The sequence below is a fragment of the Pseudarthrobacter ribosi genome, assembly GCF_055412865.1.
Map to the genome: position 1 here is coordinate 111,765 of NZ_JBVAYZ010000006.1, position 112,281 is coordinate 224,045.

The following is a 112,281-nucleotide window of genomic DNA, read 5'->3' on the forward strand; positions in this document are numbered from 1 at the left end:
CCCAGGGGCGCGCTTTGAATGATGGCGCGCTGGAACAGGGCGGGGGCCTCCGGCGTCGCCATGAGGTGGGCGACGGCGTCGCCGCCGGCGGACTGCCCGAACGCGGTGACCCGTCCCGGGTCGCCGCCGAAGGCGCTGATGTTGCGCTGGACCCAACGGAACGCCTCGAGCTGGTCCAGCAGCCCGAGGTTCGCGGGCCGGCCGGTGCCCGTCGCGAGGTAGCCGAACAGGCCCAGACGGTAAGTAACAGACACCACGATGACCCGGTTTTCGGCGACGAGGGCCCTGGGGTCGAAGATGGCCAGGTCGCCGGAGCCGGAGGTGTAGGACCCGCCGTGGAGCCACACCATCACGGGGACCCGGTCGTCCGCGGCGAGGCCGGGCGGCATGGTGATGGAGAGCCGCTGGCAGTCCTCACTGCCGGGGAGCTCCCCGTAGCGGGTGCCGAGGATGTCGTCCAGGAACGGCACCGGGGCCTGCGGGCACGCCGGGGACAGGGACGTGGCCGCGAGGACTCCGGTCCGGTCCGGTGCGCTCACCGGGGGCTGGAAACGTCCCGCGGCGGCATAGGGGATTCCGGTGGCCCGCACGACGTCGCCGTCACGCCAGCCGGTGACCGGACCGCAGGGAGGACTAAAGGCAGGCTCGGCGTTCATAAGCCCACAATTTCATACATTTCTGACTCGTCACTGACAGCGGACCATGGGCCCAGACCGCGCCTTAAACAGCAACGCGGGGTCAGTTACGGCCCATATCCGGCGGCCGGATGGACGGTACGTGACCCCGCGCTGGCGTAGGCAGACGTTAGTGCGTGTGGGGAACGTAACGCTTGATGGATGCCTCAAGCTCGGCCTCGGCGGCGGCGCGGTCGCCCCAGCCCTCGGCCTTGACCCACTTGCCCGGCTCCAGGTCCTTGTAACGGGTGAAGAAGTGCTCGATTTCCTTGATCAGGAATTCGCTGACGTCACTGATCTCGTTGATGTGATCGAAGCGTGCGTCGACCGGCACGCAGAGTACCTTGGCGTCTCCGCCGCCGTCGTCGGTCATGTTGAACACGCCGATGGGGCGGGACTCAACGATGACGCCGGGGTGCAGGTCGAAGTCCTGCAGCAGCACCAGGGCGTCCAGCGGATCGCCGTCTTCGCCCAGGGTGTTCTCGAAGAAACCGTAGTGCGTGGGGTACTGCATCGAGGTGAACAGGACGCGGTCCAGGCGGACGCGGCCCGTTTCGTGGTCGATTTCGTACTTGACGCGTGATCCCTTGGGGATCTCGATGGTCACGTCATGCTTCATGGACTGCTCCTTGAGAAATTTAGGGGATGCGCGGTTTTCGGGGGTGCGCGGCACGCACAAGAGGCTGCCGGTGCCGCCGACTACTATTGAGGATATAGCGAGAGGCCCAGGTTTCAGGAACTTGCGGGGACATTTCAGGACTAAAGGACCAGTACCGGCATGAAACGCAGAACGAGCCCCCCGGGCGCTGACCCGGTGACCGGGCCGCTGCGGCGGAGCCTCCCGCTGCTGCTCCAGACCCTGCTTGTCGCGGCACTCGCCCTCCCCGCCGGCCTTGCCGTCGCCCCCGCCTTCCTCGGGCCCGGCCCCCCGGAAGCCGCGCAGACCACACCGCCCTGGCACCAGGCCCCCGGCACGCTGGCCGCCCGTGGCGGCGCGGGGTCCGGCGCCGCCACGGACGGCATTGAACCGCTCTCAGCAGCCGCCGCCGTCCCGCTACCCGGTCCGCTCGCGGCCCGGCTCAACGAAACGCTCAAGGCCGACGGCGCCGGGAACTTCAGCGGCGTCGTGCAGGACGCCCTCACCGGCGAGGTCCTCTTCGACCGTTCCGGCGACGAGGTCCGGGTCCCGGCCTCCAACATGAAGCTCCTCACGGCCGCCGCGGCCCTGCGCACCCTCGGCCCGGAACGCCGCTTCAGCACCCGGGCCGTGGCCGGGGCGGCCCCCGGGTCAATCGTGCTCACCGGCGGCGGGGACGTGCTCCTCGGTGCCGGCGAATCGGTGCCCGGCGCCGTGCTGGGCCATGCCGGGCTCGCCAGCCTGGCGCAGTCGACCGTCCGGGCCCTGCAGGACGACGGCGTCTCCGCCCCCTTGACGGTCCAGCTGGACGACTCCTTGTTTACCGGCCCCGCGCTGAACCCGGCCTGGAACCTGGAGGATGTGGCGGCCGGCGAGATGGCCCCGCTGTTCCCGCTCGCGTTGAACTCGGCCCGCTTCGACCCGGCCACGACCACCGGCCCCCGCCCGCAGGATGCCGCGATGGGCGCCGCCGAGGCGTTTCACGGCCAGCTCGCGGCGGCGGCCGACGCGGCCGGACTGACGGTGGCGCCCGGCGTCGCGCGGGTCCCGGCCGGAACGGACGACGCCGGCACCAGGGTTTTGGCCGAAGTCCAGTCCGCCACCGTGGGCCAGCAGGTCGACCTGATGCTGCGCACCTCGGACAACTACCTCACCGAGGCGATCGGCCGCATGGCGGCGCTCGCGGCCGGCCAGCCCGGCAGCAACGACGGCGCCGTCGCAGCCGTGCTGCAGCAGCTGAAAGACCTGAAAATCCCTGCCGCCACGCTGCGCGCCGCAGACGTCTCCGGGCTGGCCCTGACAAACCAGGTCTCCGCCCGGCAGCTCTCCGAAGTGGTCCGGACCATGACCTCGGGCGCGGACACCCGGCTGCGCGCCGGCCTGGCCGGTTTCCCGGTCGCCGGGCTCACCGGAACGCTGGGGGACCGGTACGTGGACGACGCGGAGACGGCCGGCGGTGCAGGCCTGGTCCGTGCCAAGACCGGCACGCTCAACACCGTCATCGCCCTGAGCGGCTACGTCGTGGACGCCGACGGCCGGCTCCTGGTGTTTTCCTTTATCGGCAACGGACTCACCCCGGGGGCGGGGAACAAGACCGCGCTGGACCGCACCGCCTCGGTCCTTGCCGGCTGCGGCTGCCGCTGACCGCCTCGGCTCACCGCCGCGGGCGGCCGTTCGCCGCCCGACGAATTAAGGCGCAATGTCGGCCCGCTGTGATCTGATGGAGCCTATGGAGTCCTCTTCCCGCGAGACATCAGCCCAAGCCCAAGCCCTGATCAACTGGGAGCTTGCCGCCTCCACCGCCGCCCGGCTGACGCCCGCCGGCCCCGTTCTGGGATCGGCGGAGATCGGCGCCGCCGTCGACAACCTGCGGCTGATGGCCGACCTTTCCGTGCCCCACGTCCATGACATCACCGGTCTGGAGGCCGCCCGCGACCTGCGGGATTCCTCGGTCCTGGTGGTGGACCGCGCCTCCTGGTCCAAGGCCAACACGCAGAGCTTCGCCGTCATGCTCCAGCCCGCGATGGAAAAGGTGCTTGAGAGCCGCCGCGGCACCCTGAACCCCGGCACGGCCAGCGTCAGCGGCGCCATCACCGGCAGCCAGCTCGGCGCCATCCTCGCCTTCCTCTCCAGCAAGGTCCTGGGCCAGTACGACCCCTTCTCCGCCCTCGCCGAGAACTCCACCGCCCCCGCCGGCGGCCGCCTGCTCCTCGTGGCGCCGAACATCATCTCCGTCGAGCGTGAAATCAACGTCGAACCCGAAGACTTCCGGCTCTGGGTCTGTCTCCACGAACAGACCCACCGGGTGCAGTTCGCCGCGGCACCCTGGCTGCGGCACCACATGCTGGATGAGATCGACAGCCTCAGCGGGCAGCTGCTTGGCAACGTCGACTCCCTGATGGAGCGGGCCTCGGCTGCCGCGAAGTCGCTCAGGGACCGCACCGCGTCCGGCTCCGCCCCCAGCCGGGGCGCCATCCTCGACCTGCTGCAGAACCCCGAGGAAAAGGCCGCGATCTCGCGCCTGACCGCCCTCATGAGCCTGCTCGAAGGGCACGCCAACGTGGTCATGGACGCGGTCGACTCCAGCATTGTGCCCTCCGTGAAGACCATCCGGCAGCGCTTCAACTCCCGGGCCAAGGACCGCGGCGTGATCGAAAAGTTCATCCGCAACCTGCTCGGGCTGGACGCCAAGATGCGCCAGTACAGCGACGGATCCAAATTTGTCCGCGAAGTCGTGGACGTGGCCGGAATGGAGGGCTTCAACCGGGTCTGGGAGTCCGCGGACCACCTGCCGACCGAGGCCGAAATTCACAATTCCCGGCTCTGGCTTGAGCGGATGGGGCACTAGGTCCCGTGACTTCCGGTCCCGTTTCCAGCGGACGGCTTTCCAGCGGACGACGCCGGCCCGGCCGGCTGGCGCCCGTCGTCGGCACGGCGCGGAAGATGCTGCAGGACGCGCTGGCCGGAGCGGGTTACCCGGAACGGATCCTGGTCGCCTGCAGCGGCGGGCCCGACTCACTGGCCCTCGCCGCCGTCGCCGCCTACTTCGCCCGCCGCGGACACGTCGACGGCCACCCCGTCTCCGTGGGCGCCGTCGTCGTGGATCATCAGCTGCAGCCCGGATCCGCCGACGTCGCCGCCGCCACCGCCGTGACGCTGCAGGAACTGGGACTTTCGCCCGTGCAGGTCAGGACGGTCGAGGTTGCCTCCGCCGGGATGGGTCCGGAGGCGGCCGCCCGGGACGCCCGGCACGCCGCCCTGGAAGCCGCCGCCGACAGCACCGGCGCCCAGGCCATCCTGCTCGGCCACACCCTTGATGACCAGGCCGAACAGGTGCTGTTGGGGCTGGCCCGCGGCTCTGGAACCCGTTCCCTGGCGGGCATGCGGCCCGCCCGCGACCGCCTGCTGCGCCCCTTCCTGGGACTGCGCCGCGCGGACACGCTTGAGATCTGCGAGGTCGAAGGCCTTGACCCCTGGCACGATCCCAGCAATGCGGATCCGGCCTTTGCGCGGTCCCGGACCCGGGTGGAGGTGCTGCCGCTGCTGGAGGAGAAGCTGGGCCCGGGGGTGGCCGAATCGCTCGCGCGGACTGCCGCGATCCTGCAGCTGGACGCAGATTTCCTCGAGGACGTGGCCAACGACACCTTTGTCCGGCTGCGGGAACAGTCCGGCGGCGCCATCAGCCTCCCGGAGGAAGCCCTGCGCGAGCTGGCACCGGCCGTACGGTTCCGGGTCATCGCGAAGGCCGCGGCCGCCGTCGGCGGCCAGCAGCCCAGTTACCAGCGACTGCTCGCCGCGGAGGCACTGCTCCGCCGGCAGGGATCGGCGGGCCCTGTGGAGCTCCCCGGCGGGGTCAGTGTCTACCGGCTCTCGCTCGCCGAGCTCCTGGCCGAAGGGCAGTCCGGCCCCGGCGGTGTTCCCCGCGAAGCGGCCCGCTGTGGGAAGCTTGTATTCCGGCCTCAAAAACCGCCCGAAATATAGTTGCCCCCGCATCTACACAGGAGTTATTGGTGGATTCAAACGACGTCCAGGCAGATCTCAAGCACGTTCTGTACTCCAAGGAGCAGATCCAGACACGGATCACCGAACTCGCTGCCCAGATCGACAAGGACTACGAGGGCCGCGATCTGCTGATCGTCGGCGTGCTCAAGGGCGCCGTGATGGTCATGGCCGACCTCGCCCGTGCCCTTCACAGCCACGTTTCCATGGACTGGATGGCCGTCTCGTCCTACGGGTCCGGCACGCAGTCCTCCGGCGTGGTCCGCATCCTCAAGGACCTGGACACGGATCTCATGGGCAAGGATGTCCTGATCGTCGAGGACATCATTGACTCCGGCCTGACCCTGTCCTGGCTCAAGACCAACCTGGAATCCCGCGGCACGGCCTCGGTCGAAATCTGCACCGCGTTCCGCAAGCCCACGGCTGCGAAGGTCCAGATCGACGTCAAGTACGTCGGCTATGACATCCCCAACGAGTTTGTGGTCGGCTACGGCCTGGACTACGCCGAGAAGTACCGCAACCTGGACTTCGTCGGCACGCTGGCACCGCACGTCTACGAGTAGCCCACCGCCGCTACGTCCGGCAGGACAGGCCCGGCGCGGGCCCGGCAGGGGTGCCGGCCCCGCCCGGCCCCGCTACGCCCTCAGGGAACTTTTGGACTTCACCGTGCGTGAGCTAAGGCGACGGTGTATAGCTAGACACTGACGCAGCACCACACGCGCGCAGAACAGTCGCCGTGCAGCACTACCAGGAGGGACGGGGCCTGCCCCGAACAGATGAAAGCTAAGAGTTTCTTCAAGGGCCCGGGCATCTGGATTGTCGTTGTTATCGGCATGCTCCTGCTGGCCTTTGCCACCCTGTCCCCGGGCGGCGCCGCCCGAATCGATACGGACAAGGGTCTCGCGCTGCTGACCGACGCCGGCGGCAAAGTCGAACAGGCAAAGATCTTCGACGCGGAAAACCGCGTGGACCTGGTCCTGAAGGAAAACCTGCAGGTTGACGGCCAGGACAAAGGCAAGAACATCCAGTTCTACTACGTCAATGCCCGCGCGGACGATGTCGTCAAAGCTGTCTCGGATTCCCGGCCCCCGAGCGGCTATACCGACCAGCCGGTCGAGAACAACTGGTTCGCCGGACTGTTCTCCCTCCTGATCCCGGTCCTGCTCCTTGGTGTCCTCTTCTGGTTCCTGCTCTCCCGTATGCAGGGCGGCGGCTCCAAGGTCATGCAGTTCGGCAAGTCCAAAGCCAAGCTGGTCAACAAGGACATGCCCCAGGTAACGTTCAGCGACGTCGCCGGAGCCGACGAAGCCGTCGAGGAACTCGAAGAAATCAAGGAATTCCTGCAGGAACCGGCGAAGTTCCAGGCTGTCGGGGCCAAGATTCCCAAGGGCGTGCTGCTCTACGGCCCTCCCGGCACCGGCAAGACCCTCCTCGCCCGCGCCGTCGCCGGCGAGGCCGGCGTGCCCTTCTTCTCAATCTCCGGTTCGGACTTCGTCGAAATGTTCGTCGGCGTCGGCGCCTCCCGTGTCCGCGACCTGTTCGAGCAGGCCAAGCAGAACGCCCCCGCCATCATCTTCGTTGACGAGATCGACGCTGTCGGCCGCCACCGCGGCGCCGGCATCGGCGGCGGCAATGACGAACGCGAGCAGACCCTCAACCAGTTGCTGGTTGAAATGGACGGCTTCGACGTCAAAACGAACGTCATCCTGATCGCCGCCACCAACCGCCCTGACGTCCTCGACCCGGCGCTGCTGCGGCCCGGCCGCTTCGACCGCCAGATCTCCGTCGAGGCCCCCGACCTGATCGGCCGCGACCAGATCCTGAAGGTCCACGCCAAGGGCAAGCCGATGGCTCCTAACGTCGACATGAAGGCCGTAGCCAAGAAAACCCCCGGCTACACCGGAGCGGACCTGGCCAACGTCCTCAACGAGGCCGCCCTGCTGACCGCCCGCTCCAACGCCAACCTGATCGATGACCGCGCCCTCGACGAAGCCATTGACCGTGTGATGGCCGGCCCGCAGAAGCGCAGCCGCGTCATGAAGGAACACGAGCGCAAGATCACGGCCTATCACGAGGGTGGGCACGCCCTGGTGGCTGCTGCCCTGCGGAATTCGGCTCCGGTCACCAAGATCACCATCCTGCCCCGCGGCCGCGCCCTGGGCTACACGATGGTGGTTCCGGAGAACGACAAGTACTCCGTCACCCGCAACGAACTCCTCGACCAGATGGCGTACGCCATGGGCGGCCGCGTGGCCGAGGAACTCGTCTTCCACGACCCTTCCACGGGTGCGTCCAATGACATCGAGAAGGCCACCAGCATTGCCCGCAAGATGGTCACGGAGTTTGGCATGAGTGAGCGCGTAGGCGCCGTGCGCCTCGGCCAGGGCGGCGGCGAGCCCTTCCTGGGCCGCGACGCCGGCCACGAGCGCAACTACTCGGACCAGATCGCCTACATCGTCGATGAGGAAGTGCGCCGGTTGATCGACGGCGCGCACGATGAGGCCTACGCCATCCTCATCGAGAACCGCGACGTCCTGGACGAGCTGGCTCTTGAGCTGTTGGAACGCGAAACCCTGAACCAGGGCGAGATCGCGCAAATCTTCACCAACATCCGCAAGCGCGACTTCCGCGACGTCTGGCTGTCCAAGGAGACCCGGCCGATCCTGTCGGCCGGCCCGGTCGAATCCCGTCGGGAGAAGGCCGAACGCGAAGCGCAGGAAGAAGCCACAGAGGCCCGGCTGGAGGAACCGCTCGACGCCATGCCGCCGCACGCCCAGGGCGTCGCCGGACAGGAGTCGTTCCAAGGCGGTGTAACGGACCTCGGGCCCGATGGCCATCCCGGCTAGGCTTCTTCCGTGACTTCTTTCTTCAATGATGACGACGACGCTCCCGACGCAGATTCCTTGGCGGCGGGAGGGTCCGTCCCCGGCCCCTATGCCGTGGACCAGCCCCGCATCCAGGCGGCCGTCCGTGAAATTCTCCTGGCCATTGGCGAGGATCCGGACCGCAGCGGCCTCCTGGACACCCCCAAGCGGGTCGCGAAGGCGTACACCGAGATGTTCGCCGGACTCCACCACGATCCGGCCGAAATCCTGGCCACCCAATTCGACCTGGACCACGAGGAACTCGTCCTGGTCAAGGACATCCCGTTCTACTCCACCTGCGAGCACCACCTCGTTCCGTTCCACGGGGTCGCCCATGTGGGCTACATTCCCTCACACGACGGGAAGGTCACCGGGCTGAGCAAATTGGCGCGGCTCGTGGACATGTTCGCCCGCCGCCCGCAGGTCCAGGAACGCCTGACCACCCAGATCGTCGAAGCCCTCGTCACCCATCTCAAGCCCCGCGGCGCCATCGTCGTCGTCGAATGCGAACACCTCTGCATGTCCATGCGCGGCATCCGCAAGCCCGGCGCCAAGACCGTCACCAGCGCGGTACGCGGGCAACTCCATGACCCGGCCACCCGTGCCGAAGCCATGAGCCTCATCATCGGAAGGTAATTACACAGACTATGGACTCCCTAGCCGCAGCCCCCGGAACCGGACCCGCGACTTCGCCCCTGCCCGTCTTGCGCAAGCCCCGCCCGGCCGCCAAATTCGGGAACCTCCCCACGGACCGGACCCTTGTGATGGGGATCCTGAACGTCACCCCGGACTCCTTCAGCGACGGCGGCAAGCACGCCGCCGCGGACACCGCCATCGCCGCCGGCCTGCGGATGTTCTACGGCGGAGCCGACATCATCGACGTCGGCGGCGAATCCACCCGCCCGGGAGCGGTCGAGGTCGGCGGCGAGGAGGAGCAGCGCCGGGTGCTACCCGTAATCCAGGCCCTGGTGAAGGCCGGTGCCCTGGTCAGCATCGACACCACGCACGCCGCCACCGCCGCAGCGGCGCTGGACGCCGGCGCCGCCATCATCAATGACGTCTCGGGGCTGACCCTGGAGCCCGAGATGGCCGAACTGGTGGCCCGCAGCAAAGCCCCGTACATCCTCACGCACCGCCGCGGCAACGCCACCACGATGGACTCCCTGACCGAGTACGGGAACGTCGCGGAAGACGTGGCCGCGGAACTCGCCGGCGTCCGCGACAAGCTGTATGCGGCCGGCGTCGCCCCGGAACAGATCATCCTGGACCCCGGCCTGGGCTTCGCCAAGAACGAGGAGCAGAACTGGGAACTGCTCCGCCGCCTGGACGTCCTGCAGGCCCTGGGCCACAGGGTGCTCGTCGCAGCCTCCCGCAAGCGCTTCCTCGGCAGCCTCCTGACCGTGGCCGGCAAGGCCGCCCCGCCGGCCGAACGCGACGCGGCCACCGCCGCTGTCACCGCCATCAGTGCCCACCGGGGTGCCTGGGCGGTCCGCGTGCACGACGTCGGCCCCAGCCTCGACGCCGTCAAGGTCGCCGCCCGCATGACCCCGGCGCCGGCAGCAGCCGCCCCGGCCGCCGCCGGCGACAACTGAACCGACAGGCCACCATGGACCAGATCACGCTGAGCGGCGTCACCGCCGTCGGCCACCACGGGGTGTTGGATTTCGAGCGGCGCAACGGCCAGCCGTTCGTCGTCGATGCCGTACTCCACCTGGACTTCAGCAGCGCCGCCGCCTCTGATGACGTGCTCGACACTGCGCACTACGGTGAAGTGGCCGAATGCATCCGGGGTTGGATCACGGGGGAGCCGCTGAACCTGATCGAGGCCCTGGCCGTGCGGATCGCCGAGGACGTGCTGTCAAAGTTCCCTGTCGCCGCCGTGGACATCACCGTGCACAAGCCCAAGGCCCCGATCGAAGTCGAATTCGGCGACGTCTCCGTCAGCGTCCGGCGGACCCGGCGGGAACAGCCATGAACTACACCCGGGCCGTGCTGGCGCTCGGCAGCAACCTGGGGGCGCGCAGCGACACACTTTCGGCGGCCGTCGCGGACATCGTCGACCCGCCGGAGGTCCGCCTCCTGGCCATCTCGCCGATCGTGCAGACCAAGGCCGTCGGCGGGCCGGAAGGCCAGCCGGACTTCCTCAACATGGTGATCGCCGTGGAGACCACGCTGGCGCCCCTTGAGCTGCTGCGGCATTGCCACGCGGTGGAGCAGAAACACCTCCGCGTCCGCGACGTGCACTGGGGCCCGCGCACCCTCGATGTCGACATCATCACGTACGGGGAACTGGCCAGCTCCGACCCGGAGCTGACCCTGCCCCACCCGCGCGCAGCGGAGCGGGCATTCGTGCTCTACCCGTGGTCGCTGATCGACCCTGCCGCCGAGCTCAACGGCGAACGCGTCGGCGAGCTCGCCGCCAAGGCCGCCGACTTCGCCGACCTCGTGCCCTTCGATGGTTTCGAAAACCTCCACGGCGTGGCCGGAGCGGTCGAGTGATGAAGCTGACCAGCCCGCTGCTGCTGCTCCTGATCAGCGTGGCCGTCGGGATCCTGGGCTGGCTCGCCGCCCTGCTGACCACCCGCTACGGACTGAACACCCCCGTGCTGCCGCTCAACGGACTCATCACGATGGGCGTGATCATGGTGCTCACCCTCGTGCTGGGCATCCGGGTGCTGCGCTGGCGGAACGGCAAAAAGAAGAAAATGCTCAACCCGATCCTGGCCGCCTGGACCCTCGTCCTCGCCCAGGCCTGCGCCTACACCGGCAGTGTGCTGCTGGGCTGGCACGCCGGGATCTTCGTTGACCAGCTGCGCCTCTGGAACCTGCGCAGCGACCAGACCCTCGCCTGGCAGGCCCTGGCCATGGCCGGCGGCGGCCTGGCTATGGTCGGGGTCGGCCTGATGGTGGAACGGTTCTGCCGGGTACCGCCCGAGGACGGAGAGGGCGAATCGGCCCCGGGCCTCCAGGACAAGCGCAAACCCAAATCGGAAGGCGAATATGCGTACCGAGGCGATTGACCCCCCGGGCATCACGTGGCTGCGCGTCTCGCCGAAATACGTCAGGGTGCGGCTCGCCAGCTGGGCGCTGGCCAACCTCGTCGTCGTGGCGCTGCTGTGCGTTCCCCTGATCCTTATCGCCAACGGCCGGTGGGAGAACTTCCCGCGCTGGCTGGCCGTCGCCCTCCCGGCCGTGATGCTGGTCCTGGCCCTGTGGCGGCTCCTGCTCATTCCCCGCCAGGTGCGCGCCATCGGCTACGCCGAGCGTGAGGATGACCTGCTCGTCCGCCGCGGCATCTTCTTCCAGCGCACGCTCGTGGTCCCCTACGGCCGGATGCAGTACGTGGACATCGGCGCCGGACCGGTGGAACGCGGCCTGGGCCTGTGCACGCTGAAACTGCACACCGCCTCCGCCGGCACCAACGCGGAAATCCCGGGCCTGCCCGCCGCGGAGGGCGCGCGGCTCCGCGAGCAGCTCTCCGCCCGTGGTGAAGCCCGGCTGGCCGGACTGTGACGGGCCCGCTGTGAGGTCCTCCGTTAGGGGAACTCAGTGAAGCCGGACGCGGCCCCGGAGGCGTCCGCCGGCGCCGACGCGGGAACGCCCGACGGCGCGTGGCTGCGCGTGCACCCGGCCTCACCGTTCGTGCGCGGCTGGGTGGCGCTGGCCGCCATTGTCTTCTTCTTCTTCCGGGACACCTTCGAGCGAATGCTCCAGGGCGGCCCCCTCGTCGATGAGCAGTTCGCAGGCCGGGCTCCGTGGCTGCTGTTCGGCGGCGGCGTGCTGCTGCTGCTCACCGGGGTGGGCTTCGCCCTGAGCTGGTACTTCACCCGCTACCAGGTGGCGGAGGGCTATGTCCGGATCAACACCGGGTTCCTCTTCAAACAGCAGCGGCAGGCCCGGCTGGACCGGGTCCAGGCGATCGACATCGTGCAGCCGCTGCTCGCGCGGATCTTCGGGCTGGCCGAGCTCAAGTTCGAGGTCGCCGACGCCGGGGAGTCCGCGGTGCGGCTCGCGTACCTTCGCATGGACGAGGCGCGGCAGCTCCGGGCCGCGATCCTGGCCAGCGCCGCCGGCGTCGTGCCGGACCCCGCGCAGCCAGGGGCCGTCGCGGCGGAGGCCCCGGAGCACGCCGTGCTCACCGTCCCGCCCGGGCGCCTCATCGGGTCCCTGCTGCTGAGCGAGCAGAGCGTGGTGGTCGTCGTCGGCGGGCTGGCCTCCGTGGTGCTCTCCGCCGCCACCGAGAACCGCAGCTTCTATTTGTTCCTGATCCCGGCCGCGCTGGGCATGGTGGCCGCCTACTGGAACGCCATCAACAGGGGCTACAACTTCACCGCGGCCATTTCCCCGGACGGCATCCGGCTGCGCTACGGGCTGCTGGACACCCAGGCGCAGACCCTGCCGCCGGGGCGGATCCAGGCCCTGAGGGTCAGCCAGCCGCCGCTGTGGCGGATCTTGGGCTGGTACCGGATCCAGGTCAACGTGGCCGGCTACGGCGCCGCGGAAAGCAACGGCGAGGCCTCCTCCCGGGCCACGCTCCTGCCGGTGGGGACCTTCCCCGATGTGCTCACCATGCTCTCCCTGGTCCTGCCCGATCCGGGCACCACGGACCCGGTGCGGCTCTTCACCGCCGGCGTCAACGGACTCGCCCCTGCCGCGTCCGCGGAGGGACCGGCGGGCGTTCCTGCCGAGGCGTCGGGCTCCGGGACGTACGACGGCGGCTTCGTCACCACCCCGCGGCGGGCCCGGCTGCTGGCCCCGCTGGGCTGGCGCCGCAACGGCTTCACCGCCACCGACACGGCTCTGCTGATCCGCTCGGGCCGCTGGTGGCGGCACCTCGTCGTCGTCCCGCACCAGCGGACCCAGTCCATGGCCCTGGAGCAGGGCCCCCTGGCCCGGCGCTTCCGGGTGGCGGACCTGGTGCTGCACACCACCCCGGGGCCGGTGTCCCCGCGGCTGATCCAGGCGGGCCTCGACGAGGGCCGGGCACTGCTGGATGCACAGGCGGCCCGGGCCCGGGCCGCGCGCAAACGCCAGACCAGCGAGCACTGGCTGGACCAGGTCCGCCCGCTCGTGGCTGGAACCTCCCACACCGAAGAACCCAACAGTCAGGAAGACTCTCAGCATGGCTAAACCAGGACGACTCGGCATCGGAATTATCGGCGCCGGCAAGGTCGGCGCCGTCCTGGGGGCGGCGCTGCGCGGCGCGGAGCACGCCATCATCGGGGTTTCCGCGGTCTCGGACGCCAGCCGCGAACGCGCGGAGACCCTGCTTCCGGGTGTCCCGGTGCTGGACGTGCAGGACATCGTCGAGCGCGCCGAACTCGTGCTCCTGGCCGTCCCCGACGACGCGCTCGGCCCGCTCATCGAGGGCCTGGCGAAGCTCGGCGCCTGGCAGGCCGGCCAGCTCGTCGCACACACCTCCGGCCGCTTCGGCGTCGGGATCCTGCATCCTGTCCGCGCCGCCGGCGCCATCCCACTGGCGCTGCACCCCGCGATGACCTTCACCGGGATGAGCCTGGACCTGACCCGGCTGCTGGACTGCACGTTCGGCGTCACAGCGGACGCCGCGATGCTGCCCATTGCCCAGGCCCTCGTCGTGGAGATGGGCGCGGAGCCCGTCGCGATCGCCGAGGCCGACCGCACGCTCTACCACGCGGCCCTGGCGCACGGCTCAAACCACCTCGTCACCCTGGTGGCGCAGGCCTCGCAGCTGCTCCGGGAAGTCGGCGTCGAGGCCCCCGAACGCATGCTGGGACCGCTGCTGCGGGCGACCCTGGAGAACGCGCTCGCCTCGGGCGAATCGGCCCTCACCGGGCCGGTGGCCCGCGGCGACGTGGGCACCGTTGCCGCGCACGCCGAGTCCCTGCGGGAGCACGACGCCGGCGCGGACGGCGATATTCTGGAGGCGTACCTGGCCATGGCCCGGGCGACCGCCCGCCGGGCAGGACGCCGGGGACTGCTGAAGCCGGAGCAACTCGGCGACATCACGCAGGCACTCGAGGGCCCGGACCTCGACGGCCCGCAAACCTAAGGAAGGTCCCTAACTTGGCGATCCAACTCGTGACCACGGCTGCCCGGCTCCGGACCGAAAGCGCCCGCCTGCTCCAGGAGAAGGGCGGCACTTCGCAGGGCCTGGTGCCCACCATGGGCGCCCTGCATGAGGGGCACGCCGAGCTGGCGCGCACCGCCGTCGAACAGAACGACGTGGTGGTGGTGAGCATTTTCGTGAATCCGCTGCAGTTTGGCGAGGCCGTGGACCTGGAGCGCTACCCGCGGACCCTGGAGGCGGACCTGGCGCTGCTGGACGCCGTGGGCGTGGACCTGGTGTTCGCCCCGGACGTGGACGAGGTCTACCCCGGCGGGGCACCCCGCGTCCGGATCAGCGCGGGCCCGGTGGCCGAGAAGTGGGAGGGCGCGTCCCGCCCCGGGCACTTCGACGGCGCCCTGACCGTGGTGGCCAAGCTGCTGCACTTCGGGACGCCCGGCGCGGCGGCGGGACCAGAGCTGCCGGCCTACCGGGCCTACTTCGGCCAGAAGGATGCCCAGCAGTTGGCCCTGGTCCAGCGCATGGTGGCGGATCTGAACTTCCCGGTGGAGATCGTCCCCGTGCCGATCGTGCGCTCCGCGGACGGCCTGGCGCTGTCCAGCCGCAACCGCTTCCTCTCCGCCGAGGAACGCGAGGCGGCGCTGGTGCTCTCGCGGGCGCTGCGGCTGGTCGAGGAACGGGCCAACGCCCACCAGCCCCTGGATCTTGAGTCCGCGCGGGCCCTCGTGGAGTCCCAGCCGCTCGTGGACCTGGACTACTTCGAGGTGGTGGATCCCCGCACCCTGGACCCGCTGGCCGAGAACTGCCGGGACACCCCGTTCCGCGGCGAGGGGCTGGCGATCATCGCGGCGACGGTCGGCCCGGTCCGGCTGATCGACAACGTCCCGCTGGATTCCTAGCCAGTTCCGCTCTCGGCCATGAGCTTGAGGTTCTCCAGGGTCTGTTCCCCGGCCCGTTCCTGCAGCCGTTCCACGAGCAAGCGGTCGGCGAATTTCCCGATCGCGGCGCCGGGAACGTTGTATTCGATCTCCACGGAGACCCGGGTGCCGTTAAGTTGGGGCTCGTAGTCCCAGGTCTGCCAGCCTTTCAGCGGCCCTTCGAATTCGATACGCACGTGCTTCCCCCCTGACCCGGTCGGCAGGTACTCGACGACGCGGGTGGTGACCGGGAACGGCACGCCGGCCATCAGGTAGTTGTGCTTGACGACGGTTCCGGCGGTGCCGTCGCCGTCCACATTTTTGGCCTCGCTGAGATTCACCCACCAGGAGGCCCAATGGTGGGGATTGGTGGCGATCCCCGTGACCCGGTTCACGGGGGCGTCGATCTGGATGCTGTGCTGGATGTGGCCCATCGAAAACTCCTCTGAACATGCGCTGAGGGCAGCGCTGGGCCTGAACGGCGGAGCGCCCTGCTCTCAGGGAACGCCGCCGGGCGCTCCCGGAGTAGGGCAAAAGGTCCTGCCGGGCACCTCGTGGGCACCATGCGCTGCGGCCCGGCGGGCCGCCGGAAAATATCTCCGCCGCCGGGAATTACCGGGGCGCATCGCAGGTTGGCACCTGATGTAGCGACGATGCTCGCCGACCCCACTTCGAAACACCCTGAGGGAAATCCCTATGTCTACTGACGTCTCTTCAAAGCCCGCCGGCGATCCCGCGCAGGCCCCGGCCGCCGCGGAGGCTGCCGCACCGCCGGCAAAGATGTCCCGGGAATCGGTCACCGTCATCGCCACCTTGCTGGTGGCCACCTTCGTGGTGATCCTGAACGAAACCATCATGAACGTCGCACTGCAGCGCCTGATGGTGGATCTCGGCGTCACCGCGCCCACCGTGCAGTGGCTGTCGACCGGATTTATGCTCACGATGGCCATCGTGATCCCCACGACGGGCTTCATCCTGCAGCGGCTGTCCACCCGCGCCGTTTTTATGCTGGCCATGGGCCTGTTCTCCGGCGGCACGCTGCTCGCGGCGCTGGCGCCCGGATTTGAGATTCTCCTGCTCGCACGGATCGTCCAGGCCGCGGGCACGGCCATCATGCTCCCCCTGCTGATGACCACCATCCTCACCCTGGTCCCCGTGGCACGCCGCGGCTTCGTGATGGGCAACGTGAGCATCGCCATCTCGGTGGCGCCGGCCATGGGCCCCACGGTGTCCGGGCTGATCCTTGAGCACTTCTCCTGGCGCTTTATGTTCGTCTTCGTCCTGCCGGTCGCCCTCGCCGCGTTCGCCATCGGGGCCCGGTTCCTGACCAACATCGGTGAAACGGAAAAGACCCGGCTCGACGTCGCGTCCGTACTGCTGACCGTTCCCGCGTTCGGCGGGATCGTCTACGGCCTGAGCCAGATCGGCGGCGGCGAGTCCGGCCCCGGCTCGCCCGCCGTCATTGCCCTGGCCGTCGGCGCCATTGCCATGGTGGCGTTTGTTCTCCGCCAGCTGCGGCTGCAGCAGTCCGCGGCACCCCTGCTGGACCTGCGGGCATTCACCTTCCGGATGTTCACGGTGTCCGTGCTGCTGCTCGTCGTGGCCATGATCGCCCTGTTCGGCGCCGTAATCCTCCTGCCGTTGTACCTGCAGGAGGTCCGCGGTCTGACGTCGCTGGAAACCGGGCTGACCCTGCTGCCCGGAGGACTCGCGATGGGCCTCCTGGGCCCGTTCATCGGGCGGCTCTTCGACAAGGTCGGCCCGCTGCCGCTCACTGTCACCGGCTCGTCCCTGCTCGTGGTGGCGCTGTTCCAGTTCTCCCTGCTCGACGCGGGCACGCCGGTCGGGTGGATCATCGCCCTGCACGTGGGCCTCAGCCTGGGACTGGCCCTGATCTTCACCCCGGCGTTCACCACCGGGCTGAACCCGCTGCCGCCGCACCTGTACTCCCACGGCTCGGCCATCATGAGCACCCTGCAGCAGGTCGCCGGTGCCGCCGGAACGGCGCTGCTCGTCTCGATCTACGCGGTGGTGTCCGCCAGCGCGGGAATCGTCGCGGGCATGCACGCGGCGTTCCTCACGGCGTCGGTCATCGCCGTCGCCGCCGTCGTCCTGTCCGCACTGATGCGCAAGACCGCCGCAGCGGACCACCCCGCTCCCGCCCCCCACTAACCCGATCCCGACCTGCTTAAACCAACGCGGGGTCACTAAGCGCCCATCCGGCGGGCCGGAAGGGACGCTCAATGACCCCGCGTTGCTGTGCTGCGGTGGGGTGGTTAGCTGGCGAAGAACTCGCTGAGTGCGGAGATGAGCTTGTCCGGTGCCTTGTTGACGCCGTCGTGGCCCATGCCCGGCAGGATCGTGTAGCTGGAGCCGGAGAGCACCTCGTGGATCTGGGCGCAGGCCACACCGAAGTACGCCGGGCTCTTCTCGCCGACAATTATCAGCGTCTCCAGCGGCAGCTCCAGGAACGGCTCCGCCGGCATGTCGGCGGCGATGATGGCCTTGATCTCCCGGACCCCGGTCTTCATCAGCTCGCGCATCTGCTTGCCGAGCGGGGTGCCGGCGGCCAGTTTGTTCGCCAGCGTCAGCATCGACAGCGGCATCCGGGACAGGGCGCTACCGGTCTCGAGGCCCCGGAGCAGGACGGCGAGGGCGCGGTCGTCGTCGCCGGCCGCCGTCGCCTTTTCGTATTCGGTGGTCCAGTCCGCGGTGACGCTGTGATTCACGGAGACGGCCGGGTCGTACACGGCGAGGCGCTCCACCGGCAGGGTGCGGGCGGCGTGCAGCGCCACCGCGCCGCCGAAGCTGTGCCCGAAAACGTCCGTGCTGGCGGTGTGCTTCATCACCGCGGCGAGGTCCTTGATGTCCACGTCGAGGGTGTAATCCTCCGGCTGCGGGGAGGAGGAGCCGCGGCCGCGCCGGTTGAAGGTGTGCACCGGGCGCCCGAGGGACGCGCTGAGCTTCTGGGCGAAGCGGGTGTAGTCGGCGGCGGTCACCATGGAGGCCGCAACAACGACGACGCCGGAGCCCGCCGAGGTCAGCTCGGCACCCGTGCTGAAAAGCTCGATCGTTCCGCCGTCGGGGGTTCTAATGTTCTCGCGGGTCATGGTCAGAGCCTAGCCGAGGCTGCAGCTACGGCGCAGTAGGGCGCCGGGCCCAGCGGCCTAGCCGCCCAGCCGCCCGCCGGAAACGTCGAGGTAACAGGAGCCGCACAGCGACTCGTACCAGACGTCCTGGCCGTCGATCGCGACCTGGTCGCCGTCGAACACCACCCGGTCTCCGGCCCGGCGGGTGTTGAAGATGGCCTTGCGGCCGCAGCGGCAGATGGTCTTGAGTTCCTCGAGCGTGTGCGCGATTTCCAGCAGCCGCAGCGAACCCGGGAACGCCCGGGTGCGGAAGTCGGTGCGGATGCCGTAGGCCAGCACGGGAACGTTGTCCAGGACGGCGATCCGGAAGAGGTCGTCCACCTGGGCCGGTTCGAGGAACTGCGCCTCGTCCACCAGCAGGCAGGCCACCGGCTGGGTGTCCACGTGCTCCAGCAGGGCGTCGGGGTCGTCCCCGTGGGCGTGGGCGGTGAACAGCTCCCGGGCGGACGCCCCGGCCGGGATCAGGAAGTCCACCGACCGGGTCATGCCCAGGCGGGACACGACGTCGGCGTCGCCCTTGGTGTCGACATCCGGTTTGGCCAGCAGGACCCGCTGGCCGCGTTCCTCATAGTTGAAGGCGGCCTGCAGCAGCCCCGTTGACTTGCCTGAGTTCATCGCGCCGTAGCGGAAGTAGAGCTTGGCCAAGGGGGTCCTTTCGAAAGGGTCGCCCACCGATTGTAAAGGCGCGCCGCTCAGCGGCCCAGCTTGAGCCGCCGCCTGCGCGCCGGGAGGCGGTGCAGGCTCCCTTCGTCGGCAAGGAGGAACCGCGCAGCGGCCCGGGGCAGCCGGATTCCGGGCCGGAGCGGGCTTTCGTGGAGCTGACCCGGCAACACGGCGAACTCGATGGAAGGGATGGCGGCGGCGAGTTGCCGGCTCGTTTCGGTGAAGTACTCCGGGCTCCAGCTCCCGCTCAGCATCAGGGTGGGGATCGTGACGGCCGCGAAGTCGGCCAGCTCGGCGTCGGCGTCCAGCACTGCCCGCATCTCCGCGACGGCGGTGGGCAGCAGCCTGCGCATCTCGGCGCCCTTGGGGGTCCGTGCGGAGAGGATGCTGAGCAATCGCAGCGCGCCGAGCGGGAGCTTGGACACGGGCCCGCCGACCTCAATGCCTTGGACCAGGTGGGCCCAGGCGTCGTCGAGTTGCCCGGCAGCAATCGAACGCTCCAGCTCGGGCCGCCAGCGGTGGGTGAGGTTCCCGGAGAGGGATACAGCCGCGTCATAGGTCACCATCCTGCGGATCGGCAGCGTCCGTGCCGCCTGGAGGGCCAAGAAGCCGCCATAGCTGTGTGCCACCACGTCGCTCGATCCCGTTTCCCGCATCACGGCAGCCAGATCACCGACCTCCATGGCCACCGAGTAGCTGGCCGGTTGCGGGGAGGACCCTGCGCGCCCGCGCCGGTTGTAGCAATGCACAGGTCGGCCCAACAGGCGGCTGATGTTCCGCGCGAACGGGCGGTACAGCGCGTCGGTCAACGCCGTGCCGTGCACGATGACGATGCCCGGGCCGGGCGGCAGGCCGGGAGCCGGACGGAAGGAGTGCAGTTCGAGGCGCCCCTCGCCGTCGTCGGTGCTGATAATCCGCGTCTCCACAGCCCTGAGTCTATTCCGCAGCAGGCCATAGCCGTGAGGGACCGCCCCGGGCACAATCCCCGGTAAACTTGGGGATTGTGACTTCCCAAAACACCTCCGCCCCGAATACCGCCGCCGATTCCCATGAAGCCAGCGAGCAGACGCGCATCCGCATGGAGAAGCGCGCCAAGCTGATCGAGCGCGGCGTCGAGGCGTATCCGGTCGGTGTTGAGCGCACCCATTCCCTGGGTGAGATCCGGGAGAAGTACGCGCACCTCCAGGCCGACGAAACCACCGGCGACGTCGTCGGGGTGACCGGCCGCATCGTCTTCATCCGCAACACCGGCAAGCTCTGCTTCGCCACGCTCCAGGAGGGCGGCGTGGACGGCAAGGCCGTCCGGCTGCAGGTCATGCTTAGCCTGGCCAACATCGGCGAGGATGCGCTCGCCGACTGGAAGGCCCTCGTGGACCTGGGCGACCACGTCTTCATCAAGGGCGAGGTCATCTCCTCACGGCGCGGCGAGCTCTCCGTCATGGCCGAATCCTGGTCGATGGCGTCCAAGGCGCTGCGCCCGCTGCCCGTGCTGCACGCCGAGCTCAACGAGGAGACCCGGGTCCGCCAGCGCTACGTGGACCTCATTGTCCGCGACGAAGCCCGCGAAATGGTCTACACCCGCGCCGCGATCACCCGCTCCATCCGCGAGACCCTGCACCGCCAGGGCTACGTCGAGGTGGAAACCCCGATGCTGCAGCTGGTCCACGGCGGCGCCACGGCTCGTCCGTTCGAGACGCACATGAACGCGTTCGACCAGAAGATGACGCTGCGGATCGCCACCGAGCTGTACCTCAAGCGCACGGTCGTGGGCGGGATCGACCGCGTCTACGACATGGGCCGCGTCTTCCGCAACGAGGGCGTGGACTCCACCCACAGCCCGGAGTTCACCACCCTGGAAAGCTACGAGGCCTGGGCCGACCAGTTCGTCATGGCGGACCGGATCAAGGAACTCATCCTCGACGCCGCCGATGCCGCCGGCGTGGGCCGGGTCCTGCAGACCGAGGCCGGGGAGATCAACCTCGACGGCGACTGGGCCTGGCTGGCGGTTTACCCGGGGCTCTCCGAAACCGTGGGCCAGGAAATCACGCCGGAGACTCCGGCGTCGGATCTGCTGGCACTCGCCGCCAAGCACGAGGTCAAGGTCGATGCCAACTGGGATGCCGAAAAGCTCGTGGTGGAACTCTTCGGCGAACTCGTCGAACCGACGCTGTTGAACCCGACCTTCGTCTACGACTACCCGCCTTCCGCCCAGCCGCTGGCCCGCCAGCACCGCGAGGACGGCCGGCTGATCGAGGCGTGGGACCTCATCATTGGCGGCATGGAGCGCGGTACGGCGTTCTCGGAGCTCATTGACCCGGTGATCCAGCGCGAACGGCTCACCGAGCAGTCACGCCGCTCCGCCGCCGGCGATGTGGAGGCCATGCAGCTGGACGAGGACTTCCTGCGTGCCCTGGAGTACGGGGCCCCGCCGATGGGTGGTATCGGGCTGGGCATCGACCGGCTCGTTATGCTCTTCACCGGCGTCGGCATCCGCGAGACAATATTGTTCCCGCTGCTGAAGCCCGAAGGACACTGACCATGGAGTACATCGCCGTCTTGCTTCCCTCCGTGGTCGTCGGCCTGATTTTCTGGTTCGCCATGAAATCGATTTTCAATGCGGACAAATCCGAACGCCAGGCCGAAGCTCGGGCCCAGGCGGAAGCTGACGAAAAGGCCCAGGCGCCCGATACGCTCCGCCACCGCGGCCATTCCAACGGCCTGAACTAATAGCGAGCTATTCGACCTTGGGTTTTCCTTCGGAAACTCTTTTTCGCTTTGACTCGTTGCCATAAAGCGGAGGATACTTTTAAGCAGATAGATCCTGCTTTTCGTAAATACTCATCCCTTTTGGAAAAGAGAGTCTTAATGGCACAGAAAGTAAAAATCATCCTTGTTGATGACCTAGATGGCGGATCCGCGGACGAGACCGTTCGGTTCGGACTCGACGGCGTCAGTTACGAAATCGACCTGTCATCGGAGAATGCCTCAGAACTGCGGTCTGCTGTTGAGCGGTTTGTAGGCCACGCACGCAAGACGTCAAGCGGCCGCGCAACCCGCACCAAAATTTCATCCGGCCGGAACCAGGACTCCGCCCAGATCCGGCAATGGGCCCGAGATAACGGCTATGCGGTAAACAGCCGCGGACGTATTCAGGCGGAAATTCAGGAAGCCTACCAAAAGGCGAATTCCTAGCCGTCAAGGCAAGACCCCGCGACGACGTTGGACACAGCGCTGCGGCGCAATAACGATGACTCTGCCCCCGCTTGGGTCGGGGGCTTTGTCGTATGTGGGTTCGGACGCTGATGTCGTCGCCAAGGAGCCGCCATCGCGCGGGAGAGCTGGCCGCCGTCGGGCCCTCCGCCGTTGCTGCCGCCCGTCCGGCGGGCCTGTCGGACGTCCGGCGGGGCGCCGTTTGCGCCCCGATGTGACGCGGCGGCGGCGTCCCGGTTTCCCCTGTGGCGAACAAGCCCCAAATCTTGAACCCGGCCACGTAGCATCAAAGTACGTCGTAGCTAGGAGTGTGGCGAAATGTTTGAGCGATTTACGGACCGTGCCCGTCGCGTAGTTGTGCTTGCCCAAGAAGAGGCACGCATGCTGAACCACAATTACATTGGTACCGAACACATCCTCTTGGGTCTGATCCATGAAGGTGAAGGTGTTGCTGCCAAAGCCCTTGAGTCCTTGAGCATTTCGCTCGACGGCGTCCGCGAGCAGGTACAGGAGATCATCGGCCAGGGCCAGCAGGCCCCGTCCGGACACATCCCCTTCACCCCCCGCGCCAAAAAGGTCTTGGAACTCTCGCTCCGCGAGGCCCTGCAGTTGGGACACAACTACATCGGCACGGAGCACATCCTGCTCGGCCTCATCCGCGAGGGTGAAGGTGTTGCCGCCCAAGTGCTGGTCAAGCTCGGTGCGGACCTCAACCGCGTCCGCCAGCAGGTCATCCAGCTGCTCTCGGGCTACCAGGGCAAGGAATCCACCGGAGCCGGTGTTGGTCCGGGCCAGGCCGAGGGCACTCCTGCCGGTTCCGTCGTCCTGGATCAGTTCGGCCGCAACCTGACCCAGGCCGCGCGCGAGAACAAGCTGGACCCTGTCATCGGGCGTGAATCCGAAATGGAACGCGTCATGCAGGTCCTGTCGCGCCGCACCAAGAACAACCCCGTGCTGATCGGTGAGCCCGGCGTCGGCAAGACCGCCGTCGTCGAAGGCCTCGCCCAGGCGATTGTCCGCGGCGATGTTCCTGAGACCATCAAGGACAAGCAGCTGTACACGCTGGACCTCGGGTCCCTCGTGGCCGGCTCCCGCTACCGCGGTGACTTCGAAGAGCGCCTCAAGAAGGTGCTCAAGGAAATCCGCACCCGCGGCGACATCATCCTCTTCATCGACGAGATCCACACCCTGGTGGGTGCCGGTGCCGCCGAGGGAGCCATCGATGCGGCCTCGATCCTGAAGCCCATGCTGGCCCGCGGCGAGCTCCAGACCATCGGTGCCACCACGCTGGACGAGTACCGCAAGCACATCGAGAAGGACGCCGCGCTGGAACGCCGTTTCCAGCCGATCCAGGTCAAGGAGCCCTCTGTCGCGCACGCGATCGAGATCCTCAAGGGCCTTCGCGACCGGTACGAGGCCCACCACCGGGTCACCATCACCGACGGCGCCCTCGCCTCGGCAGCGAGTCTTTCCGAGCGCTACATCTCGGACCGCTTCCTGCCGGACAAGGCGATCGACCTGATCGATGAGGCCGGTGCACGGCTGCGCATCCGCCGGATGACGGCCCCGCCGGAGCTCAAGATCATGGACGAGAAGATCGCCGCCATGAAGCTGGAGAAGGAATCCGCGATAGACGCGCAGGACTTCGAAGGTGCCGCCTCGCTGCGCGACAAGGAGCAAAAGCTCATTGCCGAGCGTGCCGAGAAGGAACGCCAGTGGAAGACCGGCGGCATGGACGACATCTCCGAAGTTGATGAGGACCTGATCGCTGAAGTTCTGGCGAATTCCACCGGGATCCCGGTCTTCAAGCTGACCGAGGAAGAATCCTCGCGACTGCTGAAGATGGAAGACGAGCTGCACAAGCGGGTAGTCGGCCAGAACGAGGCCATCAGGTCCCTGTCCCAGGCGATCCGCCGCACCCGTGCAGGCCTGAAGGACCCGAAGCGTCCGGGCGGTTCGTTCATCTTCGCCGGCCCCACCGGCGTCGGCAAGACCGAGCTCGCCAAGGCCCTGGCCGAATTCCTCTTCGGCGAGGAAGACGCCCTGATCACCCTGGACATGTCCGAGTACTCGGAGAAGCACACGGTGTCGCGTCTCTTCGGTGCCCCTCCGGGCTACGTGGGCTACGAGGAAGGCGGACAGCTGACCGAGAAGGTCCGCCGTCGTCCGTTCTCCGTGGTCCTGTTCGACGAAGTGGAGAAGGCGCACGCCGACCTCTTCAACTCGCTGCTGCAGATCCTGGAAGACGGCCGCCTGACCGATTCCCAGGGCCGCGTGGTGGACTTCAAGAACACCGTGATCATCATGACCACCAACCTCGGCACCCGGGATATCTCCAAGAGTGTTGCCACCGGCTTCCAGTCCGGCACGGACACGCAGACCGGCTACAACCGGATGCGGGCCCGCGTCACGGAGGAGCTCAAGCAGCACTTCCGTCCCGAGTTCCTGAACCGTGTTGACGACGTTGTGGTCTTCCCGCAGCTGACCCAGGACGAGATCATCGAGATCGTGGACATGTTCGTCGGCCGGCTGGAGAAGCGCCTCAAGGACAAGGACATGGGCATCGAGCTCACGCCGGCGGCCAAGATCCTGCTCGCAACCCGCGGCTACGATCCCGCCATGGGTGCCCGGCCGCTGCGCCGGACCATCCAGCGCGAGATCGAGGACCAGCTCTCCGAGAAGATCCTCTTCGGCGAAATCCACGCCGGCGACATTGTTGTAGTGGATGTGGACGGCGAAGGCGACGACGCCAAGTTCACCTTCGCAGGCAACACGAAGCCGCGCATCCCGGAGATCGCTCCGAGCGTCTAGGCATCGGCTCGAAGGCCCCGACTTCCCGAAAAGGAAGGCGGGGCCTTTTGCGCCTGCGCCGCCGCCGGGTCTGAAAGTACCGTTTCACTCTCGGTGAAATTGGTGTGATCCAGGGCATAGGGGGTGTTGAATCGGTGCATGGCTTCCCCCGATGCAGAGACCCTGGGCGAAAAACCCGACACACCCTTCCACGACCTGGACCATTACCTCGCGATTCCGAGGGTGGCGGGACTGGCGTTGAGCCCGGATGGCAGGCGGCTCGTCACCACCGTGGCCTCGCTGAACGCCAAGGGCACCGAATACGGCACTGCCCTGTGGGAACTGGATCCGGCCGGGCAGAAGCAGGCCCGCCGCATCACCCGCAGCGCCAAGGGCGAGGCCGGCGCCGTGTTCGCCGCCAGCGGCGAGCTGTACTTCAGCTCAGCGCGCCCGGACCCGGAATCCCCCGAAGCGGACCCGGTCAAAGCCCTGTGGGTGCTGCCGGCGGACGGCGGCGAGGCCCGCGTCGTGCTCACCCGGGCGGGTGGAGTCAGCACGCTCCTGGCCGCGAAGGACACGGGCGCCCTTTTCGTCAGCGCCGCCGTGCTGGCAGGGTCCACGGACGAGGACGACGACGAGGAACGCCGCACGGCGCGCAAGGACAACAAGGTCGCCGCCATCCTGCACAGCGGCTATCCGGTGCGCTACTGGGACGCCGATCTGGGGCCCGCCCAGCCGAGGCTCTTCGCCGTCGAACCCGGCGAGGAACAGGAACCGGGCAAGCCCACAACCGTCGACGCCACCGCGCCGCTGCAGCTCCGGAACCTGACGCCCGACGCCGGTGCCGGCCTTCGCGATGCAGAGTCAGTCGTCAGTCCGGACGGCAAGACCATTTACAGCAGCTTCGCAAAGCCGCTCGCGCGAGCGAATTCACGGTCCGTCCTCGTCGGGATCGATGTGTCCAGCGGCACCCGGACCGTCCTGCTGGACACCGAGGGAATGAGCTACTTCCCCGGTCCGGTAAGCCCCGACAACCGCACCCTTGTGGTGCTCAGCGAGAGCGACACCACGCCCGAGGCGGCCCCGCAGGTCAGGCTGCATCTGCTCGACGTCTCCGGCCCGGCATCCGCAGCTGGTACGGCAGGCGAGGCCACGCTGGTGCCGCTGGCGCACGGTTGGGACCGCTGGCCGCGCCCGGCCGCCTGGCTCCCGGACGGATCGGCCCTGCTCGTCACCGCCGACGAGGACGGCGCCTCGCCGGTCTTCCGGGTCAGCGTAAGCGGAGGCGACGCCGGCCAGATCACCCGCCTGACCGCCGACACCGCCGCCTACACCGACGTTGTGTTGGCTCCGGACGGCCGCACTGCCTATGCGCTGCGCAGCTCTTACGAATTCCCGCCGGAAGCGGTGCGCATCGACCTCGCCGGCGGCGACACCGTCCGGCTCCCTGCCCCTGCTGAGCGCCCGCATTACCAGGGCTGGTTGGAGCGGGTGGAGACGACGGCGGCAGACGGCACCCGCGTTCCGGCGTACCTGGCGCTCCCTGACGGCGCCTCGGCCGGCAGCCCAGCGCCCCTGCTGCTATGGATCCATGGCGGCCCGCTCGGGTCCTGGAACGCCTGGACATGGCGCTGGAACCCCTGGCTGCTCGTGGCCCGGGGCTACGCCGTTCTGCTGCCGGACCCGGCGCTCTCCACCGGTTACGGCCAGCACCACATCCAGCGCGGCTGGGGCGCCTGGGGCAGGGCCCCGTTCACCGACCTGATGGCCATCACCGACGCCGTGGTGCAGCGGCCGGACATCGACGAGACCCGCACCGCCGCCATGGGAGGCTCCTTTGGCGGCTACATGGCCAACTGGGTGGCCGGCCACACGGACCGGTTCAAGGCAATCGTCACTCACGCCAGCCTCTGGGCTCTGGACCAGTTCGGCCCCACCACGGACGCCGCGCAATACTGGCTCAAGGAGATGACAGCCCAGATGGCGCTGGAGAACTCCCCGCACCTGCACGTGGAGAACATCAGCACCCCCATGCTCGTCATCCACGGCGACAAGGACTACCGCGTCCCGATCGGTGAGGGCCTGCGGCTCTGGTACGAGCTCCTCTCCAAGTCCCGGCTCGCCGCCGACGAGAACGGCGAGACCGAGCACCGTTTCCTCTATTTCCCGGACGAGAACCACTGGATCCTGCAGCCGCAGCATGCCAAGGTCTGGTACGGCGTGGTCGAGCACTTCCTCGCCAGGAACCTGCTGGACAAGGATCTGCCGGTGCCCGCCGAACTGGGCCTGTAGGCCGCCGTCGGCCGGCTCGGCGGCTGGTGCGTTCGGCGCCATTTTCAGGACCAAGGGTAAGTGGTCCCCGTAAGATTGGGCTGTGACTGAGACAATCCGCATCCGCCCTGCCCGCACGAGCGACGTCGGGGCGATCAAGACGCTCGTGGCGCCACTGGCCGAGCAGCGGGTCCTCATGGCCAAGGAAACCGTGGCCTACTACGAAAGCCTGCAGGAGTTCCGGATCGCCGAGTCACCGGACGGCGAGGTGATCGGCTGCGGGGCGCTGCACGTTATGTGGGAGGACCTCGCCGAAGTGCGCACCCTCACGGCTTCGGATGCCTGGCGCGGGAAAGGCGTGGGCCACCTGCTGGTCGAGCGCCTGCTGGAGGACGCCAAGGCGCTGGGGGTCTCCCGCGTCTTCTGCCTGACCTTCGAGGTGGACTTCTTCAAAAAGCACGGCTTCGAGGTCATGGCCGACCAGACCGCCGTCGACCCCGTCGTGTATTCGGAGTTGCTCCGCTCGCACGATGAGGGCGTTGCCGAGTTCCTCGACCTCGCCCGGGTGAAGCCCAACACGCTCGGCAATACCCGGATGATCAAAACCCTGTAAAACGGTGCCCGCAGGGGGCGCCAGGGGCACGGTCTTCCCATCTATCAATTTGATGGATAAACTGAGCCCGGTCCAGGGGGTGGACCACCCGACATCCGGAGGCAAGAAATTGCACGATCGCGTGACTTTTCCAGATTTCTCTGCATTCCAAATGTCGATCCCCGGCGGGGCCGGGGCCCGGCATACCACGGATCCGGACACCGGGGACGACTCTGCCGAGAGTCCGGCGCCAGGTAGTCGCCCGGACCTTGAATCCGGCCCCGGGCCGGCACCCGGAACCGATCAGGGACGGCTCAACGCGCCGCCGTTCTCCTGGCTGGGCAGCGACGCCTGGCCGAACTTCCCGCTGTGGGCGGACAAACCAAGCTGAGGCACCCGCGGATCAGGGGAAAGCGGCCGTCCGGCAGCAGCCCGATTCCGCGCCGGGGGATGCGAAACCAGGAGCCTACCGCTGGAAGGGGCCCGGTAGTAGGGTCTAACCAAGCAGCCAGGACACCATCCAGGGAGCACGCCATGAAGAAGCTCATCAATGATCCCCGCGCCGTGGTTGACGAGTCAGTGGAGGGCTTCGGGCTAGCCCATGCCGACCTCGTCACCGTCTTTGCGGACCCCAAGTACATCGTGCGCAAAGACGCGCCGGTGGCAGGTAAAGTCGGGCTGGTCGCCGGCGGCGGCAGCGGGCACGAGCCCCTGCACGGCGGTTACGTCGGCCTGGGTATGCTCGATGCCGCCGTCCCGGGCGCCGTGTTCACCTCGCCGACACCCGACCAGATCCTTCCGGCGACGCTCGCCGTCAACTCAGGCGCCGGCGTCGTGCACATCGTGAAGAACTACACGGGCGACGTCCTCAACTTTGAGACCGCGGCGGAGCTTTCCCAGGCCGAAGGCGTTGAGGTCCGCACCGTGCTGGTCAACGACGACGTGGCCGTGCAGGACTCGCTGTACACGGCCGGACGGCGCGGCGTGGGCGGAACCGTGCTGGTGGAAAAAATCGCCGGTGCCGCCGCCGAGCGCGGGGATAACCTCGACGCCGTCGCAGCCATCGGCGACCGGGTCAATCAAAACGTGCGCAGCATGGGCGTCGCGCTGACCGCCTGCACCGTCCCGCATGCCGGGTCGCCCAGCTTTGTACTGGAGGAAAACGAAATCGAGATCGGCATCGGCATCCACGGCGAGCCCGGCCGGCACCGCATCCCGATGGAAAACGCCGACGGCATCACCGACCGACTGCTCGAACCGGTGGTCAGCGACCTCGGCCTGGCGTCCGGGGACAAAGTCCTCCTGTTCGTCAACGGCATGGGCGGCACCCCGCAGAGCGAGCTCTATATCGTCTACCGCCGCGCCGCGCAGCAGTTGGCCGCTCAAGGCGTCACCGTCGCACGGTCACTTGTGGGCAACTACATCACCTCGCTCGAAATGCAGGGCTGTTCCCTAACCGTCCTGCGACTCGACGATGAAATGACGGCCCTCTGGGATGCACCCGTCCACACGCCGGCCCTCCGCTGGGGCGCCTGACCGTGGGGCTGGACGTCAACTGGGCCCTGCGGTGGCTGACCCTCTCGGCCCAGGCCATGGCGGAGCACCGGGAGGAACTCATCGAGCTGGACCGGCCGATCGGGGATTCGGACCACGGCGAGAACATGGACCGCGGCTTCAAGGCGGTGATGGTGAAGATTGCCGAGGCGCCGCCGGAAACCGCCGGGGCGGCCCTGAAGCTGACCGCTATGACCCTGATGTCGAAGGTCGGCGGGGCCGCCGGCCCGCTCTACGGCACGGCGTTCCTCCGGGCGGGCACGGCGCTGGGCGAGGCATCCGACGTCGACGCCGCCACGCTCGCCTCAGCCTTCCAGGCCGCCAGGGACGGGATCGTGGCCCGCGGGAAGGCGGAACCGGGCGACAAGACGATGGTTGATGCCTGGACCCCGGCGGTGGACGCGGCCGCTGCCGCGGCCGGTGACAGCGATGTGCTCAAGGTCCTGGTGGCCGCCGCGGAGGCGGCAGAGGCCGGGGCCGTCTCCACCGACCCGATGCTCGCCCGCAAGGGACGAGCCAGCTACCTGGGGGAGCGCAGCATCGGCCACCGGGACCCGGGCGCCGTCTCCAGCGCACTGATCCTGCGCGCAGCCGTCGGGGCAGCTGAATGACGGTCAAGCTCGTCGTCGTCTCCCACAGCGCAAAGATCGCCGACGGCGCCGCCGAGCTTGCCGCCCAGATGGCGCCCGACGTGCTGATCCTTCCCGCCGGCGGCACCGACGACGGCCGGATCGGCACCAGCCTCGAGCGCGTGATGGCGGCGCTGGAGCAGGCCGGGGATGCCAACAGCGACGGCATCGTGGTCCTGACGGATCTGGGCTCGGCCGTGATGACGGCCGAGTCCGCGGTGGAGTTCCTGGCGGACCCCTCCTCCGTGCTGCTGGCCGATGCGCCCCTGGTCGAAGGTCTGGTCGCGGCCGCCGTGGCCGCGCAGGCCGGGGCGGATTCCGCGGCCGTGAAGGAAGCAGCGGAGGCCGTCTACCGGCCCCCGGCCGCCGCGCAGCACGTTCACGAGCACCGGCCGCCGGAGGCGACAGGGGATTTTGAACTCATCAACCAGGCCGGCATGCACGCCCGTCCGGCCGCGAAGATTGCCGGCGGGCTGTCCGGCATGGACGCCGAGGTGACCGTGAACGGCGCCGACGGCGCGTCGATGACCGAACTCATGATGCTCGCGGCAGCGAAGGGAACGGTCCTGCACGTTGAAGCCAGCGGCCCGGATGCGGGCAAAGCCGTGGATTATCTGCGCGGACTGATCACGGCGGGCTTCGGCGAACCCTAGCGGTCTGGTCTCAGGCCGCACCGGCCGCGGTCAGGTCCGGTGAGGCGGTGGCGTGGCGGGATCCGCTCCAGGCGATCCACCCGCCGGCAACCGCCATCAGCAGGGCACCGGCGGCCTGGGTCGGCAGGCTGCTCCCCGTCGTCGCCTGCCCCAGGACGACGCCCAGGAGATAGAACACGACGGCTCCGGCCGCCCAGAGCGCCCCGGCCCAGCGCGGCAAAACATGGGAACGCCACACCGCGACCCCCAGCAGGATGTTGCCGAGGAAGGCGAGCAGGAGGCCAATCAGGAACGCCCCTGTCATGGACCCCGGGAATTCCAGCTGCATCACCTCCTTGTTTCCGGCCAGGTAGGCCCTTCCGATGGCGGGAATGGCGAAGGTGGAGATCGCGGCCGGCACGAGCAGCAGGGCCGTGCCGGCGGCGGCGGTGACCATTGCTGCCAGCGCCAGGCCGCCCACCCGGGTGTTCGCCAGGCAGCAGCCCAGTGCGAAGACGCCGAAGATCGCCAGGACTGTGCCCAGCGTGCTGCCGAACAGGTGGCTGAACTGGTAAGTGTCGGCGCTGACAAACTGCGCCCAGGCATCCGGATCCCTCTCCTGGTTCGGCTGCGGCTCCAGCGTGGACCAGGCAGTGACGAGCCACGACACCGGCAGTGCCCACAGCCCGGCCCGGATCCAGCGGCTGATGTTCTGTGCGTTCACGGTGTCCGCCTTTCTCCGCGCGGTTTAGGCGGCCCGAAGGCCGTCCGAATCCAGTAGCAGTCCGGCTGAGATGAACCTGCCGCACTGCTCGCCGTACGGGTATGCCACCCGTGGCGAGAACGTCAGGGTCCGGACAGGCAGGGGGAGGCCGCCGGCGCCGGTGCCGCCCGCCGTCACCTCGATGGGGGATTCAGTGAGCCGATCCAGCATGAGCATCCCGGTCAGCGTGCCGTCCGGCGTGGAGGTTGCGGAACAGGGACGGTCCTTGCCGTCCGGTCCCGGTTCGCAGCCCTGATCCACGGTGGTGCTGCCCGGGAACAACTCAAGGTCAGCCTCCGTGCACCGCCCGTCCTGGCAGGCCTTGAGCCGGAGTGTCTTCACAGAACCGGCGTACTCGCTGGCCACCGTCAGCGCAACGACCGATGCCTGGGCGATGGCCGGGCACGCCACCTGGGGCTGGCACCCGGCGGCCAGCAGCGCGGTGCAACCCAGGCCCACGAGTACTGCGAACGTGCGCATGTTTCAGGGTAGTTCCGGCAGCGCGGCCGAGCTAGGGTCCGGCGTCCCGAGAGGATCAGGCGGGCAGCCGGAACCCCGCGGGATGCAGCTCGGCCAGCCCGTCGCTCAGCAGCCCGGCCAGCGCGCGTTCCAGCTGTTCCGGGGCGCAGCCGAGCCGGTGCAGGGCGGCCAGCGGAATGCCGACCCCGGACGGTTCGAAGCCAAGGTCGGCCGGCGCCCGGTGGAACAGCTCCGCGGCCACCGGCGACTCGGCGATGCGGAGGACCGCCATCACCGCCCCCCGCACCTGGCGGTCCGTGCCGTGCCACGCCTGTCCCTTCGGCGTGTAGGTCGGCGGCGGCTCCCCGGCTGCGAGCCAGGCGCAGGAGCCGCTGACCGGGCATTCCCCGCATTTCGGCGACCGCGCCGTGCACACCAGCGCGCCCAGCTCCATGACGGAGGCGTTCCAGCGGACGGAGGGGCTGGCGTCGTCGGGCAGTGCCTTTGCTGCAAGCCGCATCTCCGCGGCGGTGAGCGCCGGCGACGGCAGGGCCGCGCCGGAAAACAGGCGCGCTTGCACGCGGCGGATGTTGGTGTCCACCACGGTTTCGCGGCGCCCGAAGGCGAAGGCGGCGACGGCCGCCGCGGTGTAGCTGCCCACCCCGGGCAGCTCGAGCAGTTCCGCGTACGTGCCGGGAACGTTTCCGCCGTGGCTGGCGCCGACGGCGACGGCGGCCGCGTGCAGCCGCAGTGCCCGCCGCGGATAGCCCAGCCGTCCCCAAGCCCGGACCGCTTCGCCGGCGGGCTCCCGGGCCAGGTCGGCAGGCGCGGGCCAGCGCCGCAGCCATTCCTCCCAGACCGGCAGTACGCGGACCACGGGTGTCTGCTGCAGCATGATCTCGCTGACCAGCACGCCCCACGGTGTGCATTCCGACGCCCGCCATGGCAGGTCCCGGGCGTTGGCCCCGAACCAGGTGTCGAGGGCCTCATGGAGGGCGGTCAGCGGAGCGGCCGCGGGAAGGTCGACCGGGCGCGCGGCGGCCGGAGCGGTGAGGGAATCAGTTAGAGCTTTGATGGGATCCAGCGTAATAGACGAGGGCCACAGTCCGCCTGCGGCGTGGGAGGTCCCCATACCCGGCGCGGTTCTCTAGCCTAGAAGGATGGGCAGGCAAGGCAATTCAGGAACTCACGGTTCCCGCCCGGGGTCCGGCAGCGGAGCAACCCCGGGCGGGAAACCGGCGCGCAAGCCTGCGCACAAGCCCGCCAGCAAGCCCACGGGCAAAGCTGCGCGGAAACCGGCCAGCCCCGTCCACCGCCGCCGCCGGCTGTTCGTAGGCGCTGCCCTGCTGCTCGTGATCGCTCTCGCCTTCGGCGGTTTCGCCGCCGTCTCCAGCGTTGTCACTGATGGGCAGTCCAATTCCGGCGGGGGAGCGGCCCCCTCGGGCGAGGAAACGTTACCGGCCGCCAGCCCGGAAACCACGCCTTCCCCTTCGGCAACGCCGACCGGGAACGGCTGCCAGCAGAACCTCCTGTCCGTTACGGCCGCCACGGACAAGGCCGCCTACGCGGACGGCGAGAACCCGGTGCTCACTCTCAAGGTGACAAACGGCAACAAGGTGCCGTGTCAGGTCAATATTGGGACGTCGCAGATGGAATTCCTGATTACCAGCGGCTCGGACCGGATCTTTTCGTCCACTGACTGCCAGACCGACGCCACCGAGCTCATTAAAACCATCGCGCCGGGGCAAAGCGAGACGGCGAACTTCCCCTGGCAGCGCAACCGCACCGTCCAGGGCTGCGCCCCGGTTGAGGCGAAACCGGGGGCGGGGGGCGCGTACTACGTCTTCACCGCGCGGCTGGCGAACAAGACCAGCCCCAAGGCCGTGTTCCAGCTCAACTGAGCCCCATCGACCAATCCAAATCGACCAATCCCCTCACCCAATTCCCATCGACTGCTCCGTAGGCGCCGTTTTGGGGTTCCAAAACGGCAGTTGCGGAGCAATCGACGGCGTTAGAGGAAGCGGTCCAGCAGGCTTGCCTCGGCCATCCGGCTCAGGCCCTCACGGACCGTCCGGGCGCGCTGGTCGCCGATGCCATCCACGGTCATGAGGTCATCGATCGTGGCCGCCATAAGGAACTGCAGACCGCCGAAGTTGTCCACGAGGCGGTCCGCGACGGCCTTCGGCACTGCCTTCAGCCCGGACAGCAGCCGGTAGCCGCGCGGCTGGACGACGGCGTCAAGGTTGGCCTCGCCGCCGGCGAAGCCGACGATCCCGGCGATCTTGCCCAGATCAATCAGCTCGGTGGGGCCCAGGCTCACAAGGGCCTTCACGGCCTTGTCGATGTCGTCGGCGGTCGCGTCGGGACCCGAGTAATCGCGGATGATGACGTCGCTGCCGGGACCGCGGCCCACGGTCAGTTCGTCCAGCTGGAGCGAGAGCAGCCGCCCGTCCTCGCCGAGTTCGAGCACGTATTGCGAGATCTCCTCGGAAATCCGGCGGACCATCTCCTGGCGCTGCAGGGTGACGGCGACATCGCGGACCGTCACCATGGCCTCGATTTCCAGGGCCGAGAGGGAACTGGTCACCTGGTCCAGGCGTGAACGGTAGCGTTCCAGGGTGGCCAGCGCCTGGTTGGCGCGGGCCAGGACCTTTTCCGAACCCTCCAGGACGTGCCGCAGCCCGTTTACGTAGAGGGCGATGATCTGCATGGACTGGCTGACCGAGATGACCGGAACGCCCGTCTGGATGGCGACACGCTCCGCGGTCCGGTGCCGGGTGCCGGACTCCTGGGTCTCGATGCTGGAATCGGGGACCAGCTGGACGGCCGCGCGCAGGATGTTGCTGGCGTCCTTGTCGCAGATGATGGCGCCGTCCATTTTGGCAAGTTCCCGCAGCCGGGTGGGGGAGAAATCGATTCCGATGTCGAAGCCGCCGGAACAGATGGATTCGATGGTCCGGTCGATGCCCAGGACGATCAGGGCGCCGGTCCGTCCGCGGAGGATGCGCTCCAGGCCGTCGCGGAGAGCGGTGCCCGGTGCCACTCGGCCCAGGGTCGCCTTGAGTGAATCTTCAGGGCTCCGAGCCATAGACGTTCCCTTCAAAGGTGCAGGCCGCAGCCCGCAAGTGCGCCGGTTTCCGGTGATTGCCGGCAGGATCAAAAGTACTCGGTTCCCCGCTCTCCCCATAGTAGAGGCAAAGCGGGCCAACTTCCGCACGGACAAGCCCCAAAGTGGTCCATAGGGACGTCCGCGGGAGCGCCTCCGGAACGGCCCTGCGGGCGGAGGCCCGGCCGCCCACTTTTCGAGCGGCCGCTGTCCCGCATCGCGCCGGCATCCCTCCCGCTTCGCGGCAGCGGTGCGGGCTGCGATAAACTGGGAGCCTTGGGTGCTCCGTCGGCTACCCGGCGCCGCGCCCCAGCATTTCTCCACAGCAGTCCCGCACAGCCACGCAGAACAACGCGCGATCCCACCGGGCCAGCCCGATCCCGCCAACCCGGGAGCGCAACCATTCAACGCCGCAGCGAAAGTAGCACCGTGTCCCAAGACGTCCTCAGCCCCGCCCGAGTCCAGGAGATTCACAAGCAGGCGGCCAGGCGTCGGACTTTCGCGGTCATTTCACACCCTGACGCCGGCAAGTCCACGCTGACCGAGGCGCTCGCGCTGCACGCGAAGGTCATCGGCACCGCCGGCGCCTCCAGCGGCAAGTCGAACCGCAAGGACACGGTCTCGGACTGGATGCAGATGGAGAAGGACCGCGGCATCTCCATCAGCTCCGCGGCCCTGCAGTTCGGCTACCGGGACACCGTGATCAACCTGCTGGACACCCCCGGCCACGCGGACTTCTCCGAGGACACCTACCGTGTGCTGGCCGCCGTCGACTGCGCCGTGATGCTCGTCGACGCCGCCAAGGGCCTGGAAACCCAGACCATGAAGCTCTTCGAGGTCTGCAAGCAGCGCAACCTGCCCATCATCACCGTGATCAACAAGTGGGACCGGCCCGGCCTGGACGCCCTGGCCCTCATGGACGAGCTGACCGAGCGCACCGGCCTGCAGCCGATGCCGCTGACCTGGGCCGTCGGCATCTCCGGCGACTTCCGCGGCGTCTGGGACCTGCGCAATGACCGCTTCGCGCAGTTCAAGCGTAACAACGCCGGCGCCAACATCGCCCTCACCGAGTACTTCACCCCGGAGCAGGCCGCCGCCAGCCAGGGAGATGACTGGTCCAACGCCGTCGACGAGGCCGGGCTGGTCATCGAGTCCAACCTTGAGTTCGACGTCGACGCCTTCCACGCCGGCAAGGCCACCCCGATCCTCTTCAGCTCCGCCGCGTTGAACTTCGGCGTGAAGGAGATCCTTGACGCCCTCGTGGACTTCGCCCCGCCGGCCGCCCCGCGGCCCGACGTCGACGGCGCCGCACGGCCGGTCGACGCGCCCTTCTCGGGATTCGTTTTCAAGGTCCAGGCCGGCATGAACAAGGCACACCGCGACCACGTCGCCTTCATCCGGGTCTGCTCGGGCATCTTCGAACGCGGCATGGTGGTGACCCAGGGCCGGACCGGCAAGTCCTTCGCCACCAAGTACGCCCAGCAGGTCTTCGGGCGGGAACGGGAGGTCATCGACGAGGCCTTCCCCGGGGACGTCGTGGGACTCGTCAACGCCTCCTCGCTGCGCGTGGGCGACAGCCTCTTCCTGGAGGATGCGGTGGAGTTCCCCGCCATCCCGCTGTTCGCGCCGGAGCATTTCCAGGTGGCACGCTCCAAGGACCCCAGCCGTTTCAAGCAGTTCCGCCGCGGCATCGAACAACTCGAGCACGAGGGCGTCATCCAGGTGCTCCGCTCGGACGTCCGCGGCGACCAGGCCCCGGTACTGGCCGCCGTCGGCCCCATGCAGTTCGAAGTGGTGGAGGACCGCATGGCCCACGACTTCAGCGCGCCGATGCGCCTGGAGCGCCTGCCGTACTCCATCGCCAGGATCTCGACGGCGGACGCCATGCCGGCGCTGGCCAACGTGCCCGGCGCCGAGGTGCTGCTGCGCTCCGACGGCGAATACCTCGCGTTGTTCAATGATGTGTGGGCCCTGCGCCGGATCGAGAAGAACCACCCCGACCTGACGCTGCTGCCGATCGGCACGCACAACCCCGCCAAGTAGCGGCCGGCGCCCGCCCGCGGGCCGTGAAAATGGGTTGTCCGCAGGTCTTCCCGAAGCGGTAAACCGGGTTATCATAAGTAGCCTTGCTAATTATGCGGGCGCCGGATCTGAACGTTTGCCGGTTTTGGACTGATCTGCCCGGCGCCCCCGGCGGACCCCCTATAAGGGACCACGAACACCACTTGACTGAGCTCATTTCACAACCGGCACGTCCCACGCCGGCCACCCCGAAGCAGCGGATGGAATCCGGATACCTGCTGAGCGGCCGGTACCGGATCGAAGACCTTATTGGCCGCGGCAGCCAATCCACCGTGTTCCGGGCCTACGACGAACTCCTGGAGCGCGAGGTGGCGGTCAAGCTCTTCCGCAACGACGCGGACGACCTGGAGCAAGCCCGCCGGCAGGGCGAGGAAATCCGCATCCTGGCCGGTATGAGCCATCACGCCCTCGTGACGCTCTTCGACGCGGGCGCCGACCTGAGCGACCCGGCCCACCGGCTCACCTACCTGGTGATGGAGCTGGTGCGCGGGCAGGACCTGCGCCACCGCGGTGCCCAGGGTCCGCTCTCGGCGGCGCACATGGCCCACATCGGCTATGACCTGGCGGACGGGCTCTCCTACATCCACCACCACGGCATCGTGCACCGGGACGTCAAGCCCGCGAACATCCTGCTCGTGAACTACAGCAACGATGACCGCCGCCCGCGGGCCAAGCTCACGGATTTCGGCGTCGCGGTCTTCACCCGCAGCTGCCCGGTGTCGGACGACGGCGGGACCTCCGGGACTCCGGCCTACCTCAGCCCCGAACAGGCGGCCGGCGAGCCGGTCGGCCCGCTCAGCGACGTGTATTCGCTCGGCCTGGTCCTGCTCGAGGGGCTGACCGGAAAGATGGCATACCCCGGCGCGCCCATCCAGTCCGCCGTCGCGCGGCTGCTCAACGACCCGCAGATCCCCGAGGAGCTCGCGCCCATGTGGGCTGCGCTGCTGTCCTCCATGCTGGCCCGGGACCCGGCACAGCGCCCGCAGGCCCGGGAAGTGTCGCTGGCCCTGCGCCAGGAAGTCATCAACAGCGCCGCGCGCCACCGCATGGACCCGGCGCCGGCGGCCGCGCCCTCGGACGAGGAAGGCCGGATGCGAGCGGTCGAGCGCTACCGGATCCTGGACACCCCGGCGGACGGCGCCTTCGACCGGATAGCGGGCCTCGCGGCGCGGATGTTCTCGGTACCCGTGGCGATTGTCAGCGTGGTGGATCATGACCGGATCTGGTTCAAGGCCCACCACGGCACCGAGGTCACGCAGATCGGCCGCGACCCGGGGCTGTGCGCCTCCGCGATCCTGCAGGATGAGGCCTGGATTGTTGAGGACGCCGCCCAGGATCCCCGTACCCTCGCCAACCCGCTGGTGGCGGGCGAATTCGGCCTGCAGTTTTACGCCGGGGTTCCGCTGCGCACCCCGGACGGCTACAACCTGGGCACCTTCTGCATCCTGGACCGGGAACCGCGGGAGTTCAGCGCCGACGACACCCGGACGCTGCAGGACCTGGCCGCGATCGTGATGAACGACCTTGAGCTGCGCCTGCAGAGCCGGGAAGCGCTCACCCGACAGGCGTAGTCGACGGCGGGGCGCCGCCGCCGTCGCCGGTTAGCTCTGCGGTGTCTGACGGTTGCTCTGTTTAGCGCCTGCTCTGTTCAACGCCGGCTCTGTTCAACGCCTGCCCTGTTCAACGCCTGCCGGCGTGGAGCGCCAGTTCCAGTTCGAACCGCGCTTTCGGGTCCTCCAGGGTGTCTCCGAACAGCTCGCGCAGCTGTGCCGCCCGGTAACCCACGGTCTGCGGGTGGATGCCGAGCTCTGCCGCGACCGGGGCCCGCTGGCCCCAGTGGCGCAGCCAGGACAGCAGCGTCTCCGCGAGCCGTTCGCGCTGGGCCGGGCGCAGCCCCTCCAGCGGCGCCAGCCGGCGGAGGGCGAGCTCCGCGATCGCAGAGGGCTCCGCCCCGAGAATCACCTCGGCCAGGTGCTCGTCAGCCCAGATCGGCGGGTCCTCGGGGCCGTCCCGCGGCGGCAGCACGGAGGCTGCCAGCACTGCCAGACGCAGCGAATCCGGGACCTTTTCCCAGCCTCCGGCCGGCCCGACGGCCGCCCCGCGTCCGCGCAGCGCCTTTTCCAGGTCCGCCCGCGCGGCCCGGGACTGCCGTGCCGGAACCAGGGCGACGGCGTCGGTCTCGCGTTCGATAACCAGCGTTCCTGGCCCCAGCCGGATCCGCAGCCCGGCGGACCGGTTCACCGGCAGGGTCACCACCACCATCCGCTGCGGCAGGGACCAGTCCGCCATGGCAGCCGTCTGGCGAAGGGCCGCCTCATCGGCCTGCCCCAGCAGGAGCAGATCGAGCAGTTCGGTCCGCCGGCGGTCCACCGCGCCGGCCCGTTCGGACTGTTCAAAGGCGTACGCCTCGGCGCTGACCGCGGACAGCTCGTCGATGTAGGCCAGGATCGATTCGCCCAGGTCCACCACCACGGTCTGGCCAAGGTGGTGTTCCACGGACACCCGGGACATCTCGCGGAAGGTCACGCGGGCCCCCATCCGGTAGGCGCTCAGCAGCGCATCCATGCTCCGGCCCTGGCGGAATTCGCCGCTCCCCAGCCCTGCCACGAGTTGCCTGCTTTCCTCCGAGAGGGCGGGCAGCCGGGTTCCCGGGAGCTGCAGGAAGCGCTCCAGTGCGGCTGCCACGCCGCGGCGCAGCCCCCGCCCGAAGCGGCCTTCGATCGGCCGGGCGTAGGCCGGCACGAGCTGTGGCACGGCGTCGATGATGGCCTCGACAATCCCCGGCATCCTCGGCCGGAGCACGTCGCTGACCTCGCGCGGCAGGGCGAGCCATGGAGGGTCGTAGGCGGGGGATGCGGACGTCGCCGTCGGGGAAGCGTTCATGAGGCTCTTCCAAAGTTGTTGCGGGGAGATAGTTTCTTTACGTCGATCGTATGCCTTGGGTGAAGAACTATGACCCTCTCTGACATAAGATTGATGAATGATCCGGCTCCGTAAGCTGGCGCGCGCCGCATCTCTACTGACCACCCCACTTGCTCCAGAAGACATTCTGGCGCTTTTCAATCCTGTGTTTTCCGCCCGCCAGTTGCGCGGCGTGGTAACGAGGGTGGTTCCAGAAACGGCCGATTCCGCCACCATTTTCTTCCGTCCCGGCCGCGGCTGGCAAGCACACCTTGCCGGCCAGTGGGCCCGTATAGGCGTCGAGCTCGACGGTGTCCGCCACTGGCGGTCCTACTCGCTCAGCGCCCCCGCCGGGCAGGACCCGGCCATCACCGTTAGTGACATGGGGGCCGTCTCCGGGACGCTCGTGCGCAACACCAGGCCGGGCGACGTGCTCTTCCTGGCGCCGCCGCAGGGCGACTTCGTCCTTCCGGAGCACCCGCGGCCCCTGCTGATGCTCACCGCCGGGAGCGGCATCACCCCGGTGATGTCGATGATCCGCACGCTCGTCCCGCACCGCCCGGACTCCGACGTCGTCCTCATCCACACCGCCCGGACCCCCGCGGACGCCATCTTCCGCGAGGAACTGGCCGAACTCGCGGACCAGTTTCCCAACTTCCGCGTTATCCACTGGTTCACCGGGGAACGCGGGCGGATTGACTTCAGCTCCGTTGCCGGGCTGGAGGAGCTCTGCCCGGACTGGCGCCAGCGCGCGGCGTACGCCTGCGGCCCGGAAGGTTTCCTGGACGACGCGGAGGCCCTGTGGGAGGCGGAGACCGCAACCGCGGAGCCCGTCTCGGAGGCCACCCTCACGATCGAACGCTTCAGCACCAAGCTGGCCGGCGGCGCAGGGCACGACGGCGGCCTGGTCACCTTCGAGTCGTCGGACCGCGAAGTCGAAGCCGACGGCGACACCCCGCTGCTCGACGTCGGCGAGGACGCCGGCGTCCTGATGCCCAGCGGCTGCCGCATGGGCATCTGCCACAGCTGTCTTATCCCCCTCCGGGCCGGCCAGGTTCGTGACCTGCGCACGGACGAAGTTCACGGCGAGCCCGGCCAACTAATCCAGACGTGTGTTTCGGCAGCCGCCGGACCCGTTAACCTCGACCTCTGAGGAGTACCAGTATGACGACTGTTTCCGACAAGCCTGACCTTTCCGAGGACGCTCCCCAGCGTGAGGCGCCCGCTGCCGTGAAGTCGCGGCCCGGCGCCCTCGCCGAGACGGGCAGCCCGACCCTTCGGCCGCCGGCTGCCGCGCATCTCTCCGACGAGCAGGTCGCCGAACTGGGCCGTGAGCTCGACACCATCAAGGACGACATCCTCGCCAAGCGCGGAGCATCCGACGCCGCTTACATCCGCCGCATGATCAAGATCCAGCGGGGACTGGAGATTTCCGGCCGCGCCACGCTGCTGGTCAGCAAGCACAAGGCGGCCTGGGTTGCCGGGACCACCCTGCTCAGCTTCGCCAAGATCCTGGAAAACATGGAGCTCGGGCACAACATCCTGCACGGCCAGTGGGACTGGATGCGGGACCCGGACATCCACTCCACCACCTGGGAATGGGACTTCGTTACCCCGGCGCGCGCCTGGCAGCACACCCACAACGATCTGCACCACCGCTGGACCAACGTCATCGGCAAGGACAACGACGTCGGATACAACCTGCTGCGGATGGACGCGGACCAGGAGTGGAAGCCGTTCAACCTGGGCAACCCGCTCTACAACGCCCTGCTGGCCCCGGTCTTCGAGTGGGGCATCGCGATCTATGACCTCGAGCTGAACGACTACAAAGAGGGCAACAAGTCCAAGGAAGCCCTGACCAAGGACCTCAAGGCCCTTGGCCGTAAGGCGCTCACGCAGTTCACCAAGGACTACGCTGCCACTCCCGCCGTCGCCATGCTGACCGGCTCCGGCAAGCAGGCGCTGTACGGCACCCTGACCGCGAATGCTGTCCGCAATGTCTGGGCGCACGCGGTGATCTTCTGCGGGCACTTCCCCGACGGGACGGACACCTTCACCGAGGAAATGGTGGAAGGGGAAACCCGCGGGGACTGGTACGTGCGGCAGATGATCGGCTCCGCCAACATCTCCGGTTCCAAGTTCATGCACCTCATGACCGGCAACCTTTCGCACCAGATCGAGCACCACCTCTTCCCGGACATTCCGTCCAACCGCTACGCCGAGGTGGCGCCCAAGGTGCAGGAGATCTGCAAGCGTTACGGCCTGCCGTACACCACCGGCCCGATCTGGAAGCAGGTCGGCTCCACCTGGGCCAAGGTCTTCAAGCTGGCTCTGCCGCCCAAGAAGGCCTAAGCGCCAGGGCTCAAACGGGTTTGACTGATTTGACTTCAGGGGCGTCTGCCATCGTGGCAGGCGCCCCTTTTGCGTGCCCGGCGGGAACGCACGCCACACGGAGGGGTGCTCCCGCCCGGTTACCTGCCCCGCGACGTCCCCCGGGCAGTGGAAACCGCGGAAATCCGCGCCGCTGAGGTCCGGCGACCTGAAGTAACCGGGCGGGAACTTCACGACGGCGGTCAGCCACACCCGCGATGAGGCCTTGTGTCGGCACGGGAACACCTGCGCGTTAGTTCGTGAACCCAGGCAACGGCCCGTCAGCTGGTGCTGGCGGGCCGTTGTAGGAGGGTCAGATTACGAGGCGGGGCCGGTCACATGATGCCGGTGGGCACCAGCAGTAGCCAGGCCAGCGCGGGGGCCACCAGGACCACTGCCCCGGCATACATCATCAGCTGCCGGTAGACGCGTTGGCGGTCGTTCTCGCTGGCGTTGGCGACAATGAGCGCACCGTCGGTGGAGAAGGGGGAAACATCCACGACGGTGGCTGCAATGGCGAGTGCCGCGACCGTTCCGGAGGCGCTGAGCGAACTGGTGGCCAGCAGCGGACCGGCCAGCGGGATGAACGCGGTCAGCAAGGCTGTGGAGGAGGCGAACGCTGAGCCGACGCCGATCACGTAGCAGAGGACCAGTGCGACCAGCAGCGGTGCACCCAGTGCCAGGGCCCGCTCGGCGAGGGTGTCGATGACGCCCACGTGCTGGAGCAGGGAGACGTAGGTGATCATGCCGGCCACCAGCAGGACCGTGGACCAGGAGATGCCGCCGATGAACGTTCGGTGTTCCTTGATGTTGATCAGTGCCAGCACGAGGCCGGCGGAGAGGGCGACAAAGCCGATTGGCATGTGGAAGCCCAGGGTGCACACCAGCATCGCGGCGATCAGCGCGAGCGTGAGGATCTGCTGGCCGTGCGGACGGCTGGATCGGGTCGTGTCAAGATCGGCGTGCTGGCCGCCCTCACCATCACGCAGCTTGCCCAAGAGGGCAAACAGTACGACGGTCAGTATCGAAAGGATGAGGTTGAGGGCGAAGCTGGCGGCGAAAAGGGCGCCTTGGGAGATCGGAAAGCCGTTGTCCAGCGCGATGTCGTGCACCAGCACGCCGGCCACCGACAGCGGGGAGAAACCACCGGCGTGGGCACCGTTAATGATGAACGCGCCCATCAGTACGGGGTGGATGCGTGATTCGTAGGCCAGCCCGATGGCAGCGGGGGCCAGCAGCGCGACGGCGGCCGGGGAAAAAGTGCCCAGTGCCGTGAGCGCGGCTGCCAGAAGGAAGAACACCCAGGGCAACAAAAGTGTCTTACCTCTGACGAGGCGCACGCAGGTCTGGACGATGATGTCGATGGTCCCGTTCCTCTGCGCCATGCTGAAGAAGTACGTGACTCCGATGATGGTGATAACGATGTTGGCCGGGAAGTCGGCAAGTATTTCCTTGTCGGTCATTCCGAGCATGAAGTAGCCGACGCCGAAGGATGCGACCAGCCCCATCACCCCGATGTTCAGTGGCCATTTTGTGGCGACGACGAACATCACGACAAGTATGACCAGCGGGATGATCTGGGTAGCGGTCATGGGCGGCTCCGATTCCGAGGCGGCCGCCGGGTTGAAGATGCCACCCCCGAGAACGAGGGCGACCAGACCAAGGATCGCGATCGCGGCTACCGTTATCAGCAGGATACGGCGGCGACGGTTGGGGCGCTTGGAACGGTCGTCCCTGATTTCGCTCGCTGCTTGGGGAGCAGGTTGGTAAATAGTCTTAGTCATGATCGTGGCTCCTCATTGAGTGGCTGATGCTAGCGAGGCTTCGACATCGCTGCCGAGAGCCTCCGGGAGATGGATGATTGTGGTGGCGATCGTGCGGGCCGTTCGGTCGACGCCGACCAGCACGGTCCCGTCGCGTTCCTCGCTCCAGGTTTCGATTACTCCCGCAGGAGTGCGTAGTCTCAGGGCGGAACGCGGCATGTCGCCTGTGATGTTGTTGAGGACGGTGCCCCGGGTGCGGGCGGCGAGAGTCAGGGCGATACTGCCGGTGATGGCCAGGGCGGGGTGGGGCTTGCCCATCGAGAGCATCATGACGTTGACGTCGCAGTCCGGGTCCGACTGGCTGGGGGAGGCGACGATCGCTAGCTTGGGGATGGCGCGTGCAGCTTCGGCGATTGTTGGTGCCAGCCCCATTCGGACGGCCGCCTGCCGACGGATGTGCTCCAAAGTTTCCAGCTGCAAGTCCACGCCAGCGACCCAACTGTCGTACCGGGCTGCATCCAAACCCAGCTCCTCGGCGCGGACGATGACTACTGGCGCTCCTGCGTCGACCAGTGAAACGGTCCAACGTGTCCCACCAGCAAGCATCGTGTCGGTCGCTTCACCACTAGGCAGCAGACTTCCAGTGGTCTTGCCGGCTGGATCCTGGAAGCCAAGCCCGACCCGGTAGCCGGGGAAAGCGACCCCAGGCATCTGCGCATCCGGAACGATGGGCAGCGCCCCTGAGGGAGTGGCCACGCGCTGGATGATTATCTGACCGGTGTTTGTGTTGCGGGTGACGATGCGGGTGTTATCGCCCTGGGGGATTACCCAACCCTTTTCGATCGCATAAAGGCCGACAACCGCGGAGCAGTTCCCGCAGTTGCTGCCCCAGTCCACTGCTGCCTCTTCGATGCCGACTTGGGCGAACGTAAACTCTACGTCGACGTCCCCGTCGGCGAGCCGGCGAAGGATCATAGCCTTGCTGGTTGTCGAAGTTGCTCCCCCGACACCATCGATCTGCCTGGAGTCCGGACTTCCGAACAGCCGGGGAAGCAGCTCATCCAAACTCGTGCGGGTTTCGTCCAAGTGCTCGGTTTCGAAGACCCAGCACTTGCTGGTGCCTCCGCGCATCCATTCAGCTTCTATTTTCATCGTCTTCCCTACATCTCTTAGTGCCGCATGTTCAGGGGCCTGATAAAAGAATGAGCCGGATCACAAATGAAGACAATGTTCAATACTTGAGGGGGGATGTAGGGATGCTTAATTCATTGTGTTATAGAGGCAAGAGGGCTCCGCTTTCCGCGGCTATCGGCAGGATTTTCCCGAGAATCCACCGTGAGCTGCTGCCCGATTGCATAGAATGAACTAAACGGACAGAAGGGTTAACCATTGCTTAACGACGAAGGTCAGGATTTATTCGATATCCGTCGATTGGCTCTGCTGGTGGAGGTCGTCGAGCAGGGATCGATCACCGCTGCGGCCGAGCTGATGATGTACACCCCGTCCGCAGTTTCGCAGCAGCTACGGAAGCTCGAACAGGAAGTCGGGCAGCCGCTTCTCAATCGTCGGTCCCGTGGGGTTGCGCCCACAGAGGCTGGTCAGGTGCTGGCGGGGCATGCCCGCAAGATCCTCGGGCAGATGCGGGCAGCTCAGTCCGATCTGGATCAGATTGCCGGTCTAAGACGCGGCTCCTTGACTGTCGGTACGTTCCCCACCATCGCCGGATCATTTCTGCCCATCGTCATCCGCGCCTTCAAGAAGCGATACCCCGCAATTGGCCTCTCAGTGCGCAGCGCACGCTTCGACGAACTTGTGTCTGACCTGGAGTCAGGAGTCACCGGACTGTGCCTGCTCTGGGACTACCCCTGGAATCGGTTCCACGACGATTCCATCCGGGTAACAGAAGTCTTCCAGGAGAGCACCGTAATCCTGGTGGCGCGCGGGCACCCACTCGCCGGCCGGGATGAGGTGAGGATGGAGGATCTGCGTAAGGAGTCGTGGATAGTTCGCGCGGAGGCCCACCCGGTGGTCGAAGTTCTGCAACGCTCCGCTCACGACGCCGGGTTCGAGCCGACCATTGGCTTCCTGGCCAACGACTACCAAGAAGCCCAGGCAATGGTGAGCGTCGGGATGGGCGTGGCCATGGTGCCCAAAACCGCCGTGGCACTTCAGCACCCCGACGTAAGGGTAATCAGCCTCGGTGCTGCCGCGCCGATGCGGCGGGTATTGCTGGCCCAACGCCAGGACAAGGTCTACGCCCCGGCAGAGGTCGCGTTCCACTCCACCCTCTTGGAAATCGCCCGCGAACATGTCGGCGACTACCTCTAGCGGGTGCAGGCGGCCTTCTCCTGATGCGAGAGCTGTTGATCCGCAGGGGACGCGTTGATGCCCGGGTCCGGGGAATGCCACGCGACGGCGGCGTCAGGGTTTGCGGGCCGCGCCCAGAACATGGGCCACGCGCGGGTTGCCGGGCAGCGCGGAAAAGCCGAAGCGCTCCAGGTTCTGCAAGGTGAGGCCCGCCCCGGCGATCACGGCGGCGGTGGCACGGTTCGGATGGCATCCGCCGGCCATCCGACGCCACAGCGGCGCGACCAGGTCTTCGGCGGCCGCCAGCACGCGGTGTTCCGACCGGACGTGCTCATAGAACAGCAGCAGGCCGCCCGGCCGCAGGACCCGCACCACCTCCGCCAGGGCAACGGACTGGTCCGCCACGCTGCACAGCACCAGGCTGGAGACCACGACGTCGACCGAGGCGTCCGCCGCCGGCAGCGCCTCCGCCACGCCGTTCACCACGGTGACCGGCACCGGCGGCCCGGGCCAGCTCCCGGAGCGTGGGGTCCGGTTCGAGGGCCAACAGGCCCGTCACCGCGGAGGGGTAGAACGGGAAGGTGGCGCCGTAGCCCGCACCGATCTCGACGACGGTGCCAAGCGCGGCTTCCAGGAGGCGCCGGCGGTGGTCCGCGGCCCCGCGGGCGTCCATCCGTGGACCTATCCGGGCGAAGCGCCGCCCGAAGGAGGGAATGTGATCGATTGCGTCTGGCATGGCATCCTTCCGGTCAGCCGACGGCGGCGGGGTTGAGCCGCAGCCGCCGCAGCAGCTGCGCGTTAAGGGCCACCACGATCGTGGAGGCGGACATCAGCACCGCGCCGGCGGCGGGGGAGAGGACCACCCCGGCGAAGGCCAGGACGCCGGCAGCCAGCGGCACCGCAACGATGTTGTAGCCCGTGGCCCAGACGAGGTTTTGCCACATTTTCCGGTAGCTGGCACGGGACAGGTCCACCATGGACAGCACCGCCCGGGGGTCGTTCCCGGCGAGGACCACGCCGGCGGACTCCACTGCGACGTCGGTTCCGCCGCCGATCGCGATTCCCACCTCGGCCCGGGCCAGGGCGGGGGAGTCGTTCACACCGTCACCCACCATGGCCACCCTGAGGCCGCGGGACTGGAGTTCGGCGACTTTCTTGTCCTTGTCCGCCGGGAGAACCTCGGCGAAGACCTCGTCGATGTTGAGATCGGCGGCCACGGCCCGGGCCACCTGGCGGGCGTCGCCGGTGATCATGGCAACCTTGATTCCGCGGTGCTGCAGGGCCGCGACCGCCTGGCGGGATTCCGGGCGCACCGCGTCCTCGAGGCTCACGGCGCCCAGCACGGTATTGCCGTCCACCACATGGAGCACCGCCGCGCCGCGGTCCCGCCAGACAGCCGTGGTGGCGGCCAGTGCCGGGGTTTCTTCTGCGCCGACTTCCCGAAGCAGGGCCGGACCGCCCACCAGGACCGTCCGGCCGCCGACCGTGGCGCGGACGCCGCGCCCGGTCAGGGAAGTGAAACCGCTCGCCAGCGGGACCAGGAGCCCGCGCCCGCGGGCGGCCGCCACGATCGCGCGGGCCAGGGGATGCTCGCTGTCCGACTCCGCCGCAGCGGCCAGCGCTAGCACGTCGTCCCGGTCCATCCCGTCGGCCGCGGCGAGGTCCTTGAGCTCCGGCTCGCCCTTGGTCAGGGTCCCCGTCTTGTCGAACAGCACGACGTCGACCGTCCGCATCCGCTCGAGCGCCATCCGGTTCTTGATCAGCACGCCGGCCCGGGCGGCCCGTTCCGTGGAGATCGCGATGACCAGCGGGATGGCCAGGCCCAGGGCATGCGGGCAGGCGATCACCAGCACCGTCACGGTGCGTTCCACGGCGTCGGGCATGCTGCCCAGTAGTGTCCACACGATAAAGGTGATGACGCCCGCCCCGGCGGCGAAGTAGAACAGGAGGGCGGCGGCGCGGTCGGCGAGGGCCTGGGCCCGCGAGGAGGAGGCCTGGGCCTCGGCCACGAGCCGCTGGATGCCGGCGAGGGCCGTGTCGTCGCCGACGGCTGTCACCCGGACGCGGAGGCTGTTGTCCGTGGCGATGGTTCCTGCGACCACGGGGTCGCCGGGGGAGCGAAGGACGGTCTTGGACTCGCCGGTGATCATCGATTCGTCGAAGTCGGCCCGCCCCTCGATCACGATTCCGTCCGCCGGCATTCGGCCGCCGGAACGGACCAGGATGGTGTCGCCGCTCCTGAGTTCGGACACCCTGACTTTTTCGGTGCCGGACGCGGTGAGGCGTTCCGCCTCGTCCGGCAGCAGCGCCGCGAGGGCGTCCAGGGCGCCCTGGGCCGAGCCGAGGGCGCGCATTTCGATCCAGTGCCCCAGCAACATGATGTCGACCAGCAGTGCAAGTTCCCACCAGAAATCGAGGTCGAATCCGCCGATCCCCAGCGTGGTCACCCACGAGGCCGTGAATGCGACGGTGATGGCCATTGCGATCAGCAGCATCATCCCCGGTTTGCGGCTCTTCAGCTCATTCAGCCCGCCCTTGAGGAACGGCTGGCCGCCGTAGAAGAAGATGACGGTTCCCAGCACCGGCGGAATCCACGCGGAGCCGGGAAACACGGGCGCCTGGTAGCCGAGCAGGTGCCCGAACATGGGGCTGAAAAAGACCACGGGCACCGCCAGGGCCAGCGTCAGCCAGAACCTGTTCTTGAACATCGCCACGCTGTGCCCGGCGTGCTGGCCGTGGCTGTGGACCATGTGCTCCTCGTCCGGCCGGGCGCCGTGCGTGCCGTTTGCCCCGTGGGGCTGCTTGCCGCTGTGCTCCTCGTGGGGGTGGCTCATTGGCTGGCCGCCGACGGTCTGGCTGTTGTGCCGGTGTTCCATGTTGCGCTCCTAAGGGAGGTTCCTCGCGAATTCCGATTCAGCAACACCATACCCCTGGGGGGTATGCCTGACAAGGGGTTTCCGGCTCAGCGGACCTCGATCACGCCCATCATGCCGAGATCCTCGTGGTCCAGGATGTGGCAGTGGTATACCGAGCGGCCGCCGAAGTCTCGGAACGCGATCCTGACAGTGGCGCGGCCGTTCGCGCGCACGTTCACCACGTCCCGCATGACCACGGAACCGGCTGCCCGGCCGTTGTCGTTGATGAGCTGCATCGGCCATACGTGCAGGTGGAAGGGGTGGTCCATGGGGCTGGTGTTGACCAGTGTCCATTCCTCCACCGTGCCGGCCGCGACGGTCGTGTCCGTGCGGGCCTCGCTGTATTCACGGCCATTGATGGTGAACCGCATCATGCCGGCCATCGCGCCGCCCCTCCGTCCCTGCCCCGCGCCCATGGAGAGGACCAGCTGCCGGCGTGCGGCGACGGCGACAGTCCTTAGGTCCTCTTGGGCCGGCCGGGACGGGGCGGCGCCGGGCGGGGTTGCGGAGGCGCCGCTGACCCGGAAGGTCGCCAGCGCGCCCGCCCCGCTGACCGGGAACGGCCCCTGCCCCATCATCGCCGGCATGGCGCCGCGGTCGTAGGGGAAAGCCTGCAACACGGCTTCGCCGGCGGCGGCGGTCACCAGCAGGTCCGCCCGGCTGCCCGGCGGCAGCAGGAGTTCGTCGACGGTTTCGGGTTCGGGGGACCGGCCTGAGTCCATTCCGAGCAGCTGCAGCTGCTGGCCATCGAGCCGGAGCCGGAGATAGCGGGCTACGCAGGTATTGATGATCCGCCACCGCTCCCGGGCCCCCGGCTGGGCCGTGAGCAGCGGGTTGCTCTGCCCGTTGAGCAGGAGCAGTTCACCCTCCCGGCCCGCCATGCGGTCCATGAGCGAGACGGCCGCGATGTTCCCGGCGCTGTCCAGGGTGGTATCCGAGACCAGCAGGACCCGTTCCGTGCTCACCGGGATGGTATCGGGGTCTTCGACGATGATGGCCCCGAAGAGCCCCGCGAAGATCTGGTTTGCGACCATGCCGTGGTGATGCGGGTGGTACCAGTACACACCCGGCGGGTGGTCCGAGGGCAGCCGGTAGCGATAGTCAAAGCCCTCTCCGGGCAGGACCGTCCTGAACACATTGTCCCCGTCGGCCTGCGGGGACACATGGAGGCCGTGGGCGTGCAGGTTGGTCGGTTCGTTAAGGTCGTTCTCCAGCCTGACGTTGAGCTCATCACCCTGCCGCAGGCGCAGGGTAGGGCCCGGGATGGTGCCGTTGTAACAGAGGGCGCCGACCTGGCGGCCGCCGAGTTCCACCGGTCCGGGGGCGGCGTCAAGGGTGAGCTGCAGCAGGCCGTCCGCGCTGCGAAGTTCGGCGGTAGCGCGCAGTTCGGAGCCCGGCACGGGCGCGGGGCCCCCGCCGGCGCCCCCGCCGACGACGCCGGCAGGCTGCTGTGTGGAATTCAGGGACCACCACAGGCCTGCGCCGCCCGCCACCGTGGCCGCTGTGCCTAGGCCGCCCAGGAGCAGGGCGTCGCGGCGGCTGATCGGCCGCATTACGGATCCTCGCCGAGTACTTTCACATTCTCGCGGTATTGTTCCGCGGTGAGCTCGCCTCTGGCGAAGCGTTCCTCGAGGATCAGGCGTGCCTGGCTCTTGCCGCCCGGATACCCCGGGCCGCCCGGCTGACTCCCCGGCGGGCCGTAGGGTGGGGCGCCGTAGGGCCCGGCAGGTCCATAGCGTTCGGGACGGCCGCGGCTGGTTCCGCCGGTGAAGAGGCGGACCGCGAGCAGCACAAGCACTGCGATCCCGACCAGCAACAGCAGGCCCCAGAGCCACATCCAGCCGAAGCCGTCTCCGTAGCGTCCCATCATGGCCCGATCCCTTCGCCCGTGGCCGTCCCTGCCGCCAATTTTCCGCCGGACACCGGGGCCGGGCTAGGGTCCTAAGTCGCCATTCGGGCAGCCGGGTTTGTGGAAGGATCGGCTGCAGGGGGTTGGAACCCCGGGCTCGGGGATAACGGGGCAGCCTCAGCTGATCAGCAGGCTCAGCGCTTCGGTCAGGTGCCCGACTTCCCGCACGGAGAAGCCTGCCGGCACCGGGCCCGGGCCGTTCGGGCTCGCGGGCACCACGGCATGGGTGAACCCCAGCCGGTGGGCTTCGTGGATCCGCTGGTTGATGCCGGGCACGGGGCGGACCTCACCGGCGAGCCCCACTTCGCCAAAGGCGATCAGCCGCTCCGGCAAGGGTTTCCTGGCCTTCGCCGAGGCCACGGCCAGCGCGACGGCGAGGTCCGTGGCGGGCTCGCTGAGCTTTACGCCGCCCACGGTTGCCACGTAGGAATCGTCCTTGTTCAGCAGGCAACCGGCCCGCTGCTGGAGCACGGCCAGCAGCATCGCCACACGGGAACTGTCCAGCCCGCTCGTGGCCCGCCGCGGCTGTGAGCTGGAACTTTCGGCCAGCAGGGACTGCACCTCGGCCAGCAGCGGGCGGCGCCCCTCCAGGGTCACCGTGATGCAGGTGCCGGAGACAGGTTCCTTGGTTCGGGAGACAAACAGCCCGCTCGGATCGGCCAGGCCCACAATCCCGTCCTCGTTCAGGTCGAAGCAGCCGACGTCGTCGGTGGGGCCGTAGCGGTTCTTGACGGCCCGCAGCAGCCGCAGCCGGGAGTGGCGCTCGCCTTCGAACTGGCACACGACGTCCACCAGGTGCTCGAGCAGCCGGGGGCCGGCGATGGAGCCGTCCTTGGTCACATGCCCCACCAGCAGGGTGGTCATATTGCGGCGTTTGGCCGCGGCGATCAGCGACGCGGCGACCTCACGGACCTGCGAGACGCCGCCGGCGCTGCCTTCCACGTCGGCGCTGCTCAGCGTCTGCACGGAGTCCACGATCAGCAGGCGCGGTTCGAGCTTCTCCACCTGGCCCAGGGCCTGGCCGAGGTCCGTTTCGGCGGAGAGGTACAGGGATTCGGCGACGGCGTCGATCCGGTCCGCGCGGAGCTTGACCTGCGCGGCGGATTCCTCGCCCGTGATGTACAGGACGTCCTGCGCGGTGCGGGCAAACTTGGCCGCGACGTCCAGCAGCAGGGTGGACTTGCCGACCCCGGGTTCGCCCGCGAGCAGGATCACGGCGCCCGGGACCAGCCCGCCGCCGAGCACACGGTCCAGTTCGTCCACGCCGGTCGGCAGAAACGCCGCGGTGGTGGCATCGACCTCCGCGATCCGGCGGGCCGGCTCCAGCACGGTGGTGGCCGCCGTCGTCCGCGCCACGGCGCCGCCGGTTTCCTCCACACTGCCCCAGGCCTGGCACTCGCCGCAGCGGCCCACCCACTTGGCCGCGGTCCAGCCGCACTCGGCGCATTTGTAGCCCGGCGCCTTGGTAGCCCGGGAAGTCTTGGTAGCCATTGCTCCACCCTATCCGCGCCTAGCGACAACAAACGCGACAGCAACGCTCCCGCACCGCGGTAGCTACCGCGGTAGCTGGCGCGGCAGCTACAGCGGCGGCAGGATGTCCCGGGCTTCCCGGGAGTCGACGCCGGCCGCCTCCAGCAGGTCCACCATCAGCGGGCGGAACAGCATAACCACCGTTTCGCCCTCCAGCCGCTGCACGTCCAGCAGCCGCGGGTGCAGCCGGCCGGCGATTTCGCGCAGCTCCGTCCGGGCCGTCCGCAGGTGCGCGCGGCGGACGCCGTCGTGCACTTCCGCCAGGCCCAGGGAGAGCTCGTCGACGGCGTCGGCCGTGTCCTGGAGGACGTCGGCGATGTTCTGGGTGGCCTCGTCGGATAGCGCCGCATGGTTGATGGCGCTGGTCAGCCGGCGGGCGAAGACGCGGCTGTTACGCAGGGCAAGGTCGATGTAGTCCAGCGACTGCTCCATCTGGTCCAGCTCGTCCCGGTGCCGGCGGTAGGCCGGGGCAAGGGTGGCCACCTCGCCGGAGGCCCGCAGGGACTGGCGCATGACATCGATGAGGGGCTGGCAGTTCCGCCCGCGGATCAGCGCATGCCAGGCCTGGGTGGAGTCGCTGTAGCTCAGCGCGGAGGCGCATTCGCGCAGGACCTCGGCGAGTTCGTGCAGGAGCTTCTTGACGTCGTTGCGGGGTTCCCGGCGCGGGTCCTTCGGGATCAGGACCGTCACCAGCAGGGCGAACACGCCGCCCACGATAGCGTCGATGCTGCGGGTGAACGGCCCCCCGGCCGGCGCCGGCAGCAGCACCACCAGTAGGGACTGCAGCCCCAGCTGCGTGGTGAAAATGGTGCCGCTGTCCAGGAACCGTGCCAGCAGGATCGAGAACAGCAGCACGACGGCGGCCTGCCACATCCCGGCGCCCAGCCAGTGCAGCAGCAGGTCCCCGACCACAATGCCGATGGTGCAGCCCAGGCCGACCTCGATCACACGGCGCAGCCGCGGGTCCCGGGAGAAGCCCAGGGAGATGAGGGAGGACGTGGCGGCGAAGAGCGGGCCGCTGTGGCCCAGCACATACTCGGCAAACGCGTAGGCGCCGACGGCGCAGCCGGTCATCTGGATGGCCGGCCCCAGGGAGTTCCGGCTCCGGACCAGGCCCGTGCGGACGCGGCCGCGCACGAAGCGGGCGCTTACGGAAAGTCCAATAGCGGGGGCCATGCGCTCCAGTCTATTGGCCGCCGGGCCGGCGGACCCGTCAGCGGGAGGCCCTACGGCTGTGACGTGCCTGACGCAATGGGGCGCCGGCGGATGTAAGCCAATGTCCCGGCGTCGTTAACCCTTCGTTCATCTTGGTCGGCCATTGTCTTCATCTGGGGCACCTAGATTCAATGAAGGTACAAACCGTACGCATCCCTGCCCGGTCTTCTCCGGCCCGGCACGCATTCAGAAAATCCCTGGAAGGGGTACATCTAAGTGAAGGCACTCCGCTTCGGCCGCCACGCGGCTATCGCTGTCATCTCAGCCGGCGCTCTCGCGCTGACCGCCTGTGGCTCGGACAACGCAACGGGCACCGCTCCCGCCACCCCTGCCGCTTCGGGCGCCCAGGTTACGGGCACGCTGACTGGCATCGGCTCCTCCGCACAGGGTGCCGCCATGGACGCATGGAAGACCAACTTCGCCTCCGCGAATCAGGGCGCTACCGTGCAGTACTCCCCGGACGGTTCCGGCGCAGGCCGCAAGGCCCTCCTGGACGGGTCCGCCCAGTTCGGCGGCTCCGACGCCTACCTCAAGGACGACGAGTACGCTTCCTCCACTACCCAGTGCGGCCCCGACGGCGCCCTCAACATCCCGGTCTACATCTCCCCGATCGCCGTGGCATTCAACCTGCCCGACATCAAGGAACTCAACCTCGACGCCGTCACGGTCGCCAAGATCTTCCGCGGCGAGATCGCCACCTGGAACGACCCCGCGATCGCAGCCCAGAACCCGGACGCCACGCTCCCGGACCTCGCGGTCACCCCGGTGAACCGTTCAGATGACTCCGGCACGACGTCCAACTTCACCGACTACCTGGCCGCCGCCGCCCCCGAGGCCTGGACCGACAAGTCCTCCGGGGTCTGGCCGGCAACCCTTCAGGGCGAGAACGCCAAGGGCACCTCCGGTGTGGTCAAGACCGTCACCGACACCCCGGGAGCCGTGACCTACGCTGATGACTCTGCCGTGAGCGGCAAGCTGGGCGTCGCGCTGATCAAGGTGGGCGAGTCCTACACGAAGATCTCCGCCGAGGCTGCAGCCAAGGCAGTCGACGCCGGTAAGCCGGTTGAGGGCCGCAACGCCAACGACCTCTCCATCAAGCTGGACCGCGCGACCACCATCGAGGGCGCCTACCCGATCGTCCTGGTTTCCTTCCACGTCGTCTGCAGCGCCTACGCTGACCAGAAGACCGTCGACCTCGTGAAGGCCTTCGAGAGCTACGTCGTCTCCGACACCGGTCAGACCGCGGCCGCCGATGCCGCCAAGTCCGCGCCGCTGTCCAAGGACCTGCAGGACAAGGCCCTCAAGTCCATTGAGTCCATCAAGGTCAAGTCCTAGGGATCCCTAGCGCTGGCAGGCATAGTGGAAACACCAGCCTGCAACTGGTTCCCTGTCCCGGTCCGGCTGTCAACGACGGCCACCCCGGGGCAGGGAACCAGCGTGTTTGTCCGAAGTACACAAAGATCTGAAGGATCGTGAAGTGACCACCACCTCCCTGACCACGTCCCGGGGCGCAGGCCGCGCCGGAGATAAGGTCTTTTCCGCAGCCACCTTGGCCGCTGGGTGCCTGATCCTGGCCGTGCTCTTCGGAGTAGCGCTCTTTCTGCTCATCCAGGCCTTTCCCGCCCTTGTGGCCTCCCCGGAGGAGATCCAGGGCGGCGAAGGCTTTTTGGCCTACATCTGGCCGATCGTCATTGGCACCCTGATCGCAGCCGTCATCGCCCTCCTCATCGCCACACCGGTCGCGATTGGCGTCGCGCTGTTCATCTCGCACTTCGCCCCGCGCAAGCTCGCCTCCGGCCTGGGCTACGTGATCGACCTGCTGGCCGCGATCCCCTCCGTGGTCTACGGCGCCTGGGGCGCCGCGTTCCTGGCCAAGGAAATCTCACCGGCCTACAACTGGCTGGCCAACAACATGGGCTGGCTGCCGATCTTCCAGGGCCCGGCCTCGGCCACGGGCAAGACCATCCTGACCGCGGGAATCGTCCTGTCCGTCATGATCCTGCCCATTATCACCTCGCTGAGCCGCGAAATCTTCCTGCAGACCCCCAAGCTGCACGAAGAGGCCGCCTTGGCCCTCGGGGCCACCCGTTGGGAAATGATCCGGATGGCCGTGCTGCCGTTCGGCCGCCCCGGGATCATCAGTGCCGTCATGCTGGGCCTGGGCCGCGCCCTCGGCGAGACCATGGCCGTCGCGCTGGTGCTCTCCTCCGGCGCGCTGACCGCGAGCCTCATCCAGTCCGGCAACCAGACCATCGCCGCCGAAATCGCGCTGAACTTCCCCGAGGCCAGCGGCCTGAAGGTCAACACGCTGATTGCCGCCGGCCTGGTCCTGTTTGTCATCACCCTCGGCGTGAACATGATCGCGCGCTGGATTATCAGCCGGCACAAAGAATTTTCGGGAGCCAACTAAATGACCGCCACCCTGACCCCCGTCAAGAAGCGTTCGGCCCTCACCAAGGGCCAACTCCCGAAGTGGGCCCCCTACCTGGTTCTCGGCATCGCCCTGATCCTCGGTGCGGCGATCCTGGCCCTGATCGGTTTCCACGCCCTCGGCTGGGGACTCGTTTCGGCAATCATCTTCGCGATCGGTCTCGTCGGCTGGAGCACCGCCGTGGAAGGCTCCCGCCGCGCCAAGGACAAACTGGCCACCTGCCTGGTTGTCGGCGCGTTTCTCGTTGCGCTGCTGCCCCTGTTCTCCGTGATCTGGACGGTCCTCGTCAACGGCCTCCCGGGGCTCATGGACCCCGGTTTCCTCACCACCTCGATGAACGGCGTCACCGGCGCCTTCGACAACAAGACCGTCGAGGAAGGCGCCCCGGTGGTCGGCGGCATTTTCCACGCCCTGATCGGCACGCTGCTGATTACGGTGCTGGCGACCATCATCTCCGTGCCGGTGGGCCTGCTCACCGCCGTCTACCTGGTGGAGTACGGCAACGACCGCCCGCTGGCCCGCGCCATCACCTTCTTCGTGGACGTCATGACCGGCATCCCCTCGATCGTGGCCGGCCTGTTCGCGGCAGCGTTCTTCTTCGCCATCGTCGGGCCGGGCACCAAAACCGGGGCCGTCGCCGCCGTCGCGCTGTCCGTGCTGATGATCCCCGTGGTGGTCCGCTCCAGCGAGGAAATGCTCAAGATCGTCCCGAACGAACTCCGCGAGGCGGCCTACGCCCTGGGCGTCCGCAAATGGCGGACCATCCTCAAGGTGGTCATCCCGACGGCGATCTCCGGCATCGCCTCGGGCGTCACCCTCGCGATCGCCCGGGTGATCGGCGAAACGGCCCCGATCCTGGTCACCGCGGGCTTCGCCACCTCGATCAACTACAACGTCTTCAGCGGCTGGATGGCCTCACTGCCCACGTTCATCTACACGCAGATCCTCAACCCGACCTCGCCGTCGAACCCGGATCCGTCCTCGCAGCGCGCCTGGGGAGCCGCCCTGGTGCTCATCATCCTGGTTATGGTGCTCAACCTCGGCGCCCGCCTCATCGCGCGCATGTTCGCCCCCAAGACCGGCCGCTAGCCCGGCCCGGGGACCCAAATCTTCAGCCCGTACCTCCAGCAAGTGAAGGAACATCATGTCTAAGCGCATCGACGTCAAGGACCTGAACGTCTACTACAGCAAATTCCTGGCCGTCGAAGACGTCAACATCAACATCGAGGCCAAGTCCGTCACGGCCTTCATCGGGCCCTCCGGCTGCGGGAAGTCCACCTTCCTGCGCACCCTGAACCGGATGCATGAGGTGATCCCCGGCGCCCGGGTCGAGGGTGAGGTGCTGCTCGACGGCGACAACCTGTACGGCCCCGGCGTGGACCCGGTCACCGTCCGCTCGCAGATCGGCATGGTCTTCCAGCGGCCCAACCCGTTCCCCACGATGTCCATCCGCGACAACGTGCTCGCCGGCGTGAAGCTCAACAACCAAAAGATGTCCAAGGGGGAGGCCGACGTGCTGGTGGAACGCTCCCTGCAGGGCGCCAACCTCTGGAACGAGGTCAAGGACCGGCTGGCCAAGCCCGGCTCCGGGCTGTCCGGCGGCCAGCAGCAGCGGCTGTGCATCGCCCGGGCCATCGCCGTGGAACCGCAGGTCATCCTCATGGACGAGCCGTGCTCCGCGCTGGACCCGATCTCCACGCTCGCCATTGAGGACCTCATCAACGAGCTCAAGGACCAGTACACCGTGGTGATCGTGACCCACAATATGCAGCAGGCCGCCCGGGTCTCGAACAAGACGGCGTTCTTCAACATCGCCGGCACCGGAAAGCCGGGCCGGCTGATCGAATACGGCGAAACGCACACCATGTTCAGCAACCCGACCCAGAAGGCCACCGAGGACTACGTCTCCGGCCGCTTCGGATAACCCCCATCGATTGCTCCGCAGGTGCCGTTTTGAACCCTCAAAAGGGCACCTGTGGAGCAACCGACGGGTCTTTAGAGCGCCGCGAGCGGTGACAGGGACAGCTCCAGCACAAACGCGAGCGCCCCGGTGACCACCGGTGTGATCAGCCAGAACAGCAGCACCCGGATCACCACCTTCCGGTTGGTGGCAGGGAATTTCTGATTGGCGCCAGCGCCCAGCACGGCTGACGTGACCGTGTGTGTGGTGGAGATGGGCCAGTGCAGTCCGACGGCGCCCACCAGCAGGATGGCCGAGCTGAACAGCTGAGCCACGGAGCCGCGCAGGGGATCCATCCGGATCATCCGGTAGCCGATGGTGTAGGAGATCCGCCAGCCGCCGGCCAGGGTTCCGGCGGTCAGCAGGACCGCGGTGAACAGCGCCACCCAGATGGGCATCCCGCTGCCGTCGGACAGCCCCGCCGCCAGCAGCGCCAGGAGCAGGACGGCGCTGGTGCGCTGGCCGTCCTGCAGGCCGTGGGCCAACGCCACGGCGCCCGCGGCAATGCTCTGGGCCCTCCGGGAACGGGAGTTGACGACATTCGGCGGCGTGTACCGCGCGGCCCACGTCGCGGGCCAGACCAGCAGGTAGGCGCCCGCGAAGGCAAGCAGCGGGGAGAGCAGCAGCGGAAGCACCACCTGGAAAAGCAAGGACGTGTCGACGCCCCCGACGCCGTTCCCGCCGACAGCGACGCTCGCGACCCCGGCGCCGGCCAGCCCGCCGACGAGGGCGTGTGTCGAGGACGACGGGATGCCCCGCCACCAGGCGTAGATGCCCCAGATCACGGCACTGAGCAGTCCCGCCAGCAGGATGGTGAGCCCGTTCGCCCCGGCGGGGAGCTGCACCCAGGCCTGGCTGATGGCAAGGGCCAGGACGGCGCTCAGCCCGGCGCCGATGAAGTTGAAGAAGCCGGCCAGCAGCACCGCGACGGTGGGCGTGAGGGCCCGGGTACGGACGGCCAGTGCCACCGCCGCCGAAGCGTCCCTGAAGCCGTTCAGGAAGGCGAATGCCCCGGCGAAGACCACCACCAGGGCAAACAGGAAGATGATCACGTCAGGATTCCTTGACGATGATGCTGCCCACCTGTGTCGCGACCTTCCGCAGGTCCCTGGTGACGTCGACCAGCTGCTCGGCGATGTCCCGGGTGCGTGCGTACCGCGCCGACTTCATTTCGGTGAGCATGTCCGCCACCCAGACCCGGTGGGAGCGCTCGGCGCGCTTGGACAGGCGGAGGACCTCGATCCAGTAGTCCTCGAGATCGTCCAGGTTGTCGAGCCGCCGCATGGCGTCAACGGTGAGTTCGGCCTGCCTGCTGATGATTTCCAGCTGGTCCGCGGCGCGCTTGGGCAGCCGGTCCAGTTTGTAGAGCGACACCAGGTCCGCGGCGGCGTCGAGTTTTTCCATCGCCTCGTTGAGGTACCGCGAGAGGGCATACATGTCCTCGCGGGGGAGCGGGTTCACAAACGAGGTCCGCATGTGGGTCAGCAGCGCGAAGTGCAGCTCCGCGGACTTGGCCTCATGGTTGTGCATGTCCTCCACCAGCCGGGCATTCTCACTGGCCGGTGCGCCAAGGATCTCCGACAGGGTGCCCGTGGCGAGCACAATCTGGCTTGCCAGCTGGGCGAGGAGATTCAGCCCGGCGGGCTCCTGGGGGAAAAGGCGCAGCTTCACGTGTGATTACCGGTCTTCGGGAGGGAGGTGCACGGGCGGTGGCGGCCGGGCATGTGTGGTGAGGGTGACCCGCGCCTGAGGATTACTTTACCGCCAGCGTCACCTTGAGCTGGTCCTTTCGGAACTGTGTGGCAGGACGACGTCGTCTGCGGCGCGGGCCGCGGACGGGAACAGGATGAGGAGGAGGCCAAGGCCCACTGCCGCACCGACCAGCTGAGCGAGGACGAATCCCGGAACGGACGCCGGTGCGATGCCGGCGAAGGTGTCACTGAAGATGCGGCCGACCGTCACGGCCGGGTTCGCGAATGACGTCGAGGACGTGAACCAGTACGCGGCCCCGATGTACGCGCCCACCGCCGGTGCGGCGAGGGCGCCACGCTTGGTGGCTGCGAGGGCGAAGATCAGCAGGACCAGCCCGGCGGTCGCGATGACCTCGCCCAGCAGGTGCCCCGCGGTTGCCCGCTCTTTTGTGGAGATGGAGGTACCCACCTCAAACATGGCATTCGCGACCACGCTGCCACTGACCGCACCCACGGTCTGGGCAACTGCATAGGCGCCCAGCTCCGGCAGCGTCAGCCCGGTGCCGCTGCGGCGGCCCAGGATCCAGTCTGCAATGGAGACGACGGGGTTGAAATGCGCGCCGCTCACGGGCCCGAGCATCAGGATCAGGACCGTCAGGCCCAGCACCGTGGCGGTGCTGTTCTGGAGCAACTGCAGGCCAACGTCATTGGGGGAGAGCTGCTGGGCGGCGATCCCGGAGCCCACGACGATGGTAACGAGCAGGCTGGTGCCGAGCAGTTCGGCGATGGCACGGCGCCACAGCGGCGGGTTGGAAGTCATGGCAACAGCTTGACCGAAGGAAGTAACTCAGTCAAAATTGAATCAATGAACATTGAGCAAGTAGACGGGTTTCGGACGCGGGTGGCCAAGCACGCGGCCCTCGCCGACCCTGCGCGGCTGCGCATGGTTGATCTGCTGACCCTCGGGGACTTCTCCCCGACGGAGCTGCAGGCGGAGCTGCGAATGCCGTCGAATCTACTTTCGCACCATCTGCGCGCCCTGGAAGAAGCCGGACTGGTGATCCGGCACCGCTCCGAAGCGGATAGGCGCCGCAGCTATATCCGGCTTGCTGCCGGCGCCCTGGAGGGCCTGGTGCCGGGGGCCGAACACGGGGCCCGCCGGCTCCTGTTCGTCTGCACGCGGAACAGCGCACGGTCCCAGCTGGCCGCCGCGCTCTGGCAGCAGGTCAGCGACATCCCCTCGACGTCGGCCGGGACGCATCCCGCGGACCGCGTCGCCCAGGGTGCCATCGAGGTCGCCCGCCGCCACGGCGTGGACCTCGCAGATCTTCCTCCGCGCAGGCTCGAGCAGGTGGCGGGGGACCTGGTGGTGACCGTGTGCGACAACGCGCACGAGGAACTGGGCGGACTCGGCGGCGTGCACTGGTCGGTGCCGGATCCGCTGCGCCTGGGTACCGAGGAAGCCTTCGAGAAGGCTTTCGATGACATTGCCCACCGGATCACTGACCTCGCACCCCGCGTGCTCGCTGCCTAACGTATCCCCGATGCCCGCCATCACCCGTCACCGAACTGTTTCCAGGAGACCCGCATGACCGCCGCAACCGCCAGGAAGCCCTCCGTACTGTTCGTCTGCGTCCACAACGCCGGCCGCTCGCAGATGGCCGCCGCGTTCCTCACCGCCCTGTCCCAGGGCGCCATCGAGGTCCGCTCCGCCGGCTCCCAGCCCGCCGAGAAGGTCAACCCGGCCGCCGTCGAGGCCATGGCCGAACTCGGTATCGACATGTCCGCCGAGATCCCCAAGGTCCTCACCACCAGGGCCGTTAAGGACTCCGACATCGTCATCACCATGGGCTGCGGCGACACCTGCCCGATTTTCCCGGGCAAGCGCTACGAGGACTGGGAACTCGAGGACCCGGCCGGGCAGGGCGTCGAGTCCGTCCGCCCGATCCGCGACGACATCAAGACCCGCGTCGAGGCCCTGATCGCTTCCCTTGGAGGCTGAGATGACTGAACCACACGAACCCCGTTACGAATCCCGCCGCGGACTGAGCCCCCACGCAGACAAGGAAGAAGCAAACGCATGACGCAGACCGCGAAAACCCCCAGCATCCTGTTCGTCTGCAGCAAGAACGGTGGGAAATCCCAGCTCGCCGCCGGAATGATGAACCAGCTCGCTAATGGAACCGTCACGGTGCACTCCGCCGGGACCAAACCCGGCAAGTCGCTGAACCCCCAGTCCGTGGATGCGCTGGCCGAACTCGGCATCGACATCACCGGCGAACAGCCCAAGCCCGTCACCGACCAGTTGCTGGACGGGGTCGACGTCGTGATCGTCCTGGGCAACGAGGCAAAGGTCCAAGCCCCCGAGGGCAAGCGGCTCGAGGTCTGGGATACCGACGAGCCGTCCGAGCGCGGCATCGAAGGCATGGAACGGATGCGGCTGGTCCGGGATGACATCAGGGCCCGCGTCCAGAAATTGCATGCGGAGCTCACCCGGAACTGACCGGAACTCACCCGGAACTGACTGTGGGCATGAAAATGGTGCCGAACCGGAGACGCCTCTCGGCGGTAGGCCGCTCTAGGCGGCTAGATGTTGAAGCCCGGGGGTTTCGCGGTTCGGCACCGCCTTTAGTTTTCTACGTGACCGGGGACAAGTCAACATTGACAGTCCGCGGGCGGCGTGCCTGCCGGGGGTACGGCGGCGTGCGAGGACTCAGTCCAGTTCGCCCAGGCGCCAGGCGTTGGCGGCATGCTCGAGGTCCTCGGCGGTCTTGACCAGGAGGTGCGAATTGCGCGTGAGCTTGCTCGCGTGGATCTCGTTGCTGTGCTCGGCGCCGTCGGCGAGGGTGGCCTGGCCCAGCGCCACCACGCGGCAGAACGCGGCAGAGCGTTCCAGCGCGACGTCGAACTCGCCGTCGAACGCTCCGGACAGGATGGCGTCCGCCATCGACTTCATCTCGTCCGCCCCGGGCGGCTCGGCGGCGCCGGCGACCACGTGGGACACCTGCGCGGTGTCCTTGCCGGCCTTGAAGTAGACGGAAATCCGCTCCGGGTCCTGGATGGTGGCGGCGCGGATGGCGTACAGGCGCCAGAGCGCCCCCGGGAGCGAGCGTGCCGGGCTTTCGGCCCACATCTCTGCGATGGCTTCCAGGCCCTGCTCGTCGGCGAGCTTCACGAGCCGTTTGGTCACCACGGGGTCGTCGCTGTCGCGTCCGCGGCGCACGAGGGCCTGGGCGGCGAGATGGGCGGCCTCGGAGATGCGGGCAGGATCGGCCCCGCCCGCGAAGGGCTCAAAGTCAATCGGGGCGAAGGGCTTCGGCTTGTGGTGCCGGTGCGGTCCGGGGGCGCTGGATCCTGCTTGCTCGCTCATGCCACCACGCTACTCCAGTGCTGTCGGGGAATCGAGCGTGGGCACCGGCCGCGCAGGGCTTGTTCGGGGCCCTGGCTCCCGCGCGCGACGGCGGCGTCCCCGCCCGGTGCGCAAAACCCGCCCCGGTCTGGGGTACAGTGTTAACGTTCAGAAATGGACTGGGCTGATCAGCCCTTGGACAGCGGATTTATCCGTTGTTTCGGGGCCTTGGCTGGGGCCTTTAGCTCAGTTGGTAGAGCATCGGACTTTTAATCCGTGGGTCGTGGGTTCGATCCCCACAGGGCCCACCCGCGGAGCAGGCCAGAGGCATTTTGCCTCTGGCCTGCTTTTGTTTTAAGCGCTGCGCGGGCCGAGCGGGGCCATGCCCGCATTTGCGCACCGGGGATCAGGTGGCCCCGGCCGCCGTCCGGACTCAGCCAGGGGACGAGGAGGTGGTGTTCGCCTCCGCCGACGCCGCTGCTGCCGTCTCGGCATACGTCGCCGAGACCCGGCGATACACAGGGGTCAGGAAGGCCAGCAGCGCGGCCGCGACCATGATGATCCCAGCGATCAGGAACACCAAAGCGATCCCGCGGGAGGTGCCCTCGCCCAGCAGCGGGGCCAGCTGGGCGGCGCCCTCGGCGGACCTCGCGTACGGGATGATCCAGACTTGGGCGATCGGCGCGACGAGGAACGCGGTGATCGGCGCTGCCGCGGACTCGAACGCCATGGCGAACCCGAACACCCGGCCCTGCCGCTGCAGAGGCACCACCTGCTGGATGATCGTCTGCTCGGCGGCCTCCACGAAAGGCACCAGGACCAGGTACAGCCAGATCCCCGCGATGTACAGCCATGCCCACTCCCGCAGGGTGAACACCGCGCCGAGGACCCCCATCAGGATCACCGCGAGGAGCATGGTGCGCAGCGGGTTGGACCCGAGTCCGAACTTGCCGATCAGCGCCCCGCCCACGATGAACCCAGTGGCGCCGAGCGCAAAGTAGGTCCCCCACAGCTCCACGGGGAACATTTCCAGGCCGTAGGGATCCATCAACGCCAGGTAGACGCCGCCGATGAAGTTGTTGAACGTGGAGAAAAGGATCAGCGCGAACAGCCCGGGAATTGCCAGCACGGCGGCGAGGGAGCCGCGCAGGTCGAATCCGCCGTGCGCGTCCGTGGCGGCCGCGCGCACCTCCTCGGGCATGCGCAGCGTGAGCAGGTGCGCGAATGCCAGCGCCGTGAGCACGATGGCGACGGCGATCGTCCAGCCCATGCCCAGCAGCCCGACCGACAGCCCGGAGAGCACCGAGGTGATGATGAACATCAGTCCCTGCACCATGCCCACCAGTCCGTTGGCGTTGGCCCGCCGCTCCGGTTCGATGAGGATGGTGACCGTGGTGGAGAGGGCAATGTTGCGCATGTTTTCCACCACGGCACCGATCAGGATGACCAGGGCGAAGACCCAGAACCACGGCTCTGTCAGGTCCAGCAGCAGGGCGGTGGGTGTCAGCAGGAACATGACCCCGGACAGGGCGAACATCGCCAGGGTGAAGCCGGCGGCGAAGCGCATCACGGCCAGCTTGCGGTAGCGGTCCACGAAAGTGCCGAAGCTGATGCTGGAAAGGGCGATCAACAGCATGTACGCGCCGCCGATCACTCCGGTGGCGATAACGTTGCGCGTCTGCAGGTACACCCAGAACGTCAGGGCGAACCACAGGTAGCTGGTCGTGATGTTGGCGAGGGCGGTGTTCACCAGGATCCCGGCGAAGGTGCGGAACCGCTGCGCCGGACTCCGCAGGGACGTGTCGATGGCAGCGGCCCTGGGCGGGGCCGGGTCCTGCTCGGTCATGCGTCCCAGTTTACTGAGAACTGACGGGAGCGAACATGGGGTTGCGGTGTGCAGAGGCCGCGAAACGGGTCCCGCTCCGGGCCTCATCCGGCGCCCGGCCAGAGGGAGAACGCACGATGGACTAGTTATCAGTTCAGCTAGGATTGCCGGATGAACGCGCGCAGCCCCTCCGGTTCCGGGTACTGGTACGGCCCCGACGACAGGCTCGACGCGCCCGGCGCCGTGCTGCAGGCGCTGCGTGAATACCGCAATGCGGAGGTCGCCCGGCGGCGCTCCACGCGGGATTCCATGGGGATGGGCGAGACGGACCTGCTGGCGCTGAGGTACCTGCTGCGCGCCCAGGCCAGCGGCGAGCGGGTGGGGCCCAAGGACCTCAGCCGCGTCCTGGGCATCACCACGGCCTCCACCACGTCGTTGATCGACCGTCTCGTGGGCAGCGGCCACGTCCGGCGCGAGCCCCACCCCACGGACCGGCGCTCCCTGGTGATCGTTCCAACGGTGGCCACGGATGCGGCGGTGCGGGCCACGCTGGGGGACATGCACCGGCGGATGATGGCCGTCGCGGAGGCCCTGAGCGCCGAGGAGGCGCGGACCGTGGTCAGCTTCCTGCGGCGGATGAGTGAAGCCGTCACGGAGCCCCCGCACCACTCCGCTGACTAGCGACCGGAAACTAGCTAGTCTGACTAGTTATATGTATGCTTACTAACTATGTCTGATATGTGTTTTCCCGGCGGCGCCGTGACTGAACTGGCCCCCGCCTCCGTGCCTGCCGTGCAGTCCCTGGCCGCGCCGGTCCACTGCGGGCTGCCAATGGAGTGGAAGCCGCCGGCGTCGGCCACCATGTCCCTGTACTCCTTCGCGCCGGCCGATGCCGCGGCAGAGTTGCCGCCGCTCTGGCGCTGCGGCTGCGGCTTCCAGCTGGACGGAATCATTCGCCCGTCCGGACTCCTGTCCGGGCTCAGCCGGTGACCCCGCCCGCTACCCGACCACCGCCCGGTTACGCCCTTCCGCCTTGGCGTCGTACAGCGCCCGGTCGGCATCCCGGAGGAGGCGCTGGAGCCCCGCGTTCCGGTCACGAGTGCCGACGACGCCGAAGCTCGCCGTCGGCGTGTCCACGCCGGCGGGCAGGGACGGGTGTTCGGCCAGGGAGGCATTGATCCGGCCCGCGATTCGGACGCCTTCTTCGGCGTCGACGCCGTCGAGCAGCAGCGCAAATTCCTCCCCGCCGTAGCGGCCCACCAGGTCCGCGTCCCGCACGGCGGAACGGCAGGCATCAGCGAAAGCCCGGATGACGCCGTCGCCCGCGTCATGCCCGAAGCGGTCATTGATGGCTTTGAAGCGGTCCAGGTCCGCCATCACAATCACGGTGTCGACGCCGGCCGCGAAGTTGGCCCGGAGCCTGCGCTGGGCCTGGTGCATGAACTCCCCGCGGTTCAGCAGCCCGGTCAGTCCGTCACGGTGGGCCAGCTCCTGCAGGTCCTCGGTCCGGCGGGCGTAGTTCAGCGAGGTGATGCTGGACGAGACGACCACCAGCAGGACCATGGCCATCAGCAGCGTCACACCGGTGCCGAACAGCACCTGGAACAGCGGATCCTCCGGACCCAGCACCGCCAGCCCCACCATCCGGCTCAGGTAATACCCGGCGCAGACAGCCGTTGCGACCGCGAGGGACCGGACCAGATGCCAGGAATCCGCCCGCTCACGCCACAGCTCCACGGACGCGAGACCGATCGCGGCCCCCATCAGTGCCAGGAGGACAATGCTGCCGATCCGGGCCGTGCCTGAGTAGCGGACCGAGGCGTCGATGGCGTAGGCCGCCGTTGCCGAGATCCCCAACAGCCAGGGCCGGACCCGCCGGCCGGCCAGCGAGCGGGTCCCGGCCCAGACGCAGCCGGAGCCCAGCACCATCACACCGTTGCCCACGCTGGTCGCCCAGGTCACGTCCCGGACCTCGCCCATGAAGTAGAACGCGGCGGCCAGGAAGAACGAGGCGACAGCCGCGCACCACCAGCCGGCAAAGGGAGCCCTGCTCGGGCGGTAGGTGTCGAAGTAGAAAAGGACCAGCATCGTCAGCGTCATCACGGCGAAAACCACCATGAGTGTTGACCGGTCGAGAAGCACCATAACTTGAAGATTCCCTGCTGCTGGAGCGGCCCTCCCCATGGACCGGCGGCGTAGTTCCCCACCGGTTCAGGCCCCGGCCGGGACCAGTCTCTCAGAACGCCGCCCCCGCCGCCCGCAGCGGCGCGACATCGGGACGCCGCCGGGGTCCCCCTAGCGGCCGGCCGGGGTGCAAGATGGTGGCATGGATGCTGTCGACGCCCTCAACGAGATTGCGTTCTGGCTCGAACGCGAGCTCGCCCCGACGTTCAAGATCCAGGCGTTCCGCAAAGCCGCCGGAATCATTGCCGGCTTCGGGCCGGAGGAGCTTGCGGCACGGGCCGGGGACGGCCGGCTCAGAAGGACCAAGGGGATCGGCGACCGCACGTACCAGGTCATCAAGGAGGCGCTCGACGGCGGCGTGCCGGAGTACCTGAGCGGACTGCGTAGCCGGGGAGCCCGGCCGCTGGTGCCCGGCGGGCACGAGCTGCTCGCCGTGCTGCGCGGCGACCTGCACAGCCACAGTGACTGGTCCGACGGCGGATCCCCGATCGAGGCCATGGTCGACGCCGCCAGGCTGCTGGGCCGCGAATACCTCGCACTGACCGATCATTCGCCCAACCTCAAGATTGCCAACGGGCTGAGCGGCGAGCGGCTCGCCGAGCAACTCGACATCGTCGCGGAGATCAATGACCGCACCGACGGCGGTTTCCGCCTCCTGCGCGGGATCGAGGCCGACATCCTCGAGGACGGCAGCCTGGACCAGACCCCCGAGATGCTGGACCGGCTGGATGTCGTGGTCGCGAGCGTGCATTCGAAGCTTCGCGCGGACAAACGCACCATGACCCGGCGGATGCTCGGCGCGATCGCGGACCCGCACATGAACGTGCTCGGCCACTGCACGGGCCGGCTTATCCAGGGCGGCCGGGGAACGCGTCCGGCGTCGGAATTCGACGCCCGGGAGGTCTTCGCTGCCTGCGCGGAGCACAACGTCGCCGTCGAAATCAACGCCCGGCCCGAACGCCAGGACCCTCCGGGTGCCCTCATTGAGGTGGCCCTCGATGCCGGCTGCCTGTTCAGCATCAACAGCGACGCCCACGCCCCGGGACAGCTCGATTTCCTGCAGTACGGTGCCGAGCGCGCGGACCGCAACGGCGTGCCGGCGGAGCGGATCATCACCAGCTGGCCCCTGGAGCGCCTGCTGGAATGGGCGGCGTCGAAGCGCTGACCTACCCGGGGGGACATGCCCTCCGCGTGCGGGGAAGGCTGGACATGGTGCCCTTATGCCCAGTGTTCGGCGCGGGGACTGGGCATGTCCCGCGGTCAGGGTCGCTGCTGAAGAACCGAAGGCCGGACGCACCGAGGTGCGTCCCGGCCCCGGAGGCCATGACTTAGCCGGCGCGGATGAGGTGGCTGGCGTGGTCGTAACGGAAGGTGATCTGCCCGCCGTCGTGCGTGATGTTGACGTTCCCGCCGCCGGGTGCGCCGCCTGCCCCGTAGTTCTCCGTCCACGAGCGGTTGAGGGCCGCTTTGAACCCGTAGCCTCCCGCCGGCAGGGTGGTAGTCAGCTTCCAGACCAGGTCCGTGGGATCCAGGGCCAGCTGCGCCAGGTCACACTCCGGCATCCAGTCACCCGTGCAGCCGAGTTCCGAGTTCATGTCGCCCGCCGCCGCGACGGCCCCCGGCTGCTGCGAGGCGTAGACGGCGCCGAGCAGGTGCGTGCTGTTGTCATAGCGGAAGGTGACCGGGCCGCCGGGGTGGCTCAGCGTGATGTTGTTGCCGTTCAACGCTCCGCCGGCACCGTAGTTCTCGGTCCACGATCCGCTGAGGGCGGCTTTGAACTCGTAGCTGCCGGCGGGCAGATCAGCGGTCAGCCGCCAGATACTGTCTGCCGGATCCAGGGTCATGAACGCGCTCTGGCAATCGGGCAGCCAATCACCCGGGCAGCCCATTTCCGAGTTCAGGCTGCCGGCCACGGAGACCGACGCCGGCTGCGGAAGCTCCCCGGCCACGACGGTGCGGGTCTCGCTGACCACCTCACCCGCGCCCGGGACGCTCATCAGCGCCCGGTAGCGGAGCTGGGTGCCGTCCGGCACGGCCAGCGCGCCCAGATCATCGACGGTGGTGTAGGCGGGGGAGGAGCTATCCTCGCCGACGTTCGACCATTCGCCGCCGCTGATGCTGCGTTCGAAGCGGACGACGTGGTCGGCCTTTTCCGGGCTGGCAACCGCACTGACCTCAACCTTGCCGTTGACGCTGCTGCCCTCCCTGGGGGCCACCAGACTCAGCACCGGGGCCGGGACCGTACCCGTGCGGGGCGGGCTCACGGAGGTGTGCCCGCCGTTGTCCAGCACCACCGCACGGTATTCCAGGCCAGTTCCGGCGTTGAGTCCGGCGACGTCGTGGAAGACCTGGTACGGGGCGGTGTCATCGGTGCCGATCGACGCCCACGCGCCGCCGGCGCTGCGTGCCTGGAACGTCACCTCGTAGAACGAACTGCCGCCGACGTCGGCTCCAATCCGCAGGCGGCCATTGTCCCCGGCGGCCGGAGCCGGATCCTGGAGCGCGACGGCGGGGGCCGCCTTGGAGCGCGGGATGCGGCCGGAGGATTCGTACACGACTGCGGAGAGCGGCGGCACCGTCACGGTGAGCTTGCCGGCCGCGTCGGTCCTGGATTCCGCCGAGGCATCCCCGTAGATCCGGCTGAACGTCCGCTTGCCCACATAGGTCGGCACGGCGGCTGTCTGGGGCTGTTCGCTGTTGTTGACCGAGACCACGTACTCGCGCTGGTCCCGGGCATCGATCCTGGTGAAGGCGTAAACGCCGGACTCCTCGGAGGCGTAGCGGTTCTGGTGGGCGCCGTTCCGCAGCGCCGGGTGCTCGGACGTCAGCGCGGCGAGGGCGCTGATGCCGGTGTAGAGCGGGTGGGCCGGGTCGAAGTTGTCCGTCGCGTGGGTGGCGTCGGTGCCGAGAAGGTCGTCGTCGAGATAGTCCGCGACCCGGCTCGCAAAGAGCGTCTGGCGCGCATCCTGGTCCCCGCCCGGGCCGGTGAATCCCTGTTCGTCGCCGTAGTAGACGACCGGGTTGCCGCGGGAGAAGTACATCAGCTCATGGGCGAGCCGGTCGCGGGCGACGCGTTCGGCGTCGTCCGCCTGCGGATTGTCCGCGGTGATGAAGCTGCCGATCCGGCCCATGTCGTGGTTCCCGAGGAAGGTGGGCAGCTGGTAGACATTGGAGTCCGCGTCGGTGTACCAGTCGTCCCCTGCGAAAAAGGTCTCCAGGCCCTTCGCGGTCTGGCCCCGGGATGCGAAGTTGCGGGCTGCGTCCTGGAACGGGAAATCCAGCACGGCCTGCATCTTGTTGCGGGTGGTGAACTGCGAGGTGAAGCTCTTGGAGGTGTCGAAGACCTCACCAAACATAAAGAACTCGTCCTTGCCCTGGGCCTTGGCGTAGTCGAGGACTTCCGGACCGAACTTCTGCCAGAACTCGTCGTTGACGTGCTTCATGGTGTCGATCCGGAAGCCGTCCACGCCGAAATCCCGGATCCAGTCCTTGTAGATGTTGATCATTCCGTCGACCACCTTCGGGTGCTCGGTGAAGAGGTCATCGAGGCCGAAGAAGTCCCCGTAGAAGGAGTTCTCGCCTTCAAAGGTGGTGTCGCCGCGGTTGTGATAGAGCGTCGGGTCGTTGAGCCAGTCGGGAACTTTGAGTTTCTCTTCCCCGGGCGCCAGGAGGGGCGTGTAGGGGAAGGACGTCGCCGCATCCAGGGCCGGGAAGTCCTCCGTGCCGGCGTAGTCGCGGTCGTCGAAGGGGGCCCCGGCGGCGGTCCGGTAGGGGGCGGCGTCCTTGGACTTGTAGGTAGCGCGGTCCTTGTACTCGTCCCCGTCCTTGTAGCTGATGACGTCTGCGGTGTGGTTGGTGATGATGTCGAAGTAGACCTTCATGCCGCGGGAATGGGCCTCGTCGATGAGCGCCTTCAGCTCCTCGTTGGTGCCCAGGTGCGGATCGATCTGGGTGAAGTCGGTGATCCAGTAGCCGTGGTAGCCGGCCGACTTGTCCTCCTGCTGGACCGTCTTGTTCTTGAAGCTCGGGGTGAGCCAGATGGAAGTGGTTCCGAGGCCCTGGATGTAGTCGATCTTCTCCCGCAGGCCTTTGAGGTCCCCGCCGTTGTAGAAGCCCTTTTTGGTCGGGTCGAAGCCGGAGACCATCGGGTCCTGTCCGAGGCCGCCGTCGTCATTGGCGGTGCTGCCGTTGTTGAAGCGGTCCGCCATCACGAAATAGAAACGCTCGTCCGTCACCGGGCCGCGGAGCGAGTGGTCGGCCGAAGCACCGTCCGGGTCCGGTGCGGCCTGGGCTGCCGGTATCGGGGCGACGACGGCAGCTGCCGCGGTCACGAGCGCCGCCGTAATGGCGGCTCCGCTGCGGAGGAATACGGTATGCCACGCCCGGTGGCGGGACGCGGGCGTTTTGCCCGTGCTGGTACTGCGGATTAACACGATGGAGACCTTCCGGTAAGCGACGTTGCCTCGGCGAAGGGCGATGCGGAGAGAGGCTCCTGAGAGCCAAGTCACAACTGTAAACGCTTACGCGGGAGTTATTCCAGCGAATGGTCAGAAAATTTTCGGGTCTGGGCCGCGGGACATGCCCTACGGCTGCGGGGAAGGCTGGAAGTGGTGCCCTTATGCCCAGTGTTCGGTGCGGGGACTGGGCATGTCCCGCGCCGGGACCAGCGCGGTGGGCGAAGCCAGCTCGACCCTGTCCACGGCTTCGCCGGGAAGCCCGCTGTCCGGATCCAGCCGGTACGTCACCACATCCCCGGAGCGTTCGTGCGCCACGTGCAGCCAGCCGTTGCGGACCAGATGATGCCGCGGCCAGTCGCCGCCGCTGGGGACGTCGGCCACGGGCCGGACCGTGCTGCCGCCCGCGTCCACCTCCAGCACGCCGATCCGGTTGGAGCCGCGCACCCCCACGTAGGCGTGCCTGCCGTCCGCGGCGAGGGCAATCTCCGCCGCGGAGTCACCGGGAAGGGCGCCCGCCGCGGTCGCCGGAACCACGCCGGCCAGGCTGAATGTCCCGGGGCTGCCGGGGGACCGATGCACCACGGCGACCTCGACCGAGTACTCGGTCACCACCAACACGCTGCCGCCGGGATGCTGGACCAGATGCCGGGGGCCGCTGTCCCGGGGGAGGGCCAGTTCATGGTCCAGCCGAAGCCCCTGGGCGGGCACGTAGTTCCAGACCCGCAGGAGGTCATGCCCGAGGTCGGTGGTCATCACTCTGCCGTCGTCGAGCATCAGGCTGGCATGGGCGCGGCCGGGACGCCCGGCCAGCGTCGAGGCGGCCGCAGCGAACCGTGCCGAGATGCCGCCGTCGTCGTCCAGTTCGTACAGCAGGACCTGGCCGTCGCCCCAGCAGGCCACCACGAGGAAGCGGCCCTGCGGGTCAACGGCGACATGGCAGGCGGCGTCACCGGCCGGCCAGTGACGGCCGGCCGGTTCCAGGCCGAATTCACCGGACCGGCGGTACGCCGTGACGGTCCGGGCCGCCTCGCCCACGGCATAGACCACGTCCAGGGTGGGGTGCACGGCGAGGAACGACGGCGAGTCCGCCGCCGCGGCGACCCCCAGCCAGCGCAGCGTGCCGTCGGTGCCGGCCCGCAGCGCCCCGATTCCGGTCCCGCGGCCGCCGCCGTCCGCGGTGTAACAGCCGGTCCACAGCAGCTCATGCGCCGGGACAGCATCCGGCGGCACGTGAAGGGAGGACGCGTCGGCGGTTCGTGGAGTGGCCATGGTGCCATCCTGCCACTTCGATAGCATGGGATTCCGGCACCAATAAGCGGAACGGGGGGCGCATGAAAGCTTGTCCTGGGCCGCTGCCCGCGCCCCGGCGCTCGGTCATCACACGGCTGCGGGCGGCCGGCTGCGTCTTCGCCGAGGACGAAGCCCGGCTGCTGGCCGCCGCCGCCGCGACCCCGGAGCAGCTTGATGCCCTCGTGGAGCGTCGTGCCTCCGGACTGCCGCTTGAGCACATCCTGGGCTGGGCGGAATTCTGCGGACTTCGGATCGAAGTGGACGCGGGTGTCTTTGTGCCCCGGCGCCGCACCGAATTCCTGGTCCGGCAGGCCGCGCGGCTCCTGGCCGGCACCCGCGGTCCGCGGCGCGCGCCCGTCGTCGTCGACCTGTGCTGCGGCTCGGGGGCGGTCGGCACCGCACTGGCGGCGCTGGCCGGCCCCCTGGAGCTCCACGCCGCAGACATCGACCCCGCCGCGGTGCGCTGCGCGGTCCGCAACATCGCTCCGCTCGGCGGTGCCGTCCACGAAGGGGACCTCTACGAGCCTCTCCCGGCGCGGCTGCGCGGGCGGGTCGATATCCTTGCGGTCAACGCCCCGTATGTTCCCTCCACGGAATTCGGCACCCTGCCGCGCGAAGCCCGCCTGCACGAGCCGCGGGTTTCCCTCGACGGCGGCACAGACGGGCTCCAGGTCCAGCAGCGGGTGGCCGCCGCGGCGCCGCAATGGCTGGCGCCGGGCGGCCACCTGCTGATCGAGACGAGCCGGCGGCAGGCTTCGCGGACGGCCGAGCTGTTCATCCGCAACGGACTCACTGCCCGGGTGTCCAGCTCCGGGGACCTGGACGCCACGGTGGTGATCGGAACTGCCGTGCCTGGCGCGACGGACTGGCCGGCAGACCGGTTTAGCTAGGAGACCTTGTCGGGATCGACGTTGGTCGCGGCTCCGGCCGGGGTGGCGCCGCCCTCGTCGGACCAGTCCTGTCCGTGCTGGTCGTTCAGCGCCGGGTCGGACTCGACGTCGGCAGCAGCTGAAGTAGCAGAAGGGGCGGACGCGGACGAGGTCCCAAGGTTCACAGTTTCCGGATGCGCGCTGTGCGCGGGGATGCCGCCAGCTGCCGCGTCGTCGTTCGACTTCCCGCCTCCCGGTGTCCCCGTGGGGGAGTTGTCACGGCGGACGGCTGAACCGATGACTGTCCCGGCGCGCCGGGCAGCCTCGCCGAGCTGTTCAGACACCTCGGGGGCCTTTTCCTTCACGGCTGCGGTAGCGGCGGTCACCTTGTCCTGGACCGGCTGGCTTTCCCAGAGGGCCGCCGCGCGGGCCTTGAGCTTCTCGTAGGCTGCCCGCCCGGACCGTGATCCAAGAACGTAGCCTGCGGCGATTCCGGCTCCAAAAAGAACTTTGCCTTTCATGCTGTACTCCTGCTCCTCGGTGGTGCTCTAAATGTGGGGTCGATAAATTGCGGTGAGGCCGTGTGCCAAAAAACCGGCCCCGGGAAGAATCCCAGGACCGGTTTCGGTCGCGTCAGCTTTAGCGGGCTGAGCGCTTGGTGATCATGCCGTAAACGAGCAGGACGATGATCGCGCCGCCGATGGCCAGGAGCCAGGTCGAGAGCGAGAAGAACTCGTTGATGCCAGTGCCGAACAGCAGTCCGCCAATCCAGCCGCCCAGGATGGCGCCGACGACGCCGAGGAGCAAGGTGATGAAAATGCCACCGCCCTGCTTGCCCGGGAGGATAGCCTTAGCGATTGCACCGGCGATAAGGCCCAGAATCAGAAATGCGATAAAACCCATTTTTGTCGTTCCTTCTTCTTTCATTGAGGAGACACCCGGGTTGCCGAGTGCGCTTCATCCTTCAGCCCTAATACTAATCATGCTTAGCATAAAAGAGCCACTCCGGGACCGGATACATTGGGCCGCGCGGCATATAACTGGGCTCATCCGGACCCGTCAGTGCAGGTTCAAGTCGATTTCCTTGGTGTGGCCCCGGTGGCCGGCGCCGCCGTAGACGTTCGCGGCTTAGCGCTCCAGCCGGAACCCGAGCTTGATGGTTACCTGCCAGTCGGCGATCGCGCCGTTTTCGAGGTGTCCGCGGACTTCCTTGACTTCAAACCAGTCGAGGTTCCGCAGGGTCTTGGCCGCCTCGGCGATGCCGTTGCGGACGGCGGCGTCAACGCCTTCGTTCGACGTTCCGACAATTTCAGAAATGCTGTAAGTGTGATTAGACAACTTCGCTCCTCGTGATCGCCATCGATACCCGGCGGTGGGCCGTTCCTGCAGATTAGCCGACAGATCGCAGCGGGACTAGGGGCCGGAGGCCATGCCTCAGGATCCGGAGACCGGCCCCGGCTCGGGACGCTTGGGCGTCAGCGGCGGGGCGTCAGCGCGCTTCCGGACCCGCCTGACCATCCAGGGAAGCAGGTAGTTGGTGAACCAGGCGAGGTCACCGGCCTTGCTTTCGCGCCAGCTTCCGGCCGGCATGGGCTTGGGCTCCAGCGGACTGAGGCTGTGCGGGACGCTCAGGGATTCCAACACCATCGCCGCGATGGTGTGGTGCCCCATCGGCGAGAAATGCAGACGGTCCGGGTCCCACATCCGCGGATCCGAGAGCTGCCGCAGGGCCCAGAGATCAGCGATCACACCGTGATGGCGAATGGCGATAGTCCGGATGTTCTCATTGAAGACGGCGACCCTGCCGCGGTTGTGTCCCAGCAGCGGTGTGTCGCGCCAGTCGGGACCGGTGAACAGGACGACGGTGGCGCCGGTGGCACTGAGCCTGCCCACCGCGGCGTCTAGGGTGGCAGCGAGCCGGTCGGGATCGCTCCGGTGGAAGACAAGGTCGTTTCCGCCGGCCGAGAGCGTGATCAGGTCTGGTTTCAGCGCAATCGCCGGACCGAGCTGCCGGTCCAGGATCTCGCGCATGAGGAGGCCGCTGACAGCGAGGTTCGCGTACCGAAAATCCGGCCTTCCCTCGCTGAGCTCCTCGGCGATCCGGTCCGCCCAGCCCCGCATGCCGCCCGGACTCAGGGGTTCCGGGTCCCCGATGCCCGCGGTGAAAGAGTCCCCCATCGCGACATAGCGGCTCCACAGCCCCGCATCCCAGGACCCCGCGGCCGGGCTCAAAGTCCGGTCCAGGCCCCGTCGCGGGGCGGGGCCCCCTGCGCCGGCCTGGCCGGCGCCAGAATCCAGGAAACCGGCGGCGTTCACACTCCCAGAAATACGCCGAAATTGCAGGCTTCACTAGGTACTTAGGTCCCTAGCAGAGCGAGGGGGAACATACCCTGCCGGGCATCCCTGATACGCAGGGGGGTATATTGTGGCAGGTAGCCCCGTTGATCCTGGAGGAAGAAATGGAACTCGATCCCACAGACATGAAGCCCGTCATCAATCGACTCCGCCGTGCCCAGGGGCAGCTCGCCGCCGTCACGCGAATGATCGAGGAGGGCCGGGACTGCAAGAGCGTCGTCACCCAGCTGGCCGCGGTTTCCAGCGCGCTGGACAAGGCCGGATTCGCGATCATTGCCACCGGCCTGCAGCAGTGCATGCAGCAGGAGGACCCCAGCCTGGACCGGGCCGAACTCGAGAAGCTCTTCCTCTCGCTCGCCTGAGCACCGCCGCGCAAGCCTGCGCGTTCGGGGTGTCGGCCGGAGAGTCAGGCCGGGCGGTCCGCCAGGACGTAGGTCTTGAGGTCATCCAGCGTCTGCTGCATGTGCGCGTCCATGGCGTCCCGGGCCTGGTGCGGATCCCGTGTGGCCAGCGCATCCGCTATCTTCTGATGATGGCCGATCGCGTGCGCCTGGATTTCGCGCACCTTGGAGGTCTGGGTCCGCCGCTTTTCCAGCACCCGGTGCAGCGGCGCGAACAGCACGGCCACAAAAACATTCTCCGACGCGTGCAGGATGAGGTCGTGGAAGGCCAGGTCCGCCGCCACGAACGCGGCGAGATCGTGCTTCTCGTGCGCCTCGCGCATCGAGTCCAGCTCCCCGTAAAGGGTTTTGAGGTCTGCGTCGCTGATCCGGCCCGCGGCGAGCTCACAGGCGCCCGACTCCAGCATCCGGCGCAGCTCGATCAGCTGTACGGCGGCCGCCGCGTCGTTCTTCCCCTCGGAGGCTGCCCGGAGGACGGCCTCCAGCGAGGCCCAGCGGCTCAACGGGTTCACGAAGGTCCCGCGGCCGCGTTCGACGCTGAGGATCTGCTGGGCTTCCAGGGTCTTCATCGCCTCGCGGACCGTCATGCGGCTCACCTCATGGCGGGCGCTCAGCTCCAGCTCGCCGGGGACGGATGCCCCTGGCGGGAATTCGCCGGCGATGATGCGGTCCAGCAGCTCGTCTGCCACGACGCCGACCAGCGATTTCCTAGCCAATTTTCCCCATTCGCTGTCTCGGACCTGCCTGAGGAACAAGTTTACTTGCGCGTCTTTGTGCTGTGTGCCACACTAGCATTCAAATGCTAGATGTCAGACATCTTACAAATTCTTTCCGCAGCAGAGTTCATCACAATTTTTCCGCAGCAGAGTTCATCACAATGGAGTGCACGTGCCTTTTGAATCAGAGCTTTTCGAAGCCGAAGTGCTGGCCGCCTTCCCGGCGGAGGTCCAGATCCCCGCCCGGACCGTCGCCGACGCCCTCGCGGCCTCGTCCGTGCCGTCCCCCCGGATCCTGGTAGTGCTCGACGACGACCCGACGGGCACACAATCCGTCGCTGACCTGCCGGTTCTCACCCGGTGGGATGTCGCCGACTTCACCTGGGCCTTCAACCACCGCATCAACGGCCGTCGCCAGGACGCCGTCTATGTCCTGACCAACACGCGGAGCCTGGACCCCATCGAGGCTGCCGCCCGCAACGAAGAGGTGGTCCGGAACGCCCTCGCGGCCGCCGCCCTCGAAACCGACAGTGCCGGTACCAGGCTGCGACTGGGGTTTGTGAGCCGCAGCGACTCCACCCTCCGCGGCCATTACCCGCTGGAACCGGACACGATTGCGGCAACCATCGCGGCGGTCAGCGGCGAGCCGACGGACGGCGTCGTGATCGTCCCGGCGTTTCCCGACGCCGGCCGCGTGACAATCGGCGGCGTGCACTTCATGCGCGGCACCGGCGACGACGCCGGCAAGCTCACCCCGGTGGCCGACACCGAATTCGCCCGGGACGCGAGCTTCGGCTTCGCGAATTCCGAACTGGCCAAGTACGTCGAAGAAAAGTCCCAGGGCCGCTTCCGGGCAGACTCGGTGATCGTGCTGACCCTGGACGTCATCCGCGCCGCGGGTCCGGACGGCGACCCCCAGATCTCCGCGATGGCCATAGCGGACGCCATCGACTCCGCCACGGACTCCACCCCGATCGTGGCCGACATCGTGACCGAAAACGATTTCCGGGCCCTCGCACTGGGCCTCGAGGAGGCCGAACGCCGCGGCAAAAAGCTGCTCTACCGGGTGGGCCCGCCGTTCGTCCGGGGCCGCATCGGCCAGGAAATCCGCACCGAACTCAGCGGCGAGGAGGCCTACGCGGGCAACACCCCCTCCGACGCCGGCGGCCTCATCGTGGTGGGATCGCACGTCGGTGTCACGACCCGCCAGCTCAAGGCCCTCGTCGAACAGCACAGCGCCGCGCGCATCGTGGAAATCGACGTCGAAAAGCTGCTCGGCGGAGACTCCGAGGGCTACCTGGGCGATATCGTCCGGGACGTCGTGGAGTCCCTGCACAGCGCCGACGTCATCCTCCACACCAGCCGTCTCCTCATCAAGGCCGACGACGCCGCCGAGAGCCTGCGGATTGCCCGCACCGTGTCCGCCGCCGTCGTCGCAGTGGTAAACCGGACCCTGAAGACGTTCCCGCCGCGCTTTGTCATCGCCAAGGGCGGCATCACCTCCTCGGACGTGGCCGCCCACGGCCTGGAAATCCGCCACGCGATCGTCCGCGGCCCTATGCTGCCGGGCATCGTCAGCCTGTGGGAGCCGGTGGACGGGCCCGCGAAGGGCATCCCATACATCGTTTTCGCCGGGAACGTGGGCGACGACGAGTCCCTGGCCCAGGTCACCCGCAAGCTCAGCAACACGTTCTAATCCCCACCTCCCAAACCACATTTCAATGGAGAAAACCATGAACTACAAAGTCACCGTCCTCGGCCTGGGCGCCATGGGACTGCCCATGGCCACCCGGCTGGCAACCCAGCTGACCGTCCACGGCTTCGACATCGCCGAGCCCCGCCTGGCGCTCGCCGAGGCCGCCGGCGTGCGCACGTTCGCTTCCGCCCGTGAAGCGGCCGAGGGCGCCGACGCGCTGCTGCTGGCCGTACGCAACGGCGAGCAGCTGGACGACGTCCTCTTCGGCGAGAACGGCGTCGCCTCCGTGCTGAAGCCGGGCGCCGTCGTAATCCTCGGCAGCACCGTGGGCACCGAAGCCATTCCCGCCACCGTTGCCCGGCTGGCGGAAACCGGCGTCGCCCTCGTTGACGCCCCGCTCTCCGGCGGACCGAAGCGCGCCGGCGAAGGCGACCTGCTGATCGTCGTCGGGGCCGAACCGCAGGCGCTGGAAGCGGCCCGCCCGGTCCTGGAACTGCTGGCCTCCACCCTGACCGTCGTGGGGGACAAGCCCGGCGACGGACAGGCCCTCAAGACCGTCAACCAGCTGCTCTGCGGCATCCACATCGCCGCGGCAGCCGAGGCCATGGCACTGGCGGACGCCCTTGGCCTGGACCAGGCCAAGACCCTCGCCGCTCTGGAAGCCGGCGCCGCCGGGTCCTTTATGCTGTCCAACCGCGGCCCCCGCATCCTCGAGGCCTACACGGAAAACGGCGCGGAAGTCCTCAGCCGCCTGGACATCTTCGTCAAGGACATGGGCATCGTCGGCAAGGCAACCCGCGCTGCCGGCCTCGCCGCGCCGGTGGCCGCCGCCGCCGAGCAGCTCTACCTCCTCGGCCAGGCCCAGGGCCTCGGCGCCGCCGACGATTCCGCCGTCATCAAGGTCGTCGCGCCCACCAAGCGCACGGCCTAACAGGCCACCGCACCCCCGACGGCGGCGGTCCCCCCTCCGCCGTCGCCGGGCCCCTCCCCGCCACTGATCCGCCAGTTTTACCTCACGGTTGAATCGTCGGACGACTTTCCTGTCAAAGGAGACACCTCGTCATGACCCCCCTGCTCAATTCCCTCATGGTGCGCGCGGCCGACGCGCCCGTCATCAAGCCTGCCGTGGAGCTGGGAACTCCGCTGCTGCTGACCATCGCCGCCGCCGGCGTGGCCCTGCTACTGCTCATGATCATCCGCTTCAAGATCCAGGCCTTCGTGGCGCTGCTGACCGTGAGCATCCTGGTGGCCGTGGCTGCCCAGATCCCGCTCAAGGACGTCTTCACCGTGGTGGCCAACGGCGTGGGGGGAACCATGGGCAAGGTCGCTCTCCTGATCGCCCTCGGCGCCATACTGGGTCGGATGATTGAGGTTTCCGGCGGTGTGCAGTCCCTCGCGGCGCACTTCACCGCCAGGCTCGGCGCCGGGAGGGTGGCTGTAGCCCTCACTGCGGTTGGCTTCCTCGTGGCCATCCCCGTGTTCTTCGAGGTGGGCATCATCGTGCTCGTACCGATCGTCTACGCCTTCGCGAAGATCGCCAACGTGCACCCAGTCAAGTTCGGCCTCCCCATGGCCGGCATCATGCTGTCCATTCACGTGGCTGTCCCTCCGCACCCGGGCATCGTGGCCGGTGCAGGGGTGTTCGGCGCCGACATCGGACTGATCACCCTCATCTCGCTGCTCATCTGCATCCCGCTCGGCTTCCTGTCCTACTGGGTTGCCAGCATCATGAACAGCAGGGACTACGAGCTGCTGCCCGCCGTCAAAGCCCAGGTGGACGAGTACGGTTCAGACTCCCTGGTGCGGGCCGGCCACGACGGTCCAGGTGCCCTGGCCGTTGCCCCGCCGCGTCCGGCCCTGATCATCTTCCTCATTGCTGCCCCGATCGTGCAGATCCTGATCGGCACCCTAGGTACCCTCACCCTTCCCAAGGACAACGGCTGGTACGGCCTGGCCGCCTTCATCGGCAACCCGTTCTTCGCCCTGCTGGTGGCCGTGGCACTCTCCTTCTTTTTGTTGGCCGTCCGCCGCAACTGGTCACTGAAGGAAACCGGCGAAATTTTCGAAGGCGCGCTGCCTCCCATCGCATCCATCCTCATGGTCGTCGCGGCCGGCGGTGTGTTCGGCGAGGTCCTGCGGACCTCCGGTATCGGTGCAGCGCTGTCCCAGACTCTGGACCAGCTGGGCCTGCCGGTCATCGTTCTTGGTTTCATCGTTTCCCTTGCCCTCCGCGCCGCCCAGGGCTCAGCCACAGTTGCGATCGTCACCACCACCGGCCTGCTGACCTCCGCCGTTGCCGGCGGCGGCTACTCGCCGGCCCAGATCGCCGTGATCGTGATCGCCATCGGCTTCGGTGCCCTCGGCCTGTCCCACGTGACCGACGCCGGATTCTGGACCGTCGTGCGCTACTACGGCCTGACCGTCTCCGACGGCCTCAGGACCTGGACGGTGCTGACGACTGTTCTCGGGCTCGCCGGCTTCGCACTGACGTTCGTCGCATGGATCCTGGTGGGAGGCCTGAGCGCCTGATGCGTACCCAACTCGACACGCTGGTCACCGGCGCCCTGCAGCAAGACTCGGCCGTACCGGCGTTCACCTGCTACGACTTCACCACCGCGCTCGCCGTTGTGGCGGCGGCCGAGGAATCCGGCCGGGGCGCCATCCTGCTGGTCGCGCCGAAGACCGCGGCCACGCCCAACGGGCTGCGGCTGATCGCCGCCCTCCGCGGACTCGCCGACGCCGCCGGCGTTCCGATCGCCGTGCAGCTCGATCACGCCACCGACCAGCAGGTGATCGCCGACGCCGTCACCGCCGGGGCCGACTCGGTGCTGGTCGACGGGTCCTCGCTGCCGTACGAGGACAACATCGCCCTGGTCCAGGGCGTCCGGGCGGCCTTGGCGGCGCAGGGCAGAGCCGACGTCATAATTGAAGCCGAACTCGGGGGACTCGCCGGCGACGAGGACCGGGCCTTCGGGACCGACGCCGCAGGCAACGCCCCGGCGGCCGGCACGGCCGGGCTCACCGACTCCGCCCAAGTGGAGGACTTCGTGGCACGGACCGGCGCCCAGCTGCTGGCCGTGGCCGTGGGCAACGTCCACGGCAGGTACAAGGGCGAGCCGGAGCTGCGCTGGGACGTGCTGCAGGACATTGCGGTGCGGACCCGCATTCCCCTGGTGCTGCACGGGGCCTCCGGAATCCCTGCCGCCGAGCTCGTGAAGGCAGCCGCCATGAACGTGGGCAAGGTGAATTTCAACACCGAGCTGCGTACCGGTGTTCTTCAGACCCTAGAGGCACGCACTGCGGCGCACCGGGCGGACGGCGAGAACCTCCAGGGGTTGCTGGCCGACTGGGACACCGCGGCCGGGTCTTTCGCTGCCACGGCGCTGGCGACGCTCTCGCGCTGACCGCCGACGGGCTGACCGCCGGATGTCCGGGCCGGCAGCAAAGTCCGGGACCGACGGCACTGGCCGCTGGCCCGGACAAGGCCGACAATGGTGGCAAAATACAGCAGCGTCGACGCTCAACAGCCCAGGCGGGCGCGTCGGCAGGTCCCGAGGGGGCTTCATGGTTCCAGGGCAGCGTGCAGGGGGCGGCCCAACCCCGGGGCCGGACCGCGACCTGGTGATTGATCTGGCCAGGTTTTTCTGCCTTGCGCTCGTGGTGGTGGCGCACACCATGATGGTCAGCCCGGAGCTGCACCCGGACGGCACCGCGACCACCTACAACACGCTCGGCAATGAGAAGTGGTTCGAACCGGCGGTCTGGGTCCTGCAGGTCATGCCGCTCTTCTTCGTCGTCGGGGGCATGACCGGACTGCAGTCGTGGCTCCGCCTGCGCGCCCGGGGCGGCAGGACTTTCGACTTCATGCAGGCGCGGATGCTGCGGCTCCTCCGCCCTGCCGCCGTCCTGCTCGCGATGATGTTCACCAGTCTCTGGGCGGCGCGGCTGGGCGGGGTGGACCCCCAGGTCGTCGAGCTGCTGGTTTCCGGAGCGGGGATGCCGCTGTGGTTCCTGGCCGCCTATCTCGCGGCGCAGCTGAATCTTCCGCTGCTGGCACGCCTGCACGCTCGGGCGCCCTGGCTGACCCTGGCGGGCCTTGCTTCGCTGGTGGTGGCGGTGGACTGCCTGCGCGGGACGATGCCGGCGCTGGCGTACCTGAACATGGTCTTCCTGTGGTGCGCCGTGCAGCAGTTAGGATTCTTCCTCGCCGACGGCGGACGGCTGGCACTCGGGCGCCTCGCGCTGGTGGTCATCATCCTGGGCAGCAACCTGGTCCTGGGCCTGCTCGTGTGGCTGGGACTGTACTCCGGGAACATGCTGGTGAATCTCAATCCGCCTAATCTGACGCTGTTGCTCCTGGGGGTTTCGCAGGCCGCCACCCTGCAGCTCCTCCGGCCCGTGCTTTCAAGACTCGCGTCCCGGCGGCGGGTGCGGCGGTTCATTGGAGTCGCTGGACGGCGGTCGATGACCGTCTACCTCTGGCACCTGCCCCTGCTCGCCGCGCTGTCCGGGTTTCTGCTGCTGACCGACTTTCCGCAGCCTGCGGGCGGGACCGCCGCCTGGTGGTGGGGGCGGCCGCTCGTGCTGCTGGCGTTGATCGGCCTGCTGCTGCCCGTGCTGGCGATGTTCGGCCGGCTCGAAGAACGCCCGACGGCGCCCGCCACTGCCCGGTCCCGCCCGGCGGCCGCCGTGCTGATGGCCGCCGTCGTCGTCTACGTTCCGGTAGCCGACGCCGCGCTGAACGGGCTGACGCTGGGACTGCTCGGCGGCGGCGCGGCCTGCTTCGCGCTCGCCGTCCTGCTGCTGGGGCGGATCCCGGCCCGGTTCCTGGCCGATCCGGGCTCCGGCGGATCGGGCCCGCCATTGCCACGCCCGCCATTAAGTGCCAATGTCGAACCATGACGGAGAACTCGGCAGCCACTGAAGACACGTTCAGCCCGAACGTATCCACCACCCGGAATGATGAGCTGCACCGCTACGAGCTCCACGTCGGCGAGAAACTGGCCGTCCAGATCCGCTTCATCGACGAGCCCGGCCATATCGACTTCATCCACACGGATACGGCGGAGCAATTCCAGGGCCAGGGCCTCGCCAAGGTGCTGGCCCACTTCGCGCTCGACGACGTGGTGGCGGCCGGTAAGAGGATTATCCCGAACTGCCCGTTCATGTACCGCTATCTGCGCCGGCACGACTCCTACACCCAGTACATCGACTGGCCGGAGCAGCCCCCGGCCGGAGCCTGAAACGCGGAACGGCAGTGGGCGTGGTGGCGGGACCGCTTGTGACCGTGGCTACAACCTCGTAAGGTTTTAGCAGAGTTATGCAGTTGGCTCTTGGACGTGTCCCTTTGGAGAACCCCGTGAACCATAAACTGCGTGTGCTTGTCCGTGTGGACGTCGATCCCGGACTCGTGACCCTCGAAGTCACCGGCTGCCTGACCCAATCAGACTTTCCTTCCCTGTTGCACATCATGCGGCGGGCCGGACGTCTCGGCGCAGGGACCGACGTCCTCGTCGACCTTCACGGTTCGTCCCATCTGGACTCGGAAATCCTCCTGCAGCTGAGATCCATCGCGGACGCCAGCGTGGCCGCCGGGCCCGGCGGCGAGGCCCGGGCCGGGACTGCTGCCGGACAACAGCCCTTCCGGGTGACGCTGGCGGAACCCGCGGACCTGCCGATCTGCCTGCTGCACGTGGGCTCGGAGGGCGAAGTCCTCGCCGGGCTTACGGGGGTGCCCGCGGCGGTAGTACCCCTTCACGGCTCCACCGGGTCCCTCCCCGAGGGCCGGATCGGCCTTTCCGCGGGCATTGTAAGCGGGGGGCAGCTGGACTCGGGGCTGGACGAGGCCTGCAGCCCGATGCCCGCCGAGCTCAACACCGTCAACGGCCTGGAACTCGCCGAATACTTCGAGGGGACCCTTGACCCTGCCGCCACCGTCCGGGCACTGTCCGACGCGGCCCTGTGCCAGCTGGCCGATGCCCTGTACCGGCACCTCGACACCAGCAGCCCGTCCTTCGGCGCCCACACCTGGTATGAGCTGGCCACCGAAGAACTGCAGAACCGCCACCTGGGCGTCGCGGCCGATCCCGCGGAAGATGAATTGGCCGCGGGCTTGGCCTGACGCGGGCGGGGAGCGGGGCTAAGCTGGCGCCATGACTGAACAAGCCGCGACGCCGGCTGACACCACGGCCCTGATCACCGGAGCAACCGCCGGGATCGGTGCGGAATTCGCCCGCCAGCTCGCCGCGCAGGGCCACCACGTGGTCCTCGTGGCCCGCGACACCGCCCGGCTGCAGGCCACGGCGCAGCAACTGGAGAGCCGGTATGGCGTGCGCGCCGAGGCGCTCTCCGCCGATCTCGCCGACGATGCCGGGGTGGCGGCCGTCGTCGCCAGGCTTACGGATCCGGCCCGTCCGGTGGACATCCTGGTCAACAACGCCGGGATGGGCCTGCTGCACTCCTTCGAGGAAAACGACATCGCGGAGGAAGCCCGGCACCTGAAGCTGCACGTCGAGACGGCGATGGAGTTGATGCATGCCGCCCTGCAGGGCATGCTCAGCCGGCGCTCCGGCAAGATCATCAATGTCGCCAGCGTGGCTGCGTTCCTTCCCCGGGGGAGCTACTCCGCGGCGAAGGCGTGGCTTGTCAGCTTCTCCCGCTGGGCCAACCTCGCCTATTCCAAGCAGGGCGTGAACGTGACCGCGGTCTGCCCAGGATTTACCCACACCGAATTCCACGACCGGATGGGCATGGACAAGACGGTGGCCCCGCGCTGGATGTGGCTGCAGGCCGAGCGCGTGGTGCGGGAAGGCCTCGCTGACAACGCAAAGGGCAAGGCCGTCTCCATCCCGACCAAACGCTACAAGGTGCTGACCGCGGCCACCCGAGTCCTCCCCGCCCGGCTCGTGACAGGGCCAGCCCGCCGCGCCAAATAGGCGCGGAGGTTCAGGGCGTATCCTCGGTGATCCGGACCGCCAGCATACAGGTGGTCAGCCCGTCCAAGGTGTCGAGGCGGACGTTCAACAGCCGCGACATCAGGGCCAGCCGTTTGCTCAAAGTATTCCGGTGGATGTACAGCGCCTGGCAGACCCTGGACGGTTGGGCGTCGTGCTCAAGGTAGGCCCGGAGCGTGGGCAGCAGCTGCCCGTTGCTCGCCCGGTCGTAGTGCAGGAGCGGAGCGAGCAGGTTCTCCGCAGCCGCGTGGGCGCCGCTGCCCGCGGTCGCCACCACCAGGGACCCGATGCTCATCGGGGCCGCGATGGAGGGGCCCTTGACCTCCCGGACCAGGCGCTGGGCATGGGCCAGGCCAAGCCGCGCCTCATCCACGCTGCGCAGCGGCCCTTTGATCACCAGGGGAAGCCGGGGGACCATCCGCCCGAGCGAGTCCAGCAGCCGGTCCGGGATCACATCCCAGTCCGCGGCGGTGTCCGTTCGGGCCTGCGCGAGGGCATAAAACGCACCGCGATAGGTGAAGACATGGGCATTGTTCAGATGCTCCTGCACTGCCAGCCGAATCCGCCAGGCGTGCGGCAGCTGGCTCTTCTCCGGCTCGGCCACCACCAGGAAGGTGGGTGCGTGCGGGTCCAGGCCCGTGGCCCGGAAGGTCCGCGTCAGCTCCTTCAGGGCCACACCCTGCCAGTCCTCCAGCTGGTGCATCAGCCGCTCCAGCTTGGCCTGGTGCGGGGCGCTGGCCTTGAAGGCGCTGTTGAGCTGCATGGCAAGAATGGACGACGCCGGCCCGATCAGGGTAGCGAGCGGCTCCCCGGTGGTCCCGCCCCGGATCACCAGCTGGAAATGGTCCGTTCCGCCGGTGGGGAGCGCGAAGCTGGACCCGGCGGTGCCGCGCCCGTCGCGGCGGAGGTCCTCTGCTGTCCAGCGTGAACTGGCCGGCCAGCAGCTGATCAGCGCGCCGGTAGTGTCAAAGATCGCGCACTGGCCTCCTGCAGCCGCGGCCACCTCCGCCAGCACGGCCTTGAGTGATCCGCCGGACCGCGCGGCCTTCGCGCACAGGTCGGCCAGCTCCCACGATTGCCGGGTGAGGGCAAACCGCTCGGCCTCGAGGACGCTCGTGACGAAGCGCTGCAGCTGCAGCGCCGGAACTACGCTGGGAACCTCCAGCAGGGGAATCCCGTGGGCCTTGGCCGCTTCCACCAGCGGCGTGGGAATCAGCCGGTGAGCCACGCCCGTGACGAAGGCGATGGCGCAGACGGGGACGCCCGCAAGCCGTTCGACGTAGGCGTCCCAGGTCCGCTGGTCGAAGAAGTTGAAGCCGATTCCGTGGGTGATGAGCAGGCAATTGGCACCCAGGAAGGGCGTGGGGTCCAGGAACTCCGCCGGTGCGGTGTAGCTGATGGACGTCGCCAGGCTCTGCGCCGTGGAGGGGGTGTGCAGCCTGAGCTGGAGCGAGTCCTCCGCCAAGAGATCCTGCACTCTCATGATGCCCTCCCGGTGCGCCGTCGATCAGGAGCGGTGTGCAAAGAGCACACCTGGTGACAAAGTTAGTGGACATCTGCCCACTATGTAAGGCGTGGGGCAGTCCCTACTGTTGAATGCATGAAGAATGTTAATGTGGCCAATGTCACAGCCGAAATCCAGATTAATTCGGACATGGGCGAAGCGTTCGGGCTGCACAGCTTCGGCAACGATCTGGCGCTGATGGAAATCATCGATGTCGCCAACGTGGCCTGCGGTTTCCACGCCGGGGACCCGGACACCATGGAAGAAACCGTCGCGGCAGCCAAGGCGCACGGCGTGCGGATCGGTGCGCACCCGGGGCTGCCGGACCTGACCGGCTTCGGGCGCCGGGAAATGAAACTGACCCCGGCGGAAGTCGAGTCCATCATCCTGTACCAGACCGGTGCCCTGGTGGGCTTCCTGAAGAAGGCCGGACTGGAACTCAACCACATCAAACCCCACGGCTCCCTGTACGGGATGCTCTCGCGGGACGCCGAGCTGATGCGGGCCGCCGCGAACGTCGCGGCGCTCTATGGAGTCCCAATGTTCGGGCTCGCCGGAACCGCGCACGAAAGCGTTTGCGTGGAAATGGGGGTGCCGTTCGTCGCGGAACTCTACGTGGACCTGAACTACAACCCCGCCGGCCAGCTCATCATCCAGCGCCGGCCCGAGGCCACGGACCCCGCCAAGGCCGCTGAACGCGTGCGCCGGGTCCTCGAGGACGGACTCGTGGAAACTTCCGACGGTTCCACCGTGAGCATCGACTTCACCAGCATCTGCGTCCATTCCGATGCCCCCAATTCCCCGGACGTGGCGCAAGCCGTCCGGGCGGCCCTGGACGCCGGTAGCCAATGATCTGTCATGCACTGCCCACTCATCGCAACTGAAAGGCACCCCATGTCACACCAAGTCACCTCGCCGCTTCCCGGAGTCTTTTACCGCAAGCCCGGCCCGGACAAGGATCCCTACGTGCAGGAAGGCGACCGCGTCGAGGCGGGCCAGACCATCGGCGTCGTCGAAATCATGAAGCAGTTCAGTGAGGTCAAGACTGAAGTGGCCGGGAATCTGGTCAAGTTCGAGGTGTCGGATTCAGGCACGGTCAACCCGGGTGACGTCATTGCAGTGATAGAGGAACAACCATGAAGAAACTGCTCATAGCCAACCGCGGGGAGATCGCGGTACGGATTATCCGCACAGCCCGGGAACTGGGGATCCGCACGGTGGTGGTGGCCAGCGAACCCGATGTCGACGGACTGGCGGCCCGGCTTGCGGACGAACACGCGGTCATTGGCCCCGCCCCGGCCAGCCAGAGCTACCTGGACCATGCCGCGGTCCTGAAAGCGGCAGCGGACTTCGGCTGCGACGCGGTGCATCCCGGCTACGGGTTCCTGTCCGAGAACGCCGTGTTCGCCCGGGCGGTCATCGACGCGGGCCTCATCTGGGTGGGCCCGTCCCCGGAAGCCATCGAGCTGATGGGGGACAAGGCGCGGGCCCGGCAGGCCGCCGAGGCGGCGGGAGTCCCCACTCTGCGGGGAACACACGGCGAGGCGCCCACCGGCGACGCCCTGCTGGAAATCGCGGCCGAGATCGGCTATCCCCTGGTGGTCAAGGCCGCCGCAGGCGGCGGCGGGCGCGGAATCCGGCTCGTGACACGGGCGGAAGACCTGGCCTCGACCGTCGAAGTGGCGCAGGCCGAAGCGGCCGCCGCGTTTGGCAGCGCCGCCGTCTACCTGGAGAAGTTCGTCGAACGCGCCAGGCACGTGGAGGTCCAGGTTCTCGGCGACGGCACCAACGTGGTCCATCTCGGGGACCGTGATTGCTCCATGCAGCGGCGGCAGCAGAAGATCCTGGAGGAAGCACCCGCCCCGGACCTGCCCGACGCCGTCCGGCAGCACATGCTGGAGTCCTCCGTGGAGCTCGCCCGGCAGTGCCAATACAAGGGGCTGGGCACGGTCGAATTCCTGTATGACGCCGTCAACCACGAGGTGTCCTTCATTGAAATGAACACCCGACTCCAGGTGGAGCACCCCGTCACCGAAATGGTCACCGGCCTGGACCTGGTCCGCGAACAGCTGCTCATTGCTGCCGGGGAGCCGCTGCGGATGCGGCAGGAAGACGTCGTCTTCCGCGGCCACGCCTTCGAATTCCGGCTCAACGCCGAAGACCCGGCCAAGGGCTTTATGCCCAGCCCCGGGCTGCTGGAACGCCTCGACTGGCCGGGCGGGCCCGGTGTCCGGATCGACTCCGGCTTTGTCGCCGGATCCACGGTGATGCCGTTCTACGACTCGCTCCTGGCGAAGATCATCGTCTGGGACGAGACGCGGGACGAAGCCATCGGCCGGTCCATCCGCGCCCTGGACGAGATCACGATCGAAGGCGTTTCCACCACGATTCCGTTGCTGAGCGCGGTGCTGCACAGGCCGGAACTGAAGACCGTGGAACACCACACCAAGTTCATCGAAACCTGCCCGGAGATCCTGGGGGACCTGTCATGAGTGAAACCCTGAGCGCCGACTCGCTGAAGGGCACGGCACGCTACACCTGGGGCGGCGACGAGTTCCTCTTCGTGGAAATCTCGGAGGCGATGAGCCTGGCCGCCAACTTCAAATCCAACTCGATGGCCACCAGGCTCGGCGGCCGGGCGCTGCCCGGCGTGACCGAGATCTGCCCCGCCAACGCGTCCCTGCTGGTCCGCTTCGACCCCGATGTGCTGAGCGCCGCGGAACTGGAAGCGGCAACCCGGGAGATCGAAGTCGAAGTGGACAACACCTCCCACCCGGTGCTGAACACCCGGCTGATCGAAGTGCCGGTCTGGTACGACGACCCGTTTACGAGGGAAACCGCTGCACGCTTCCGCAGCGGCCACCAGCGGCCCGAGGGTACCGACCTGGACTTTGCGGCCGAGGTCAACAATCTCCCCGGCGCCGGGGAGTTCATCCGGCGCCATCACAGCAGCCCCTGGCTGGTTTCCATGGTCGGGTTTGTCGCCGGTCTGCCGTTTATGTTCCAGATGGTGCCCCGCGAGCAGCAGCTGGAGGTACCGAAGTACCTCAGCCCGCGCACGGACACCCCTCCGCTCACCGTCGGCCACGGCGGATGCTTCGCCTGTATCTACTCCGTCCGCGGCGCCGGCGGCTACCAGATGTTCGGCATCGCGGCGGCACCCATCTTCGACCCGGCGCAGTCCCTGGCGGACTTCAAGGACTTTATGGTCTTCTTCAAACCCGGCGACATCGTCAAATTCCGGCCCATCGATGAGGACGAATACAAGGTCATCAAGGATCAGGTGGAAGCGGGCACCTTCGTTTACAAGCAAGTGCCGGTCACGTTCGACCTGGCCGAGGCCCTCGGCGACCCCGAGAGCTACAACACGAAGCTATTGGAGAACCTCAATGACTCTTGAGATCTTGGAACCCGGCCTGTCGACGACGGTCCAGGACCGGGGACGATTCGGCCACTACAACGTGGGAATCCCGCAGGGCGGCTCCATGGACCAGCTCTCCGCGGAGATCGTGAATGCCCTGGTGGGCAACAGCCTCGAGGAAGCGGTGCTGGAGTGCACCTACCTTGGCCCGAAGTTCCGCACCTCCGAACCCGCGGTCATCGCCGTGGGCGGGGCCCCGGTGGACGTGAAAGTCAATGGGGCCACCGCCCCGCAATGGGAAGCCATCGAACTGGCCGCCGGCGACGAGGTGTCCTTCGGCTTCCTCCAGGGCGGCACCCGCTACTACGTGGCAATCCGCGGCGGCATCGACGTGCCCCTGGTGCTCGGCAGCCGCTCCACGTACGCGCTTGGCGCCCTGGGCGGCCATCTGGGGCGCAAGCTCGCCGCCGGGGACGAAGTCCCGGTCGGTGACAAGGCCTCCGGGGAAGTCCTCGCCGGAATCGCCCCGGAGCTTCGGCCGGCGTTTCCGGCCGAAACGGAGATCAGGGTCCTGCTGGGCCTCTACGACGACCGGCTGACCAAGTCAGGGCTCGCGACCCTGCTTGATTCGACCTGGACCCTCACCCCGGTGGCAGACAGGACCGGCCTGCGTTACAGCGGGCCGCAGATCGAATGGGAGGCGCGGGAGCAGCCCTTCGGCGCGGGCTCCGATCCCTCCAACATTGTCGACGCCGGCTATGCGGTGGGTTCAATCCAGATCCCCGGCGGCAACGAACCGATCGTCCTGCACCGCGACGCCGTGTCCGGGGGAGGCTACGCCATGGTCGCCACCGTCATCAGTGCCGACATGGACCAGCTTGCCCGCAGCGCCCCCGGCACCAAGACGAGGTTCGTCGCGGTGACCATGGAGGAAGCCGTCGCGGCCCGGGCGGAAGGCAAAGCTCTCCGCCACGCCATCTGGGGATAGCCAGCCCATAGCCTGGCCGCAGAACCGCAGAACCGCAGAACCGCAGAACCGCAGAACCGCAGAACCGCAGTAGCCGCCGCAGCCGCCGGACACGCCTAAGGCCTGCCCTGTGTGGTTCCCCCAACGGGTAATCACGCAAGGCAGGCCTCAATGGGCGGGACTTCGCTACAGAATCCGGATTAGCCGGCTGGGCTCAGGATGAACCCGGCCGGGCTGCCAGAGGGCAAGCTCAGGCTCCGGCTGGGACCTTTTCGGCGTCTCGGGCCGCCGTCGAACCGGCAACTGAATCCGCCGGCCCCGTGGTAAACGGCATGTCCATTTCCACCAGGTCGATCAGCGGGTTCTCGTCCTGGTTCGCGACGATTTCCTTGGCCTCGGCCTGGGTGTCCACGCTGGGCATGGAGCCCGGCAGCGGGCGCTGGGCCGATTCCTTGAGGAAGTAGATCGCGACGGCACCGATCGCCGAGGTGGCCATCAGGTAGTAGGCCGGCATCATGTCATCTCCGGTGGCGCCGATGAGGGCGGCAACGATGAAGGGCGTGGTGCCGCCGAAGATGGCCACGGAGAAGTTGTACGCGATGCCCATGGCGCCATACCGGCTCGCCGTCGGGAACTGTGCCGGCAGGGCCGAGGCCAGGTTGGCGACGTAGAAGGTCACCGGGAAGGCGATCAAACTTAGGCCCAGGAGGGTGGACCAGATTTCTCCGATGCCGATCAGCATAAACGCCGGGGCGGCCAGGACCACGGTGCTGAGCGCACCGATCCACAGCACGGGGCGGCGGCCGATCCGGTCGGACAGCTTGCCGGTCAGCGGGATGCACAGGCTCATGACGACCAGCACGGGGATGGTCAGCAGGGTGCCGTGCACGGGATCGTAACCCTTGGACTCGGTGAGGTACGTCGGCATGTAGGACGTCAGGGCGTAGCCGGCGGTGTTCGCGGCTGCGACCAGGATCATGGCGACAATGAGTGAACGCCAGTAGGCCTTGACGATGCCCAGGGGGCCCTTGGAGGCGGTGACATCGGAGGACGTGGCGTCCTTGGCGTTGGCCTCCTGGGCGTCCAGGGTGGCCTGGAACTGCGGGGACTCTTCGATCTTGTTTCGGAAGTAGACCGCGATCAGGCCCAGCGGGCCGGCAAGAAGGAACGGGATCCGCCAGCCCCACTCCTCCATGGCGCTCTGGCCCAGGGTCAGCTGCAGCACGGAGACGAGGGCGGCGCCGAGGGCGAAGCCGAGGTAGCTGCCCATGTCCAGGAAGCTGGCGAAGAAGCCGCGGCGCTTGTCCGGGGAATATTCGCTCACAAACGTCGTGGCACCGGCGTACTCGCCACCGGTGGAGAAGCCCTGGACGAGCTTGAGCAGCACCAGCAGGGCAGCAGCCCACATGCCGATCTGCGCGTAGCCGGGCAGCAGGCCGACGGCGAACGTGCTCGCTGCCATCAGAATCAGGGTCCAGGCGAGGACCTTCTGGCGGCCTACCTTGTCGCCGAGCCAGCCGAAGATGACTCCGCCCAGCGGGCGGGCAATGAAGGTGGCGGCGAACGTACCCAGCAGGAACAGGGTCTGCACGGACTTGTCCGCTTCCGGCAGGAACACCGGTCCCATGGTGGTGATCAGGTAGCCGAACACGCCGACGTCGTACCATTCCATCGTGTTACCCACGATGGTGCCGCCGAGGGCTTTCTTAAGCATCGGCTTGTCGACGACGTTGACGTCGGACTCTTTGAGTCGACGGCGCGTCCGTAGCTTTGGTTTCTTCGCACCGGTGGGTGCGACTGGGTAGGTTCCGCTGGCGTTCATAACGCCTGCTGAAGAGTCGGTCGTGCTTCGGTCTTTGGGCATTTGGGCCGCTCCTATGGAGGTCATTTGCTTGCGACTTGTAGCTGCCCCGCTCTGGGCAGACCTTCAATTTTACGCGATTTCCATGGTGTTTCCGAGTTTGGTGCCGTATGATCCGGTGTTTCGGCCCGGATCGGGTCCCGTTCGCGGTTTTCTTTTCCGCGGTTTCACCGCGCCATTGCAGGGAAACCCCGGTCCGCGCCGGGGGCTTCGGAAAATTTTTCGCCGCGGGGCCGCCGGAGACCGGAAATCCGGGCCAAACGGCGCTATTGGGGCCCGGACGGTCCATCCCTCGGGAGGCCCCGCCGCACCGCAAAAAAGGGGGTACCCAAGGGATCCGGAATGCGCTTAGGGTTGACATCAGCGCAGTGCTGATCACGAGCCACCCAAGGAGAACAGTCCATGACTGGCAAAGAGACCAAGAAGAGCGACAACAGCGGGGCCGAAGGCGACGAGAAGTCCCCGGCCCAACAGGCTAAGGGCGTCAAGTCGCGCCTCACGGACGCCCAGCGGGAGATGCTCGAGAGCAAGTCCCGGGGCGGCGCCGCCTCACAGAGTGTCGGCCACAGCCACAAGCCCACCCACGTCAGCGGCAAGCAGGGCCCGGCGGAGAAAAAGGTCCGCTGGTAACCCTGCAGACATCGCACCCCGGCCGACCTACGATGGTTGGACACTTCGTTTCACAACGTATTTCGACGACGTAAGTCGACAGCGTAAATCGAGAGCGGAAGGAAGAGCAATGGCGGAACACCAGTTCGGAGACGACATCAATCCTAAAGTTGCCAGTCATTTGGCGGAGTCCATGGACGAGGCGCCCGGTCCGGAAACGAAGCGCCCCGCCCCGCCCACCGCAGCAGACGGGAAACAATGGCCGGACGGCAGCGGCAAACACCGCCATCCCAAGGACAACGACGTCCAGCACGGCCGGCTGGGGCACGAGGCCGCGGTGAACGCGGTCCACCGGATCACCCCGCCGGACACCCCGCACTCCTCCTGAAGCTTCGCCGGACGCCCCGGCGCCGGCGGCAAGGAGCCCGGGACGGCCTGCAGGCCGCCCGGGCTTTTCTCCGCCTTCACTCCGATTCCATCACCACGTCCGCCGGGCTCTTGTCCAGCCGCCAGCCGCGCCAGACCGGGTGCCGGAGCCTGCCGCTGCTGGTCCATTCCCCGTAGGTGACCTCCCCGACAAGCTTGGCGCTCACCCAGTGCGCGTCCGAGGCGTCGGCCGCCGGCACGTCCTCGAATGGTGAGGTCTTCCGGGGCAGGGCATCGAGCTGCAGGCGCAGTTCCTTGAGCTCCCGAGTGCTGAAGCCGCTGCCGACGCGGCCGACGTAGCGCAGTTTGGATCCGGCCGGGATCCCCAGCAGGAGTGAGCCGACGGATTGCCCCCGCCCGCCTTTGCCCGGCCTCCAGCCGCCGACCACCACCTCCTGGGTGCGCTCGAACTTGAGCTTGAGCCAGGACCTGCTGCGCTGTCCGACGTAGCGGCCGTCCGTGCGCTTGGCCATCACGCCCTCCAGCCCCAGCTCCTCGGCGCTTTCCAGGATGTGCCGGACGTCGCCGTCGATCAGCGGTGACAGTTCCACCGGGCAGCCGGACGCGGTGAAGAACGCTTCCAGCCGGGCCCGCCGCTTGCGGAGCGGAAGGCGGCGCAGGTCGGTGCCGTTCTCGGACAGGAGGTCGAAGAGCATCAGCCGCACGGGCGTCGATGCCTGCGCCTTCGCGACGTCGGCGGCCTTGGTGAGCTTCATCCGCCCCTGCAGCAGCCCGAAGTCGGGCCGCCCGGACGGGCCGACGGCGATGATCTCGCCGTCGGCGACGAAAGCCCCCTCCGGCCAGCAGGAACGGTCCGTCAGTTCCGGATAGGCAGCCGACATGTCGTTGCCGTTCCGGCTGATCAGGCGGATCTTCGTCGCGTCCCCGACGATCAGGGCCCGTACCCCGTCCCATTTGAGTTCAAACTGCCAGTCCTTGTCCGGCAGGTCCGCGGCGGTCCCGGAGCTGGCGAGCATCGGCGTGTAAGCCGCGCTGTCCGGGGCGGCCGCCGGTTCACTATCGGGCGCTGCGGCACCGGATTTCTGATCCGGTGCCGGCTCCGGCGCGGGCTCCTCCGCCGGCCGGGGCGCCTGGCCCTTCTTCGCGCCCGGCGGGTCCATTAGGTGGATTAGCCACTGGTCATCGCCCCGGCCGGTGTGGATCAGTGCGAACCGGCGCGCGCCGCGCAGACCGCCGTCGTTCTGGCCGGTGAGGGTGGCGATGACCTCTTTCCCGGCAATCCACTTCTCGCACTCGTAGTAGCCGCGGTCCCAGATGCTCATGGTCCCGGCGCCGTACTGGCCTTTGGGAATGGTGCCTTCGAAGTCCGCGTAGTCCATCGGATGGTCCTCAGTCTGGACCGCCAAGTGGTTCTGTGTCTTGCTGGAAGGGACACCCTTGGGCAGCGCCCAGGACACCAGCACGCCGTCGCGCTCCAGCCGTAAGTCGTAGTGCAGCCGGCTGGCGTGGTGTTCCTGAATGACGAACTTCTCCCGGAGGGTGCCGCCTGCCGTCAGTGCGCTTTCCAACCCCGCGTTTTCTGTCCCCGTGCGGTGCCGTTCCGCCGTAAAAGGCTCCGGAGTCGAGGCCGCGTCCCGCTTGGCCCGGTACTTCTTCAGCCGCGGGTCGGTGTCGCCGCCATCGCCGTGCGCTGCCCCGGCTGCGCCGCCCGGAGGGCCGTCCGGCTGGGCCCCCGGCCGCCCTCCGCCGGAGATGACGGCGAAAGGATCCTTGCCGGACTTCACCCGTTTCAGGACCTCCTGGTAGTCGAGCTGGTGAAGGGACGGGGAGCTGAGTTCGCGCCAGGTCCGGGGCGCCGCCACGGTGGGCCGGAGCCGGCCGCGCAGGGAATAAGGGACGATGGTGGTTTTTGCGGCGCTGTTCTGGCTCCAGTCCACCAGGACCTTGCCGGTGCGCAGCGCCTTCTTCATGTCACTGACGGCCAGCTCCGGGTGATCGGCTTCCAGCGAGCGTGCCAGTTCGTGGGCGAACTCGGAGATCCGCTCGGAGCTCTGCGCGCCGTCGAGCGCGGCGTACAGATGGATGCCCTTGCTGCCGCTGGTCACGGGCACGGGATCCAGGCCCACGTCCTGCAGGATGGTGCGGGCGAGCTTCGCGACCTCGACGCACTCGGCCAGCCCCGCCCCCTCGCCGGGATCCAGGTCCAGCACCAGCCGGTCCGGCGGGAGGGCGTTGCCGTGCGAGTCGACGCGCCACTGCGGCACATGGATCTCCAGGGCCGCGATCTGGGCGAGCCAGGCCAGCGTGGCCGGGTCGTTGACCAGCGGGTACTGGATGGTGCGCTCCTTGTGTGTGATGGAGGCCCGCGGCACCCACCCTGGCGTCGAATGGTCCAGGTTCTTCTGGAAGAACATCTCGCCGGGGGCATCGGCCGTCCCGACGCCGTGCACCCAGCGCTTACGGGTTGCCGGGCGGTTCGCTGCGGCCGGGATCAGGACGGGCGCGACCGCAGCGTAGTACGCCAGCACATCGGCCTTGGTGGTGCCGGTCTCCGGATAAATCACTTTGTCCAGGCTGGTGACCACCAGTTCGCGGCCCCCAACCCGGACCCGTTCCCTCTTGTTGCCGGAGGTCCGTTCAGCCAAGGGGCTTCACCTCCACGCAACTGTGATGTTCACTTGATCCATGAGAGCCATCTGGAAAGGCGCGATAGCGTTCGGGCTGGTCAACGTGCCCGTCAAGGTCTACAGCGCGACCGAGGACCACGACATCAGCCTGCACCAGGTCCACAACGCCGACGGCGGACGGATCCGCTACCAACGCCGCTGCGAGGTCTGCAGCAAGATCGTGGACTACGAGGACATCGACAAGGCGTACGAGGACGACGGCCGCACGGTGGTCCTCAGCCGGGAGGAGTTGAAGTCCATTCCGGCCGAGAACAGCCACGAGATCGACGTGGTGCAGTTTGTGCCGGCAGAGCAGCTCGACGCCATGATGTTCGAGAAGAGCTACTACCTTGAGCCGGATTCCAAGTCGCCCAAGGCCTATGTCCTGCTGCGCCGGGCGCTTGAGGATACCGACCGGGTGGCCATCGTCCAGTTCGCCCTGCGGGACAAAACCCGGCTGGGAGCCCTGCGGATCCGCGGTGACGTGCTGGTGCTGCAGGCCCTGCTCTGGGCCGACGAGGTGCGGGAGGCCAGTTTCCCCTCGCTCGAAACAACGATCCGGATCTCCGCCCAGGAGCGTGAGATGTCCGCCGCGCTGGTCGATTCGATGGCGGCGGACTTCGAACCGGACCAGTTCACCGACGACTACCAGCTGCAGCTGCGCCAGCTCATCGAGGCGAAGCTGGAGAAGGGCGAATCCCTGGACACCGAGGAAACCTTTGGCGTCCCGGCGGCCGAGGCCGGCAGCGGTGAGGTAATCGACCTGATGGAGGCCCTGAAACGGAGCCTGGAGAAGAAGCGCGGCGGAGGGGCAGCGTCCGCGGACGAACCCGCCAAGGCCACCGCCAAGTCGACGCCGGCCAAGGCCGCGCCCAAGACGGCTACGCGCACCGCCGCCAAGGCAGCGCCCAAGACCGCTACGCGGGCCGCCGCCAAGGCAGCGCCCAAGACCGCCGCTGCGAAGACTGCCGCCCCGAAAACGGCCGCCCGGAGCGCGCGGAAGGAAGCCTGAGCGGACTGTCCGGCCCGTGGACACCGGGATCAGGAGTTCCGGAGCGCGGAAATGAGCTCGCTTTTCTTCTTGGCCGAATAGCCCTTGAGCCCGATTTCCTTGGCGCGCTGCTTGAGCTGCGGGACAGTCCAGTCGTCGTAGTCGCCGGCCTTCCCGCCCTTGCGGCCCACGGCTGGCCGGCCGTCCCTGGCTGCGGCATTGGAGATGCGGGCGGCTTTCTGCTTCGACGCGCCGTCCTCCAGCAGCTCTTCGTAGAGTTCCGGATCCTTGATGCTGGGGCGCTCGGAGCCCCGCGGGGCATTCTTCTTCGTCGGCATGGCTACCTCGGCTGCTGGAAATCGTCCTGCGGCGGGCCACGTGAGTGGTGCCGCGGATTCCAAACTAGCGGCGCCGCCGGACCGTGACAAGCAGTTACTAAGTTTGCTGAGGGGTTTTCCGCGGAGCCGGGGAACGCAGAGGCCCGGCCGCACCCCTGTTCGGGGATGCGACCGGGCCTCTGAACCGGCGGCGGTACCGCCGGACGGTGACGCTATTCGGCGTCGTGGTCCGTTTCGAGGATCTGGACCAGGCGTTCCAGGGCAGCGTCGGCGCCGTCGCCCTCGGCGCGCAGGACCACAACTTCGCCGTGGGAGGCGCCCAGGCTCATAAGGGACAGGATGCTGGCGGCATCCATGGCCTCATCGACGGGTTCGCCCAGGCGGGCAATGGTGATTTCGAGATCGAACTCGCCTGCAGCCTCGGCAAAGATGGCGGCCGGGCGGGCGTGCAGCCCGACGCGGCTGGCAATGGTGGCGTTACGTTCGGTCATTTTTGCTCCTTGGTTTCAGCTTGGGAAATATCAGCCGGGTGTTGGTGTTGGTGGAGTGTGGTTCAGGCGGCTACGGGAACAGTTTCCACCGTATCAACCGGCTTCTTGACTGCCCAGCGCTTGAGCGCGATCACGGCGAAGGCACTGACGACGGTTCCGGCCGCGATGGCGACAACGAACCACAGGAAGGAATCGATGGCGAAGAAGACGAAGATGCCGCCGTGCGGGGCTTTGGACCCCACGCCTGCCGCCATCGAGATGGCGCCGGTCACGGCACCGCCGAGCATGCTGGCGGGGATGACGCGCAGCGGGTCCGCGGCGGCGAAGGGAATGGCGCCTTCGGTGATGAAGGAGGCTCCCAGCAGCCAGGCGGCCTTGCCGTTTTCCTGTTCCGCCAGGCTGAAGAGCTTCTTGTTCAGCACGGTCGCAGCCAGTGCCATGGCCAGCGGCGGGACCATGCCGGCGGCCATCACGGCTGCCATGATCTGCCACGGGGCCTGGTTGGCGATGGAGGCGGCTCCCAGGCCGGCGACGGCGAAGGAGTAGGCAACCTTGTTGACCGGACCGCCGAGGTCGAAGCACATCATCAGACCCAGGATGACACCCAGGGCGATGGCGCTGGCGCCCGTCAGGCCGGACAGGAAATTGTTCAGGCCGACGGTGATCTGGGCTATGTAGGCGCCCAGGAACACGAACAGCAGGCCCGACGCCGCGAGCGATGCCACGAGCGGGATGACGACCACCGGCATCAGGCCGCGCAGCCAGCGGGCCACATGGAGCTTGCCGATCGCATGCGCCACGTAGCCGGCGATCAGGCCGCCCACGATGCCGCCGAGGAAGCCCGCGCCCATGAAGACGGCAACGGCGCCGGCAACGAAGCCCGGGGCGATGCCCGGCCGGTCCGCGATGGCGTAGGCGATATATCCAGCCAGTGCGGGCACGAGGAAGCCCAGGGACAGGGCGCCGATCTTGAACATCACGGCACCCAGATAGGCGCCCAGCGGGCCCCAGGCCAGCTCCGGATATACGGTGGGCAGGTTGAAGAGGCTGTTCTCCGCCAGGATCTTGTCCGCGAAGGCGGTGATGTCGTAGCCGCCCAGGAGGAAGCCGAGGGCGATCAGCAGACCGCCGCCGGCCACGAACGGGATCATGTAGCTGACACCCGTGAGCAGCGCCTTCTTCAGCTTCGTGCCAAAGTGCTCGCCCTTTTCCTCGGCCTCCTGTTCGGCCTGATCCTCACCGAAGTGCGGGACGCGGCGGGCGTGCGGGTTGTCCGCCGCCGCGAGGGCCTCCTGGACCATCTTGTCGGGCTCGTCGATGCCGCGCTTGACGGGGGCGTTGATGACCGGCATGCCGGCGAAGCGCTCCTTGCCGCGCACGTCGACGTCCACGGCGAAGATCACGGCGTCGGCGGCGGCGATCACGGCGGGGTCCAGTGCCTTGGCGCCCGAGGATCCCTGAGTCTCCACCTGCAGGTCCACGCCGGCCTCCTTGGCCGCGGCCACGAGCGAATCGGCGGCCATGTAGGTGTGGGCGATACCGGTGGGGCAGGCGGTGACAGCGACAAGCCGCTTGGGGCGGGGTGCGCCGGCCGTTGCGGGCTCGGCGGTTGAGCCGGCCTCGGTTGAGCCTGCCGCAGCGGCTGCTCCCGCTGCCGGGGCTGCGGCGGCAGGCTTGTCCGCGAGGGCGCCCTCGACGAGCTCGACAACCTCGGCCTCGGAGCCGGCGGCGCGCAGGGACGCGGTGAAGTCCTTCTTGATCAAAGAGCGGGCCAGCCTGGAAAGCAGCTTGAGGTGCTCCTGGTCCGCACCTTCCGGGGCCGCGATAAAGAAGATCAGGTCCGCGGGTCCGTCCTTGGCGCCGAAGTCGACCGGCTGGGAGAGCCGGGCCATGACCAGCGTCGGTTCGGTGACCGCCGTCGAACGGCAGTGCGGGATGGCGATGCCGCCGGGGACGCCGGTGGCGGTCTTCTGTTCCCGGGCGAAGGCGTCGGCAAAGAGGCCCTCAACTTCGGTGGAGCGTCCGTTGGCTGCAACTTTGCCTGCCAGGTGCCGGATCACGTCCTCGGGCGTGCTGCCCAGGTTCTGGTCGAGCTCGACCAGTTCGGTCGTAATGAGCTGAGTCACTGTCAATCCTTCCGGAGGGCCGTGATGGTTACGGCATCAGGGGTGGTTTGGTGGACCGCCGGGACTGTGGAGCCCGGCAGCGAAGCGGCGGCGGCACCATGGGCCACAGCCTGACGGAGACAATCGGCCGGGGCGGCGCCCTGGCAGGAGGCGAGCAGGTAGCCGGCCAGTGAGGAATCACCGGCGCCCACCGTGCTCACCGCAGTGACCGGCGGGTGCGTGGCCAGCCACGCGCCGTCGGCCGTCACAAGTACCGCACCCTTGGAGCCGAGCGTTGCGAGCACGGCACCCACCCCGGAGCGCACGACGGCGGCAGCGGCCACCGCGGCGGCCTCCGGATCCGCTTCGAGTTCTTCGGCGGACTTGTGCGTGGCGAACCCGGCTGCGGCAGCCAGCTCCACCAGTTCCTCGGCGTTGGGTTTCAGGAGATCCGGTTTCCCCAGCGCGTCGCCGGAGATCGCGGCGGCGAGCGGTTCGCCGGAGGAGTCCACGGCGATGAGGGGGGCCTCGTTGCCGTGATCCATGGAACGCAGCCGCCGGGTGACGGTGGCGTAGAAGTCGGCCGGGACCCCGGGTGGGAGCGATCCGGCCAGGACAACCCAGCTGGCACCGCGGGCGTGGTCCAGGAGCAGCCCGATCAGGGCCTCCTGCTGGTCCGCACTCAGCACCGGGCCGGGTTCGTTGATCTTTGTGGTGACGCCGCCCGGTTCGGTGAGCGCCACATTGCTGCGCAGCGGCTCGCCGATCGGGAGCGCGGCGAACGGGACGTCGCCGTCCCGGAGGCCGGCGAGGACGGGGTCCGCCTCGCCTCCGGGCAGCACCGCGACCGTCGTCAGGCCGGAGGCGACGAGGGCGCGGGAGACGTTGACTCCCTTGCCTCCGGATTCCTGCCGGACGGAAACGGCCCGCTGGACTTCGCCGCGGAGCAGGGGGCCCGGCAGCGCCACGGTTCGGTCCAGGCTCGGGTTGGCGGTCAGGGTGACAATCACGCGACCACCACCTCCACTCCGGCGTCCGCGAGGGCGTCAGCCAGGTCCTGGCTGGGTTTCGTGTCAGTGATCAAGGTGTCCAGATCTTTCAACGAGGCGAACTGGACCAGGGTTTCGGTATCCAGCTTGGAGGCATCAGCCAACACCACAATGCGGCGCGCTGATTGGACGAAGGCAGCCTTGACAGCGGCTTCTTCAGGATCGGGAGTGCTCAGCCCGAAGGCTGCGTTGATGCCGTTGGTGCCGATGAAGGCGATGTCCGGGCGGAGCCGGCGGGCGGCTTCCACGGTGGACTGGCCAACGGCGGCCTGCGTGATTCCGCGGACCTTTCCGCCCAGCAGGTGCAGGGCGATGCCGGGTTCCCCGGACAACTTTGCCGCGACGGGCAGCGAGTGGGTGATGACCACGAGTTCCGCGGCGGGCTCCGAGATGGCAGTGGTTGCTGCCGTCCGGGCGGCCAGGAGTTCCGCGAGGGCCTCCGTGGTGGATCCGGCGTCGATCAGGATGCTGCCGGTGCGGTCCTGCGGGATGAGCGCCAGGGCGGCCTCGGCGATCCGGGTCTTTTCCGGCTGCCGCTGGTCGGTGCGGACCAGGATGCTTTCCTCGTTGGTGCTGAACCGGTCCGGGGACACCGCGCCGCCGTGGACCCGGCGCACGCTGCCGGCGGCTTCGAGGGCGGCAAGGTCCCGGCGGACCGTCTCGGTGGTGATGCTGAAGCGCTCGGCAAGGTCCGTGACGCTGGCGCGGCCGCTGGCAGTAATGAGCCCAACGATCAGCTGTTGGCGTTCCTCGGCGAACACTGGCTCTCCCTTGCGTCAGTACTGCGGACCTTCCGCCACCTCAGTGATAGCCATCACAGGTAGTGGAGTTGATTGACTTTATCTTTGATTCTGTGGCTTTGTCAATGGAAAACAACATGAACGCAGAATGCTCAGTCCGCCTCCCGGGGGACATGTCCAGTCTTCGCGCCGCAAATTGGGCATATTGGCACTATGTCCACCCCTGATAGCGCAGGCCGGGCATGCGCAGTCCGCGGCGTGGGTGAGCCGGGGGACATGTCCAGTCTTTGTGCCGGGGCATGGGCACATTGGGTTTATGTCCATTGGTGGCTCCGCAGGCTGGGCATGTCCTCGGGGCGGGGTGCCCGAAAACGCCAGACGCCGGGCCAGACCTTAGGTCCGGCCCGGCGTCCGGGTCGTTCATGCGGCGCACCATTGTGCAAAGTAGCGCCCAGGGGCTAGATGCCGGCGTCGCGGCTCTCATTGCGGGTGATGGTCTCGCCGGTGTTCGGGTCGATGACGGAGCGGGTTTCGCTGACCCGGCGGGTGCGGCTGCGGCCCGGGGATGCCAGCACCAGGGAAGCGATCAGCCCGATGACACCCACGCCCATCAGGATGTAGCCGATCATGGTCTGGTCGACGTTGGGGATCAGTCCGGGGGTGATCGCCCAGGCCAGGATGGCGCCGAGGGCAATGAGGAAAATGGCGGAACCGACTCTCATGACTTGCTCCTTGTGTCCGGTGGGACTGATAAGTACTGCTAAGCATGCTGTCCAGCGTCAGGCTACAGTCCGTTGAGTGTTGTTTCAACGACCCGCATTGACTCATAGAAAACCTCCGCGTGGCCGGATACGTTGCCTCATTTGAAAACCTCCGCGTAGCGGCGTGGTTGACGGTGTCGGTGCCGCATGCCAGCTATGCCCGTTTTCATGGAGCTAACGATGGCCCAGCGCCAGGCTGTGACGAAGAAGAAAGCCCTCGCCTATCAGGCGGCGTCGCGGAAGGGGAAGTCCCGGATCCTTGATGAACTTGTCGAGTTGACCGGGTGGCACCGCGACTACGCGCGTGCGGCCCTGCGGGATGCCCTGGTCTTGAAGATCGCCAGACCCCGGCCGGGCCGAACACCGGTGTACGGGCCCGAGCTGCTGCCGGCCTTGATCAAGTGCTGGGCCGTGCTGCGGGCCCCGGCAGGGAAGCTGCTGGCCCCGATGCTGCCCGTGCTGGTGCCGATGTTGCGGACGGAGCGGGAGCTGATGCTCAGCGATGAAGAGGCTCGCCTGTTGTGCCGCGTGAGCGGAGCAACGATCGACCGCAGACTCGCAGGCGAGCGGGCGAAGCTCATCCCGCGGGGACGGTCCCATACCAAACCGGGCACGCTGCTGAAGTCCCAGATCCCGGTCCGCACCTGGGCGGAGTGGGACGACGCGGTCCCGGGGTTTGTGGAGATCGACCTGGTCGGCCATGAGGGCGGCAACAGCCTGGGTGAGTTCTGCTTCACCCTGACGGTGACCGACATTGCCACCGGCTGGACGGTGAACCGGTCGGTGCGGAACAAGGCCGCCAAATGGGTCCTCGAGGCTCTCGAACACGTCACCGCGGTGTTCCCGTTCCCGATCATCGGCATCGATTCGGACAACGGCTCGGAGTTCATCAACGATCACCTGTTCGCCTACTGCCACGCCCACCAGATCACGTTCACCCGGTCCCGGCCCGGGAACAAGAATGACGGTGCCCATGTGGAGCAGAAGAACTGGGCAAGAGTCCGGGAACTCGTCGGCTACCTCCGTTATGACACAGTCGCCGAGCTGGAGAAGCTCAATGAGATCTGGGAACTGGACCGCATCTTCACCAACTACCTGCTGCCCCAACAGAAGCTCATCGGCAAACAGAGGCACGGTGCGAAAGTCACCAAACAACACGACGCGCCGGCAACACCGCACCAACGCGCGATCCGGCACGTCCGGATGCCGCAACGGCCGATTATTCGGATGAACGCCGCCTTCAAACGGATCAGGCCGGCAGCCCTCTCACGACACATCCTGGCCCTCACGTCGGAACTGGAAGTCCTTGCCCTGGCCAAGAAGACCGCGCCCGCAAGACCGATCAACACCGCCTGGAACCCCACTTTCCCGACGCACCTTCGCCGCCGCAGCGACTCCAGCTAGCCGGAGGTTTTCAAATGAGGCAACGAATCAGTCTTCCCGGAGGTATTGCAATGAGGCAACAGGCGACCGGCGCGGCGCCACTCCGGCCAGTATTCGCGCGGCATCGTGCCCGCCCCGGCGGCTCCGGACACCGGCGCTCGGCCGGTGTGCGGGTTGTCCTATTCCGTAACGGAACGGCTGCGGGGGAAACCCGGGCGGTCCGGGGGTGGGGATCGCACGTATTCTTAAAGGGTGCACAACGGCAGCCCCATGCCTGCCGCCCCCGTTTGACCCCGCTACGCCCGCCCACCTGCCCCGCACTGCCGCGGGCCCACGGTGTGCCTCACAGAAATGCCGGTACCCATGCCTGAAGCTTCCCCCAGAGTCGTTGTCACCGGACTGGGCGCCGTGACCCCTGTAGGCGGGACCGCCGCCGAGACCCGGGCTTCGCTGCTGGCCGGGCGCTCCGGAATCGCGGCGCTTGAGGAGGACTGGGCGCAGGTGCTGCCCGTCCGCATGGCCGGCCAGGTGAAGATTGACGTCGCCTCGCTGCTCACCACCCCCGAATACAAGAGGATGGACCGGTGCGGGCACCTGGCGCTGATCGCCGCCCGGGAAGCGTGGGAGCAGGCCGGCCGCCCGGACGCTGATCCGGAGCGACTGGCAGTGGTGATCGGTTCCGGCTACGGCGGCCTGGACACCACGCTGGAGCAGACCCGGACGCTGGATTCCAGCGGCCCGCGCAGGGTTTCCCCGCATACCCTCACCCGGATCATGACCAATGCCCCCGCGGCCTGGGTCTCCATCGACGTCGGCGCCAAGGGAGGGGCGCGCACTCCGGTCAGCGCCTGCGCCTCCGGGGCGGAGGCCATCGCCCAGGCCGCCGACATGATCCGGGCCGGCGCGGCGGACGTGGTGATTGCGGGCGGCGTGGATTCCTGCCTCAATGGCCTGATCATCAGCGGCTTCGCGCAAATCCGCGCCTTGTCCACCCGCAACGGGGATCCGCAGTCCGCATCGCGGCCCTTCGACCGGGACCGGGACGGATTCGTGATGGCCGAAGGCGCCGCGATCCTGGTCCTGGAACGTGAGGACCACGCCCGCGCCCGCGGGGCGGAAATCCTGGGTGTCGTGGCCGGAACCGCGGTCACGTCCGACGCCGTCGACATCGTCGCTGCTGATCCGGCCATGCAGCGCCGGGTGATGGAAAAAGCAATCGCGGCCGCCGGCCTTAGCGCCGGGGACATCGGCCTCGTCCACGCGCACGCGACGTCCACACCGGTCGGGGACCGCCTGGAAGCCGGCGCGATCAGGGCGGTGCTCGGAAACCAGGTTCCCGTCACTTCCACGAAATCCCTCACCGGTCACCTCCTCGGCGGGGCCGGCGCGCTCGGAGCCATCGTGATGATCCAGGCCCTGAAGACCGGGGAATTCCCCGGCACCGGCAACCTAGACCAGCCCGACGACGGGATCGACCTCCACCTCCTCCGTGACTCCGTGGCAGGCCAGCCGGCCCGTGCGGGCATCGCCAACGCTTTCGGATTCGGCGGGCACAGCACCGCGCTGGTGATCACTGAAAGCTAGGCTGTTCCGATGGAGACAGTCGTCTGGTCCAAGCCGGAACACGAACGCGCCGGCACGCCGCTGCTGGTGATGCTGCACGGCTACGGCCGGGACGAATCCCGGATGGTGAAGCTCTTTGAGAGTCTGCCGTCCGGGTTTACCTGCGCCGCGCTGCGGGGTCCCAAGGAGATCGGGGACGGCCACGGCTGGTTCCTGCTGGACTACTTCCTGACCCATGACTTCGCCGACGTCATCGCCTCCACTAATGCCGTCTTCAGCTGGATCGAATCCGTCAAAGCCCAGCACAGCAGCATCAGCCTCTTCGGCTACTCGCAGGGCATGGCCATGGCCACCACCCTGCTGCGGCTGCGGCCCGCGCAGTTCCGGGCCGTCGTCGGGCTGTCCGGTTTTGTCCTGGAAAACGAGCTCCTGGCGATGAGCGAATCGTTCGAGGCGCGCCCGCCCTTCTTCTGGGGCCGGGACCGGGACGACCTGGTGATCAACGACGCCGCCACGGAGCACACCGAGGCATGGCTCCACGAGCACACACAGCTCACGGCGCGGACGTACCCCGGAATGGGGCACTCAATCTCGGCGGCGGAACTCGTAGACGTCAGTGCGTTCCTCCGCCACTACGTGCTGCGCCCAGACGGCCAGTCGCAGCGCACCAGCTAGCCCCCGGGGCGCCGGCGCAACAGGGCCAAACGACCTTTCATTCATTTATCCACTTGCGCGCCGATTTTGTAAGCGCTTACACTCGACCTTGGCCACGTTCACGGCCCACTACTTCTGGGGGAAGAAAGGGCTGGGCCCCGTGCTGCAGGCTAAAACGCCGCGCGTCACCATCCAGGACGTCGCCGCCCTCTCCGGACTCTCCATCTGCACCGTCTCCCGGGCCCTCCGGAACCTCCCGAACGTCTCCGACCAGGCCCGCACCAAAGTCGGCGACGCCGCCGCCAAGCTGGGATACAGGGCCTCCCCGGCAGCCTCCCGGCTGGCCGGCGGAAGCACCGGTTCCGTGGCCATCATCGTCCCCACCGCCACCGCCTGGTTCTTCGCGCAGGCCGTGGAAGCGGCGGAGGAAATGTTTGCCGACAGCGGCTACGACACCGTCCTGATCAGCCTCCGCAACCGGCCCAGCGTGCAGCACCGGCTGCTCGCTGACCTCGCCGGGCTGTCCCAGCGCGTCGACGGCATCCTCCTTCTCAATATTGCCCTCAGCGAAGCCGAACTGGCAGCCCTCGCCGGCTCGGGGCTGACCATTGCCAGCGTGGGCATGCACGACGTGCCGTGGGACAACGTCGGGATCGACAACGAGGCAGCGGCGCGCACCGCCACCGAACACCTGCTGGGCCTGGGCCACTGGGACCTGGCCATGCTCTCCGGCAGCGAGTCGGGCGAACCCTCCCTGGTGACCGCCAACGAGCGGCTGCAGGGATTCGAACAGGCCCTCGGCGCCCATCACCTGACGGTCGATCCGGACCTGGTCCTGGCGGCCGGGTCCAGCATTGAAGGCGGCCGGCTGGCCATGATCGAGCTGATCGAAAACCGCCGGATGCCCTCCGCGATCCTGGCCGGCTGCGACGAAACAGCCTTCGGAGCCCTCATGGCCCTGAGGGACCTCGGTTTGTCTGCACCGAAAAACGTGTCCATTATAGGAATAGACGATCACCAGATGAGCTGGTTCCTGGGATTGAGCACCATCTCCCAGCCGGTAGCGGACCAGGGCGCGTTCGCGGCCAGCCTGCTGATGGAAAGACTCCACCGCTCTGGGCTGCCGAACCCCCCGACCAGCCACGTGCTGGAAACCAAACTCATAACGCGCAAGAGCACCCGCCGCCGGCGCTGACCGGCGCTGAGCCCCGGCGGCCTGACTCCTCCGGCGTTGGCCCTACAGAGATTCCCGCCACGGCGCCGTGCCCGCAAGCCCGCCGAATGGCGTGTCCACCGATTTTGTTACCGCCGTCTGAAAGGACAACCGATCCATGACTGAGCTTTCCAACAGCACCCCTTCGAGCTGGACCGGGGCTTCCGCCATCCTCTTTGACCTCGACGGAGTCCTGACCCCCACCGCGATCGTGCACGAACGCGCCTGGCAGGAGCTCTTCGACGGCTTCCTCAAGACCGTGCCCGAGGCGCCCGGCTACCGTGAAAGCGACTACTTCGACCACATCGACGGCAAGCCGCGGTTCGCCGGAGTCCGCGACTTCCTGGCCTCCCGCAACATCGTCCTGCCCGAAGGCCCGCTGGATGACGACCCGGCGCACGACACCGTCCACGGGCTCGGCAACCGCAAGAACAAGGTCTTCAACGACATCGTCGAGGCCGGCGGCGTCAAGCCCTACGAAGGCTCCGTGCGCTTCATCGACGCCGCGCTGGCCCGGGGGCTCCAGGTCGCCGTCGTCTCCTCCTCCCGGAACGCCCCGGCAGTGCTCAAAGCCGCCGGACTCTCCGACTACTTCCCGGTGGTGGTCGACGGCGTCGTCGCCGTCGCCGAAGGCCTGCCCGGCAAGCCCAGCCCGGCGACCTACGAGTACGCCGCCCGGCTGCTTGGCCTGCCCAGCGAGGAGTGCGTCGTCGTCGAGGACGCCGTCTCCGGGGTCCAGGCCGGAAACGCGGGGGACTTCCACTCGGTGATCGGCGTGGACCGCGGTGCCGGCCGGCAGACCCTGCTCGCCGCCGGAGCCACCCTCGTGGTCAACGACCTCGACGAGCTCGTCTAGCCTCCGTTTCCGCCCCCCGTCTCAGCCCTCCGTTTCCGCGCGGCAGGGTCCCGCACAGACTTTCGCCACCTGACTCTTTACCGCCTGAAGGAAAATCCATGGCCCTCATCACTTCGGACCGCGCACGGTTCCCCAACGACCCCTGGCAGCTGGTGGAGACCGTCCACCTCCCCGGCAACGCCGGCACCCTGGAGACGCTCTTCAGCCTGGGCAACGGCCACCTCGGCATCCGCGGCGCCCACTGGTCAGCTCCCGACGCCGATCTGCCGGGCAGCTTCATCAACGGCTTCCACGAGACCTGGGACATCAAGCACGCGGAGAACGCCTTCGGTTTCGCCCGCACCGGCCAGCGGATCCTGTACATCCCGGACGCCAACAACTTCACCGTGGTCATCGACGGCGAAACCCTGAGCCTGGACGAATCCACCGTTCTGGACTACCGGCGCAGCGTCGACTTCGCCACCGGCGTCTACGACTGCCGGATCACCTGGCAGTGCCGCTCCGGCGCCACCGTGACCACCACCGAACGCCGCGCCGTCGGCTACGAGTCCCGCGGTGCGCTCGGCATCTCGCTGGAACTGGCCGCGGACCGGGACATCTCCGCGGACGTGACCTCCTCCGTGATCAACCGCCAGGACCAGCCGGTCGAGGACCACTCGTCCCATGACCCGCGCCGCGCCGGCCGGCACGCCGGGCGCGTGCTGCTTCCCGTCCGGCTCGACGGCGGCGACGGCTCGCTGCGCCTGTCCTGGGAGACCGCCGAATCCAAGCAGCGCATCGGCCTGGCCGTCGACCACTGGACGAACGCCGGGGTGCAGCCCTTCGACACCCAGGTGCACGAGGACGACAGCAGCGTGCGTTATGTCCTGGCCGTCGGCGCCGACGCGCCGTTCGTGCTGGAAAAGAGCGTCAGTTACGCCGTCGGGCAGGCCTCTGAGGACCTGGCCGACGACGCCGAAGCGGGCCTCAGGCCGCTCGCGGAGATCTTCGCCGAAAGTGCCGCGCACTACCGCGAGTACTGGACCACCAGCGACATCGTCCTCGCCGGCCAGACCGAACTCCAGCAGGCCGTCCGCTGGAACCTGTTCCAGCTGGCCCAGGCCACGGCCTGCGCCGACGTCGCCGGCATCCCGGCCAAGGGCGTCAGCGGTTCCGGGTACGAGGGCCACTACTTCTGGGACCAGGAGGTGTACCTGATGCCGTACCTGACGTACACCAGCCCGGGCAACGCCCGCCAGGTCCTCGAGTTCCGCCACAACATGCTCCCCGAGGCCAAGATCCGCGCCAAGGAGCTCAGCGTGGACGGTGCCCTCTTCCCGTGGCGCACCATCAACGGGCTCGAGGCGAGCGCCTACTACGCCGCCGGCACGGCCCAGTTCCACATCGCCGCGGCCATCGCCTTCGCCACCAACCGCTACATCTGGGCCAGCGGCGACCAGGCGTTCCAGGAAACCCTCGGTTCGGAGCTGCTGATCGAGACCGCACGGATGTGGGTCTCCCTGGGCTTCTTCGGCAAGGACGGGCTCTTCCACATCCACGGTGTCACCGGCCCGGACGAGTACACCGCCGTCGTCAATGACAACCTGTACACCAACGTCATGGCCCGGTTTAATCTGCGCGCCGCGGCGGCGCTGGACCACGCGGAGATCGACGACGCCGAACGACAGCTCTGGGAGCAGGCCGCCAACCGGATGCAGCTGCCCTACGACGAGGACCTCCAGGTGCACTCGCAGGACAACGACTTCATGACCCTGGAGCCGTGGGACTGGAGCACGCCCCGGTCCAAGTACCCGCTGCTGCTGCACTTCCACCCCCTGGTGATCTACCGCCACCAGGTCCTCAAGCAGGCCGACAGCGTGCTGGCCATGTTCCTGCAGTGGCAGGACTTCACCGCCGAGGAAAAACGCCGCGCCTTCGACTTCTACGACCCGATCACCACCGGCGACTCCACCCTGTCCGCCTGCGTGCAGGGCATCATGGCGGCAGAGGTCGGCTACGCCGGCGCGGCGCTGGAGCACTTCACGCATGCGCTGTTCATCGACCTGGACGACACCCACGGCAACACGATCGACGGTGTGCACATCGCCTCCACCGGCGGGGTGTGGAGCTCGCTGGTCAGCGGCTTCGCGGGCCTGCGCGACCAGGGTGCGGTGCCGTACTTCGACCCGCGGCTGCCGGCCGAATGGGACGGGCTGTCCTTCCACCTGAAGATCCAGGGCCGGCTGCTGCGGATCGAACTGGAACAGGGTTCCATCAGCCTGACCGTGCGCGAGGGCGCACCGCTGGAGGTTGAGGTGCGCGGCGAGCGGCTCACGGTCGACGGCGACACGGCCCGGGTTCCGCTGGCTCCGGTCGCGGTTCCGGAGCCCACGATCTTCCCGAGCGGACTCCCGACGGCGTCAATTCCGATCGTGCGCGCGGCGGTCTAAGCCCGGTCCGGAGGCTTCGGCCGGGGCAGTGGCGTCGGCGAGGTCGTCCGGCCCGCGGCCGTCGAGCCCGCGGTCGTCCAGCGGGTGGGCGAGTTCGTCGGCCGGCATCCGGGCGACGGCCATCGCGACGGCGGCCATCACCGGGCACACCGTCCCGGCGACCAGGAAGATGAGCCAGATCGGCAGCACCTCCGAGGCAGGTCCGGCGAGGGCCATCGAGACCGGCATC

The 112,281-nt window shown here is 67.9% G+C and carries 106 protein-coding genes and 1 tRNA gene (2 of these 107 running past the window's edge); 65 read left to right on the plus strand and 42 right to left on the minus strand.

Annotated elements, in window-relative coordinates:
* Both ACZYZ5_RS08400 and ACZYZ5_RS08405 read right to left on the minus strand, forming a co-directional pair.
* A protein-coding gene (locus ACZYZ5_RS08400; protein ID WP_463900881.1) for a carboxylesterase family protein crosses the window boundary here: on the minus strand, window positions 1-656 show its 5' end (the start). Its footprint begins 679 nt before the window's first position; only the first 656 of its 1,335 coding nucleotides appear in the window; the start codon lies at window positions 654-656; the stop codon falls past the left edge of the window.
* 148 nt (window positions 657-804) lie between these two features.
* The gene (locus tag ACZYZ5_RS08405) at window positions 805-1,293 is read right to left on the minus strand and encodes an inorganic diphosphatase (RefSeq protein ID WP_463900883.1); all 489 of its coding nucleotides are present in this window, start codon (window positions 1,291-1,293) and stop codon (window positions 805-807) included.
* A gap of 159 nt (window positions 1,294-1,452) precedes the next feature.
* On the opposite strand from ACZYZ5_RS08405, the gene dacB reads away from it, so the two are divergent.
* From dacB to panC, 14 genes are all read left to right on the plus strand, one after another.
* Window positions 1,453-2,955, plus strand: coding sequence for a D-alanyl-D-alanine carboxypeptidase/D-alanyl-D-alanine endopeptidase (dacB, locus tag ACZYZ5_RS08410; RefSeq protein ID WP_463900885.1), 1,503 nt, complete (start codon window positions 1,453-1,455; stop codon window positions 2,953-2,955).
* 85 nt (window positions 2,956-3,040) lie between these two features.
* Window positions 3,041-4,159, plus strand: coding sequence for a zinc-dependent metalloprotease (locus ACZYZ5_RS08415; RefSeq protein ID WP_463900887.1), 1,119 nt, complete (start codon window positions 3,041-3,043; stop codon window positions 4,157-4,159).
* A gap of 95 nt (window positions 4,160-4,254) precedes the next feature.
* Window positions 4,255-5,292, plus strand: a complete 1,038-nt coding sequence (gene tilS, locus ACZYZ5_RS08420) for a tRNA lysidine(34) synthetase TilS (RefSeq protein WP_463901108.1) — start codon at window positions 4,255-4,257, stop codon at window positions 5,290-5,292.
* Window positions 5,293-5,321: 29 nt separating this feature from the next.
* Window positions 5,322-5,873: a hypoxanthine phosphoribosyltransferase gene (gene hpt, locus ACZYZ5_RS08425; RefSeq protein WP_232082480.1), complete on the plus strand. Its 552-nt coding sequence runs from the start codon at window positions 5,322-5,324 to the stop codon at window positions 5,871-5,873.
* A gap of 213 nt (window positions 5,874-6,086) precedes the next feature.
* Entirely contained in the window at window positions 6,087-8,156 is a 2,070-nt protein-coding gene (gene ftsH / locus ACZYZ5_RS08430; RefSeq protein ID WP_463900889.1) for an ATP-dependent zinc metalloprotease FtsH, read from the plus strand.
* Between the two features lie 9 nt (window positions 8,157-8,165).
* Window positions 8,166-8,810 (plus strand): GTP cyclohydrolase I FolE, encoded by a 645-nt coding sequence (gene folE, locus ACZYZ5_RS08435; RefSeq protein ID WP_463900891.1) that lies wholly within the window; start codon window positions 8,166-8,168, stop codon window positions 8,808-8,810.
* Between the two features lie 11 nt (window positions 8,811-8,821).
* Window positions 8,822-9,766, plus strand: a complete 945-nt coding sequence (gene folP / locus ACZYZ5_RS08440) for a dihydropteroate synthase (RefSeq protein ID WP_463900893.1) — start codon at window positions 8,822-8,824, stop codon at window positions 9,764-9,766.
* Between the two features lie 14 nt (window positions 9,767-9,780).
* Window positions 9,781-10,149 (plus strand): dihydroneopterin aldolase, encoded by a 369-nt coding sequence (folB, locus tag ACZYZ5_RS08445; RefSeq protein WP_463900895.1) that lies wholly within the window; start codon window positions 9,781-9,783, stop codon window positions 10,147-10,149.
* The gene (gene folK, locus ACZYZ5_RS08450) at window positions 10,146-10,673 is read left to right on the plus strand and encodes a 2-amino-4-hydroxy-6-hydroxymethyldihydropteridine diphosphokinase (RefSeq protein ID WP_463900897.1); all 528 of its coding nucleotides are present in this window, start codon (window positions 10,146-10,148) and stop codon (window positions 10,671-10,673) included. Before folB ends, folK begins: the two co-directional genes overlap by 4 nt.
* Window positions 10,673-11,194, plus strand: coding sequence for a DUF3180 domain-containing protein (locus ACZYZ5_RS08455; protein WP_463901110.1), 522 nt, complete (start codon window positions 10,673-10,675; stop codon window positions 11,192-11,194). Before folK ends, ACZYZ5_RS08455 begins: the two co-directional genes overlap by 1 nt.
* Window positions 11,175-11,687: a PH domain-containing protein gene (locus tag ACZYZ5_RS08460; protein WP_463900899.1), complete on the plus strand. Its 513-nt coding sequence runs from the start codon at window positions 11,175-11,177 to the stop codon at window positions 11,685-11,687. The genes ACZYZ5_RS08455 and ACZYZ5_RS08460 overlap by 20 nt, the downstream gene beginning before the upstream one ends.
* Before the next feature lie 36 nt (window positions 11,688-11,723).
* Entirely contained in the window at window positions 11,724-13,304 is a 1,581-nt protein-coding gene (locus ACZYZ5_RS08465) for a PH domain-containing protein (protein ID WP_463900900.1), read from the plus strand.
* Window positions 13,297-14,205 carry a Rossmann-like and DUF2520 domain-containing protein gene (locus tag ACZYZ5_RS08470; protein WP_463900901.1) on the plus strand — a complete coding sequence of 303 codons (909 nt, stop codon included), beginning with the start codon at window positions 13,297-13,299 and terminating at the stop codon, window positions 14,203-14,205. Before ACZYZ5_RS08465 ends, ACZYZ5_RS08470 begins: the two co-directional genes overlap by 8 nt.
* A 14-nt stretch (window positions 14,206-14,219) precedes the next feature.
* Window positions 14,220-15,119 (plus strand): pantoate--beta-alanine ligase, encoded by a 900-nt coding sequence (gene panC / locus ACZYZ5_RS08475; protein WP_463900902.1) that lies wholly within the window; start codon window positions 14,220-14,222, stop codon window positions 15,117-15,119.
* On the opposite strand, the gene ACZYZ5_RS08480 is transcribed toward panC, so the two are convergent.
* Window positions 15,116-15,571, minus strand: coding sequence for an SRPBCC family protein (locus ACZYZ5_RS08480; protein ID WP_463900904.1), 456 nt, complete (start codon window positions 15,569-15,571; stop codon window positions 15,116-15,118). The two genes, panC and ACZYZ5_RS08480, sit on opposite strands and share 4 nt — an antisense overlap.
* Before the next feature lie 262 nt (window positions 15,572-15,833).
* Here ACZYZ5_RS08480 and ACZYZ5_RS08485 point away from each other — a divergent pair, with 262 nt between their 5' ends.
* Window positions 15,834-17,309, plus strand: a complete 1,476-nt coding sequence (locus ACZYZ5_RS08485; protein WP_463900906.1) for a DHA2 family efflux MFS transporter permease subunit — start codon at window positions 15,834-15,836, stop codon at window positions 17,307-17,309.
* Between the two features lie 104 nt (window positions 17,310-17,413).
* On the opposite strand, the gene ACZYZ5_RS08490 is transcribed toward ACZYZ5_RS08485, so the two are convergent.
* From ACZYZ5_RS08490 to ACZYZ5_RS08500, 3 genes are read right to left on the minus strand one after another with little or no spacing between them, the layout of a single operon-like run.
* Window positions 17,414-18,247, minus strand: a complete 834-nt coding sequence (locus tag ACZYZ5_RS08490) for an alpha/beta fold hydrolase (protein ID WP_463900907.1) — start codon at window positions 18,245-18,247, stop codon at window positions 17,414-17,416.
* 57 nt (window positions 18,248-18,304) lie between these two features.
* Window positions 18,305-18,931, minus strand: coding sequence for a thymidine kinase (locus tag ACZYZ5_RS08495; RefSeq protein WP_463900909.1), 627 nt, complete (start codon window positions 18,929-18,931; stop codon window positions 18,305-18,307).
* A 47-nt stretch (window positions 18,932-18,978) separates the two neighbouring features.
* Window positions 18,979-19,875 carry an alpha/beta fold hydrolase gene (locus ACZYZ5_RS08500; RefSeq protein WP_463900910.1) on the minus strand — a complete coding sequence of 299 codons (897 nt, stop codon included), beginning with the start codon at window positions 19,873-19,875 and terminating at the stop codon, window positions 18,979-18,981.
* 77 nt (window positions 19,876-19,952) lie between these two features.
* Between ACZYZ5_RS08500 and lysS the strand changes: the two genes are divergently transcribed.
* The 9 genes from lysS (at window position 19,953) to dhaM (ending at window position 30,648) form a co-directional block, all read left to right on the plus strand.
* Window positions 19,953-21,485: a lysine--tRNA ligase gene (lysS, locus tag ACZYZ5_RS08505; RefSeq protein ID WP_463900912.1), complete on the plus strand. Its 1,533-nt coding sequence runs from the start codon at window positions 19,953-19,955 to the stop codon at window positions 21,483-21,485.
* 2 nt (window positions 21,486-21,487) lie between these two features.
* On the plus strand, window positions 21,488-21,676 hold the full coding sequence (locus ACZYZ5_RS08510) for a hypothetical protein (protein WP_463900914.1): 189 nt from the start codon (window positions 21,488-21,490) through the stop codon (window positions 21,674-21,676).
* 138 nt (window positions 21,677-21,814) lie between these two features.
* Window positions 21,815-22,141 carry a histone-like nucleoid-structuring protein Lsr2 gene (locus tag ACZYZ5_RS08515; protein ID WP_463900916.1) on the plus strand — a complete coding sequence of 109 codons (327 nt, stop codon included), beginning with the start codon at window positions 21,815-21,817 and terminating at the stop codon, window positions 22,139-22,141.
* Between the two features lie 336 nt (window positions 22,142-22,477).
* Complete coding sequence (locus ACZYZ5_RS08520; protein WP_463900917.1) at window positions 22,478-24,970, plus strand: ATP-dependent Clp protease ATP-binding subunit; 2,493 nt, start codon at window positions 22,478-22,480, stop codon at window positions 24,968-24,970.
* A 138-nt stretch (window positions 24,971-25,108) separates the two neighbouring features.
* Window positions 25,109-27,241, plus strand: a complete 2,133-nt coding sequence (locus ACZYZ5_RS08525) for a S9 family peptidase (protein WP_463900919.1) — start codon at window positions 25,109-25,111, stop codon at window positions 27,239-27,241.
* Window positions 27,242-27,323: 82 nt separating this feature from the next.
* Window positions 27,324-27,833, plus strand: a complete 510-nt coding sequence (locus tag ACZYZ5_RS08530) for an amino-acid N-acetyltransferase (protein WP_463900921.1) — start codon at window positions 27,324-27,326, stop codon at window positions 27,831-27,833.
* A gap of 513 nt (window positions 27,834-28,346) precedes the next feature.
* On the plus strand, window positions 28,347-29,348 hold the full coding sequence (gene dhaK, locus ACZYZ5_RS08535) for a dihydroxyacetone kinase subunit DhaK (RefSeq protein ID WP_463900923.1): 1,002 nt from the start codon (window positions 28,347-28,349) through the stop codon (window positions 29,346-29,348).
* A gap of 2 nt (window positions 29,349-29,350) precedes the next feature.
* On the plus strand, window positions 29,351-29,977 hold the full coding sequence (gene dhaL / locus ACZYZ5_RS08540) for a dihydroxyacetone kinase subunit DhaL (protein WP_463900924.1): 627 nt from the start codon (window positions 29,351-29,353) through the stop codon (window positions 29,975-29,977).
* The gene (gene dhaM, locus ACZYZ5_RS08545) at window positions 29,974-30,648 is read left to right on the plus strand and encodes a dihydroxyacetone kinase phosphoryl donor subunit DhaM (protein WP_463900926.1); all 675 of its coding nucleotides are present in this window, start codon (window positions 29,974-29,976) and stop codon (window positions 30,646-30,648) included. The genes dhaL and dhaM overlap by 4 nt, the downstream gene beginning before the upstream one ends.
* Before the next feature lie 10 nt (window positions 30,649-30,658).
* Here the strand turns inward: dhaM and ACZYZ5_RS08550 are convergent, their stop codons facing one another.
* Genes ACZYZ5_RS08550 through ACZYZ5_RS08560 form a run of 3 tightly spaced genes read right to left on the minus strand, consistent with a single transcriptional unit; the run spans window position 30,659 to window position 32,981 of the window.
* The gene (locus tag ACZYZ5_RS08550) at window positions 30,659-31,351 is read right to left on the minus strand and encodes a hypothetical protein (protein WP_463900927.1); all 693 of its coding nucleotides are present in this window, start codon (window positions 31,349-31,351) and stop codon (window positions 30,659-30,661) included.
* 24 nt (window positions 31,352-31,375) lie between these two features.
* Window positions 31,376-31,870: a hypothetical protein gene (locus tag ACZYZ5_RS08555; RefSeq protein ID WP_463900928.1), complete on the minus strand. Its 495-nt coding sequence runs from the start codon at window positions 31,868-31,870 to the stop codon at window positions 31,376-31,378.
* Window positions 31,871-31,925: 55 nt separating this feature from the next.
* Window positions 31,926-32,981, minus strand: a complete 1,056-nt coding sequence (locus tag ACZYZ5_RS08560; RefSeq protein ID WP_498049643.1) for an iron-sulfur binding domain-containing protein — start codon at window positions 32,979-32,981, stop codon at window positions 31,926-31,928.
* A gap of 28 nt (window positions 32,982-33,009) precedes the next feature.
* Here ACZYZ5_RS08560 and ACZYZ5_RS08565 point away from each other — a divergent pair, with 28 nt between their 5' ends.
* Window positions 33,010-33,750 carry a hypothetical protein gene (locus ACZYZ5_RS08565; RefSeq protein WP_463900930.1) on the plus strand — a complete coding sequence of 247 codons (741 nt, stop codon included), beginning with the start codon at window positions 33,010-33,012 and terminating at the stop codon, window positions 33,748-33,750.
* Between the two features lie 110 nt (window positions 33,751-33,860).
* On the opposite strand, the gene disA is transcribed toward ACZYZ5_RS08565, so the two are convergent.
* Entirely contained in the window at window positions 33,861-34,937 is a 1,077-nt protein-coding gene (gene disA, locus ACZYZ5_RS08570) for a DNA integrity scanning diadenylate cyclase DisA (RefSeq protein ID WP_463900932.1), read from the minus strand.
* A 447-nt stretch (window positions 34,938-35,384) separates the two neighbouring features.
* Between disA and ACZYZ5_RS08575 the strand changes: the two genes are divergently transcribed.
* Together ACZYZ5_RS08575 and ACZYZ5_RS08580 are read left to right on the plus strand one after the other, a co-directional pair.
* Window positions 35,385-36,998, plus strand: coding sequence for a peptide chain release factor 3 (locus ACZYZ5_RS08575; protein WP_463900934.1), 1,614 nt, complete (start codon window positions 35,385-35,387; stop codon window positions 36,996-36,998).
* A 182-nt stretch (window positions 36,999-37,180) separates the two neighbouring features.
* A complete protein-coding gene (locus ACZYZ5_RS08580) occupies window positions 37,181-38,608 on the plus strand; it encodes a protein kinase domain-containing protein (protein ID WP_463900936.1) in 1,428 nt (475 codons plus the stop codon).
* A 109-nt stretch (window positions 38,609-38,717) separates the two neighbouring features.
* On the opposite strand, the gene ACZYZ5_RS08585 is transcribed toward ACZYZ5_RS08580, so the two are convergent.
* Window positions 38,718-39,920: a PucR family transcriptional regulator gene (locus ACZYZ5_RS08585; RefSeq protein WP_463900937.1), complete on the minus strand. Its 1,203-nt coding sequence runs from the start codon at window positions 39,918-39,920 to the stop codon at window positions 38,718-38,720.
* Window positions 39,921-40,017: 97 nt separating this feature from the next.
* Here ACZYZ5_RS08585 and ACZYZ5_RS08590 point away from each other — a divergent pair, with 97 nt between their 5' ends.
* Together ACZYZ5_RS08590 and ACZYZ5_RS08595 are read left to right on the plus strand one after the other, a co-directional pair.
* A complete protein-coding gene (locus ACZYZ5_RS08590) occupies window positions 40,018-41,091 on the plus strand; it encodes a ferredoxin reductase (protein WP_463900938.1) in 1,074 nt (357 codons plus the stop codon).
* Between the two features lie 11 nt (window positions 41,092-41,102).
* Window positions 41,103-42,290 carry a fatty acid desaturase family protein gene (locus ACZYZ5_RS08595; protein ID WP_463900940.1) on the plus strand — a complete coding sequence of 396 codons (1,188 nt, stop codon included), beginning with the start codon at window positions 41,103-41,105 and terminating at the stop codon, window positions 42,288-42,290.
* Between the two features lie 353 nt (window positions 42,291-42,643).
* Here the strand turns inward: ACZYZ5_RS08595 and ACZYZ5_RS08600 are convergent, their stop codons facing one another.
* Window positions 42,644-44,092 (minus strand): SLC13 family permease, encoded by a 1,449-nt coding sequence (locus ACZYZ5_RS08600; RefSeq protein ID WP_463900942.1) that lies wholly within the window; start codon window positions 44,090-44,092, stop codon window positions 42,644-42,646.
* 12 nt (window positions 44,093-44,104) lie between these two features.
* Window positions 44,105-45,223, minus strand: a complete 1,119-nt coding sequence (locus tag ACZYZ5_RS08605) for a PrpF domain-containing protein (protein WP_463900944.1) — start codon at window positions 45,221-45,223, stop codon at window positions 44,105-44,107.
* Between the two features lie 237 nt (window positions 45,224-45,460).
* Here ACZYZ5_RS08605 and ACZYZ5_RS08610 point away from each other — a divergent pair, with 237 nt between their 5' ends.
* Window positions 45,461-46,399, plus strand: a complete 939-nt coding sequence (locus tag ACZYZ5_RS08610) for a LysR family transcriptional regulator (protein ID WP_463900945.1) — start codon at window positions 45,461-45,463, stop codon at window positions 46,397-46,399.
* A 93-nt stretch (window positions 46,400-46,492) separates the two neighbouring features.
* Here the strand turns inward: ACZYZ5_RS08610 and ACZYZ5_RS08615 are convergent, their stop codons facing one another.
* The 6 genes from ACZYZ5_RS08615 to ACZYZ5_RS08640 all read right to left on the minus strand — a co-directional run bounded on the left by ACZYZ5_RS08615 (window position 46,493) and on the right by ACZYZ5_RS08640 (window position 53,908).
* Window positions 46,493-46,864: a methyltransferase domain-containing protein gene (locus tag ACZYZ5_RS08615; RefSeq protein WP_463900947.1), complete on the minus strand. Its 372-nt coding sequence runs from the start codon at window positions 46,862-46,864 to the stop codon at window positions 46,493-46,495.
* A 263-nt stretch (window positions 46,865-47,127) separates the two neighbouring features.
* Window positions 47,128-49,254: a copper-translocating P-type ATPase gene (locus tag ACZYZ5_RS08620; protein ID WP_463900949.1), complete on the minus strand. Its 2,127-nt coding sequence runs from the start codon at window positions 49,252-49,254 to the stop codon at window positions 47,128-47,130.
* Window positions 49,255-49,340: 86 nt separating this feature from the next.
* Window positions 49,341-50,846, minus strand: a complete 1,506-nt coding sequence (locus ACZYZ5_RS08625; protein ID WP_463900951.1) for a multicopper oxidase family protein — start codon at window positions 50,844-50,846, stop codon at window positions 49,341-49,343.
* Complete coding sequence (locus tag ACZYZ5_RS08630) at window positions 50,846-51,163, minus strand: SHOCT domain-containing protein (protein ID WP_463900953.1); 318 nt, start codon at window positions 51,161-51,163, stop codon at window positions 50,846-50,848. Before ACZYZ5_RS08630 ends, ACZYZ5_RS08625 begins: the two co-directional genes overlap by 1 nt.
* A 156-nt stretch (window positions 51,164-51,319) precedes the next feature.
* The gene (gene radA / locus ACZYZ5_RS08635; RefSeq protein WP_463900955.1) at window positions 51,320-52,693 is read right to left on the minus strand and encodes a DNA repair protein RadA; all 1,374 of its coding nucleotides are present in this window, start codon (window positions 52,691-52,693) and stop codon (window positions 51,320-51,322) included.
* Window positions 52,694-52,780: 87 nt separating this feature from the next.
* Complete coding sequence (locus ACZYZ5_RS08640) at window positions 52,781-53,908, minus strand: FUSC family protein (RefSeq protein WP_463900956.1); 1,128 nt, start codon at window positions 53,906-53,908, stop codon at window positions 52,781-52,783.
* A gap of 255 nt (window positions 53,909-54,163) precedes the next feature.
* On the opposite strand from ACZYZ5_RS08640, the gene pstS reads away from it, so the two are divergent.
* The 4 genes from pstS (at window position 54,164) to pstB (ending at window position 58,302) form a co-directional block, all read left to right on the plus strand.
* Window positions 54,164-55,282: a phosphate ABC transporter substrate-binding protein PstS gene (gene pstS, locus ACZYZ5_RS08645; RefSeq protein WP_463900958.1), complete on the plus strand. Its 1,119-nt coding sequence runs from the start codon at window positions 54,164-54,166 to the stop codon at window positions 55,280-55,282.
* A 142-nt stretch (window positions 55,283-55,424) separates the two neighbouring features.
* Window positions 55,425-56,357 (plus strand): phosphate ABC transporter permease subunit PstC, encoded by a 933-nt coding sequence (gene pstC / locus ACZYZ5_RS08650; RefSeq protein WP_463900959.1) that lies wholly within the window; start codon window positions 55,425-55,427, stop codon window positions 56,355-56,357.
* Entirely contained in the window at window positions 56,358-57,467 is a 1,110-nt protein-coding gene (gene pstA, locus ACZYZ5_RS08655) for a phosphate ABC transporter permease PstA (protein ID WP_463900961.1), read from the plus strand.
* A gap of 55 nt (window positions 57,468-57,522) precedes the next feature.
* Window positions 57,523-58,302, plus strand: coding sequence for a phosphate ABC transporter ATP-binding protein PstB (pstB, locus tag ACZYZ5_RS08660; RefSeq protein ID WP_463900963.1), 780 nt, complete (start codon window positions 57,523-57,525; stop codon window positions 58,300-58,302).
* A gap of 71 nt (window positions 58,303-58,373) precedes the next feature.
* Here pstB and ACZYZ5_RS08665 read toward each other — a convergent pair whose 3' ends face one another.
* The 3 genes from ACZYZ5_RS08665 to ACZYZ5_RS08675 form a co-directional block, all read right to left on the minus strand.
* Window positions 58,374-59,390: an inorganic phosphate transporter gene (locus ACZYZ5_RS08665; protein WP_463900964.1), complete on the minus strand. Its 1,017-nt coding sequence runs from the start codon at window positions 59,388-59,390 to the stop codon at window positions 58,374-58,376.
* Between the two features lies 1 nt (window position 59,391).
* Window positions 59,392-60,009 carry a DUF47 domain-containing protein gene (locus tag ACZYZ5_RS08670; RefSeq protein ID WP_463900966.1) on the minus strand — a complete coding sequence of 206 codons (618 nt, stop codon included), beginning with the start codon at window positions 60,007-60,009 and terminating at the stop codon, window positions 59,392-59,394.
* 99 nt (window positions 60,010-60,108) lie between these two features.
* A complete protein-coding gene (locus ACZYZ5_RS08675; protein WP_463900967.1) occupies window positions 60,109-60,849 on the minus strand; it encodes an aquaporin in 741 nt (246 codons plus the stop codon).
* A gap of 45 nt (window positions 60,850-60,894) precedes the next feature.
* Here ACZYZ5_RS08675 and ACZYZ5_RS08680 point away from each other — a divergent pair, with 45 nt between their 5' ends.
* The 3 genes from ACZYZ5_RS08680 (at window position 60,895) to ACZYZ5_RS08690 (ending at window position 62,532) form a co-directional block, all read left to right on the plus strand.
* Window positions 60,895-61,563 (plus strand): arsenate reductase/protein-tyrosine-phosphatase family protein, encoded by a 669-nt coding sequence (locus ACZYZ5_RS08680; RefSeq protein ID WP_463900969.1) that lies wholly within the window; start codon window positions 60,895-60,897, stop codon window positions 61,561-61,563.
* A gap of 54 nt (window positions 61,564-61,617) precedes the next feature.
* On the plus strand, window positions 61,618-62,031 hold the full coding sequence (locus ACZYZ5_RS08685; RefSeq protein WP_463900971.1) for an arsenate reductase ArsC: 414 nt from the start codon (window positions 61,618-61,620) through the stop codon (window positions 62,029-62,031).
* Between the two features lie 78 nt (window positions 62,032-62,109).
* Window positions 62,110-62,532: an arsenate-mycothiol transferase ArsC gene (locus ACZYZ5_RS08690; RefSeq protein ID WP_463900973.1), complete on the plus strand. Its 423-nt coding sequence runs from the start codon at window positions 62,110-62,112 to the stop codon at window positions 62,530-62,532.
* A gap of 210 nt (window positions 62,533-62,742) precedes the next feature.
* On the opposite strand, the gene ACZYZ5_RS08695 is transcribed toward ACZYZ5_RS08690, so the two are convergent.
* Window positions 62,743-63,399 carry a hypothetical protein gene (locus ACZYZ5_RS08695; RefSeq protein WP_463900974.1) on the minus strand — a complete coding sequence of 219 codons (657 nt, stop codon included), beginning with the start codon at window positions 63,397-63,399 and terminating at the stop codon, window positions 62,743-62,745.
* A gap of 214 nt (window positions 63,400-63,613) precedes the next feature.
* Here ACZYZ5_RS08695 and ACZYZ5_RS08700 point away from each other — a divergent pair.
* Window positions 63,614-63,686 (plus strand) — tRNA-Lys (locus tag ACZYZ5_RS08700).
* A 125-nt stretch (window positions 63,687-63,811) separates the two neighbouring features.
* On the opposite strand, the gene ACZYZ5_RS08705 is transcribed toward ACZYZ5_RS08700, so the two are convergent.
* Window positions 63,812-65,224, minus strand: coding sequence for an MFS transporter (locus ACZYZ5_RS08705; RefSeq protein ID WP_463900976.1), 1,413 nt, complete (start codon window positions 65,222-65,224; stop codon window positions 63,812-63,814).
* A gap of 150 nt (window positions 65,225-65,374) precedes the next feature.
* Between ACZYZ5_RS08705 and ACZYZ5_RS08710 the strand changes: the two genes are divergently transcribed.
* Both ACZYZ5_RS08710 and ACZYZ5_RS08715 read left to right on the plus strand, forming a co-directional pair.
* Window positions 65,375-65,884 (plus strand): MarR family winged helix-turn-helix transcriptional regulator, encoded by a 510-nt coding sequence (locus ACZYZ5_RS08710; protein WP_463900977.1) that lies wholly within the window; start codon window positions 65,375-65,377, stop codon window positions 65,882-65,884.
* 78 nt (window positions 65,885-65,962) lie between these two features.
* Window positions 65,963-66,193 (plus strand): hypothetical protein, encoded by a 231-nt coding sequence (locus ACZYZ5_RS08715; RefSeq protein ID WP_463900979.1) that lies wholly within the window; start codon window positions 65,963-65,965, stop codon window positions 66,191-66,193.
* A gap of 9 nt (window positions 66,194-66,202) precedes the next feature.
* On the opposite strand, the gene ACZYZ5_RS08720 is transcribed toward ACZYZ5_RS08715, so the two are convergent.
* Window positions 66,203-67,348: a GGDEF domain-containing protein gene (locus tag ACZYZ5_RS08720; protein WP_463900980.1), complete on the minus strand. Its 1,146-nt coding sequence runs from the start codon at window positions 67,346-67,348 to the stop codon at window positions 66,203-66,205.
* A gap of 181 nt (window positions 67,349-67,529) precedes the next feature.
* Here ACZYZ5_RS08720 and ACZYZ5_RS08725 point away from each other — a divergent pair, with 181 nt between their 5' ends.
* On the plus strand, window positions 67,530-68,552 hold the full coding sequence (locus tag ACZYZ5_RS08725) for a PHP domain-containing protein (RefSeq protein WP_463900981.1): 1,023 nt from the start codon (window positions 67,530-67,532) through the stop codon (window positions 68,550-68,552).
* A 163-nt stretch (window positions 68,553-68,715) separates the two neighbouring features.
* On the opposite strand, the gene ACZYZ5_RS08730 is transcribed toward ACZYZ5_RS08725, so the two are convergent.
* Together ACZYZ5_RS08730 and ACZYZ5_RS08735 are read right to left on the minus strand one after the other, a co-directional pair.
* Window positions 68,716-71,733 (minus strand): alpha-amylase family glycosyl hydrolase, encoded by a 3,018-nt coding sequence (locus tag ACZYZ5_RS08730; RefSeq protein WP_463901114.1) that lies wholly within the window; start codon window positions 71,731-71,733, stop codon window positions 68,716-68,718.
* A gap of 270 nt (window positions 71,734-72,003) precedes the next feature.
* On the minus strand, window positions 72,004-73,113 hold the full coding sequence (locus tag ACZYZ5_RS08735; protein ID WP_463900982.1) for a lactonase family protein: 1,110 nt from the start codon (window positions 73,111-73,113) through the stop codon (window positions 72,004-72,006).
* 62 nt (window positions 73,114-73,175) lie between these two features.
* Here ACZYZ5_RS08735 and ACZYZ5_RS08740 point away from each other — a divergent pair, with 62 nt between their 5' ends.
* Window positions 73,176-74,024, plus strand: a complete 849-nt coding sequence (locus tag ACZYZ5_RS08740) for a putative protein N(5)-glutamine methyltransferase (RefSeq protein ID WP_463900983.1) — start codon at window positions 73,176-73,178, stop codon at window positions 74,022-74,024.
* On the opposite strand, the gene ACZYZ5_RS08745 is transcribed toward ACZYZ5_RS08740, so the two are convergent.
* The 4 genes from ACZYZ5_RS08745 to ACZYZ5_RS08760 all read right to left on the minus strand — a co-directional run bounded on the left by ACZYZ5_RS08745 (window position 74,021) and on the right by ACZYZ5_RS08760 (window position 76,181).
* Window positions 74,021-74,524: a hypothetical protein gene (locus tag ACZYZ5_RS08745; protein ID WP_463900985.1), complete on the minus strand. Its 504-nt coding sequence runs from the start codon at window positions 74,522-74,524 to the stop codon at window positions 74,021-74,023. The genes ACZYZ5_RS08740 and ACZYZ5_RS08745 overlap by 4 nt on opposite strands.
* A 118-nt stretch (window positions 74,525-74,642) precedes the next feature.
* Window positions 74,643-74,906 (minus strand): GlsB/YeaQ/YmgE family stress response membrane protein, encoded by a 264-nt coding sequence (locus tag ACZYZ5_RS08750; protein ID WP_463900986.1) that lies wholly within the window; start codon window positions 74,904-74,906, stop codon window positions 74,643-74,645.
* 225 nt (window positions 74,907-75,131) lie between these two features.
* A complete protein-coding gene (locus ACZYZ5_RS08755; RefSeq protein WP_463900988.1) occupies window positions 75,132-75,341 on the minus strand; it encodes a dodecin in 210 nt (69 codons plus the stop codon).
* 96 nt (window positions 75,342-75,437) lie between these two features.
* The gene (locus ACZYZ5_RS08760) at window positions 75,438-76,181 is read right to left on the minus strand and encodes an SGNH/GDSL hydrolase family protein (protein WP_463901116.1); all 744 of its coding nucleotides are present in this window, start codon (window positions 76,179-76,181) and stop codon (window positions 75,438-75,440) included.
* A gap of 281 nt (window positions 76,182-76,462) precedes the next feature.
* Between ACZYZ5_RS08760 and ACZYZ5_RS08765 the strand changes: the two genes are divergently transcribed.
* A complete protein-coding gene (locus tag ACZYZ5_RS08765; protein ID WP_441408203.1) occupies window positions 76,463-76,720 on the plus strand; it encodes a metal-sensitive transcriptional regulator in 258 nt (85 codons plus the stop codon).
* 44 nt (window positions 76,721-76,764) lie between these two features.
* On the opposite strand, the gene ACZYZ5_RS08770 is transcribed toward ACZYZ5_RS08765, so the two are convergent.
* Complete coding sequence (locus ACZYZ5_RS08770; protein WP_463900990.1) at window positions 76,765-77,475, minus strand: FadR/GntR family transcriptional regulator; 711 nt, start codon at window positions 77,473-77,475, stop codon at window positions 76,765-76,767.
* Window positions 77,476-77,647: 172 nt separating this feature from the next.
* Between ACZYZ5_RS08770 and ACZYZ5_RS08775 the strand changes: the two genes are divergently transcribed.
* The 8 genes from ACZYZ5_RS08775 (at window position 77,648) to ACZYZ5_RS08810 (ending at window position 86,106) form a co-directional block, all read left to right on the plus strand.
* Window positions 77,648-79,171: a four-carbon acid sugar kinase family protein gene (locus ACZYZ5_RS08775; protein WP_463900992.1), complete on the plus strand. Its 1,524-nt coding sequence runs from the start codon at window positions 77,648-77,650 to the stop codon at window positions 79,169-79,171.
* A gap of 25 nt (window positions 79,172-79,196) precedes the next feature.
* The gene (locus tag ACZYZ5_RS08780; protein ID WP_463900994.1) at window positions 79,197-80,102 is read left to right on the plus strand and encodes an NAD(P)-dependent oxidoreductase; all 906 of its coding nucleotides are present in this window, start codon (window positions 79,197-79,199) and stop codon (window positions 80,100-80,102) included.
* A 131-nt stretch (window positions 80,103-80,233) separates the two neighbouring features.
* Window positions 80,234-81,700, plus strand: a complete 1,467-nt coding sequence (locus tag ACZYZ5_RS08785; protein WP_463900996.1) for a GntP family transporter — start codon at window positions 80,234-80,236, stop codon at window positions 81,698-81,700.
* The gene (locus tag ACZYZ5_RS08790) at window positions 81,700-82,575 is read left to right on the plus strand and encodes a class II fructose-bisphosphate aldolase (RefSeq protein ID WP_463900997.1); all 876 of its coding nucleotides are present in this window, start codon (window positions 81,700-81,702) and stop codon (window positions 82,573-82,575) included. The genes ACZYZ5_RS08785 and ACZYZ5_RS08790 overlap by 1 nt, the downstream gene beginning before the upstream one ends.
* 160 nt (window positions 82,576-82,735) lie before the next feature.
* The gene (locus ACZYZ5_RS08795) at window positions 82,736-84,073 is read left to right on the plus strand and encodes an acyltransferase family protein (RefSeq protein WP_463900999.1); all 1,338 of its coding nucleotides are present in this window, start codon (window positions 82,736-82,738) and stop codon (window positions 84,071-84,073) included.
* Window positions 84,070-84,414 (plus strand): GNAT family N-acetyltransferase, encoded by a 345-nt coding sequence (locus tag ACZYZ5_RS08800; RefSeq protein ID WP_463901001.1) that lies wholly within the window; start codon window positions 84,070-84,072, stop codon window positions 84,412-84,414. The genes ACZYZ5_RS08795 and ACZYZ5_RS08800 overlap by 4 nt, the downstream gene beginning before the upstream one ends.
* A 116-nt stretch (window positions 84,415-84,530) precedes the next feature.
* Entirely contained in the window at window positions 84,531-85,292 is a 762-nt protein-coding gene (locus tag ACZYZ5_RS08805; protein ID WP_463901003.1) for a hypothetical protein, read from the plus strand.
* 31 nt (window positions 85,293-85,323) lie between these two features.
* Window positions 85,324-86,106, plus strand: a complete 783-nt coding sequence (locus ACZYZ5_RS08810; RefSeq protein ID WP_463901004.1) for an SDR family NAD(P)-dependent oxidoreductase — start codon at window positions 85,324-85,326, stop codon at window positions 86,104-86,106.
* A gap of 10 nt (window positions 86,107-86,116) precedes the next feature.
* Here the strand turns inward: ACZYZ5_RS08810 and ACZYZ5_RS08815 are convergent, their stop codons facing one another.
* On the minus strand, window positions 86,117-87,607 hold the full coding sequence (locus tag ACZYZ5_RS08815; protein ID WP_463901006.1) for a helix-turn-helix domain-containing protein: 1,491 nt from the start codon (window positions 87,605-87,607) through the stop codon (window positions 86,117-86,119).
* A 132-nt stretch (window positions 87,608-87,739) separates the two neighbouring features.
* Here ACZYZ5_RS08815 and pxpA point away from each other — a divergent pair, with 132 nt between their 5' ends.
* The 5 genes from pxpA to ACZYZ5_RS08840 are packed head-to-tail and all read left to right on the plus strand — an operon-like array spanning window position 87,740 to window position 91,977.
* Entirely contained in the window at window positions 87,740-88,480 is a 741-nt protein-coding gene (gene pxpA / locus ACZYZ5_RS08820; RefSeq protein WP_463901008.1) for a 5-oxoprolinase subunit PxpA, read from the plus strand.
* A 42-nt stretch (window positions 88,481-88,522) separates the two neighbouring features.
* Window positions 88,523-88,768, plus strand: coding sequence for an acetyl-CoA carboxylase (locus ACZYZ5_RS08825; protein ID WP_463901010.1), 246 nt, complete (start codon window positions 88,523-88,525; stop codon window positions 88,766-88,768).
* A complete protein-coding gene (locus ACZYZ5_RS08830; protein ID WP_463901011.1) occupies window positions 88,765-90,120 on the plus strand; it encodes an acetyl-CoA carboxylase biotin carboxylase subunit in 1,356 nt (451 codons plus the stop codon). Before ACZYZ5_RS08825 ends, ACZYZ5_RS08830 begins: the two co-directional genes overlap by 4 nt.
* Entirely contained in the window at window positions 90,117-91,028 is a 912-nt protein-coding gene (locus ACZYZ5_RS08835; protein ID WP_463901013.1) for a 5-oxoprolinase subunit B family protein, read from the plus strand. Before ACZYZ5_RS08830 ends, ACZYZ5_RS08835 begins: the two co-directional genes overlap by 4 nt.
* Complete coding sequence (locus tag ACZYZ5_RS08840; RefSeq protein ID WP_463901015.1) at window positions 91,018-91,977, plus strand: 5-oxoprolinase subunit C family protein; 960 nt, start codon at window positions 91,018-91,020, stop codon at window positions 91,975-91,977. Before ACZYZ5_RS08835 ends, ACZYZ5_RS08840 begins: the two co-directional genes overlap by 11 nt.
* A gap of 229 nt (window positions 91,978-92,206) precedes the next feature.
* On the opposite strand, the gene ACZYZ5_RS08845 is transcribed toward ACZYZ5_RS08840, so the two are convergent.
* A complete protein-coding gene (locus ACZYZ5_RS08845) occupies window positions 92,207-93,820 on the minus strand; it encodes an MFS transporter (protein ID WP_463901017.1) in 1,614 nt (537 codons plus the stop codon).
* A gap of 399 nt (window positions 93,821-94,219) precedes the next feature.
* Here ACZYZ5_RS08845 and ACZYZ5_RS08850 point away from each other — a divergent pair, with 399 nt between their 5' ends.
* Both ACZYZ5_RS08850 and ACZYZ5_RS08855 read left to right on the plus strand, forming a co-directional pair.
* Window positions 94,220-94,447: a hypothetical protein gene (locus tag ACZYZ5_RS08850; protein ID WP_463901018.1), complete on the plus strand. Its 228-nt coding sequence runs from the start codon at window positions 94,220-94,222 to the stop codon at window positions 94,445-94,447.
* A gap of 109 nt (window positions 94,448-94,556) precedes the next feature.
* Window positions 94,557-94,814 carry a hypothetical protein gene (locus tag ACZYZ5_RS08855; protein ID WP_463901020.1) on the plus strand — a complete coding sequence of 86 codons (258 nt, stop codon included), beginning with the start codon at window positions 94,557-94,559 and terminating at the stop codon, window positions 94,812-94,814.
* A 76-nt stretch (window positions 94,815-94,890) separates the two neighbouring features.
* On the opposite strand, the gene ACZYZ5_RS08860 is transcribed toward ACZYZ5_RS08855, so the two are convergent.
* Window positions 94,891-97,458, minus strand: coding sequence for an ATP-dependent DNA ligase (locus tag ACZYZ5_RS08860; RefSeq protein WP_463901022.1), 2,568 nt, complete (start codon window positions 97,456-97,458; stop codon window positions 94,891-94,893).
* Between the two features lie 40 nt (window positions 97,459-97,498).
* Between ACZYZ5_RS08860 and ku the strand changes: the two genes are divergently transcribed.
* The gene (ku, locus tag ACZYZ5_RS08865; protein ID WP_463901024.1) at window positions 97,499-98,491 is read left to right on the plus strand and encodes a non-homologous end joining protein Ku; all 993 of its coding nucleotides are present in this window, start codon (window positions 97,499-97,501) and stop codon (window positions 98,489-98,491) included.
* A gap of 29 nt (window positions 98,492-98,520) precedes the next feature.
* Here the strand turns inward: ku and ACZYZ5_RS08870 are convergent, their stop codons facing one another.
* The 6 genes from ACZYZ5_RS08870 to ACZYZ5_RS08895 all read right to left on the minus strand — a co-directional run bounded on the left by ACZYZ5_RS08870 (window position 98,521) and on the right by ACZYZ5_RS08895 (window position 103,915).
* Window positions 98,521-98,808 (minus strand): DUF7218 family protein, encoded by a 288-nt coding sequence (locus ACZYZ5_RS08870; protein ID WP_463901025.1) that lies wholly within the window; start codon window positions 98,806-98,808, stop codon window positions 98,521-98,523.
* 212 nt (window positions 98,809-99,020) lie between these two features.
* Window positions 99,021-99,299: an HPr family phosphocarrier protein gene (locus ACZYZ5_RS08875; protein WP_056428072.1), complete on the minus strand. Its 279-nt coding sequence runs from the start codon at window positions 99,297-99,299 to the stop codon at window positions 99,021-99,023.
* 62 nt (window positions 99,300-99,361) lie between these two features.
* Complete coding sequence (locus ACZYZ5_RS08880) at window positions 99,362-101,425, minus strand: PTS fructose transporter subunit IIABC (RefSeq protein WP_463901027.1); 2,064 nt, start codon at window positions 101,423-101,425, stop codon at window positions 99,362-99,364.
* A 2-nt stretch (window positions 101,426-101,427) separates the two neighbouring features.
* The gene (locus ACZYZ5_RS08885; RefSeq protein WP_463901029.1) at window positions 101,428-102,414 is read right to left on the minus strand and encodes a 1-phosphofructokinase family hexose kinase; all 987 of its coding nucleotides are present in this window, start codon (window positions 102,412-102,414) and stop codon (window positions 101,428-101,430) included.
* Entirely contained in the window at window positions 102,411-103,214 is an 804-nt protein-coding gene (locus tag ACZYZ5_RS08890) for a DeoR/GlpR family DNA-binding transcription regulator (RefSeq protein ID WP_463901030.1), read from the minus strand. The genes ACZYZ5_RS08885 and ACZYZ5_RS08890 overlap by 4 nt, the downstream gene beginning before the upstream one ends.
* Before the next feature lie 437 nt (window positions 103,215-103,651).
* Window positions 103,652-103,915, minus strand: a complete 264-nt coding sequence (locus tag ACZYZ5_RS08895) for a DUF6458 family protein (RefSeq protein ID WP_463901032.1) — start codon at window positions 103,913-103,915, stop codon at window positions 103,652-103,654.
* A gap of 219 nt (window positions 103,916-104,134) precedes the next feature.
* Here ACZYZ5_RS08895 and ACZYZ5_RS08900 point away from each other — a divergent pair, with 219 nt between their 5' ends.
* The 6 genes from ACZYZ5_RS08900 to ACZYZ5_RS08925 all read left to right on the plus strand — a co-directional run bounded on the left by ACZYZ5_RS08900 (window position 104,135) and on the right by ACZYZ5_RS08925 (window position 112,052).
* Entirely contained in the window at window positions 104,135-105,358 is a 1,224-nt protein-coding gene (locus ACZYZ5_RS08900) for a DDE-type integrase/transposase/recombinase (protein ID WP_463901034.1), read from the plus strand.
* Between the two features lie 342 nt (window positions 105,359-105,700).
* Entirely contained in the window at window positions 105,701-106,921 is a 1,221-nt protein-coding gene (locus ACZYZ5_RS08905; RefSeq protein WP_463901036.1) for a beta-ketoacyl-[acyl-carrier-protein] synthase family protein, read from the plus strand.
* 9 nt (window positions 106,922-106,930) lie between these two features.
* Entirely contained in the window at window positions 106,931-107,575 is a 645-nt protein-coding gene (locus ACZYZ5_RS08910) for an alpha/beta hydrolase (RefSeq protein ID WP_463901038.1), read from the plus strand.
* Between the two features lie 88 nt (window positions 107,576-107,663).
* Window positions 107,664-108,749: a LacI family DNA-binding transcriptional regulator gene (locus tag ACZYZ5_RS08915; protein WP_463901040.1), complete on the plus strand. Its 1,086-nt coding sequence runs from the start codon at window positions 107,664-107,666 to the stop codon at window positions 108,747-108,749.
* A 136-nt stretch (window positions 108,750-108,885) separates the two neighbouring features.
* On the plus strand, window positions 108,886-109,623 hold the full coding sequence (locus ACZYZ5_RS08920) for an HAD family hydrolase (protein ID WP_463901042.1): 738 nt from the start codon (window positions 108,886-108,888) through the stop codon (window positions 109,621-109,623).
* Between the two features lie 98 nt (window positions 109,624-109,721).
* Window positions 109,722-112,052 (plus strand): glycoside hydrolase family 65 protein, encoded by a 2,331-nt coding sequence (locus tag ACZYZ5_RS08925; protein WP_463901044.1) that lies wholly within the window; start codon window positions 109,722-109,724, stop codon window positions 112,050-112,052.
* Here ACZYZ5_RS08925 and ACZYZ5_RS08930 read toward each other — a convergent pair.
* Window positions 112,023-112,281, minus strand: the 3' end of a protein-coding gene (locus ACZYZ5_RS08930; RefSeq protein WP_463901046.1) for an MFS transporter. Its footprint extends 1,124 nt past the window's final position; 259 of the gene's 1,383 nt are visible here — the last part of the coding sequence; the start codon falls outside the window, past its right edge — the gene reads right to left on this strand; its stop codon occupies window positions 112,023-112,025. The two genes, ACZYZ5_RS08925 and ACZYZ5_RS08930, sit on opposite strands and share 30 nt — an antisense overlap.

Excerpts from the sequence above, each read along its gene's own strand:
- ACZYZ5_RS08405 (WP_463900883.1), bottom strand. The coding sequence starts at position 1,293 with ATGAAGCATGACGTGACCATCGAGATCCCCAAGGGATCACGCGTCAAG.
- dacB (WP_463900885.1), top strand. The coding sequence starts at position 1,453 with ATGAAACGCAGAACGAGCCCCCCGGGCGCTGACCCGGTGACCGGGCCG.
- ACZYZ5_RS08415 (WP_463900887.1), top strand. The coding sequence starts at position 3,041 with ATGGAGTCCTCTTCCCGCGAGACATCAGCCCAAGCCCAAGCCCTGATC.
- tilS (WP_463901108.1), top strand. The coding sequence starts at position 4,255 with ATGCTGCAGGACGCGCTGGCCGGAGCGGGTTACCCGGAACGGATCCTG.
- ftsH (WP_463900889.1), top strand. The coding sequence starts at position 6,087 with ATGAAAGCTAAGAGTTTCTTCAAGGGCCCGGGCATCTGGATTGTCGTT.
- folP (WP_463900893.1), top strand. The coding sequence starts at position 8,822 with ATGGACTCCCTAGCCGCAGCCCCCGGAACCGGACCCGCGACTTCGCCC.
- folB (WP_463900895.1), top strand. The coding sequence starts at position 9,781 with ATGGACCAGATCACGCTGAGCGGCGTCACCGCCGTCGGCCACCACGGG.
- folK (WP_463900897.1), top strand. The coding sequence starts at position 10,146 with ATGAACTACACCCGGGCCGTGCTGGCGCTCGGCAGCAACCTGGGGGCG.
- ACZYZ5_RS08455 (WP_463901110.1), top strand. The coding sequence starts at position 10,673 with ATGAAGCTGACCAGCCCGCTGCTGCTGCTCCTGATCAGCGTGGCCGTC.
- ACZYZ5_RS08460 (WP_463900899.1), top strand. The coding sequence starts at position 11,175 with ATGCGTACCGAGGCGATTGACCCCCCGGGCATCACGTGGCTGCGCGTC.
- ACZYZ5_RS08470 (WP_463900901.1), top strand. The coding sequence starts at position 13,297 with ATGGCTAAACCAGGACGACTCGGCATCGGAATTATCGGCGCCGGCAAG.
- ACZYZ5_RS08480 (WP_463900904.1), bottom strand. The coding sequence starts at position 15,571 with ATGGGCCACATCCAGCACAGCATCCAGATCGACGCCCCCGTGAACCGG.
- ACZYZ5_RS08485 (WP_463900906.1), top strand. The coding sequence starts at position 15,834 with ATGTCTACTGACGTCTCTTCAAAGCCCGCCGGCGATCCCGCGCAGGCC.
- ACZYZ5_RS08490 (WP_463900907.1), bottom strand. The coding sequence starts at position 18,247 with ATGACCCGCGAGAACATTAGAACCCCCGACGGCGGAACGATCGAGCTT.
- ACZYZ5_RS08510 (WP_463900914.1), top strand. The coding sequence starts at position 21,488 with ATGGAGTACATCGCCGTCTTGCTTCCCTCCGTGGTCGTCGGCCTGATT.
- ACZYZ5_RS08515 (WP_463900916.1), top strand. The coding sequence starts at position 21,815 with ATGGCACAGAAAGTAAAAATCATCCTTGTTGATGACCTAGATGGCGGA.
- ACZYZ5_RS08520 (WP_463900917.1), top strand. The coding sequence starts at position 22,478 with ATGTTTGAGCGATTTACGGACCGTGCCCGTCGCGTAGTTGTGCTTGCC.
- ACZYZ5_RS08525 (WP_463900919.1), top strand. The coding sequence starts at position 25,109 with ATGGCTTCCCCCGATGCAGAGACCCTGGGCGAAAAACCCGACACACCC.
- dhaK (WP_463900923.1), top strand. The coding sequence starts at position 28,347 with ATGAAGAAGCTCATCAATGATCCCCGCGCCGTGGTTGACGAGTCAGTG.
- dhaM (WP_463900926.1), top strand. The coding sequence starts at position 29,974 with ATGACGGTCAAGCTCGTCGTCGTCTCCCACAGCGCAAAGATCGCCGAC.
- ACZYZ5_RS08555 (WP_463900928.1), bottom strand. The coding sequence starts at position 31,870 with ATGCGCACGTTCGCAGTACTCGTGGGCCTGGGTTGCACCGCGCTGCTG.
- ACZYZ5_RS08560 (WP_498049643.1), bottom strand. The coding sequence starts at position 32,981 with ATGGGGACCTCCCACGCCGCAGGCGGACTGTGGCCCTCGTCTATTACG.
- ACZYZ5_RS08565 (WP_463900930.1), top strand. The coding sequence starts at position 33,010 with ATGGGCAGGCAAGGCAATTCAGGAACTCACGGTTCCCGCCCGGGGTCC.
- disA (WP_463900932.1), bottom strand. The coding sequence starts at position 34,937 with ATGGCTCGGAGCCCTGAAGATTCACTCAAGGCGACCCTGGGCCGAGTG.
- ACZYZ5_RS08585 (WP_463900937.1), bottom strand. The coding sequence starts at position 39,920 with ATGAACGCTTCCCCGACGGCGACGTCCGCATCCCCCGCCTACGACCCT.
- ACZYZ5_RS08590 (WP_463900938.1), top strand. The coding sequence starts at position 40,018 with ATGATCCGGCTCCGTAAGCTGGCGCGCGCCGCATCTCTACTGACCACC.
- ACZYZ5_RS08595 (WP_463900940.1), top strand. The coding sequence starts at position 41,103 with ATGACGACTGTTTCCGACAAGCCTGACCTTTCCGAGGACGCTCCCCAG.
- ACZYZ5_RS08600 (WP_463900942.1), bottom strand. The coding sequence starts at position 44,092 with ATGACTAAGACTATTTACCAACCTGCTCCCCAAGCAGCGAGCGAAATC.
- ACZYZ5_RS08605 (WP_463900944.1), bottom strand. The coding sequence starts at position 45,223 with ATGAAAATAGAAGCTGAATGGATGCGCGGAGGCACCAGCAAGTGCTGG.
- ACZYZ5_RS08620 (WP_463900949.1), bottom strand. The coding sequence starts at position 49,254 with ATGGAACACCGGCACAACAGCCAGACCGTCGGCGGCCAGCCAATGAGC.
- ACZYZ5_RS08625 (WP_463900951.1), bottom strand. The coding sequence starts at position 50,846 with ATGCGGCCGATCAGCCGCCGCGACGCCCTGCTCCTGGGCGGCCTAGGC.
- ACZYZ5_RS08630 (WP_463900953.1), bottom strand. The coding sequence starts at position 51,163 with ATGATGGGACGCTACGGAGACGGCTTCGGCTGGATGTGGCTCTGGGGC.
- radA (WP_463900955.1), bottom strand. The coding sequence starts at position 52,693 with ATGGCTACCAAGACTTCCCGGGCTACCAAGGCGCCGGGCTACAAATGC.
- ACZYZ5_RS08640 (WP_463900956.1), bottom strand. The coding sequence starts at position 53,908 with ATGGCCCCCGCTATTGGACTTTCCGTAAGCGCCCGCTTCGTGCGCGGC.
- pstA (WP_463900961.1), top strand. The coding sequence starts at position 56,358 with ATGACCGCCACCCTGACCCCCGTCAAGAAGCGTTCGGCCCTCACCAAG.
- pstB (WP_463900963.1), top strand. The coding sequence starts at position 57,523 with ATGTCTAAGCGCATCGACGTCAAGGACCTGAACGTCTACTACAGCAAA.
- ACZYZ5_RS08675 (WP_463900967.1), bottom strand. The coding sequence starts at position 60,849 with ATGACTTCCAACCCGCCGCTGTGGCGCCGTGCCATCGCCGAACTGCTC.
- ACZYZ5_RS08680 (WP_463900969.1), top strand. The coding sequence starts at position 60,895 with ATGAACATTGAGCAAGTAGACGGGTTTCGGACGCGGGTGGCCAAGCAC.
- ACZYZ5_RS08685 (WP_463900971.1), top strand. The coding sequence starts at position 61,618 with ATGACCGCCGCAACCGCCAGGAAGCCCTCCGTACTGTTCGTCTGCGTC.
- ACZYZ5_RS08690 (WP_463900973.1), top strand. The coding sequence starts at position 62,110 with ATGACGCAGACCGCGAAAACCCCCAGCATCCTGTTCGTCTGCAGCAAG.
- ACZYZ5_RS08695 (WP_463900974.1), bottom strand. The coding sequence starts at position 63,399 with ATGAGCGAGCAAGCAGGATCCAGCGCCCCCGGACCGCACCGGCACCAC.
- ACZYZ5_RS08705 (WP_463900976.1), bottom strand. The coding sequence starts at position 65,224 with ATGACCGAGCAGGACCCGGCCCCGCCCAGGGCCGCTGCCATCGACACG.
- ACZYZ5_RS08710 (WP_463900977.1), top strand. The coding sequence starts at position 65,375 with ATGAACGCGCGCAGCCCCTCCGGTTCCGGGTACTGGTACGGCCCCGAC.
- ACZYZ5_RS08720 (WP_463900980.1), bottom strand. The coding sequence starts at position 67,348 with ATGGTGCTTCTCGACCGGTCAACACTCATGGTGGTTTTCGCCGTGATG.
- ACZYZ5_RS08725 (WP_463900981.1), top strand. The coding sequence starts at position 67,530 with ATGGATGCTGTCGACGCCCTCAACGAGATTGCGTTCTGGCTCGAACGC.
- ACZYZ5_RS08735 (WP_463900982.1), bottom strand. The coding sequence starts at position 73,113 with ATGGCCACTCCACGAACCGCCGACGCGTCCTCCCTTCACGTGCCGCCG.
- ACZYZ5_RS08740 (WP_463900983.1), top strand. The coding sequence starts at position 73,176 with ATGAAAGCTTGTCCTGGGCCGCTGCCCGCGCCCCGGCGCTCGGTCATC.
- ACZYZ5_RS08745 (WP_463900985.1), bottom strand. The coding sequence starts at position 74,524 with ATGAAAGGCAAAGTTCTTTTTGGAGCCGGAATCGCCGCAGGCTACGTT.
- ACZYZ5_RS08750 (WP_463900986.1), bottom strand. The coding sequence starts at position 74,906 with ATGGGTTTTATCGCATTTCTGATTCTGGGCCTTATCGCCGGTGCAATC.
- ACZYZ5_RS08760 (WP_463901116.1), bottom strand. The coding sequence starts at position 76,181 with ATGGGGGACTCTTTCACCGCGGGCATCGGGGACCCGGAACCCCTGAGT.
- ACZYZ5_RS08765 (WP_441408203.1), top strand. The coding sequence starts at position 76,463 with ATGGAACTCGATCCCACAGACATGAAGCCCGTCATCAATCGACTCCGC.
- ACZYZ5_RS08780 (WP_463900994.1), top strand. The coding sequence starts at position 79,197 with ATGGAGAAAACCATGAACTACAAAGTCACCGTCCTCGGCCTGGGCGCC.
- ACZYZ5_RS08785 (WP_463900996.1), top strand. The coding sequence starts at position 80,234 with ATGACCCCCCTGCTCAATTCCCTCATGGTGCGCGCGGCCGACGCGCCC.
- ACZYZ5_RS08790 (WP_463900997.1), top strand. The coding sequence starts at position 81,700 with ATGCGTACCCAACTCGACACGCTGGTCACCGGCGCCCTGCAGCAAGAC.
- ACZYZ5_RS08795 (WP_463900999.1), top strand. The coding sequence starts at position 82,736 with ATGGTTCCAGGGCAGCGTGCAGGGGGCGGCCCAACCCCGGGGCCGGAC.
- ACZYZ5_RS08800 (WP_463901001.1), top strand. The coding sequence starts at position 84,070 with ATGACGGAGAACTCGGCAGCCACTGAAGACACGTTCAGCCCGAACGTA.
- ACZYZ5_RS08810 (WP_463901004.1), top strand. The coding sequence starts at position 85,324 with ATGACTGAACAAGCCGCGACGCCGGCTGACACCACGGCCCTGATCACC.
- ACZYZ5_RS08815 (WP_463901006.1), bottom strand. The coding sequence starts at position 87,607 with ATGAGAGTGCAGGATCTCTTGGCGGAGGACTCGCTCCAGCTCAGGCTG.
- ACZYZ5_RS08825 (WP_463901010.1), top strand. The coding sequence starts at position 88,523 with ATGTCACACCAAGTCACCTCGCCGCTTCCCGGAGTCTTTTACCGCAAG.
- ACZYZ5_RS08830 (WP_463901011.1), top strand. The coding sequence starts at position 88,765 with ATGAAGAAACTGCTCATAGCCAACCGCGGGGAGATCGCGGTACGGATT.
- ACZYZ5_RS08835 (WP_463901013.1), top strand. The coding sequence starts at position 90,117 with ATGAGTGAAACCCTGAGCGCCGACTCGCTGAAGGGCACGGCACGCTAC.
- ACZYZ5_RS08840 (WP_463901015.1), top strand. The coding sequence starts at position 91,018 with ATGACTCTTGAGATCTTGGAACCCGGCCTGTCGACGACGGTCCAGGAC.
- ACZYZ5_RS08845 (WP_463901017.1), bottom strand. The coding sequence starts at position 93,820 with ATGCCCAAAGACCGAAGCACGACCGACTCTTCAGCAGGCGTTATGAAC.
- ACZYZ5_RS08850 (WP_463901018.1), top strand. The coding sequence starts at position 94,220 with ATGACTGGCAAAGAGACCAAGAAGAGCGACAACAGCGGGGCCGAAGGC.
- ACZYZ5_RS08855 (WP_463901020.1), top strand. The coding sequence starts at position 94,557 with ATGGCGGAACACCAGTTCGGAGACGACATCAATCCTAAAGTTGCCAGT.
- ku (WP_463901024.1), top strand. The coding sequence starts at position 97,499 with ATGAGAGCCATCTGGAAAGGCGCGATAGCGTTCGGGCTGGTCAACGTG.
- ACZYZ5_RS08870 (WP_463901025.1), bottom strand. The coding sequence starts at position 98,808 with ATGCCGACGAAGAAGAATGCCCCGCGGGGCTCCGAGCGCCCCAGCATC.
- ACZYZ5_RS08875 (WP_056428072.1), bottom strand. The coding sequence starts at position 99,299 with ATGACCGAACGTAACGCCACCATTGCCAGCCGCGTCGGGCTGCACGCC.
- ACZYZ5_RS08895 (WP_463901032.1), bottom strand. The coding sequence starts at position 103,915 with ATGAGAGTCGGTTCCGCCATTTTCCTCATTGCCCTCGGCGCCATCCTG.
- ACZYZ5_RS08900 (WP_463901034.1), top strand. The coding sequence starts at position 104,135 with ATGGCCCAGCGCCAGGCTGTGACGAAGAAGAAAGCCCTCGCCTATCAG.
- ACZYZ5_RS08905 (WP_463901036.1), top strand. The coding sequence starts at position 105,701 with ATGCCTGAAGCTTCCCCCAGAGTCGTTGTCACCGGACTGGGCGCCGTG.
- ACZYZ5_RS08910 (WP_463901038.1), top strand. The coding sequence starts at position 106,931 with ATGGAGACAGTCGTCTGGTCCAAGCCGGAACACGAACGCGCCGGCACG.
- ACZYZ5_RS08920 (WP_463901042.1), top strand. The coding sequence starts at position 108,886 with ATGACTGAGCTTTCCAACAGCACCCCTTCGAGCTGGACCGGGGCTTCC.
- ACZYZ5_RS08925 (WP_463901044.1), top strand. The coding sequence starts at position 109,722 with ATGGCCCTCATCACTTCGGACCGCGCACGGTTCCCCAACGACCCCTGG.